Genomic DNA, 85,960 nt, shown 5'->3' with positions numbered 1-85,960 from the left:
AAATCACAAAGTTATGTAAAAGAACGCTTTAATAAACTATTAAATATAAACTCTATTCCTCTTTGGGTAGTGTTTTTCCTATGAATGGATTGAAGTAGGTAAGATACTAATCAATATTTATTGCCCCTCAATTTCTGATATGTATTTTTCATTCAGTGATTTTGCTTGACTATAAACATGTTCTAATGAACTATAATTGTCTATAACCAAAATGTCATCATTGAGTTTGATGACACCAAGTATTTGAACTTCATTTTTCTTTTTTTTCTTAAACAAGTCTTTAATATCCACATTGAGACAATCAGCAACCTGTTTCAATCTTTCTAATGTTGGGTTGCCATTGAGTGAATTACTAAGATTTACCCTATTAATTCCTATCATATCAGCAAGGTCTTGCATAGTTTTACCTTGTTGTTTCAATATTTCTTTTATTCTTAATTCTTCCATAAGAAACTTTGTAGTGGTTTATTAATTGCAAAGATACTTACCAAATCTATATACTATTACAGAAAAGAGTTAAAAATACAATAAAGCATTACATTTGATATGTTTCTGTTTGTTTATGTAATGATATACTATTATATTTGCAGTATAAATAATTAATAAAGCATTACGAAAAAATGAAAGCAAAAGTTGGTTTATATCATTTCTGTCTGAAAAGGAATCTTTGGTCTGTATATCAATACACATCTGTAAGCCAAACAAGTAATTCATCTTCTCACATTGAAGATTATTGTAACTATGAAGATGCTGTTAAAGCTGTATATCGTCTTAATGGATGGGCTGAACCAAGAAATATTGTAAAACGATTTTAAAATATATAATATGAAAATTACTATTAATAACATTGCATTGTTAAACAGGGCTACCAATATGGTTTTGAAAGGTTATGATTTACCTCAATCTCTTCAAATATCTGCTATGATTGAAGCCTTGCAATTCAAATTAATGAATGGAACAGCACATTTTATTTACAGGAAAACCAATGGTGAATTACGAGAAGCATTTGGAACTCTATTGCCAAAAGTTTTAACTAATAATATGAATGGGTTTGGTGTACTTCGCAGATATTATAACTGTCAAGCATATTTTGATATTGAACAACAAGAATGGCGTTCTTTCAGATATGAAAATTTAATCACAATATTATAACATAAAGTTGCTTGTTGCAAACACTAAGGAAAAGCAACAACTTAAAAATATTCACTTCTATTATAAGTGAAACTGATAAATAGCTGATAACCTATTGATTAAATATTTTATGCCAAAATAGGCATTCACTTTCAACTAATAACCACCAAAACTGAATATTATTATGAGTTTAAAATATCAAAATACAACTGCTGATTATTTAGAATGGGATTCTAACATTCTTTTAATTTCAAAGCTATACCAAGACCAAAACTATAAATTTAGCTTACTGATTGCTTTAGGTTCATTCTTTGGTATTCGCATTAGTGATTTGTTGAATCTGAAATGGAATGACATTCTTAATTCTGATACTTTAACTATCATAGAGAAAAAAACAAAGAAGCAACGTACCATCAAAATCAATGACCAACTGAAAAAGCATATTCAATCCTGTTATAAAGAAATCAAACCTGAATCAATCAATAATTTTATATTTATAAGTCAGAAAGGTTCTGTTTATTCAGTTCAGAGGATTAATGTCGTTTTCAAGGAAATTAAAGTAAAATATAATTTGAAAATCAAAAATTTCTCAACTCACAGCATGAGAAAAACATTTGGAAGACAGGTCTATAACAATGCAGGAAATAACGCAGAATTAGCTTTGGTGAAATTATCTGAACTGTTTAACCATAGTGATGTTCGTACTACAAGAAAATATCTTGGGCTTAGAACTGAGGAACTGATGGAGGCGTATGATTTATTGAGTTTTTAAGTAATACTGCTAAAATACCCTTCTTTTGTGGTGCAAATGTGGTGCAGAATATAAAAATAAAAAAGCTAACTATCTTTTGTCTTGATAATTAGCTTTTCTTCTGGTGACCCCGGAGAGGCTCGAACTCTCGACCCACTGATTAAGAGTCAGTTGCTCTACCAACTGAGCTACGGAGTCAATCTGTTTTTCAAAAGACCGTACAAAAGTATAATTTTTATTTGTTTACAAGAAATTTTGATATACAAAAAATGCTATCGATATAAGAATTCTTCTTTCGCCAATGCTTGATAAACTTATTCATTTTAGTTAAAATCGAATTATCCTCCACTGCAAAATAAGAAATAAACCACTGTTGCCAGTTTCGAATACCGAAACAAAAATACGCAAAAATCCAAAATCGAAACAAAGGAAATAAACACTTGTTAATATTCGCTTTTTTTAGAAAAAACAAACATCAATTATGTTTAAAGATTGGAACTTATAGCTAGGTTATTCTTAATATTTTTACAGCAACATTTCAAATTCAGGATTTATTTGGAGATTGCTACAATTAGAAATCGTAAGTTTTTTTTAATCTTAAAATATCCAATGGATATTATTCTGCCGGAACAATCATAATATTTTAAGAATTCGCCCAATATATTGCCTCTCAAAAATTAGACTATGATCTTTGAATATTACCTATATTATTTATATTATACTTTTCTGGGATTTCCGTTCATTATCAGGGTCGCTGTTTCTTTTATCACTGTCTTTATTCCCATCCTTGTTTTCATTTCATTTTGTTTAATTTATTCCCGAATAAAGTATTATAAGAAAAAGAAGACAAAGAAAACATTGACAAACAAATTCGGAAAGGAAATAAAAAACATAGTCTATTCTCTAGAAATCTATTCCCTCGAAGATATAAAAACAAGACTGAATTTTAATGCGAAGAAACTAAACAGTTCGAAAAAAAGAATTCTTACGAACATAATCCTCAATATTCGGGCAAAAGAGGGAGACGAATACATCAACGAAATTAATTATCAGAATGTTATAGATAGTTTCGGACTGCGCGAATTTTGGGAAAGCAAATTGAAATACGGGAACCTGTCTTCACGGCAAAGGGCCCTTCGCAAGTTAGACGACTTCGACATCGAAATACCCGGATCAATGATCACATCTCTCACATACAACAGAAACCAATACTTGAGAAAAAGAGCACGCTCTTCGTTCATGTATTTCAGCAAGAGCAGCCCGTTCAAGTTTCTGGATGAAGATTTTGACAAGACCTTCAACAGTTGGGATAAGGTGGAGATACACCGTATGCTCAGCCGAAGAGTTCACGAAGGACTACCTAACCTGTCGCAATGGGTAAAAAACTCAACAAACAGTGATTTTCAATGCTTCCTTGTCGATGAAATCAAATTCTTCAATCAGGTAAAATGTTCTTCCCATTTGCTCGAAATGCTAGATACACACGACATCAACCTTCGGAAACACATCATTGATGCCCTAGGCGAAATGAGATGTATGGAAACGGAGGAACATTTGACAAAAGATTACGTATTGCAACCTCAGGTTGTGCAGCATAGCATAATCAGAGCCGTGCAGAATATAAACTCAGGAAAATCTCTTTCGTTTCTGGAAGATGCATATAACAATGCCCACGACAGAGAAAGCGAAATTATTATACTGAAAGCAATTTTCAACTACGGAAGTGCGGGGAGAAAACTTTTCGATTCGTTGAAAGAAGTCTCCGGAGGATTTTCCACGCTGATTTTTGAACATGTAAGCAACCCTTTGATAAAATATTAATTATATGCTCGAATACCTTACAGATTTTTTCCAATACCGAATTTTCTTTTATGTGAGCCTCATCGTCATAGGTACTATTATCTTGACTGTTATGGCTTGCATAAATATAAAAAACTATAAGTGGAAATTTACGAAAAAAGAAGATAAACTGCTCAAAGACTCTCCGTTCATTCCGGGCATTTCGGTTATAGCTCCGGCCTACAACGAAGAAACTACAATCATAACCAACGTAAATTCTATGTTGACGTTGGATTATCCTCTCTTCGAGGTGGTAATTGTAAATGACGGAAGCAAAGACAAAACGCTGGAACTCCTCATCGAAGAATTTGATCTGGAAGAAACTTCTTTCGCATACATCGAAAAGATAAAGACCAAGCCATTCAAGAGAATCTTAAAATCAAGAAACCCAAAATACGACAAACTAACTATCGTTGACAAAGAAAATGGAGGAACAAAAGCCGATGCTACCAACGCAGGGATTAATGCTTCGGTGTTCCCCTATTTTCTGTGTACCGATGTAGATTGTGTTTTATCGCGCGATGCTTTATTGAAAATGATTCAGCCGGTTCTGAATTCTTCCGTGCAGGTAATAGCCGTTGGCGCTACCATGCGGATGGCTAATAGTTGTGAAATAGACGAAGACGGGATTATCACACGGGTTCGCCCGCCAAAACGGATTATACCTTGCTTTCAGGAAATAGAATACCTCAGGTCGTATCTGATAAGCAAAATGGGATGGGCTTTCATAAATGCCGTGCCTAACGTTTCGGGTGGATTGGGTTTGTTTGACAAATCCGTCGTGATCGAAGCCGGAGGATACGACCCCATTTCCCACGCCGAAGATATGGACATGACTCTACGTATCATTGCATATATGAGAGACTTCAACAAAAAATACCGGATTGTGCAGATACCCGTAACCACCTGTTGGACGGAAGGACCTCCAAACGTATCGGTCTTGCACAAGCAACGAACCCGCTGGGCCAGAGGCATGATGCAGATATTCATTGTTCACCGCAAGTTTCTGTTCAACCGAAAATATGGAAGAACAGGACTTCTTCTGATGCCATATATTTTCTTCTTCGAATTTCTTGCTCCTGTCATCGAAACCATCGGGATCATAATGATGATATACTTCCTTTTCACCAAACAAATAAACTTCGAAACGGTCTACGTGCTGTTGGGGTTTGTATATCTGCTGGGAATTACCGTGTCTGCCATCACCGTTATTCTGGATATCAGTGTCTCAAAACTTTACAGGCGGTTTAGAGAATATGGGAAATTGATTTTTTTCTCATTTTTCGAGTTTATAGGATTCCACCTGCTTGTAGTTTTTTTCAACATAAAAGGATATATAAGTTTCTTGTCGAGGCAGAACTTTGAGTGGGGCGCAATGAAAAGGCAAGGTTTCGACCAGAAAAGGGAAACATCTGTCGAAGAGAGTAAATAGATATAGTGACAACATGGATTTATCAAATATGAATATCAAACGTTCTTTATCCTTACTAACCATATTGCTTCTTTTGTTTGCAAATGTAGAGCAAACTCCCGGTCAGGGAAAAATAGAACTGGACGATCGTGACAATTATGCACAACAGGCAAATGCGCTTTTTCAGAAAGGAAATTGGGAAGAAGGGAAAAAAATAGTGGACGACGGACTGGCTAAGTATCCGAAGGATTCTGACCTGAAAATGCTCCTCGGAAAATATTATTTCGAGAAAAAAAACTATGAGCAGGCTCGTTTCGAATTGAATAAATCTTTGCAATACAACAGAAACAACGTCAGTGCAAAACAGGTATTGGTGAATGTTGAGGTGGAAACAAAACGCTATTCGAGCGCAATCTGCTACATTAACGAATTGCTGGAGGTTAATCCCTATTGGAAAGGATTGTGGCGAAAGAAAATTGAGGTATACAGGTTGCAGGGAAACCATGTGGAAGCCAACCGCCTACTGAAGCGCATAAGCCAGATTTACCCCGACGACCAAAGCATAAAAGCTGCATACCTGCATTATGTAGAGCAAGAAGCATTGCAAAAGAAAAACGAGGGTAAGATAAATGAGGCCATCGACCTGGCAGCTTCTCTGGTGAATGAAGACCCTCAGAACGAATCTTTTTATCTTGAGCTTATAAACAATTATCTCAAGGCCGGAGATTATGAAAAAGCACTTATTAATGCCGAAAAAGGATTGTACAATCTCCCCAATAGTGTGAAACTGATAGACAAGAAAGCTGATATTCTTGCCGCACAAAACCGATACGACGAGGTTCTCAGTTTCATTCAGTTGAATATAAAGATGGGAAACAATAGCGGGCATCTGAGCCAGAGATACAATTATTTTCTGGAAGAAGCGGCAAGGCACTATCACCAGACAGACCCTTACACACTATATAAGATGCTTTTCCAGAGAAACCCACGCAATCAGGATGCTTTCAACTATGTCGTATCCAATGCCATATCGAAAGGATTTTATGAAGATGCCCTGGAGGCGATACAAACATCCAAAAAAATAAACGGGGAAAGCAAAAACCTATTGGCAAAAGAAAGGCATGTGTATGAACTGATGGGGATGCAATCGAAAGTTGACCAGATAACTGTTTCGCTATATCAAAGCTATCCGGACGATACCGACGTAGTGGATCAGTACACATCGTACAGGCTCAGGCAGGCTAAATCGGACATGCAGGACGGGCTTTACGAAAAGGCTCTCAACCATTGGAAATTCATTGTTGAGTATGGTGATGCCGAACTGCAAAAAACAGCCTTGGTTTCGATATATAATTGTTCTTATCAGCTCAACAATCATAACGAAGCTCTCTTGGCATTAGGCAAACTGATCAACGAATATCCCGACGAATTGGAATGGGGGATGAAAAGGGCAGACATATATGGCAAGCAAAAAAGATATGAAAAGGCCCTCGACGAATATGAGCGGGTGCTGAAACAAACCGACCCGATTGATATGGATCGTTCTTTGAGCGGCTATGAAGAATTGGCTACCGTTTTTGCAAAACAGCTTATCGAAGACTACAAACTGGAAGAGGCTCAAACCCTCATCGACAGGTGGCTGAAGACCAACCCCAAGAGTGAAGCCGCCGCCCGCTATGGGATAAATATCTCGGCACAAATGAATAAACCCGAAAGGATGGCTGAGTATGCCTTGACGGGATTGGAGAGTAAGCCGGATGAGACTTTCTATCAGGTCAAATTGGGCGAGGCTTACAACATGCAAAAGGAGCATAAACAATCGCTCGATATACTGACATCCGAAATTGCAAAAAATCCCTATCATAAAGATCTGATTGCCACTCATTCGCAGGCGTATGAAGATTATGCCAGGCAATTGCTCAAAGATGCAAAATACGAAGAAAGCCTGTCGGCTCTCTCACAGGCATTGTCTTACGACCCGAAAAACAAATCATTAAAATACTGGAAAGGTGTGGCTTTCGAAAAAATGCACAAATTCGATTCGGCTTATTATTATCAGTCGTTTTATGAACCGTCGCTAATGGAACTGACGGACTTCACCAATCACCTGAAATATCTGAAAAATAAAATCTATAAAAACCAGATCGGGTTGTTCTACTTAGGCAGCAGGTTCGACAATATAGATAACATTTCGTCTATCACCACGGTCGAATATCTACGCTTCGAGGAAACAGACACATACGCCGCAAGGGTGAACTATGCAGGAAGGCAAAACGGGAAAGGCATTCAGGCTCAACTGGAATGGAGCCACCCCTGGCGACACGACATACGCACACGATTTGACGCAGCTGTGGCAAACAAGATTTTCTCATCCGTCATGTTCAATGCCTATATTTATAAGGCTCTGAAACATGACTGGGAACTGGGTGTAGGTGCGGGATACAGAAAGATGGCTGACAAAAAAAATATGCTGAACGTGAAAGGTATTGCCTCCAAAGAGTTAGGTCAATGGTGGTTAGATGCTCAATTCAACAATATTATATTGGACGGCAATTGGTATTACAGCTTATTTACCCGAGCCCGTTTTCATTTTCTCAGTCCCAAAAGCTACCTTACGGCAATGTGTAGTTTCGGCTCGGCTCCGGATGTCGAGATCATCGACAATCAATTGTACAATGCCTTCTCCGTTACCAATTCGATGGTTGGTTTTGGCGCATACCACTTAATAAATGAATCTTTTTCTATCGGATTGCTGGGAAACTGGTACAATTACAAAGACTCTTCCTACAAATATGAAGAAGGTAAAGGAAATTACAGAAACTTATATAGCATATATCTACAATTACATGTCAACTTTTAGAAATAACCTCAAATATCTGTTCTTGTTGATCATCTTGTCGGCATGTTGTTCGTGCGGAGCCGATAACAAAACACCGTCGCTGAATTCGCTCAATTACAATGTCATTTTCGAGGAAAACACGGTTAGCGAAAAATGGGGAAATTACGTGTTCAACCATTTGTCAAAACGATCGAAGGAAAAAGGAATCGTTCATCTGCAAAACAGTGGTAACGGAGATTATAAAGCAATAATGATTGAGGTTGACAAAAACCTCGAATACGATTATTGCGTCGAACATATCGACAAGCAGATAGTATTGAAGGCAAAAACGGAGGAAGCTATAATATGGCTGATCTATCAATTTATGAAATGCCTGTCCGATTCGGACGACCGCTTCATAGCAGACGATCTTCCTCCGGCTATTATCAATTTCCACACGCACTGTGCCAATTTCGATTTCAACTATCGCGAACCTTATTTCAGTCCTAATACGGATACCGAATATGCTGCCATCATAGGAACCAATGTTCTGGATAAAGACTGGGGGATATGGGGGCACAATCTGCATCAGGCATTAAAAGGAAACAGGACAGGTGAGTTTTACGTGAAGGGAACGTATCTGACAGAGGAAGAACAATATTGCTTCTCCAACAACAAATTGTTTAAACATGTAAAGGAATATATTTCAGACAATTTCGGGAATGACAAGAAGTATACTCAACGGTTTATGATAATGCCCAACGACAACAATATTGTGTGCAATTGCGACCTTTGTTTGTCAAAAGGTAATACGAAGGATAGTGCTACTCCGGCTCTATCGTTCCTGATAAAACGACTGGCTCAGGAGTTTCCCCATCATTCCTTTTTCACGTCCGCATACCTGACAACAAAATCTCCGCCGGAGGATAAATGGCCTGCCAATACCGGAGTCATGATCAGTACGATAGATATGCCAAAAGGTATCGAATTGAGTGAACAACAGGAGGTTAAAGAATTCTTGAAAAGATTGAATCAATGGAAGGCGTGTACTTCCAATATCTATACATGGGATTATGCTGCCAACTTCGACGACTATCTCACCCCCTTGCCTGTGTTGTACGGACTGAGAGATCAATTGCGATTTCATAAATCGAACGGAATTACCGGCATTTTTCTGAACGCCAGCGGTTACGACTATTCTCCATTCGACGATGTGAAAACTTTTGTTGCCGCATCATTAATGATTAACAATGACCTGTCTGTCGATAGTTTGTGTGAGCGATACCTGACTCAATTCTACCCTAAATCGGGCAAGTTAATAAGTGATTACTATCTTTCTCTGGAAAAGAGGATGAACGAACAGGGAAAACCATACAACATATATGGCGGATTCAACGAAGCACTTGATACCTATCTGAACGCAGATGATTTTTGCCAATTCTACGATTCGTTAAGCACACTCATATACACAGCAGGAGAAGAGGAGAAAAAGAAATTAGAGAGACTTTATACCGCTCTCAGTTACACACGCCTCCAGATAGCATATTATCAGGGTGCAAGCTCGCATGGATTTGCAACAGCCGAAGAAAAAAGTATGGTGGTGAAACCCGATATTAAAACAATTTGCGAGCAGTTGAGCCATTACAAAGCATTTGAGGGACTTTCTGCTTATAAAGAAAAAGATGGAAATCTGGAATCGTATCTCCGCAATTGGCGAAATATACACGATGGCTCTCCCCTACTCAATCTGTTGCTAAACGAGCCAATATCTACACAATCAACGCTAGACGAAGATTACGATAACATACAAATCATCAACGACGGCAAGCTGGGATTTGCCGAAGAATATCATCAGGGATGGCTCATTTACAGCGGCAACAACCTCCACCTGCAGTTCAAGGCAGATGATGTGAAAAATTCCACAAAAATTTCCATCCGGTTTCTTATCAACGAGAGACACCATATTTATCCACCTGTAAGGGTCGAGATATACAAGGACGATAAGATATACAAAAACATAACTCCCGTCAGGACTGGCAATAAGTTAATAGCCGGCATCAACGAAAATATAAATTTCTCTGATGCTGAATACATCTCAATAAGAATTGTTGGACGGGGTGGTGCGAAAAGTGCGTTCGCATGCGACGAAATACAGTTAAATTGACAACACAAATGAAAACGAGACATTTTTCAAAATTTATTATTCTAACACTCCTCTTTACTTCCTCCTGCGGAATTAAAGATAAAAAAACAACCATGTCCATTACCGACCCCGATCGACACTATTACCCCATTTTGCGAGGTCAAGCACTGGATATACAATATGTTATAGAAAATACGGGCGAGCATCCGCTATTCATAACAGACATTCACACATCGTGCGGATGTGTTCTGGTAGACGAGTCATCGCTGAAAGTATTGCCTGCGGGGGGAAAGGGTTTCATAAAACTGCAATACGAAAGCGATAAAAACATCGGTTATGTGAAGCATTATGTTACAGTCTACGCCAATCTGGAATCGGGTCCGAGCATGGAGGTGACATTCGATCTGCATGTTGTTCCGAACGCTTTGTATACGAGAGATTATGAAGAATTGTATAAAGAAAAAAGCGAAGAAGAATCTCTCGTAGATGGCGATGAAAACAATTTGAGGTATTATATTGACGAATAAATTGTAGTTTTATCGTACTTTTATGCCACAATTTATTTCAGTATATGATAGGGACATTAGTCAATGCAGGAGCAATAGTGGCAGGAGGATGCGTTGGAATGGTGATACACTCCAAACTACCCAAGAAAATAGTTGACATTGTATTTCAAGGTTTGGGTTTAATAACCCTAACCATAGGTATCTCGATGGCAATTAAAACATCGAATATGATTCTGATAGTTGTTTCGGTTGTTTTGGGCGCTATCATCGGGCAAGCAATAGATATTGATAAATATCTGAGGAAATTTTCAGACTATCTGAGCAATAAAAAATTTGGCAAAACTTCGCCGGGTACAACTACCGATAATACCTTTACGGAAGGTTTCGTCACAGCATCTATACTCTTTTGCATAGGTTCGATGTCCATTCTGGGAGCAATTGAAGATGGCATGGGAAATCCTCCGAATTTGCTATACACCAAGTCAGTAATAGACCTGATGTCTGCCATTGCTTTGGCCTCATCTTTTGGAATCTGTATTATATTTTCTTCCATACCGGTACTCATCTATCAGGGAGGCCTTACTCTCTTTGCCGCTTTCATTATGCGTTATATGAGTGATGCCATGATTGCGGATATGACGTCGGTGGGAGGAATCTTATTAATCGGTTTAGGAATTAGTATCTTGAAAATAAAAGAAATAAAAGTCATCAATATGCTTCCGTCCGTGGTTATTGTTGTATTTCTTTCTTATTTGTGGACTTGAAAAAAACGTTGATTATGAATAGAATAATAAAACTCTTTTTTGTATTTATATTAGCTTCTGTTGGAGGTGTTTATGGACAGAACCCATATAACGCAAATATTGTTGTGGATAGGAATGGACGAGGCGATTATCGCAATTTGCAGGAAGCCATAGAGGCGGTAAGGGCATTTGATCCTGCAGGACCTGTCACAATATATATAAGAAATGGTGTTTACAAAGAAAAAATTGTGATCCCTACTTACGTTTGCGGATTGAGGTTGATAGGCGAAAGTGTTGAAAAAACGATAATAACCTATGACGACCATGCAAACATTAATAAGATGGGAACTTTCCGCACCTATTCTTTTCTCGTCAGGGGGAATGATATTTGTATAGAAAACCTGACAATAGAAAATGGCTCTCAACCTTTGGGACAGGCAGTAGCACTGCATGTGGAGGGAGACAGGATTATATTCAAAAAATGCCGTTTTCTGGGAAATCAGGATACGATTTATGCAGGAAAAGAATCTTCCCGCCAGTATTTTGAAGATTGCTATATAGAAGGAACAACGGATTATATATTTGGTCCGTCAACCTGCTGGTTTGAGCGGTGCGAACTTTATTGTAAAAAAAATTCATACATCACAGCGGCAAGTACGCCTCAGAATGTAGAGTTTGGCTATATTTTCAATAATTGCAAGATTGTTTTAGCCGATAAAACCAATGCAATGTATCTTGGCCGTCCGTGGAGGGCTTATGCAATGACCCTGTTTATGAATACGGAAATGCCGGAAGGAATAAAACCCGAAGGCTGGCACAATTGGGGAAAAGAGGATAACGAAAAAACGGCACGTTACATGGAATATAACAATAAGGGTGCAGGAGCCAATGTTTCTCAACGTGTGAAATGGTCGAAGGTATTATCAAAGAAAGAAGCCGAAAAATACACAATCGAGAATGTTCTTAAAGGCTGCGACGGGTGGAATCCTCTAACTGTAAGTTACAGCAAACCCGATTAAGTTACATATTCAACTGTTTTATACATAGTTATAAATCGAAGATTAAATCATTCTCTCATTTTATACACTCTCGGAGACTTGTATAGGCAGGTCTCCGGTCTGTCGATAATCTGTCATTGGTTCTACCGGTTTTCAGTTCACCCCTACAAACACCTGAAACGCTCAAAACAAATTTTGGAGTGTTTGTCCTAGTAAAGTAAAGATTTTCACTTAAATTTGTACCTTAAAAACAAAAATTTAGCAGAACAAATTTAGATGAATAAAGAATTCAAACGCACACTAGTCACCTCTGCCCTGCCCTATGCCAACGGGCCTGTTCATATCGGGCACTTAGCCGGAGTATATGTTCCGGCAGATATTTATGTCAGATACCTGCGCCTGAAAGGCAAAGATGTTCTTTTCATTGGCGGCTCCGACGAACACGGTGTTCCAATCACAATCAGGGCAAAGAAAGAAGGTGTCACACCTCAGGATGTTGTAGACAAATTTCACTTCCTGATAAAAGAGTCGTTTGAAAAATTCGGCATCGCTTTCGATATATATTCACGTACCAGTTCGGAGATACACAAGCAAACCGCATCCGACTTCTTCCTGAAACTGTATGAGAAAGGTGAATTCATCGAACAAACAAGCGAGCAATATTACGACGAAGAAGCCAATATGTTTTTGGCCGACCGTTATATCATGGGAGAGTGCCCGCATTGTGGAAACCCAAATGCCTATGGCGACCAATGCGAGGTTTGCGGCACGTCATTAAGTCCCACCGATCTCATAAATCCGAAATCTACCCTATCGGGAAAGGCTCCGATACTGAAAGAGACAAAGCACTGGTATTTGCCGCTTGATAAACATGAGGCTTGGTTGAGACAATGGATTCTGGAAGATCACAAAGAATGGAAAAATAATGTCTACGGTCAGTGCAAATCGTGGCTCGATATGGGTTTGCAGCCTCGTGCCGTAAGCCGCGACTTGGATTGGGGTGTACCCATTCCTTTGCAAGGTGCGGAGGGTAAAGTCCTGTATGTTTGGTTCGATGCCCCCATCGGCTACATATCCAACACGAAAGAACTTCTGCCCGACGATTGGGAAAAATGGTGGAAATCGGAAGATACAAAACTGCTTCACTTCATAGGGAAAGATAATATTGTCTTCCATTGTATCGTTTTCCCTGCCATGCTGAAAGCCGACGGGTCTTATATTCTTCCGGAGAATGTTCCTGCAAATGAGTTCCTGAATCTGGAGGGTGATAAGATTTCCACATCGCGCAATTGGGCTGTATGGTTGCACGAATACCTTGAAGATTTTCCGGGACAACAAGATGTGTTGCGTTATGTGCTGACAGCCAACGCTCCCGAAACGAAAGACAATGACTTTACATGGAAGGATTTTCAGGCTCGCAACAATAATGAATTGGTAGCTATACTCGGAAACTTCATCAACAGGGCATTGGTGTTGACAAAGAACTACTTTGACAATAAAGTTCCGGCTTTGCACGAACTAACCGATTACGACAAACAAACCTTAGACGAATTTTCGTCGGTGAAACAAACTCTGGAAAATTATCTTGAAACATTCCGTTTCCGTGATGCACTGAAAGAGGCGATGAACCTAGCACGGATAGGAAACAAATATCTGGCTGACACCGAACCTTGGAAGGTTATAAAAACCGACAGGGAAAGAACGGAAACCATACTGAACATAGCGCTGCAAATTACGGCAAATCTGGCTATTGCATTCGAACCGTTCCTGCCTTTCAGCACAGAAAAGATCAGGCAGTTTATCAACACCGAAAATCTGAACTGGGAGCAGTTGGGCAATACCGATCTTTTGCCTGTTGGTCATCAATTGAACGAAGCAAGTTTATTATTTGCCAAGATTGAAGATGAAACAATACAGAAACAGATACAAAAACTTCTGGACACGAAAAAGGCGAATGAACTGAAAGAAAGTAAAGCCAAACCTCAGAAAGAGAATATAAATTTCGACGATTTTACGAAAGTAGATATTCGTGTAGGAACAGTTTTGGAATGTATAAAAGTACCTAAAGCCGACAAGCTGCTGCAATTCCTGATAGACGACGGAATGAAAAAGCGTACCATCATTTCGGGTATAGCGCAATGGTACAAACCAGAAGACTTGGTAGGCAAACAGGTTTGTTTTATCGCTAATCTGGAGCCTCGCAAATTGCGTGGAGTGATGTCGGAAGGAATGATACTATCTGCCGAAAACGCAGACGGAAGTTTATCCGTAATTCAGCCATCTGCTCCCGTCGAACCGGGAAGCCAAGTTGTATAAATGAAAGATAACAATAGGATAAAGATCAATTTTCTTTTACCCTACCGGGCAAAACGTCCTACGGGGGGGATAAGAATGATGTATGAATATGCCAACCGCCTTGCCCGGAAAGGATATGACATACACTTATATTATCCTCTCAAAACACGTTTTATCCCTTATCGTTTTCCTTTTCCCATCCGTTGGATGTTGTCTAAGATAGAAGGATTCAGAACTTTCCGGTGGTTTAAGTTCGACCCACGTATTGCGATGTCGCAGATCAATTCCATATCGGATAAATCCGTCAGGGACGCCGATGTTGTGATAGCCACCTGGTGGTCTACGGCTTCGGATATGGGAATGCTCAGTCCGTCGAAAGGTAAAAAAATCAACCTGATACAAGGTTTCGAAAACTGGAACGGACACGAAGACTTGTTGCTCAATTCTTATCGCATGAAAGATGTGACGAATATAGTTATTGCTTCATTTCTGAAAGAAATTGTAGATAAATATTCGGTTAAAGAATCTATCATCATAGAAAACGCAATAGATACGGATGTATTCAGAGTAACCGTGCCCGTTGAGGAAAGGAATCCATATTCTGTTTGCATGAACTATTCCACATTGGACATCAAAGGCAGCGATTTCGGCATAGAGGCCTTGATGAAAGTAAAGGCTGTCTATCCCCAACTTGCGGTAGATATATTCAGCATCTTTCCCCGTCCCGAAAGCCTGCCCGATTGGGTGGCATATCACCGTACACCTCAAGATCTGGCTGCCGTTTACAACAACAATGCAATCTTCATCTCCAACAGCTTTACCGAAGGTTTCGGCTTGGTGTCGGTAGAGGCTATGGCTTGTGGTTGTGCCTTGATTTGCACGGATATTCCCGGACACAGGGAATTTGCGTTCGACAACGATACCTCACTGCTGGTTGAGCCACGGGATAGTGAACAAATGGCAGAAAAAATCCTTTACCTCATAAAGGATAACGAAAGGCGTATATCTTTTGCAAAAAGAGGCAACGAATATGTGAAAAAATATTCGTGGGAGGTGGCTATAAACAAGATGGAAGCGGTAATCAAAAGTCTTATATAAAAGCAGAATTGAAAAAGAATGTTAGGATAAATATCATTTTACCATTTAAGCCGAATAACCCGTCAGGAGGTATGTCGGTTATGCTTCAATATGCCAACAGATTATCACGGAGAGGTTATCGGGTGCATATCTACTGCCCTCTCAAAATTCCTTATATTTCTTATCGCCTGCCCTTTTTCCTTCGTTTTTTGTACTCAAAAATAGAACCTGCCCGAAGAATCGGTTGGTTTTCCCTCGATCGGGACATTGAGGCATCCTACATAAACACAATCACAGACAAAGAAATTAAGGATGCGGAAATCATTATCGCAACATGGTGGTCGGCTGCTCTGGAAATGGGAAAACTCAGCAGCCAAAAAGGTGAAAAAATCAACCTGATACAGGGTTTTGAAGACTGGGAGGGAAATAAAGAGTTACTCTACAAATCTTATAACATGAAAGATGCCACGAATATTGTTGTTGCATCTTATCTGAAAGAGATTGTAGATAAACATTCTGAAAAACCGTCCATATTGATAACAAACTCCATTGACACAGATGTTTTTCACATAACAAACGCTATTGAAGAGCGTAATCCTCAATCGGTTTGTATGATTTATTCCGATCAACAAATTAAAGGTTCAGCTTATGGCATAGAGGCGTTGAAAGTGCTGAAAGAAAAATATCCCAAGATGCAAGCCGAAGTTTTCGGTGTGTGCCGCAGGCCTAAAAATCTGCCCGAATGGATAACCTATCACCAAAAACCCGAAGATTTATACAAAATCTATAATCGGAACGCAGTTTTCGTATCCAACTCTCTGACAGAGGGTATGTCTCTGACACCTATGGAGGCTATGGCTTGCGGCTGTGCCTGTGTTGTTACTGGCATAGAAGGACATTCGGAGTATTCCGTCGATGGAGAAACGCTGCTCCTTTACAATGTAGGAGATGTCGGTCAGTTGGTTGAGAAAGTTTCCCAACTCCTCAACAACGATGAAAAACGGGTGCGGATAGCCCGGAAAGGCAACGAGTTTATCCAACAATTTTCGTGGGATAAAGCTGTTAATAAACTGGAAGATATAATAAACAGATTGCTGAAAAACTGAAAATTAGCCTTACTAAAAATATTTTATTTAATTTTGTCGTTCCTGAAAAATAAAAACGTACCTGAATAATGAACAAATTAGAGGAAAATAAGAAAAGTGTGCTTACTAAGAAGATATTTTACCACCTGATAGCGATAACTTGCCTGCTTGTTATCACAATGGTATATTTCAGTCCCACATTTCAGGGTAAAAGCCTATTCCAGAGCGATGTGACTCAATTTATGGCTGCATCTCACGAGTTGGAAGACTACTACGAAAAAGATGGTGAATCTTCTGCATGGACAGGCTCGATGTTTTCAGGAATGCCCGCCTACCATATCGGGATATGGGGCACGTCTCCCAATTTCATTTCATACCTCGAAGCTCCCTTGAGGCTGATGGACGGAGGTAGTGCCGCTCCCATATTCGGAGCTATGTTGATGGCATACATTATGTTCTGTATCATGGGATTCAGTCCTTTGGTTGCCTTGCTGGGCGCTATCGGCTATGGATTCACCTCCTATAATATTATTATAACAGAAGCCGGGCATATCACCAAACTATGGACATTGGTGTACCTGCCTCTCGTTATTGCCGGAATAATAGAACTTTTCCGAAAAAAATATATCATGGGAGGATTGCTTTTCGCCATAGGCTTGGCTCTCCAGATAAGGAACAACCATATTCAAATAACATATTACACAGGACTTCTGTGCTTTTTCCTCTACGCATGGCAGATAGTAAATGAAATTATAGCAAAAAGATACAAAGACCTGCTCAAACTAGCAGGTGTTACCATCATAGCAATTGTTGTGGCAATCTGCTGCAATCTGGGGTCACTTTACTCAAACTACGCTATGTCTGAAGAGAGTACCCGTGGGCAAACCGAACTTTCTACACCTACCGAATCTGAAAAGACGTCGACAGGGTTGGATATAGAATACGCTTTCAGGTGGAGTTATGGGAAAGGCGAAACAATGACTCTGCTCATCCCTAACGCTTACGGAGGCATTTCTATGCCTTTCGACAGAAAATCAGAAACATTCAAAGAGGTTATGTCTCTGTTTCAGAATCAGAAGATCGACGAATCACGAGCCAACTTTATGTTGAGCAGAGGAACTCAATATTGGGGCGATCAGCCATTTACCTCAGGTCCCGTCTATTTCGGGGCAGTGGTTTGCTTCTTGTTCATTATCGGGATGATTGTTATCAAAAACAAAATAAAATGGTTGATATTGGGAGCCACAATCTTTTTCATCATCCTGTCGTGGGGAAACAATTTTATGGCTTTCAACAGTTGGTTTTTCTATAATATCCCCATGTATAACAAATTCCGAACAGTGTCGATGGCTCTGGTTATCCCATCCATTACCATGCTTTTTATAGCTGTTTGGGCTCTGAATGATATAGTCACAGGAAAAATAGACAAAAAGATACTTACCAAGGCAATCTATTGGACAACAGGCGTTTTGGGCGCAATATGTTTCCTTGCATGGTTGGTTCCGGATGCTTTCTTCTCGTTCGAGTCGATAAACGACCTGCGCATGAAAGATGCAATTGGCATACAAGATGCCGATTGGGAAGCATTTCAAAGTGCTTTGGCTAGCGACAGGATGTCGCTGTTAAGTGCCGATGCCTTACGCTCACTTATCTTTATAGTTCTGACGGGTGCAATACTTTGGATTGGCCTTAAAGTGAAACAGAATGAGAAGACCGCCCTTATATTTCCCGCTATTTTAACAGTTCTCGTACTGGTTGACCTTTGGAATGTAGATCGCCGATACCTTGATGACAGCAAGTTCAAACAAAGAAAAGGACAAACAGCCAAACTGTTTCCTCAGAGTGAAGCAGATAAGATGATATTGGAAGATAAACACCCGTCATACAGGGTGCTTAATCTGTCGGCCGGAGCACAAGGCTCTCCCGACCCTTTCAACGAGGCGAACACATCTTATTACCACAAATCCATTGGAGGGTATAGTGCTGCCAAACTGAGGAGATATCAGGAATTGATTGATTTCTATCTGGGCAAGGAAGTGCAGCTTACCTATGGTTATATAAACCATTACAACCAAGAACTGTCAAAACAGTTTATGGAAGCAAATCCTCCGCAGGATATAAAAACTCAGGAAGAGATGAACGCATATCAATACAATATGCAGTTGCATATCGGCAAATTCATACAAGATACGGTTGTTGCCAAGCATTTTGGTTCAATTCCTGTGTTGAATATGCTGAACGCCAAGTATATTATTCATCATCCGATGTTGCCGCCTCTGGTCAATATTCATGCTTTTGGCAATGCGTGGTTTGTAAACGACTTACGGTTTGTTGAAAACGCCGATGCGGAAATAGCCACTTTGGGGCAAATAGACCCTCGAAGAACAGCGGTTGTTGATAAACGGTATGAGGCCGCATTGGGCGGATTTAAACCGTCTTTGAATAATGACGGAAACATAGAACTGATTTCGTACAAGCCAAACGAACTGGTATATAAATCGAAGACCAACAGCGAGCAATTGGCTGTTTTCTCCGAAATATTCTTCGCTAACGGATGGCAAGCCTTTGTGGACGGAAAAGAAGTTCCTCACTTCTGTGCCGACTGGACTCTGAGAGCCATGAAAGTTCCGGCAGGTGAACATGAGATTGTATTTAAATTCATTCCGAAGGAGTTTAATACGGCAAATGCAATCACAACAGTAATTTCGGCAATTTTGGTACTGTCATTGCTTGTCTTCATAGGGTTAAACTTTTGGAGGATGAAGCAACAGAAATAAAGATTAGGATTTTTATGAAGAAACTCTCTGTTATTTTTTGCACATACAATAGAGACAAATATATATACAAAGCAATAAAAAGTGTTGTCGATCAGGACTACAACCCCGACAAATACGAAGTATTACTAATAAACAATAACAGTACGGACAGAACTGAACGTATCTGCAAACAGGCTATTCTTGACTTTTCAGGAGTGGATATCCGCTATTTTGACGAAACCAATCAAGGATTATCTTATGCCCGCAATCGTGGAATCGAGGAAAGCAAAGGCGATATTATTGTCTTTGTGGATGATGATGCTACGGTTTTTGAGCCGGACTATCTTTCATCTATTGACAGATTTTTCGATAATCATCCTCAAGCCGGCGCATGCGGAGGCCCTATTATTCCCGTATACGAAAAAGCCAAACCTTCGTGGCTTTCGCATTACACCGAGCAACTTATCGGAGGGGCATTGTATATGGGGAAAAAGACCAAGCCATTCGAGAACGGGAAATTTCCCGGTGGAGGAAATTCTGCCTACCGGAAAGAAGTTTTTCAAAAGTATGGACTGTTCAACGTGAATCTGGGAAGAAAAGGTTCGGGACTGATAGGAGCCGAAGAAAAAGATTTGTACGACCGTTTGCGAAAAGGCAATGTTCAGTTTTTCTATTTGCCCGAAATGGGCATATACCATTATATTTCCGAGAAAAAACTGACATTCAATCATTTCAGGGAATTGACCTATTCGATAGGTAAAAGCGAACGGATCAGAACAAAAGGGGTATCGGAAAAAGAATACAAAGGCAGGATATTGTCCGAGTTGAAAAAATGGCTGGCGTCGTTTGTTTTGTTCTTTTTCCACATTCTCACCTTTGCTCCTCACAAAGGATGGAAACTGCTTCAATTCCGGTGGTATGTAACTAAAGGCCTTCTGGGAAAATAACATTATCAAAAACGCTCCGGGGGATGAATTATTCTCAGAAAATAAAAGAATATGCTGCTAAGATAGGATTCGATGCCTGTGGAATATGCCGGGCCGATGAGGTTAGCCCCGAAGTTGTAGAACACTATGAAAAATGGCTGGAGAGTGGATTTCATGCCGGAATGAGTTATCTGGAAAAGAATCCGGACAAACGTTTCGATCCATCGTTGCTTGTCGAGAATGGTAAATCTATCGTTTGCGTTGCACTGAATTACTATCCACAAACAAAACAAAAAGAAGATGTTCCGCAGTTTTCTTATTATGCCTACGGAAAAGATTATCATGATGTAATGAAAACTCGTCTTTCTGTTTTATTTGAAAATATAAAACAGATCATGCCAACTATATCGGGACGGGCATTTTGTGACACTGCACCCATATTAGAACGCTATTGGGCGGCAAAATCGGGAATAGGCTTTGTTGGGAAAAACACATTACTCATAATCCCCCGAAAAGGGTCTTTTTTCTTTTTAGGCTTTTTGATACTTGATGCCGAGTTGAATGAATACGATTCTCCTTTAAGTATCAATTGCGGAAAATGCACGAAATGTTTGGACGCATGTCCTACCAAGACAATTGAAGCGCCTTATTTGGTTAACTCCGAAAAATGTATTTCATACCAAACAATTGAAAACAAAGGAGATATTGACCCGTTGATAAAAAAACAGTTGAGCAATCATGTTTACGGATGCGATATCTGTCAGAAAGTATGTCCGTGGAACAGGTTTGCCCAACCTCATAGGATAGAAGAATTTATCCCTAAAGAAGAGTTCCTCAGATTGGATGCGGAAAGATTGAAAAATCTGAGTATCGAAGATTATCGCTCCATTTTCAAAGGCTCGGCAGTTAAAAGAGCCAAATACGAAGGATTAATGCGGAATATAGATGCAATAACGGTATAAAATGAAGGGGTGTGACTAATGATTTTTTTTGGCACACCCCTTTGTTTATTTTTAGTCGGGTATGTTCTACCAACTCTAAAAGCTCTGAATTCTCAAGGCATAAAAATAACCATCTGTTACTGCTACTCTTGTATCAAATTCGGTTCTGCTGGAGTTATTTGAAACCCAGACAGAAACATCCATAGTAGAGGTCACGTCTAGTAAGAAATTGACCGGCACAAAGGCCTGATAAGATGGGGCTGGTTCGGGCAAAGCGGCAGCATGATAAAGATATGCATTTGTATCATTACGCCTTAAATGTAACCATGAATGGAGGCTGGTATCTGGTACTTTACCCACCGTTAAACGTATATTTCTTGTTGTTATCCCTGCAAAAATAAGCCATTTACCCGGAGTTAGCCTCAGCGGCGTTGTGGTTATATTAGTAGGAGCACCCCAGTTCCCTGATATTGAATCCGAAACGGTCAAGCGTCCCTCCGTTAAATCCAATGGACTTCCCCAGCTTCCATTTCCATTTGCATCCGATATCAGAACCTTACCTACCGATTGTGTTCCGTCTTGCAGGCGAAAACCGCCTTTTGCAGTTGAAGATCGGATATCAACCTTCGTCTGTGGCGCATTCGTCCCTACACCCACATTCCCACTGCTGTTGACGATGACATCGTCTGCCACATTCACATTCCCGTTTGTGTTTTTTTTCGCATCAATGTGAAATACTCCTTGTGGCGATTCCGTATTCACACCCACCTGTGCTTTAATTGCCGTAACGGCTAAAAGAATGAATAAAATTAAACTGCTCTTTTTCATAAGTTCTTAATGTTGTTTGTTGTGTTGTTTTTATAAATAATATGAATCGGTTGTTCTTATTCGACGTTTTCCGGGTGGAGTAAAACCCCACCCCTACACCTCACTCTAACCCTGCTCTTTTGGAGGGGCTTGCTCCCTCTCCTCTTGGAGAGGGCCGGGGTGAGGTCGGTCGCCGAGAAGTCAAGGCATCTGCAAGAGACGCGGCAGTAAAAAATAGGTCGAAAAAAGAACGTTTTGATCATAGTTTACCTCACTTTCGTTTCAGTCCGATTGAAAATCGACAATAACGTTAAACTCCTGATTGTCTGACTGTTTTGTACCCGTCACTTACTAAGTGACGGGTGGGTATTTTAACTATTGTTATATACTTGATTAATAGATGAATATGAACTAGAAAATAAGAATTTCAGACATCTCGTTTAACAAATAGTTCTTTCTCCGTGAAAGCAAAATAGCCATCCATTATAAGCAACTCACAAACAACTATTTACAGATAAAAAGAGAATGTATCATTTTTATTTTTTGTTAAATATTCGTTAAACACGTACATACTTAAACACTTAGACAACAATAGAAAGATGAAATTCGATAGCATAAACCTGAGGTCCGGCATCTTGTTCGAAGAATTAGAGAAAGGCAAACTGTGGACTTCCAGACAAGACAATTGCAGGATTATATTAGTCGTAAGCGGCAAGTTGAAAGTCTTCTTTACGAGAGACAAAAACGAAAAGTTTTATGTCGATGGATTATTCTTTTTGCCTGCCGGATATAGCTTATCAGCCGAAGCGTTGAGCAAGTCTTTAATAGTATCGATTGATATCTCCGATGAAAATCACCTATACAATAACTTCAGGATAAAAGAATCGAAATGTATTGACAAACAAGGAATAAGCCATTTGTGTTTCAACCATATAATGAATGCCTACATAAATTCATTACTGACTTACAGAGATAAGAATGTAGATTACAACCTCCTCGCCGAAATTAAAGTTAAAGAGTTGATATACATACTCAAAGCATCTTATACAGAGGAGCAACTCTTCAATTTTTTCTGTACATACCAAACAAACGACTCCTTCTTTACGGAACGGGTGAGAATATTATCTTATAACACAAAGAATATAAAAGAATTAGCCTACAAAACGAATTACAGTTATTCGGGATTTAACAAAAAGTTCAGAAAAGTTTTCGGAACAACTGCCTATTCGTGGCTCAAGAAGCAAAGGACAAATATGGTGTATCACGATATCTATCACACAGACAAAACCTTGAAACAGATCTCGACGGATAATAAATTCTGTAGCTTGTCTCACTTCAATGAATTTTGCCACAAAAATCTGGGGAAATCGCCCTCCGAAATCCGACGGAAAAGGAGTTTGGAAAATATCAATAAAAAACAAAGCTCCGTCACTTAGTAAGTGACAGAGCTTTGAGCATTATAAGTAACTAAAGTACAAATATACGCAAATTATTATTGTAAACAAATCTCTTCCTGCTTTTTATTGCAAACAAAAAGATTGTAAGTTATTTTAGGTGTTTGTATGAGTTAAAGAAATATTCTTAACTTTGATGCGCTAAAAAAATCATTAAATTTTACAATTACCTAAAAATATAACTTTGTATATGAAAAAAATTTCATTCTTCATTCTCATTGCCGCATTCATCTGCATGACTCCGGCTTATGCCCAAAAAGGGACAAAAAAACCAAGCATTAAAACAGAACTGGACTCTCTTTCTTACGCTTATGGAGCGGGTATTGTGGAGCAAGGACTGGAACAATATCTGAAACAACTGGGTGTGGTGAGCGATACTACCGAGGCTGTCAACAAAAAGAATATCACTGCTTTCAAGAAAGGAATAAATGCGTTTTTTGCGGCTAAGACAAAAGATGAAATGTATAACAAAGGCTTCTCGTTTGGATCTCAATTGAGCCAGATGTCAGACAATTTCGGGCAAATCACAGGTAATGAGAAAGATCAGATGAACGTAAGTCTTTTCCTCTTAGGTCTTGAACATGCACTAAATAAAGAAAGTGTCATCATTGAAAATCCGGGAGAGCTGATTCAAAACAAATATACTGCTGCTCAGGACAAAATAAAAGCTCGACGTGAAGAAGAAGCTAAAGTGAAGTATGCATCGAACATTGAGGCTGAAAAGGAATTCTTTGCAGAAAATAAAAATAAAGAAGGAGTGATCAGCTTGCCTAACGGACTTCAATACAAAGTGATAACTGAAGGAAACGGCCCAATACCTACCACTTCTGATAAAGTGAAAGTACATTATCATGGAACATTGCTTGACGGCACTGTGTTCGACAGCAGCGTTGACAGAGGCGCACCAGTTGATTTCGGTGTAACTCAGGTGATTAAAGGATGGACAGAAATATTGCAGATAATGCCTGTCGGTTCTAAATGGATTGTATATATTCCGGCTGAATTGGCTTATGGATCAAGAGAATCAGGACCTATCCAACCTTATTCTGCATTAATATTCGAGATAGAATTGATTGACATCGAAGGAAATACGACAGAAATTGAGGTTACGCCCGTAGAAGCAGAATAAAATTATACGATAAACCTAAAAGAATAGCTGACCTGTGATGAGTGTCAGCTATTTTCATTTTTATATCGTTCTTAGAATGGATAACCGATAGCAAAGTGCCAGGCAAAATCGCGTCCGAAGTTTGGACGGTAAATAACCCAACGGTCGTTCGTGTCCCTCTCCGGATCGTAAGCCTTCATCCCGAAGTCGAGCCTTAACAACAAGAAGCTGAGGTCGAACCTGATCCCCAACCCATAAGACATAGCTATTTCCCGCCAAAATTCGGAGAACTTGAACTGCCCTCCCGGTTGCGATTCGTAATTACGGATAGTCCATATATTTCCGGCATCAACAAAACCTGCAAATTCGATAAAATCCGAAGCCTTTGCCCGGTATTCCAGATTCAGATCGAGTTTTATATCTCCCGTCTGATTCACAAAATCGTCCATCTGTTTGTTCGACTTATACGAACCCGGACCAAGACGCCGTGTGCTCCAACCTCTCACACTATTTGAGCCTCCTCCAAAATATCGCTTCTCGAAAGGCAACACCGTCGAATTGCCATAAGGCGAAGCAACCCCTATGGCTGCCCTGTATGCCAGAGAATTACGATTGCGGAAGGTGTGTGTCTGAGAAAAACTCACATCTCCTTTCACATATTCGGCATAAGCGATTCCGAGAATCATTTGTTGCCCCAAATCATTTTTCTTCTGACTGTGAATTAAAGACACAAGCCGGGGAAGCACTCCGGCAATGTCTGCCCCAAAACGCAAGGTATAACTGTTGCGCACCACCCTACCCGACCTGTCATTCCAATTATAAACCAGAGAATACCCGCTACGCGATATCAACTGGTCTTGATACATAGCTTTCAGCATCGGATTGGAGTTAGCGGCAGAATCGCTTAAATAGTCATTCTTGAATTGATCCGAGATCCAAGGCATACGAACATAGTTAATGTCGAGGAAGTCGAGCGAATGGCTCAACCGGTTGCGCATGGTAGACCATCTGTATGTAATGGTGGCATTGAAAAACTGCCTTATATATTCCGAGCGGTGCTGATTATTCAACCCGACAGAGAACTGTGTACTTGAAGACGGCTGTTCACGCCAGCTTTTTTTCAGAAATGGAAATAGAAACTGAGGAAACGACAAACCTATGTCGAAACCATATTCGTAATAATTATTGAATGCTGCGCTATTCTTCGATTTTGTTACAAACTCGTATGCGCCTTTCAGTTTCAGGCTGAGGATTTCCCCTCCATTAAATAGATTTTGGTGCTGATACGAAACACTGGGGGCAACTCCCAGGTCGCCCGCCGAATTTGTGCCTTCCAAGCTCAACTGGGTCCAGTGAGCATTTGCCGGAGCCAACGTTATATTCACATCCAGCATTTTTGTAGTATCGGTAGGCAATGGTGGCGACGGGGTTATGTTTATATTTGTTTGCTTCACTGCACTCATCCCATTAAATGCAGTGAAGGTGTTTGAATACAACCAATCGGAATAACGCCTGCCCGGACGCAATAAAGTATTCCGGTAGAGCGTGGAGTTGCGCAAGAAGTTGTTAGAACCTTTTATTATGGTCATTCCCCGGTATGATGTTGTATCGGTATTTTCAGGACTAAAAACCACATTATTGTCTTCGCTCATCGGGTCAAAACCGCTTTTTATTGTCACGGTTCTCACATTATACCTACGAAACGCCAAGCTATCTTTTTCAGGATACAGAGACAGATACAGGTCTACCTGATTCGAATTCAAGGTAGTATCTGCCTTGTAATATAAATATTCCTTCGAAAACGAATAATAGCCTATGTTGCGAAATAGTGATGTCAAGCTCACCCTTTCATCTTCCAGTTTATCCTGATCGAACAGTTCTCCCGGACGCACCGAAGACCTCCTACGGTTATACATAGACAACACCCGCATCATTTGCTTTGGTATCTGAGCCGAATCCAGCTCATATTTTCGGATTGTATACGGTTCCTTTGCAGTGATGTTATATGTCACAGATATATTTTTGTCTTTTACATTCAGAACAGTATCAACTTCTGCGTTTAAGAAGCCTTGGTTGGATAGTTGTCTCTGTATTTGCTTTGCCGAGATGTTGGTTAGTCCGGGACTATAATAAACAGGCGCCTCACCTATTTTTCGTATTGTCCGAGTAAGCCACTTGCTCGAATCCTGACCCGCCATATTGTATATGCCAAGCCTTATCCTTCCCAAAAAAGAAAGGCTTGAGTTGGGCAATTGCCGGAGATAAGATTCCATTTCCACATCATCTATTCGCTTGTCGTCCGATTTGATATCAACATTCTTCAATAGATATTGACCTTCGGGCATGTTTTTGGGAGTAACACACGAATAAATGATGGAACATAGCAGAAATATATACAGAGCTTTTTTTATCATCGAAAAACGGTTAATATATCATTATATCGAAAAATCTTATTTGAGTTTTAAGTATCAAAAAGCATTGGTTAATATTCAACATCTTGCGGGTGAAGTAAAACCTCATCCCTACAAATATGGTCGGTATAGTTTTTAATCAATATTATTAAATATAAACTCCATTATACTTCGGAAACAAAATTACATGATAAATTCAATTTAACACATAAGAATGAGTTATACTTCTCTCCATTATAACCCTTTTTAATGAATTTGGTTTAAAAATTTACACTAAATTTGCACCTTACTATTCATCAAGATACAATTTTCTTATGGCAGGAGCAGGCATGAAAGGTTTGGCTAAAGACACTGCAATCTACGGATTGAGCAGCATTGTCGGACGGTTCCTCAACTGGTTGTTAGTACCTCTCTATACAAATATATTTACCGATACGGGCGAGTATGGCATTGTCACAAACATCTATGGCTATGTTGCCTTTGCTGTTGTGATACTTACGTTTGGCATGGAAACAACTTTCTTCCGCTTTATCAATAAAAATGAAGAAAGGGCTTCTACGGTCTATTCCACTACCCTCATCACCTTAGCTTCAACATCGCTGCTGTTCCTGTTCATTTGCTTCAGTTTTATAAATCCCATATCGTCGTGGATGAAATATCCCGATCATTCCGACTATATCCTCATCATGGCTGCAACCGTGGCAATTGATGCTTTTTGCAGCATTCCGTTCGCATACCTGAGATATAAGAAAAAACCTATACGCTTTGCTTCCCTAAAGCTGTTGATGATATTCTTAAATATCGCCCTGAATATTTTCTTCCTGTTGGTTTGCCCTAAAATTTATGCGTCAAATCCTGACCTCATCAGTTGGTTCTACAACCCAAGCTATGGCATCGGCTATATTTTCGCTGCCAACCTGATAACGTCTTTAGGTACGCTTCTTCTTCTGATACCCGATCTTACAGGCTTCAAATACAAGTTGGACTTTCCGCTGCTGAAAAGCATGCTGAAATATACCTTCCCGCTGCTTATATTGGGCATTGCGGGAGTAATGAACCAGACAGCCGACAAAATTCTGTACCCCTTCTTGTTTTCCGACGAAAAAGAGGCTCTTCGCCAATTGGGTATTTATGGTGCGTGTGCAAAAATAGCAGTGGTGATGACCATGTTCACTCAGGCATTTCGTTATGCGTACGAGCCGTTCATCTTTGCCCAGAACAAAGGTAAAGACAACAAACTTTCGTATGTCATGGCTATGAAATATTTTGTCATCTTCGGGTTGTTCATTTTCCTTGCGGTAATGTTCTATTTGGATATCATCAAATATTTTGTCGGAAAATCTTATTTCGAAGGGTTGAATGTGGTATCTATTGTGATGATGGGTGAAATTTTCTTCGGAATTTATTTCAATCTTTCACTTTGGTACAAGTTGATAGACAAAACACACTACGGGGCAATTTTTTCAATTCTTGGCTGTGCGGTAATCGTTGCCATAAACATAATATTCGTACCCCGGTATGGCTATATAGCCAGCGCATGGGCATCCTTCTTCGGAAACCTTGTGATGATGCTTATATCTTACTTTTTCGGGCAAAAGTATTATCCCATTGCCTATAAAATCAAAAACATGTTGTTCTACCTCATTCTGGCATCATTACTATTTGCAATTGCATGGCTGGTAGAAATAGATGCCGACTGGCTGAAATTCTCATTCCGGACATTGCTGCTTGCCATTTATGTGTATATCGTTGTAAAAAAGGATCTTCCCTTGTCGGAATTTCCCGGAATCGGGAGATTCGTAAAGAAAAAGTAAGCAAACTGAATAAACATCATATCGAATAAAACGTTATTTAGATTAGTTACGAGTTATTCGCACCAATATTTGTTGCATTCGGCATGACAAAATATTGATGATGTACCCTTACGAAACGAACATAAAGAATTCTAACAATTCAAAATTATAATATGAAAAAAATTTTATTCTCCCTTTCCATGCTCCTCGCTCTATTTGCCCTGAAAGCAGATGAGGGGATGTGGATGTTGAACGAACTGAACCGCCAAAGCGCAGCCCGTATGCAAGAGCTTGGCTTTACGTTCCCTATTGACAGTCTTTATAGTGAAGAAAACCCGTCGCTGAAAGATGCGGTAGTAATTTTTGGCGGTGGTTGCACAGGTGTTGCCGTGTCAGATCAAGGATTGATTTTCACCAATCATCACTGCGGATTCGATGCCATACAGGGGCATAGTTCGGTAGAACACGACTACCTGAAAGATGGCTTTGTAAGCCAGAGTAAAGAAGAAGAACTTTACACAGAAGGATTAACCATAAAATTTGTCCGCAAAACAGAAGATGTTACCAATCTGGTAATCGGCTCATTGTCCGATACTTTGACCGAACAGGAAAGGGATAAGCAAATTGAACTCACTATCGAAGAGATAACCTCGAAATACAACTCCGACGATTTCACGCAAGCCATTGTATTGCCCTTCTATTCAGGCAATAAATACTTTCTGGTGATTTACGATGTATTCAAGGATGTGCGCATGGTGTTTGCTCCGCCTTCATCCATAGGGAAGTTTGGCGATGAAACAGACAACTGGGTGTGGCCCCGCCATACAGGCGATTTCTCGGTTTTCCGTGTGTATGCCGACAAGGATAACAAACCGGCCAATTATAGTGCCGACAATGTGCCTTACGTACCTAAATATTCCGTTCCCGTATCTCTGAAAGGATATCAGGAAAATGATTATGCCATGGTGATGGGATTTCCCGGAAGCACAGAGCGTTACCGCTCATCGTGGGGTATCAGGCAACTGGTGGAAAGCGAGCATAAACCACGAATTGAAGTGCGTGGCGAAAAGCAAGCTATCTGGAAAGAGGCCATGAATGCCGACGATGCCATTCGCATAAAATATGCGTCGAAATATGCCAGAAGTTCCAATTATTGGAAAAACGCTATCGGGATGAACGAAGCTATCCGAAAACTTCATGTTGTTGAAGACAAAGAGGCACTTGAAGACAGGTTTGAGAGATGGGTAGCGGGCAATGGCGAAAGATCGGAAAAATACGGTAATGCACTGAACTTGATGAAAGCCGGATATAAGATGACAATGGATTCAGAAAAAATATTCACTTATTTCATCGAGACTTTCGTATCCGGAATCGAGATCGGCAGATTCGGTGCCAGCTTTATATCTGTGAAAGGAATGGATCAGGACGAAGCCGAATCATACATCAACAAAAGGCTAAAAACGGTTTATAAAGACTATGAACCCGCCCTCGACAAGAAAGTTATGCCCGTGTTGCTGAAACTATATGCCGATAGAGTGCCGAAGGAGTATTTGCCGGAGGTATACAACACGATCAATAAAAAATTTAAAGGGGATTATAATAAATATGCCGACTGGGTTTTCAGTAACACAAAATTCACAGATTTGGATCAGGCTATCGAATTCACCAAAAAGGCAAAGGAAAAAGACTTTCAGAAAGATCCGGTCATAGAACTTGCGGCTTCAATAAACCTGATGGCAGAGAAGTTTAATCCTGTTTTTGCAGAATATTATCCGTCGATAACGAAAGGCGAGCGTTTATTTTTGGCGGGATTGATAGAAATGCAACCGGATAAGGCGTTCTATTCCGATGCCAATTTCACCCAACGCCTGACGTACGGCTCTGTGAAAAGCTACAAACCTGCCGATGCTGTTACTTATGACTATTATACTACAACAAAAGGTATATTTGAAAAAGAAAAACCGGGAGATCCTGAATTTAACGTACAGCAATACATTCTGGATGACCTCAGAACCCAAAACTGGGGACAATATGCCGACAAAGACGGCTCCCTGCATACTTGTTTCCTTTCCACAAATGACATTACGGGAGGAAACTCAGGCAGTCCTGTTTTCAACGGTAAGGCCGAGTTGATTGGTTTGGCTTTCGACGGCAACTGGGAGTCGCTAAGCGGAGATATCACTTTCAACCCCGAGGTTCAACGCTGTATCAATGTGGATATCCGTTATGTAATCTACGTAATTGATAAGGTTATGAACTGTCACCGATTGGTAGAAGAACTGAAATTCTCAAAATAAAACACTGATTAAATCAACTAAACAAAAGGGTGCGTCAGTTGAGACTCTTTCTGACACACCCCTTTTCATCACTTCTTTCTTACATAAATCAATATTTCATCACACTGATATTGTGATTAACCGGTAGTATACATGAATTTATTTTGACGCGCGCAGATTGACTTGTAACCGTTTGCGCTCCATTGCTGACTATAGCCCGATAATAAACTACTCCGACTTTTTGGTCAGTAATAGTATAATTTTTTGAAGTAGCACCCGTTATGTCTGACCATGTGGAATTATCGAAACTTATTTGCCACTGGTATGCCCCATTCATCAAGCTGAAATTAAATATCATTGCTTTTGCCTCACCTATACATACATCTTGTGCTTCGGGTGTAATATTGTCCGGTATCTTTGTCACAACAACATACACTGTTGCCACATCGGAAACCCCATTACAATCTATAATATATCTGAAAGCATCTATACCCTCATACCCTAGAGCCGGAGTATAAATGAGCTTTTTATTAGCGTCTATTGTCACCGTACCATGTTGAGGCAATGCCGAGTTATCTAAAGACAAGGATATATTTGAAACACCGCATGACCCTAAATCGTCATTTGCCAATATATCTATTTTTACGGGTAAACTGCTAATTGCACCCGATGATGTGGACGTATAATCGTCAACAGCATCAACCGTTTCAACTACACAATTTACCTTAAATGTAGTAGTAAGAAGCTTTTCAGTACCCGAAGAACTAACCACCCTCATTGTTATTGTATGCTCTCCATTGCTCAGATTCGGGATACTCCACAACAGCTGATCTTGTACGGTAGTCTGCTCAACACCATCAAGCGACCATCTCACATGACCGGGAGCTGTGCTGATATCGCTCTCATCTATCAGCCCCTTAATTGTATAAGGTGCATCACAAATTTCTTGCCCATCAATATCCTGGAAATGAATATTGTTTACATAAAATGCCGGAACCAAATCACGGGCAGCAGAACCAGCCAAATAATAATAAGACTCGTCGGACCCAAGTCCATATCCTAACACAATCAAACCAGCCGGATTGGAAAAGGTATACGACGTTTCGCCGCCCGCTGTCAATGGAAGAGAATAATATGAATGACCTGAAGCCACATTATCGGCCCATGTGCCTCCCGTCAAAGATTGCAATGCGCCGGAGCCTAAAGCCACTTTTGTTTCGTTCTTTGATGCAGTAGGGGTTACGATTAACGCATAGTGCTCCCTCAGCTGAGTTGCCCCTGTTGGGATAAAGGGGGCGATAGTTGTACTCTCTATCGATTGTTCGAAAGGAGGAATCCAAGCCTCGGCAGGGTCTCCTTTTTTATCAGGGGTATCGCCCGATACATATCCCCCCGTTTCTTTGGCGTAAACATTTCCTACAAAATAAGAACATACGGCGATCGGCTTATTTGAAGAGATATAACATCCGTTTGTTGACGAAGTAACATCCAATTCTACAAATTTACCGGCATTTAGGGTCAAAGAACTAGACCCGCCTCCGTCCGTTTTTATAGTACCTCCAACCTGAGTGATTACTGTATTGTTTTGTGAAGCCATAATCCTGACCCTTTCTATTTTACGCAAAGATACAGGCACCAGAAATTTATTTCCCCACGCATCTATAGGCATCAGTTGCTGATACAAAATATCTCCGGCTGCCTTACCTTTAGGTATAAAAGCCAATGTGTTTGTCACAAAATGGGCTATCGGTTTACTGGCAGTAATATATCTGCCCGTAAGGTCTATCGTATTTGATGTAGCATAATAGCTGTAAACCTGCCCTTTTTGCAAGGTTGCTTTCAAAATTTTATTTTCATAAATAGCTGTATTATTTTCTGTTGCAATAACAGTATAGCCATCGTGATAAGCAGCTGCATTGATGTTGGATGCGTAAGATACCTGATAGTATCTGGTACTTAACCTACTCACGGGTAGTATATTGGTGGCATCTGCTGCCGCCCAATATTGGTGCAGCGCATAAACCGAAACAGGACCCGACGATTGTATCCGTATCGATTTGTTCGAACTGCCCGTAGTAGCTGAATAGGCAAGGGGTCTTTCCGTGGCTGACAGGTCTCTGGTAAAAACACCTCCTGCCGGTACAGAAAAAGACTCGGTAGTGTTTGTTTGCGTAAAAGTGATAGTACCTGTTACTGCTTTTGATGCTACTATTCTTATCTGTAAAGTAAGATTCGGGTCTGCCGCACCTCCAAGATTGTTAGAAGTAGCACTACCATTTGCCCCAAAGGACACCCAGAAATCGGTACCCTCGGTACTTGCGCTAGTTGCTTGTTGTGCAAATAATCGCCCACCGCCAACAAAAAAAAGGAAGGCAATCGAAAACAAAATATATTTCTTCATACTTTTTGCATATTTATTTTTTTATATAGAAACCGTCTAGACTTTTTCGTTTTATTCAATTTTGTCATCCTGAGAGTATCGAAGGATCTGTTTTTTAGATGTTTCACTACGTTCAACATGACAAAAACTCAAAAATTAAGTATAATTTAAAAAGTCTAGATGACTTCATAGTTTTATCGGATCGGATATCATTAACATTCTCAATAACAAATCAATAAATACTATATTCTTGTTACTCTTTTACAACAAAAACTACATTCAGATACGAGCCGGGAGTAGTGTTCAACGACTTAACCTTATAAGTCATAACTCCTGAATTGTTTATACTAACTGTGTCGAATATGTCTGTGTCGTAATAGGTAACTACATAATCAAGCTGATCGGGAGTATACAATACTCCTGGTCCGGCAGACGGAACTACATTTAATGAAGCGTTGTTGCTTACAAATGTAGAGTTGCCCGCCTTAGTAAACTGTTTGCGGTATTCTTCATACAGGTTCACTGTGCTTGTTGCCCCCACCGAGCCTAATCCTATATTGAATGAAGGGATGTAGAAATAACGTTCGGCCGAAGCTCCGCTGTTGTCATCCTTTACTATTACCCATTGTGCTCCGTCCCAAACATAAATTCCTTGTTTGAATCCGTTTGTAAGTGACAGATTATATACCATCAGACCTGCGTGTTTGATCATAGTTAATGCTTTGTTTCCGGCACTCCATTCGGTAGCCGTTGTTGCGATAAACGGCTCCAGGGTCCCCGTGTTTACGAGTTGAACACGGGGCAACCCCAAGCCTCCAGTTCTGGATGTTACGTTCGTAACATCAGTTACTGATGTAGGATTTGTAGTTTCCTCACTTTTAATTTCGAGCAATGCTGCCTTGGCTGCAGGATTGTCCGAACCTACCGTCACTTGTGCATTTATAGATATATTTACGGTAAATATCATTAATATAGCGGCCGCTATTTTCATTTTGGTCTTAATATTCATAATTGTATCTGATTTTATTATTTTGTAGTATCTATCTGTTTTATTCACCTCAAAGCTCCTTAATCGGGTTTTGGAGGAATCTCGTCGTCAGTGATGGTATAAAAATGTATATTCGGGTTGACAGGGACAACACACGAGTTGACATTAATATTTAAATATTGCAGGCTGTTTTCTAATTCAGAACCATCAGCCCTGTATGCTCTTACAATCAATACATACAGATTCGGCCTTTTGTATGAATGAGACTGGGTATATGTATTTGTGCCTGCCAAAATATTGTCAACTTCATAGGTTGTGCCATCACCAAAATCCCAAACAACCTTATCCACCTCATTGGTTCCAGCACCTTTTACAATTTCTACTGAATAGGTATTTAAAGATTTTATACAAATATCCTGTGCTCCCTTCAATTCGTTTATGCTCAAATCGGACTTTTCGCTACTCTCAAAATTCCAAACGTTTGCTTCTTTTCGGGCATTCAGATTTGTAAGGGTTATCAATAGACTAAATAGTAATATTATTTTTTTCATATGTTATCGCTCTATTTCTATTTTACAATGAATACAATGTTCATGAAAGAGGTGGGTCCCGGATCGTTATCCAACACCTTATAAGACATAATGCCGTTATTGTCAATACCGGTTACCCGAACAATGCTATCGTCATAATAGATAACAGCATAGTCAAGTTCGGTCTTCGCATACAAACGACTGCTTATAGGTGATGGTATGCGCGCCAAACTACCATTGTTTGAGCGGTATGTTGCGTTGCCCGATTGGGTAAACTGACGGGCATATTCCCCATAAATATCGTAGGTTTCATCCGGCCCGCTACCTGTTATCTTGGGTAAGGGCAAATTGAAAGCCGGCATATAAAACCAACGCTTATTGTCTTTGCTTTCCGAATCTACACCAGTCTGGCTCCACTTCTCCCCATCCCAAACATAAATTCCCAGATCGAATTGTTTGTCCGTATCCGTAACAGAAGATGGACTGACATAGATATTATAAACCATCAATCCGGCATGTTTACGTTTGGTTCTATTGATATTTGCAGCATTCCATTCGGTGGCAGTGGTTGCGATGAAAGGCTCTAGCGTTCTCAGGTTAACTAGCCGTACGCGCGACAATATCAAACCTCCTGTTTCGGCTGTTACATTGTTTGCGTCAGTAACCGATACGGGTGCAGTTGCTTCTCTGTCTTTTATTTCGAGAAGGCTGGCCGGCGAAGGTGGTTCACTGGAGCCAATAGATACCTGTCCCGATAAATTCAATGCGAAAGCAGCCATCAGAAACATCGGCAGCAATCGCCATATTGCTTGTTTGTTCATTATCTTTTAGTTTTGTTGAGGTTGTTTAGTTTGTTTTGTAATGTCATTTTCTGTTGTTTAAAAAAACACATTTAGTCGTAAGCCTTTTAACATATCTGTCACTTATTAGGTGACAGATGTTGTCTTTTTGCGTATACAAATCAACTTGACAAAAGTAAATTAAAAAATATTGGTCTGATTCCATATATTAGTCCTGAACTTCCATATTTTTATCCTCTCGGTATCATTTTGATATCGTTTGCATACATGTGTTAAAAAAAGCGAGGCATAAACTAAGGAATACACCTTATGTTGGTGGAAAGAGTAAAATCGAGGCCAATTCACATCCCCTCCCTTTTGCGGAAATTCTGTTAATACCCTAATTGTAATAATTTTAAGAATAAGATCGTTAGTGAGGCTGCCCCGAAAAGTTTATACAAGGCAGCAATGAATACCCTGACAAAGGGTTGAGTTTTTTATTCTGTTTTATCCGACAAGATTTTTTTTCCTGATTTCGCTAGGAGAAGACCCTAACTCTTTGTGACAAAAGCCATTGAAATGAGACAAAGATACAAAGCTGTAATCTATACTTATTTCTTTCAGACTCTTGTTTGTTGTGCTCAATTCTTGAAGAATCATCTGTGCCCGTTGTGTTTGCATCCACGAATAGGCCGAAACTCCGAATACCTTTTTGAAACGCTTATTGAAACCTGAGTAGCTATAATGCGTTTGTTCGGCCAACTGCTGCACTGTTCTTACTTTTCGGAAACAAAGGTATATCTGTTCACGGAAATGAAAGTCGTCGGTCAAATACAGTTCCATAAACGACTGCACGTCTTTTTTCTCGTAAAAATTACTTAATATGTAGAAAAATTCCGTTGTTTTTATTTCCATCAAATCCTGGCTGTTCATGCCATTACGCAGATATATATCCAACAGATGCAGAAAATCTGTCATCATTTTATTGAGGGATAAAACAAAAAATGCAGGATCTTTACTTTTTTCATCATCTTCGTTACGGAGGTTTTCTATCGAGAAATTGCTATACAGGTGCAACTTATTACCAATAGATATAGTGAAAAAGGTACTATCTTCTAATATTTTTGCAATAAAATCGGATTTGGCAGGTACTAGGAAAAAATTACCGGTGCAAACCATTTCATCTTCAAAATGCGCAAAAGAACAACTTAATTGCCCTTCTTTTACAATGACAACCTGACTTTCCTTAAGGTTCAATTTCCAAACCTGCCCTTTTTTCACAGAAACAGTTTCGATTGAATATTTTTCAGTTCCGTCATTATGAAAATTATTCTGGGTTTTATCGTTTAAATAATCCATATTATCTATTATATATAGCTAACAAACTATCAATATGTGGCAATACTCTTTCGAGAAAATGGATAGCCAGCTATAAGGATACTATCTCAGTTTGTATAAATTTGTATCTAATTATCAATCTTCGTCGCAAATATATGCAATATTTGCTATATTAGTGACAGTTATATAAAATTTAACTTCTGCACCCTCTTCCCGAGCTTCTTAATACCTAATCAGAAAATCCTTTTCGGCTGTTCGATTCGTTTAGAAAATCAATCAATGGAAACATCAATCGAAATCGAAAAAGAATTATCTGAACAATAATTATTCCTAAAATAAAGGCAGAGCCTCGGCCACCACAAAATTGCTCCCCCCAATAAAGATCAGATCTTCTGGTTTTGCATCATCCAAAGCCGCTTTTATAGCTGTCTCTACGGTGGGATAGACCTCTCCTTTCAGACCTGACTTTTCGGCTTGTTGTTGCAATTCAACTTCGGGCAATGCTCGCTGTATGGCTGCACGGGTGAAGTAGTAAACGGCATTTTTAGGCAACAGAGCCAACACCTTTGAAATATCTTTATCATTCACCATCCCAAGCACGATTCGTAAAGCAGCATATTTTTCCGATGCCAGTTGCTCGGTTATATATCCAAATCCGCCGACATTATGCCCCGTGTCGCAAACTATTTTTGGGTTATTTTGCTGTATGATCTGCCACCTGCCCATCAAGCCGGTCAGCTCTACCACCTCGGAAAACCCTGAATAAACGGCAGAGTCAGCGATATTGACACCTGATTTTTGCAATTCTTGAATTGCACACAATACGGTTGCCGTGTTCTTTATCTGCGCCAGTCCGCCAAGTTCACCTTTCAGGTTGGGGTATCTTTCGGTTTGATATATCCACGAACCATCCGTATCTTTCCCTGTGGAAATAATCGGGTTATTATCTTGTGCAAAAACGATTGGGGCATGTTCCTTTTTAGCTTTTTCTTCAAAAACCTTGCGGACTTCTCCCTCAGCTTCTCCAATTACGACGGCGATTTGCGGCTTTATGATTCCTGCCTTTTCTCCTGCTATTTTTTCAAGCGTATCACCCAGAAACTGAGTGTGATCGAGACTTATATTCGTAATCACCGAAAGCATGGGGGTAATTATATTCGTACTGTCTAACCTGCCTCCCAAACCAACTTCAACGATAGCTATATCGACCTTCATATCAGCAAAATAGCGGAAAGCCATCGTCATGGTCAGTTCGAAGAACGAAGGGTATATCGGCTCGAAGTTCTCTTTATGATTGGCTACAAAATCAACGACATATTGCTCCGAAATCTTTTCCCCGTTTATGCGTATCCGCTCCCTGAAATCTACCAGATGGGGCGAAGTGTAAAGACCTACCCTATATCCCGATTGCTGCAAAATTGCCGCCAGAAGATGCGATGTTGAGCCTTTTCCGTTAGTTCCGGCAACGTGAATGGTCTTGTATTCCTTGTGCGGACAATTGAAATATTTATCCAGAGCCAGACTGTTGTCCAATCCTTCTTTGTATGCGCTTCCTCCCACATTCTGATAAACAGGCAGGCGATTGTATAGGTATTCTATTGTTTCCTGATAATTCATTTTAAATGAAAAGTAAAAAATTGCCTTATAGTAGCGGTGTAAACATTCGCATTACAGATTCAAAAAAGCGTTTGGAACGAGATCTTTTTTCCCATTCCAGAATATCTATAAGCTTTGTGTCTAACAGATCCTTGTAGAAGATTTCTTTTGCCTGCAGTGCAGTTTCTTTACTATATATAAATGCGTCTATTTCAAAATTGTGCTCAAAACTGCGTACATCCATATTTGCCGAACCCGAAATGACCAGATTGTCGTCAATCACCATCAGTTTCGAGTGGAGGAATCCTTTTGTGTAAAGATGTACTTTCACTTTGGCATTCAGCAGGTCTTTTATATAAGACCATGTGGCGATCTGCACGAACGTCGTATCGGATTTTTCAGGGATCATTATCCTGACATCAACACCGCTCATTGCCGCCGATTGAATGGCCAGTAGCAATATATCGCTGGGAATGAAGTATGGGGTTTGGATATACACATACTCCTTTGCGTTGGTTATGGCATGAAATATGCCTTGCAGTATCTCTTTGAATTCGCCCGTGGGACCACTTGTTGCAATCTGCATCAGACTGTCACCTTTGGCTTCAAGAGCCGGGAAATATTTATTTGCCGATAAAAATTCGGAACGGGAGGCATACCAGTCGGTCACGAAAGAAGTTTGCAGTCCGTGAACAGCTTTTCCTTCCACTTTGAAGTGGCTATCGCGCCATACTCCGTCTTTAATACCGTTGATATATCTGTCGGCAACATTCATTCCACCCATAAAACCGACCTTTCCGTCGACGATGACCACTTTCCGGTGATTTCGGTAGTTTACACGGCTCGTAAGCAAAGGAAACCGAACTTTGAGGAAGGCATCTACCTGTATTCCCTCATTTTCCATTTCTTTGTAGAATCTATTTTTAGCTTTCCACGAACCCACATCGTCGTAAAGAACCCTGACTTCAACTCCTTCTTTTGCTTTCCTTATGAGTAAGTCTCTTACTTTGTGCCCAATTTCATCATCCATAAATATATAGTACTGAAAATGGATGTGGCTTTTTGCTTTCTCCAATTCTTCGAAAAGAGCCTGAAACTTGCTTGTTCCGTCGGAGTAGAACGTTATTTTATTACCTCCGTATAACGGGCTGGTTTTTAGCTTGTTCAACAGATTTACGAGATTCTTGTATTCGGCGGGAGGGTGAGCCGTTTCCAGCATGTCATATCTTTCTGCTATCCTGTTTTTCAGCTTCTTGTACATCTTTCGGGAGATGAGCCTTTTCTTCCGGTGATCTTCGCCGAAAAACCAATAAATGATAAGTCCCACCAATGGCAGCAAGAGCAGTATCATAACCCACGAAATGGTTTTCAGGGGATTTCTGTTTTCGGAAATTACGACAATAACCACCCCAATTGCTGTAATGATATACAGCAATTTGAAAATATCGAACAGGTTATTTGTCGTAAACAGCAGCATAATTATTCCCAAATTTAGCTTTTTTCTAACAACCTCAGAATATCTTCCCTTATCACAGACCTGTCCCACGAGTAGGTGGTGTCTGTATTGATAAGATATTCAACAATTTCGAGGGCTTTCGACAGCGAATCTTTGTTTCCGTCTTCTTCGAGGCACTCGTATTCTACAACCAACAGTCTGGCATATTGTTCCGAGAGTTCGTAATCGCCAATCTTCTCCAGAATATCGTTTGCCGTATCTGTTAGTTTTATATCGAAGTTCTCGTAAAAGAACTGGAATCCACTAACCAGAAGCTGTGTTTTCTCAAGCAAAGAAATATGTTCCTTTTCGTTGGTGAGTTTATGCAACTTTGCGAAAAATTCTTCTATCAGCCGTTGCAAGTAATCTTTTTTTCGTTGTTGAAATGCCATATTCAATTCTTTTTCCTGTCAATCACATAACATATTATCGCCCCGATGGTGTAGCAAATTATATCGTACCAACTGAATGAAGAGCCTATAACCACTCTCATCACTTTGTTATCTTGCATACCCAAAACTTCCACCAGATTCATATATTGCCCAAATTCAACAGAATATGCGAAAAGCAGTAAAGGAACAATCAAATACAGGGGTTTTGTTTGGATGAACGATTTACAAAAATAATACATCAGCACAACCACCAGAATGTCACCTCCGTAGGGACGGATAAAATTGTCGTTTACGAACAATGCAATCAGAACCTCTACTACGAAAATCAATAGGAATATGAGGAACGATTTAAAATCAAATCTTATTTTGGTTGCATTTCTATTTTCTGTATTTTCCATCCGATTCGTCTTCTATAATATTCAAGTATGATTTGTACCGGCTTTCACTGATATAATGATTTTCTACGGCTTCCAACACGGCACAGCCGGGTTCGTTTATGTGCATGCAATTATTGAAGCGGCAATTGTGCGAAAACTTAAATATTTCGGGAAAATAGTGACTTATTTCTTCGGGTTTCATATCAACGGTTCCAAAGCCTTTGATGCCCGGCGTATCTATAATGAAACCTCCTTCGGGAATTTCCAACATTTCGGAAAAAGTGGTGGTATGCATGCCTTTTCCGTGATAGCCCGATATTGCAGCCGTTCTTTGTTCTGCATCGGGTATCAGTATATTGATAAGTGTAGATTTGCCAACTCCGGAATGACCGGAAAATAATGTGATTTTGTCTCTCAGTTTTTCTTTCAGCACGTCTATGCCTTCATTGTTCAGAGCCGATATTTTGTAGCATGGATATCCGATATAATCGTAAAGATTGATAAGCGCATCCATATATTCGGTTTCGTCTTCATCGTATATATCCACCTTGTTGAAAACAAGGCTCACAGGAATGCGATAGGCTTCGGCAGAGGCGAGAAAGCGGTCGATAAAGACAGTTGTTGTGATTGGTTTGGTAACAGTCACCACAAGGAAACACATATCCAGATTGGCAGCTATAATGTGAGACTGTTTAGACAGGTTGGACGATTTGCGTATGATATAGTTCCTTCTGTCATGAATTTCTGTGATAACTCCTGTGCCATCCTCATTCATAATATAAGATACGCTGTCGCCCACCGTAATGGGGTTTGTGCTTTTAATATCTTTCAGTCGGAAGTTACCCTTTATCTTACACTCAACATTCTTGTTGTCGTCTGTGCGAACAAGATACCAGCTACCTGTATTTTTTATTACCAGTCCATTCATCTATTTTAGTTACAAGTTGACGAGTTACATGTTACAAGCTACGAGTGATATGTCTATTCTACTCGTAACTCGTAATTATTTCGGAAGACGAAGTAACTCATAACTGATGTTACACTGTCATTATTTCTTTTTCTTTTGCGGCAAACAGTTCATCAATTTGTTTGATATACTTATCGTGAATTTTCTGAACACTTGCTTCCGAATCTTTTGCCACATCTTCGGGAGTTCCGTCTTTCACCGATTTTTTGATTGCGTCGATAGCGTCACGGCGAGAATTGCGCACGCTGATTTTTGCATCTTCCGCTTCTTGTTTCGATTGTTTTACCAACGCCTTACGACGTTCTTCCGTTAATGGCGGGATAAGCAGACGGATAACCTCGCCGTCATTGGCCGGATTCAATCCCAAATCGGAATTTATGATGGCTCTTTCAATCTCGGCAAGCATGTTTTTTTCCCAAGGCTGAATGGCTATTGTTTTTGCGTCGGGTGTATTGATGGAAGCTACTCCGCTTAGTGCGGTTTGTGAACCGTAGTAATCTACCTTTATTCCGTCCAGAATGCGAGGGTTGGCTTTCCCTGCACGTATGTGAGCCAAAGATTCTTCTAAGAACTCAACTGCTGATTGCATTTTCTCCTCAGCTTTTTTTTCGAATGCTTTTACGTCTGACATATCAGTAATTTGTTTTTTTAGATATGATGATTATTTTAGATTGTCTTTTATTTTTCTATAATTTCTTATTCCTCTGACAATGAAATATATTCCCGGCAAACTTAGCAACAGCAAATAATATTCTTTCGTCAGGTATGCCGCATATAGAGCAACCAAAACAACGATTATTCCTGCCGACAAATCATCTTTCAGCTGGCGTTTTCCGTTATCGGATTTATGCGTGAACATAAGTTCCGATGTTTTCACCGCCCATCACTTTGGCCAGATTGCCCACGGTATCCATATCGAAAACAATGATAGGCAGGTTGTTTTCCTTGCACATGGTGGTGGCCGTCAGATCCATAACTTTCAGTCCACGGCTGTATACCTCATCGTAAGAAATAGTCTCAAATTTTGTCGCTGTGCGGTCTTTCTCAGGATCGGCAGTGTAAACACCGTCTACGCGTGTACCTTTCAGCATCACGTCAGCCTCTATTTCGATACCTCTCAGGGCAGATCCCGTATCAGTTGTGAAGAAAGGATTTCCTGTTCCGCACGACAGGATGGCTACTTCGTCGTTTTCCATGGCTTCGATAGCTTTCCATTTCGAATAAAGTTCGCCGATGGGCTCCATGCGGATGGCAGTCAGCACACGAGCCTTTTGCCCGATAGCCACAAGTGCCGAGCTCAAAGCAAGACTGTTGATAACTGTTGCCAACATGCCCATTTGGTCACCTTTTACCCTGTCGAAACCTTTTGATGCACCGCTAAGTCCTCTGAATATGTTTCCTCCGCCAATAACAACACTCACCTGCACGCCCATGTCTACTATCTCTTTGATCTGTACGGCATATTCCGTAATGCGTTTGGTATCTATTCCGTGCTGTTGTTCGCCCATTAGTGATTCGCCACTCAATTTGAGTAATATTCTTTTGTATTTAGCCATCATTCCGTTTTTTCAGGTTATTAATAAATACAAAACTATATAATTTTTGCGAGAAAAATGGAATTAAGATGTTCTGATGCGAATAATAAAATGTAAGTGGCTGTTTTTTTCCCTTATTTCCAAACAGCCACTCCTCCCGGAGCAACTTCTTTTTTGCCACAAACAATTGTTGAAGAATCTGGTATAGGTGCGCTTATGGTTTCCGAAGTATAATTAACCGTAACCCAATATCCGTCTCTATACTCGGTAAATACATAGTCCGGCAAATCTAAAATAGAAGCCCCACCCTCTGTATATATTTTTCTTAGCAGTTGTTTTTCCAGCTCTTTATTTTTTGTTGCAACACCAATGTAATAAACCGATCCCTTGCCGATCTTGTTTTTTACAACACAAGGTTTTCCCTTGTAAAACTGATCGGAATATGATGCCCATACTTCTGTTTCAGATGCAGGCGAAAGAATATCTCCCCAAACATTCCACGTATAATTCTTCCCTTCAAATACCACGTTTGCTTCTTCTTGTGGAGAGAGTTGATCGAAATACTCAATTTTTGAGCCGATAAGTTCTTGTATGGGGTGTTGTAGAGGAGCTTCCCACAAATGTGAGTTGTTGTCTTTCATTCCGCTACGTGTAGTTAGAATGAGGTTTCCTCCTTCCGATACATATTTCTTCCATTTCGAAATCAGGTTTTCGTCAACCATTTCATAGGCAGGAGCTACCATGAAAGGATATCGGGAAACATCAAAAGCATCCGACTCCTGAATGAATGTAACCGATGATCCCATCGTTTTCAATTTTTGATAATAGGTATAATAATGATTCCAAGTATCCCACGATTGCGTAAGTTTCACAGTTTCTAAAGACATCATATTGTCTTGTTTCCACAAAAAGGCAGTAGTGCGGGAAGCCACGTCCTTTGGGATAATTGTTTTTTCTCGGGGCAATTTTTCTAATTGGCTTATTTCCTTTATAGCCGTAACATACTCCGATCCGCCCGGAGAGACGGTTACGCCATCAGGTTCCATGATTCCTTTATGGAATTGCTCGGCTCCATACAGAGGTTGACGGAAACGATAGGTACACACAAATTTGTCACCCAATGCAAAACTATGCCATATCCACATCCGAACAGCACCCGGTAAGGGTTGTGAGTTCCAGCTTCCCCAATCAATTTGTCCGGGTTGCAATTCCATAATGCCTGTATATCCTTTTACAGAACGAGCCAATTCGCTTGAAAAAGAAAGTTCCATACCACTCCCCAATCTGCCGGCCAGCTTCCCTTCAGGATAATCAAGGAAAGTGCTCAAAAGATACATCGTATGCGAAGCAAAGTCCAGATCGTTTTTGCTTCGGAACAAATCGACAGAGGGTAAAAACTTATAATAGGCAAAGTTTGATGTAACCCACTGTTTGGATGAAACTTTTTTTCTCAGAACATCAGCCTGAAAGCGTAAAGCCTCAGCAATTGCATCGGCCGAATAACGCTTAAAGTCGATTTTTGCATGCGGATTATTGTTACGTTCGTTCTTGTTGGGAAGATCTATTTGTTCAAAATTATTGAATTCATAACTCCAAAAAGCTGCTCCCCATGCCCGATTCAGATTTTCTATCGTTGTATATTTATTTTTGAGCCATTTCTGAAATTCACTGCGAACGAAGGGAGAATAATCGTATAACCCTTCGTAGTGAGGTTCGTTATCCAATTGCCAACCGCAGACAACGGGATTGGAGCCATATCGGTCGGCTAATTTTTCAGTAATTCGTTTTACGTACTGTTGATATACCGGATTGCTTCCATTGGCGTTCAGGCGCATTCCATGTTTCACCTGAAATCCATCTTCGGTAACAACCAATATCTCAGGGTGTTTGGCGGTCAACCATGCAGGAGGAGTTGGAGAAGGGGTACACATTATCACTTTCAAACCATATTTTTCGGCCAATGCAACACATTTGTCCAGCCATTCAAAGTTAAATTTACTCTCTTCGGGTTCAAGGCGTGACCACGAAAATTCGGCAAAATGAGTAAACTCGAATCCTAATTCGGCAATCCGTTTAATATCCCTTTCCCATTGATGTTCGGGCCAATGTTCGGGATAATAATATGCGCCTATCGGCATCAATGACTTTTCGGGTGAGTTGATTATATCGCGGGAAAAAGAAACTGATGAAAATAATCCGCAAATCAAAAGAGATAAAATGATTTTATTTTTCATGAATTTAGTATTTTAAAATTACAATTGATTGAACTTGTTAAAGTTTATATTGAAACCGTCTAGACTTTTTCGTTTTATTCAATTTTGTCATCCTGAGAGTATCGAAGGATCTGTTTTTTTAGATTTTTGACTCGCTTTCGCTTCGTCGATTGTTAATTCACTTACGTTCAACATGACAAAACCGATATGAATCTTATAATAAATGAGTTTATATCAAAGTCCTAAATGCACCACGGGTAATATCTATTAACTATAACTATACTTCGAGAATCGGGCACGTCTTTTTCTATCAGCACAATCTTATTCCCTTGAATTTTTATCTTACTCACACCCTTGTAATCTTGTGGTATCCTCACCTGAAAACAAAGAAAAGACTTATCCACTTCTTCCAAGGCATCCAGATAGAAGAAAGAATTTGCTCCATGAAAACGAGTGTCTACAGCCAATAAGTCCTGATAAGATTGCCCTATTCCTGCTGTTCCAAATTCCAAACCTTTAGCCCAAGGTTTTCCATCTTTCATCTCATTCCAAATGTTAATCCAAGGGTATTCCTTTGTTTTCCAAATATAGCCGAGCAACAATCCGTTGTCTGCGTTCGAAGCCGTAACCCAACCAATAGTATCATTAAACAAATGAGTGGAAACATAGCTTTCCTGAATGTCAGTCCGTGTCAGATTTATTGTTCTGCCCAATGTGTCGATAATTGCATGTGGCCATACATATTCAAACTTATGAGGATTGGGGTAAGATAGGTGTTGCATAAATCCCCGTTCGGCATTGCTATCTATAATAGTATTTTCGGACAGAAAAGGAGGCCCGATAGTTGCATGTTGCACTACATTAAACGGTCGCCCGATTGAGATTGTGCTTTGAATGCGATCGGTAACTTTAAAAATTGTGTTCTGTTCGTCAAAGTCAATCTCCCTATTCACAACAATTCCGTCCAGAGGAGCTTTCGACCGGATGTGCAGATATGATTTTCCCTCGAAAGAAACAATGTTCCACATTTGGTTTCCCGACTGACCATTGTGAGGAACGCCTGCTTTCATTTCACCCATTGTAGGTGACCCCCAACGCCCCAAGCATAGAAAATGACCTTGAAAGGCAGCCCCTTTTCTATTATTTTCCGGCATTTCGGCAATGGGAATATTCCACGAGAAGGGATTTGGATTTTCTTTGGTCAATCTGAAATCTACCATTGCCCCACCATTTAAATCTATTGATAAATAATTTTCGGTATGGGTATTTCCTAATTCTATAAGATGTTTTTCATTTTCTGCACAAACCGTATGAAGTAAGGTATACGACAAAAGGAGTGAGAGCAGGAGTTTTCTCATTGTTAAAATCATGGTGGAATTTAGTTTAAGATTGTACAGTAAAGATACTGAATTGAGCTCATAAAAAATGACGCTCTGTACCTATGCCTTTTCATACAATTTTTAAATAACACTGATAATCAGTATCATACATTTTCGCAATTGCTTTTGAATCGGTTTTGAATGGGTTTTGAATCTACTTTCTCTTTGTTTTGTTTCTCTATATAGTGAGCTGTAATCATACATTTGTTTTCGGATACATTGAATAAAAATGTTTAACCCTATGAATCTGAAAACATGAGAAAAACCACATTAATCATAACTATTTTATTATTCGCGCTTTTTAGTCAATCGTTCGACCACGGTTCCCCCAAAAAGGTTGCTTGCGTTGGAGACAGCATTACAGATGGAGATGGATTGCAAGACAGATCAAAAGAGGCTTATCCGGCAATTCTATCCGTACTTTTGGGAGATGGCTATCAGGTAGTCAATTTTGGAAAGAGTGGAGCCACCATGTTGAAGTCGGGAGATTGGCCTTATTGGGATAAACCGGCTTTCAGAGAAGCACTGGCTTTCAACCCCGACATTGTAATAATACAACTTGGTGCTAACGATACAAAACCGCAAAACATACCCTCTTTTCCAGGCAAATATGAAGAAGACCTGAGGGCAATGGTAGACAGTTTTCAACAATTGTCGTCGCATCCCGAAATATTTTTATGTAAACCTATACCTTCTTTCAAGAACAGATTTCATATAAATGATACCATATTGTGTTCGGAAGCGATTCCGGCTATTGATAAGGTTGCATTTGAAAAGAAGTGCAGAGTTATTGATTTGCATGCAGCTTTCTTATACAGACCCGAATTTTTCCCCGATGGTGTTCATCCCGACAAAAATGGAGCAATAGAGATGGCCGTCATTGTAGCCAAATCTATAAAATGATAAGATTAACTTTTAATTACTTAATATTTAAATCAATAGTAACATGAAAAAACTAATTTTTACTCTTAAACAACAAGTTTTATTACTTGTGATGTTGTGTTGTAGTATGTCGTTAATGGCACAACAGGTTGTTGTAGATATCAACACTAAATACACAGCAAACGGAGCAGGCGGGACAAATGAAACCAGCGTGCTGGAGTCGGCTATCCTTGCAGTACCCTATACAGTGGAAGAAATAGCAGCTATTACTGATTTAAAGATCATTACATCCGGCGGTGCATTTCTCGATCCAAAAGATTTCACTTACTTAAATACGAATTTAACATCATTAGCAAATCTGGATTTGTCGGAGTCTACCGTTACGCGCGATAATGCAGCAGTAGTTAGAAATGATATACCTGCTAATGCATTTAAAGCTAACTCAAGCATCAAAACAATCTCCTTCCCTTCATCATTAACGGGTATAGGGGCAGGAGCGTTTATGAGTAGTGCATTGGAAGGTATTATTACTCTTCCTTCTAAGATTCCTGCTACTAGTGCCGAACATGGCATATTCGGAAATAGTCAGGGAATTACAGGTTTTGCTATCGCTGCTGATGCTCCTAACATTACGGTTGTTGATGGTGTAGTTTTCAATAAAGATATGAGCACGTTGCATTACTATCCTTGCGGAAAAACGGATGCCGCTTATCAAATTCCTGAAAATGTTGTAACTATCCGAAACAGCGCATTTGAATGTAACTATAATCTGAAAGACCTCACATTTGCTTCCACAACCACCACTTTGCAGGCAGGAGCAAACAGATTTGATGCCACTGCAAACTTCTCTACTATCGAAAATATATTTGTTGCTGAAGGAAACCCGGTACTTGCTTCGGTAAATGGTGTGCTATATCAGACTGCAACAAATAGAGTAGTTTGGTCGCCAAAGGGCAAAACACAATTAATCATTACTGAACCTATCCAAATATTTGCAGGGGGAGGAAGCCAGAATAGTGTATTTGGAGGAAACGGAAAAACCGATTTCGGTGATGGATTAGGCTCGCAAAATAACAATTATGCAAAGGTGGTTACCCTTGTCGATCTTCCCGAAACATTAGAGAGCATTGAAGACGGAGCATTTGTTGCTACGGACGAATTAGTAACATTTATCTGTCGTGCAACAAACGTACCTGTTAATAAGTCGCAAAGTTTTAATAATGTAGGGAGCAGTATCGGTTGGAACACAAAAGTATATGTTCCGGCTAGTGCATTAGACGATTATAAGGCTTCAACATGGGTAAATGGTACGATGGGTGATAATGGAAAAGGCGGAACCACTGCCTATAAAGGTTTTGCCCTGAATAACTTCTTCGGATTCTACGATATTGCTTTAACCTATGCTACTACACAATCGTCGATAGGAACGGATATCGCACTTGAAAATGATGCCCTGACAGTTACGGCTGATGCTGCTCCGGTAGGAAAAATATTTAAAAAATGGACATCAACCACTCATCCCGAACTTCTGACAGATCAAGATACTAAAACTACTATCAATATCACGATGCCTGCTGCTGCTCTCGAATTGACGGCAACATACGAAGACGATACTACTGTTGGAATTGGAAACATTGAAAATACAAATTCTGAATTTGTTATTTATCCTAATCCGGCAACAGACTACATCAAACTGGCAGGTGTTGCAGACTCCAACTTTGTCATCTACAATGTAGCAGGTCAACAGGTGTCGGAAGGTGTGGCAAATAACGAGCCTATCTCTGTATCTGGTTTGGCTAATGGAATCTACATTCTGAAAACAGACGGAAAAGCAATGCGCTTTATTAAAAAGTAACAAAAAACTCGTAGTGCATTAAAAAATAAAAGGCAACAGATTGAAAGATAATACATAATCATCTTGTCATCCTGAGTAAAACGAAGGATCTAAGACTAAAAGCCCAGATTCTTCACTTCGTTCAGAATGACAGTTTAAATAAAAATTTCATTATGAATGCTTTAACATTAAAGCTATAAATGCACTACAGGTAAAAAATAATGAAAGTGGAAATAAAATCCATTTCCACTTTCATTCCTTCTACATACCATACTCTCTGTATGAATTTAACCTCTAAAAAAATCCATGAAAAAACTAACATTTAGATTTAAACGGCAAATATCATTACTGGCAATATTATGCTGCGGCATGTTGCTGAATGCTCAGCAAGTAGTGATAACAGTTACAGAAATGTATTCCGAGGTAAGGGATGGAACTCAGCAAATAAGTTCATCCGGAGGTCTTCAGGCTGCTTTTAAAGATGCCGGCTACACGGCAGAAACTATTGCTAACATCACCAACCTGAAAATTATTACCGCAACAGGCGTACACCTTACCATGACAAATACCCGCCCAAACGGAACTGATGCCAGAGAAGATGTTCCCGTGGGTGATTTTGCCCTTATCAATTCTATGGCCCGATTGTCTAATCTCGATTTGTCGGATGCCAAAATCGGAAGCCAGATAAATCGCTCTGACGATGGATTTCCTCGTTCGGCATTAGCAAATAATGCAACTATCAAAACAATTACTTTCCCTAAAAATCTAAGGGCATTCAACCGTTCCGTTTTTCAAAACTCAGCACTGCAAGGAACAATCTTTTTGCCTAAAACGGTGGTCACGGTAAATGAGTACAACTCTGCGTTCGAAAATTGCAAGGGTATCACGGCATTCGAAGTAGAAACGGGCAATGCTTATGTAAAAGCGGTTAACGGAGTGCTTTTTTCTGCCGACGGAAAATCTCTCTTAATGTATCCTTGCGGAAAACAAGATGTGGCTTTCAACATCCCCGAAGGTGTGACCACACTTGCCACCAGTGCTTTTGGCTGGAACGATTATCTGGAAGAATTGTCGTTCCCCGCATCCTTGACTACTTTGCCCAGAGAAGACCTGATTGTGAACGGCTCCGGCAAAATAAAAAGATACAATGTAGCACCCGGAAACACGGTATTGGCTGCAACCAATGGCTTCCTGGTAGATAAGACAACCGGAACGCTAATGGCATACCCCTTAGGAAACACCAGCGAAACCATTGTAATAGATGGCAGCATTGTGAAAATTGTTCCCCGCTTCTATTTTTCTTATGCTGTTGCAACTCTTAAAAACATAATTTTCACCGAAGGGGTGGAAACAATTAATTTTGGCGCATTCAAAGTTGGAGCAATAAACGGAACGCCCATTACCTCGGTATTGGAATATATAGAACTTCCCTCTACTCTCAAAAATATAGAAGCCGAAGCCTTTGTAGGAAATAAAAATCTACTGCAAGTTATCTGTAAGGCAACAGAACCACCAACACTGTTTCCGAATCAGATTTTCCGCGAATCCAACGGCAAAGATACTCGCCTGGGAGTTCCTGTGGCATCGCTAGCCAAATATAAAGCGTCTGCTTGGAATATCAGCGTAAGTGCTCCCACAAACGCCTTTCCGGAAGATCAGATAGTAGCTTACAGAAACATTACTACCGTAGATGCAACTTGTATTCAGAGTGCATCTGTTGCAGATTATCTTGTAGCCGTAAAAGCAAATGAGGCTCCTGCCGGAGAAGCATTTTCCAGATGGACATCTACACCCGAAACTTCTTTTACAAATGCAAAAGTAAGTGTTTCAAGTTTTACAATGCCAAACTCGGATATTGAAGTAAAAGCGTTGTTTGCCTTAAAGAAACCTTACACACTGGTAGATGCCATAACCCAATCGGGCATGGCGGCTATCGGAAGTTCGGTAAATATCGAAGCTGCGCCAACAAAAGGCGGTTTGGCATTTAGTAAGTGGACTGTTGCCGAGGGCAACGGAGTTGAGGTTGTTGACCCGAATTCGGTAAGCACATCTTTTACCATGATAGACGGTACTGTAAAAATTGCCGCAGTATACTCGGCAGCCTACAAAATTACGATTTGTGGAGGATATACCGTATTGGAAGCCTTCCCCGGAGAAACAGTTACTGTGAAAACATCAAGCAGAACCAGTCCGACTTTTAAGAAATGGACTTCTCCAACTTCGGGTGTCACTTTTGCCAATCCAAATAGCGAAACAACCACTTTTGTTATGCCTGCAAAAGATGTAATTATAGATGCCGATTTTTAAGGCTTCAGACCTTTTCTTAAATAATAAAAAAATATATATCCATGAGAAATATAATTTCTTTTTTAAAAAAACAACTGACCGTTATACTATTGTTGGCATTGGCGGCTCCTCTTTCCGCTCAGGTGGAGAAGATTATAGACCTCAAGCAGACAAAAACGTTGGGCACTTTGCTCACTGCGGCAGAAAAATCCAGCATAACCAAGTTAATCGTAACCACATCCAACGGAGCAGTATTAGACCAAACTGACTTCAATGTGATTTATATGGAGATGCCCAAGTTGGAAGAACTGGATTTACTTGGCGACTGGAACTCGACTCATTGCGCCGGATTGAAGGTGAGCAATGACTTTACCAATAAGACAATCAAAAAAATCCACTTCCCGCCAAAAACAAGAACATTCGGAAACTTTGCCGGTTCGGGCTTGGAGGGAGTTGTTGAATTTCCGAATACGATTCAAGATTATACTATGATCGAAAATAGATTTATCGATTGTCAAGGAATCACCGGATTCGCATTTCCTGACGGACACCCGACTTTGAGCACAAACGATAAGGGTACTATTTTGTTTTCGTCGTTTTCGTACACCGAGAACGGGAATTTGCAAGGAAAAAGAATTTGTCTTTACCTCCCTGCCAACAAGGAATTTGCATACACCATGCCCGACGATGCGGTAGCAATAGGTTTAAGCGCATTCGGCTACAATAAATATCTTACCGAATTGACTTTCTCGCCAAACCTGGTCGAAATTTTCCGTCAGAACGGCAATGTACGTGTGGATGTTATAGCTCCGCAAACACCTAACCTGAAAGCTATTCATGTACCTGAGAGCAACTCCGTATTTGCGTCTACCGAAAACGGTTTTTTAATTGACAAAAGCACCAATTCCTTGATACTTCTTCCTCCGGCAAATAAGGACGAAGAGATATTTATAGACGGCACTTTTGCTAAAAAAATAGGAAATAAGTTCTTTTCCAATTCTCCGCACATCAAAAGTGTTGTGTTTGGCGAAGGAGTGGAGGAAATAGGGTCAATGGCTTTTAAAGGTTACGATATGCAGATAGAGTATGTTTCGATGCCCTCTACTATGAAGTCGATAGGAGCAGAAGCTTTTGCCGTTTGCCAAAACATGAAGCAATATATATGCAAGGCTACAACTCCACCAGCTTTTGCAGGGAATGACATATTTTACAGTGCAAACGGAACGGGCGTAAAAGTAGGTGTGCCTGCCGAAGCTATTGCAGCCTATAAGACATCCAATTGGGTAAGAAACGCTAACTACTCTCATAGTTTTAGTGCAGATCAGATTTTGTCTTATCACAATATTACTTGCAATAATGCAACAACTGCATTAGACATTTCTGTTTCGGGTTCGCAAATGCGTATAACAGCCGGCGAAGCACCTCTTGGAGAAGCGTTTTATGAATGGAAATCGGAGCCGGAAGGCGTTGTTTTTGAGAATGTCAATGCGTCGCCTACCTATTTCACCATGCCCGAAAACGATGTTACCATCACAGCTACATTTGCTGCTGCAAAACCGTATACAATAGAAAATGCGATTACCCAATCGGGCTTTGCTGCTATTGACGGGATAGTAACTATTGAGGCTGCCGAAACAAAAGGGACATCCAATAACGAATTGTTTCAATATTGGGAGATAGTGGAAGGTAACGGACTTGTTATTGACGACCCGTCGTCGCCTGTCACATCTTTCGTTATGATTAACGGAACCGTTACGATCAGAGCTGTCTACAAAACAAAATACATGCTGAGCATAAGAGGCGGAAGCGCAACATTTGCAGGAGAAAAAATTTTAGACGCATTCAGCGACGAAACCATTTCCATCACGGCAACCAAAAGGCCGAACATGGAATTTGTGAACTGGTCATCATCAACACCGGGAGTCGTTTTTGCTGATGAAAATAATACTACAACAACATTTGTTATGCCTGCCGTCGATGCAGAAATTCAGGCAAATTATAAAGGCACACCCGGAACAGGTTCCGGTTTTGGCAGTCCGTCGGGTGTTTATCCGAACAATTGTTTCAATGGAGAATTGACCGACTATCAAACATCATGGCTAGCCAATTCGGGCGGTACACCACGCACACACGTCCCTCACAGTATGGATGCTCTATTTGTCCGTGAAGACGGAACGGTAGCTACTATTTGTAACTGGGACGAAGGCGGTACGAACGTAGGAGTGTGGAAAGATGGAAAAATAGTAAGTATACCTGTCGAATCGGGTACAGGTAGCTGGGGACGTAACTCCGGAAAGGCTGTTGCACTGGACGATCAATATGTATACCAATTGATGCGCTTCAACGGAAACTCAGGAAATGAATCGTTAAACTCGAACGGTTTGAGAAGCTATCCGCCAAAAGCAAGTGGCGTTGAGTGGCAGTTAATCACCCGCTATAATGCAAATGATGGCTCGGCCGCAAAATTTTCGGAGGGATACGGGCCTTTAGCAAATATGCTGTTAGTGGCTCCGCAAGAAGAGCGATTGCTACGAGGATTGGCCATAACAGACAACGAGCTGATTGTTGCTGTTCCGGGAATAACTGCGCTTCAGATTCCTGACTCGATAAAGATATACGATAAACAAACGATGAGCAATACTTCCATTGGCGGATTCAGAATTGATGAAGGTGGCGTTGGTTTCTTATTTGCCGACAAGCGCGGATTTGTATGGATGCTGCAAGGTAACCGAATTGTTGCAATCAACCTGAGAAACGGGGGCATCCGATCAGAATCAATTATCAATTTGCCTGCCGATGTTGTTGCAAAATCGTTCTCTATCGATACTGACGATTGTGGAAAAGAACGCTTATTGGTAGCAAACAGCGGTAAAGACCTGAACGTATTGATATATACCGATATATACGAAAATCCTAAACTTACCGGCACATTCGGACAAAAAGGTGGTTTGCTTGTAAAAGCACCTAAACCCGAAGGTGGTGAATACCTGCAAGGAGAAGCCGGACATTTACGTTTCCCCGGTCCAACAGGCGTTGGTGTTGACAAACATGGCAATATTTATGTCTCTACCATGTTTGTGAACTCGGCAAGTGCTATTCTGTATTCGTACAAAGAAGAAGCGCAAACATTGAACTGGAAACAGGAAGGTCTTGTGTTTACTTCAACAGGCGACTTTGACGAAACTCAGCTTAACAAGGTTTACTGTATAGAGAAAGTGTATGAGCTGGATTATGACAAGAAAGGAAAACGAATGGATACGTTTATCGGAACAACTGTCGATCCCTTTACCTATCCGTTGGATATGCGCCTTGAGCCTAACCCGCCCACTCCTATCAAAACAGGAACATTCAAACGCAGAATTAACGGAACGGACTATCTTTTCGTAACAAATATGTACTCTACCATATTGGGCGGTTATCGCTTCGATAAAGAAAATCATGGTTACATAGGAGTTCCTTGTATGGAGTTGAGAGCCGACGGTATCACCTTCTGGGAAGACACGAACGGCGACGGACAGAAAACAGACAGCGAGGTTACACGTTATCCCAGTTCGGGCAACACATTCTCTATCTATCCCGACAAGAACGGTAATATTTGGTTGGCAGACAACGCAAATATGGTAGTGAACGGTCCGGCATTCAGAATATGGAAACAGGTAGGACAATCGGCCGATAAGGTATTGAAATATGATGCACCCGTAACTTACAAACTGCCATCGTATATCACATTGGTGAACCGTGTTCTGTACGACGCCGAACGTGACGAGATGCTGGTGGCATGCTATACAAAGAATAATCCTAATCCGCATCAATCTATTTGGGGACAAGTGGGTACAACAGTGCTTACCTTCAAAAACATGACAGAACGTTTTGCCAATATTGCTACGGTTCCATCATCAGAATGGATAGCCGATCAGGAACTCGTAATACCTGCAAGCCCGAAAGCAGCCATAGGAACTCCTGCCGATCCGGGTGTGGAAATCAGCGCGAAAGCAATGACATACGTGGGAGACTATTTGTTCTTCCATCTGGCAACCGGAAACATCAATGTGTATGAAAGAGCCGGAGACAACCTATTTGTCGGACAAATAACTCCGGGCGCAGAAGTTGAAAAAAGAGTTGGGTGGACCGACTTCACTTATTCCATCAATGGACGTAAGAACACTGATGGTACGTACGAACTCCTTGCCGAGGAAAATGCTTTTGCAAAACTGCTTCATTACGATATCAATAGTTTTGACGGAAACTTGGTATTGACCGGAGATTTAGTTCCCGAACGTATATGGGTACAAAATGGAGACAAGGAAAATATTGATAATATCAATATTCCGGAAGGGCAACCTATCAAATTCACTGTCAGAGTGAGAAATCTTGAAAGCGGAACTGTGGTTAACAGCCGCCGTACCGATCCTGGACGATGCCTTGTTTTGTATACAGTAACCGACCTTAATACCAATCAGATTGTATATGAGGCACAATCGAATATTCATACCGAAAATATCTATGGAGGAGACTACATTGATATAAGTGTGCTGAATAACGATAAAACACCTTTCTGGGTCTATAAAAAAGGTAATTACCGGGTAGATGTTGATGTGAACTACGGGCGTAAGGGTAAAGAATGTTCTGCCGATAACAACTATATGTCATTCGAATTTGGCGGTGGAGACAATACCGGAGCAATAACAGGACCTACCGAACCTCCTATGGATGGTATCGAGATGGCTGAAGCAACGTCCGTAAAAGTATATCCGAATCCGGCATCTACTACATTGCATGTACAAGTAGATACACCCGAAAGCGAGTATACGGTGATCTTCACTTCGATGGATGGAAGAAACGTTATGACAAAACGGATTGCAAACGGATCAACCATTGATATATCAGGTTTATCTAAAGGATATTATCTGTTACAGGTGAAAACCTTGAAAGAAAATTTGATAGAGAAAATAATAATTAAATAATCAACCGGATGCTGAAAACAGGAGGATGTGTCAAAAGTAAGATTACACTATCAAAGTGTGACTCATCCTTGTCATTGAGTCGCCTTCGCTCCTCGAACGTTGTTTCTGAGTGCAACGAAGAATCTGAGCTCTATAGAACAGATCCTTCACTCTGTTCAGGATGACAAAAAGACACTGAGATTTACTTTTGACACATCCCCCGGATTCAGCTCATAATAAAATGTATAAGTACAGAATTTGCAATATCTAACACTAAATCATAAATGAAAATCAAGAGTTATACCATATTCTTCCTCTTCATATTGGTTCAGGCAACTAATACGCTCTATGCAGAATCGCCAATAGAAACAGTCAAAAGGATTGGAGATAAACTAATACGGGAAACACCATTCAAGTATCGTCTGATCCTTAACCCAAGCAACAACAAGTTCAACGACCTGAAATTTGTCGATTTCGGACGCACCTATGGCTTGGGTAAACCTGCCGTGGCTTACGCATACACTGAACTGACATCGGCAATAGATACTACTATGACTTTGGAAGTTGAGCACAATGATGCGTGCAAAATATGGTGTAACGATAATCTGGTATATGAACGAAAAGGCTGGCGGGATATACAACTGATACAAGAAGAAAGAAGCGTGGAAATGTCATACTCTTTCTCTGTCCGGTTGAAAAAAGGGAACAATAAACTTTTGATAAAATCGGAAACATCGGGCAAAGAGTGGAGTGTGCTGTTGCAACCACCAAGCGAAAAAGATGCAGTATTGGAATACCCCATACAATACCCCAACATAGGATTACAAAATATACAATATATTGATAAGAAGATTGCAGATTTATCCAATTGGCTGGTAATAGGGCCATTTTCTCCCGATATTGATCAAGTGCATCAACCCGAAAAAGAAATCAGGTTTGGTCACATGTATGAAGGGGTTACATGGACTATACCTAAAATTGAAATTCTAGGAGATGTTATTGACCCCGCACCTTGGGGCACAACCTATCAGTGGAACTATCATAATGGAGGCGTGGCTTGGGCTATGCAGCAAATGACAGAAGTCACAAAAGATAGAAAGTACGAACAATGGGCCAACAACTTCTGCGACTATCAGATGGAGGGTATACCTTTCGTCGATTTTCAGGTAAATGATTTGAGAGCGGTACGTTCGGCCAACTATGCAATTGTCAACTACAAAATGTTGGATTTCACTTTGGCGCCATCCATCCCTCTGATATATCGTTTGCGAAAAGAAGCCGACTTCGCCAATCGGGATCTTTACAAAGCATACATAGATATTATGCTGGATTATGCCCGCAACGGACAGGTGAGAAGTCCCGGCTTGACAAACTATACGCGCGAGACTCCCGAAAAATATACTACATGGGTAGACGATATGTTTATGGGTATTCCTTTCCTGATGCAAGCCGGATTGTATGCCGATACGCCCGAACTGCGAAAAGCATATTTTGACGATGCTGCCTCACAGACTTTAGATTTCAACAAGCATGTGTGGGACAAAGACGCCCGCTTGTATATGCACGCTAATTTTTCGACCCGCCCCGAAGCAAAATTGCCACACTGGTCACGAGCCAACGGCTGGGCTATTTGGGCAATGTCGGAAGTATTGATGTATTTGCCTAAAAATCATCCGAAATACAATGCCATCCTTAAACAGTATAGGGTGCATGTGGACGAACTGATCAAGTATCAGGACAAAAGCGGATTTTGGTTCAATGTGATAGACCGTTCCGAATCTCCGGAAGAAGTTTCAGGAACAGCAATTTTCACTATGTGCATCGCACGGGGAATTACACATGGCTGGCTAAATGAGAAAAAATACAAACCTGCAGTAATGAAAGGTTGGGAAGCCATTGCTTCAGAGATAGAAGAAGATGGCACGGTGCATAAAATATGTGTAGGGACTATGTGTTCGGAAGATGTGAATTATTACATAAACCGTCCTTTCTATGATGACGACACTCATGGTTCGTTTGCCGTAATTTTTGCGGGAATAGAAGTGCAGCGTATGATATGGAAAACAGAAAAATAAATATTAATTAGTTGATATATGCATCCTAAAAGCGTTCTTTTATTTTCTACCAAATCCTGTCGCACCTTCTTCGAAGCAGATACCATTCGGCTTACGTCCGTCAGGCGTGACATTAGGCTGATTGACGGGGCACCCACACAGCGCAATAAGCGTGAAGAACAAAAAGCTGTTTGAGCATAACCAAACCTTTCAGGCTTTAACTGTCTTTTGGTGCGAGTTATTTTTTGTTCAGCTTATCAGCTATTTGTGGGTCGGCAAGGAGCCTTAGTCACAAAATGTCTTTTTGATTCCTTTTGTGACATGGGACAAAAGGAATGCAAGGAATTTTTAATTCCGCGCAGGAAGACTGTAGAAAATAAAAGAACGTTTTTGAAATACTGATTCATATTAAATACAGGAAAGAAAATTTAAATAAAACATACTGATAATCGGATAATTGACATTGTAACCGATGATACAGCTACTCTCGTGAAAAAGTGTAGCCGGGGGTGTCTTTGTCTCAGTTCTAATAGAAAATTTGCATACGTTATGAGAAAAAAGCTAACGATCACAGTCCTTCTTTTATTGACAATTAATGTATTGATAGGCTCTAATACACACTTTACTCCGGTGAAGCTGAGTAAAGAAGAAATTGATTATTTAAAAACGGATTTAGAGAAGAAAAACAAAGAATACGACCCGTCTATGAATATGCTTTTTTGCGTAACACAAAGCAGGCATTATCATAGCGATCTTGATAGCGGCGTTGTTGTTCACCAAACCCGTGAATCGCTGGAATATGCAGTAGCATTACTGAAAACGGAAGATAAAGCATATATGGAACGGGGTATTAATATTGTGAAAAAAATATTGCCGATGCAAGAAACGGACGAGTCTCTTCCATATTGTGGCATCTGGCCTTATTATCCCGAAGATCCGTTGAGAGGACGAAAGGCGGCAATAGATTATAACTGGGCAGATTTCATCGCTGTACCCCTGATTGATGTTATCATCAATCATTCCGATTATGCAGGAGAAAAACTCGTAAATGATATAAAGAAAGCATTGGTTTTAGCAGCTAAAGCAATAAAAAAAAGGAACGTACAACCCGATTATACGAATATCAGCATAATGGGCACATATGCGTGCTACATTGTAGGTGATATTTGCGATATGCCCGAAATGACAAGTTATGCACGGGAAAGGTTACTCAACTTCTATGAATATACAATACGGAACAAAGGCTTTACGGAATATAACAGCCCTACATATACTCCGGTTGCGATGGATGAATTACTACGTATGCAGCAGACCATCATCAACCCCGAAGACAGAAAGATTATCGACGACCTGTATGCTATGAGCTGGAATGTGATAGCCAACCATTTTCATCAACCATCAGGACAATGGTGCGGACCCAATCTGCGGTCGTATAGCAGCCTTTCCCAACCAAAGTTCTATCGTTTGCTGTATAATGCGTCTAACGGAACCATCAACTTGCCGGGAGACTATCCACGTATTCCGAATGTGATAGCTCCACACAAAATTCCCGAAGACATACTTCCTAAATTTACACAATCTGTTCTACCTCGGCTGGAAATTGATACATTTGTGGTAGCAAATCCTGAAATTAAAATAGAGAGAGTTTGTCAACGAAACGGAGTAAAGAAAAGCGATTTCATTCATTCGAAAGATATTGTGGGCAAACTGTATGCCGGCACCGAATTTGCGCTTGCGTCGGTCAATCAGGGATATATGTGGAATCAGACCCGCCCTCTGATTGCGCATTGGGGCACGCCTGTAAAACCAAGCTATATGCAAGTCAGGTTTTTGCATGACGGCTACGATTTTTCGGCGGCAAATATCGTGTGCGCACAAGACAGCACCACCGTATTGGCTATTATGAGTATAGCAGATGACGGTGGAGATACGCACCCCGGACTCGACCGCATAAAAGATGCCACCATTGAAGCAACAGATATTCGTTTAAGAATTGAAGTGGGAGGCGATTTAGAGAACACAAGATTCACTCTTCCCGAATTGAATAGGGAGGATGTAAATTTTGTTTCCCGAAATATAAAGAGTACGATAAAAATTCCTTTTGCCAAATGGGACAATAAAGATGGGCATTGGGAAACCGGAAATGCTAATGGCAAAATATGGGCCGATTATGTCCTTTATTCAGGAAAGAAGAAAACATTCCGATTGAATCAGATGGGCGATGCTGTTGTAGGAATCCATTTATCTATGAGTTCGGGCAACGAAAACCATAAACATCCTGATGTGAAAATAAAAGTTGATGATGATTACCTGACATTGTTTAATGATAATCTGAAAGTTAAGGCATTGGCAAAACCGGCAAACGAGCTGAGAGTGAAAAATGATTATGAAATAGAATGTACAGATTTGACAGGATCAGACATCAATAGTCCTCAAATATCAAAATACTAGGTGAATTATGCAGAAAAGAAAATTAATAATATTGCTTGTTATGATTTTGTCCCCCATTTTTATATTGAGGGCACAAATGAAAAAACCTCACGAATGGGTTGATTACGAAACCATATTCAAGGTAAAGGAAGGCTTGCGTTTCTATAATTACGACGTAGTGCCTTTCTACTCTTCGGCGCCTGCCAACATTTTCTGGAAAGGTGACAAAATAGAATTTCAATTTCAGTTGAAAAACAATACCGATTTTCAGATTGACACCGATGCGAAGATCTACATAATTCAGTATGGAACAAAGGGCATTCCTAACAATGTATGGTTGCCGCAAGTGGTGAAGATGGATTATGAAAAAGAAATAATCCGTCCTGTATCCATTTCGCCAAAAGGCTATACTAACGTAACAATAGATGTAGACGACATAGAAAAATATGGGGGATATGCTGTTGTTTTCGATTTGGGCAAAAATGGCAGGCGTCTGGCTACAAGTTTTGTATATAGCATGCAACCCAATCCGGTGAAAATGCAATATCCGAAACAATCGCTGGATGATTTGGGGGTCGATTTTCTGAGCCGTGTAGGTGTTCAGGCTATCCGTCACGGATTAGGATATTTGCCGACAACAAGTCCGGGGTATCGTCGGATGATGCAAAATTTTGACGATGAAATGAAAAAATACATGGACAATAATATCACCGTATTAATCATGATTGGCGAAGGTGGTTCATTGATGCCATTGGGCACACCACGTTCGCATTTGGATGATAACGGAATATTTCTTCGTACAAAGCAAGACTATGTCTGGCTTCCCGAAATGGATGAAGACTTCAAACAATTTGTAAAAGAAATCTGCCTTAAATACGGATGGCCTAAAGGGCCTGTTACTGGCATTTCTTTATGGAACGAACCTTGGGAGGGAATATCCATTGCAGGATGGCAAGCCGATATGGTGCGTTACAGGGAAATATATACAAAAATGGCGGAGGCTGTTTTGGAAGCTCGCAAGGATGGGGCGGATGTTCTTGTTGGCGGAGGCGACTCGAACTCTAATGCCTTGGATAAATTTTTTGGTGATGGAACAATGGATATGCTACCTATTTTCGATTTTCTGTCCATTCACTATCAGGGGATGGAATCTCCCGTATTATATCCTGAATGGAACAACCGCAAAGACTATAAAGGGCGAGTATTGATCTGGGACACCGAAAGTTGGGTAGGAAATACCGACGACAGAATAGGGCTGGTAGTTGCAGCAAACCGTTCGGCAGGATATGACCGCTCGATGGGAATCTACGGCGGATATATGTATTCGGGGAAAGGAGATGTTCCTAAAAACTATGAGATAAATACGCCAAACGGTATACAAAAAGTCTGTCCTGTCTATTCCACCTGGTCATCTACGGCGGCAATGGCTGCAACCCAAAGTTTAATAGGCGAGCGTGAATTTAAGGAATTGCTGTTTCAGAACGGATTGCCTTGGGTGATGGTTTTTGATGGATACAACGACAATGAAGATGACGGAACGGTTGTCATTGCCGGCGATTTGGGCGAAGCATTCGGAAAAGACAACATCCTTTTCCGCAATGTAGTATCGCTTTCTTCGGGTCAGCCAATTACCGACGGGAAAATGATTGTAGATGCACAACCGTCTTTCCTGTTATATGATTTCTACGGGAATATAATTGCCCCTCGGAATAACAGGTATGAAATTCCGCTCAATTATCAGGGATATTTCTTACGTACAAACGGAAAGAAAGGCTCTTTCAAGCAATTAATTGCAACTTTAAGGAAATCGAAAGTTGAAGGCTACCAGCCTGTTGATATTGTAGCAAAAGATTTCACTAAAGCTATTACTGATAATCCTGAAATGGAATTGGATATCACAAATATCCTGAACAGGGAGGTGAAAGGTTCTTTAAAAGTAACTGTCGGAAATCTGCAGATAGAAGCGCCTCAAAATATATCTTTGAAAGGGAATGAGACAAAAACCATAAAGGTGAAAGTTGTTAACGGTGAGGCTAATGCAGATAACACGTATCCTCTTGATGTTGTATTCGATGCAGGAAAAGATGGAAAGGCAACCCATTGGGAAGATATGCATGTGAACGTGATTGCAAAAAGAACAATCAATATAGATGGTAATCTCGACGATTGGAAAGGTGCTATACCTCAGGTTGTAAGAGGTTCTGCAAAGGCAAGCATTTCGCTGACCGAAGCAGCTTGGTATCCGTTCGAAAAATTCGATAGCAATGCCGAAGGTTTGGCACATGCCTACCTGGGTTATGACGATCAGTATTTCTATTTTGCGGCAAAAGTAGCGGATAAGACGCCCAATAAAGGTAGTTTACGTTTCAAAGACAGGGACGACGATCAGTTCTTCTATCCCGATACTTCCTATATGCAGACGATTAATGCTATGCAATCGGTCATTGTTTCACGGCAAGCCGACAAAGCCAATCAGGGGGCATTATGGCATCCGACAGAAGATGGGCGGATTATGAATTATATGGAGAATACCACCAACACACAATCCATAGGAATAGACATCGACTTGCCAAAAGATAAAATGACACAGGCCTCTCTCTATTTTCCAAATGTTGCTCAACATGGGGTCGCCGTCACGGTTTATGACAGGGAAACGGATAAAGAGTTGTTGAGCGAAAGAATAGACAAGTTGTGGAATGGAGTATACCTGACTCTCAATTTGTCGGGAAAAGTACGGATTCGCTGTTCTGCATACGGATGGTGGTATACGGCAAAACTAGCAGGCGTATTTTTTGACGAATCAAATCTTTCGGCTAATAACAAAACAACAGCAAATGTTGTGAGCAGGGATTTCGATACGATGGGCAATTGGAAGGGAAAATATGGAAATTCAGGATATTATATGATCGACATCCCCGAAAAACTGCCTGCCAATGTTTCTTGTAATATCGTTAGTCAAGATGATTTGATTCCATTAAAATGGCCCGAAGGTGTACGGAAATTCACGTACCGTAAAAGGCCGATCTTGCCGGACGGAACTTCCGGACAATTGTTTGACAATATCCTTATAGCTTTCAATGTATTACCAATTGGTGAAGATGGAATGGAAGCTACAAGTAAAGGCACAATGCCGAAGTATATCGGGTATAAGTGTACCGATTACGAGTATGCTCTCAACCCTGTTGCACCCGAATATGGCGGTGGATTTGAAATCTGGCGCATGCTTGTACCCGGAATGCCTCGCAAACATTTCTATCCACGTCAGGGAAAATCTTCATACGATGGAGCCGTTAAGGATGGAAAACTAATAACCGTTCGCGATGGAAACACACTATATACAGAATGTGCCATATCATGGAGCGAAATTCCACATGTAAAGGAAGCTCTGGATAAAGGTGAAAATATCAAGTTTTCATTCAGAGTGAATGACGATGGAGCGCCTGCCGCATGTATGGAATTGGCAAAAGAACGTAGTGTATCTAAAAAGAATTCACGGGCCTTTCATCCCGATTGGAAAGAACATTGGGCAAATGAAGTGGCATTCGGATTTGAAGAATAACAATGACTCAAATGAAAAATAGCAAAATGAAAAAATATATTTTCTTATTATCAGTTGTTTCTCTAATGCTATCGGGATGTTCATCCGAAAAAAAGGATGGTGAGAAAAAATTAATCGAATATGTAGACCCATTCATCGGGACAGCAGCACACGGACACACATTTCCCGGAGCGATAGCACCTTTCGGAATGGTACAACTCAGTCCCGATACGGGATTGGAGGGTTGGGATTGGTGTTCGGGATATCATCATACCGACAGTTCCATAATCGGATTCTCTCACACTCACCTTTCAGGGACAGGTCGCTCCGACTTGATGGATGTGATGATTATGCCGACAACAGGCGAAGTGAAACTAAATTCCGGAACAAAAGAAAACCCTGATAGTGGTTATCGTTCCCGCTTTTCGCACGATGAGGAATGGGCATCACCCGGATATTACAAGGTGAAATTGCAGGACTATAACATTATGGCAGAACTGACTGTCAGTCCTCGTTGTGGTTTTCATCAATATACTTTTCCTGAAAGTGATGAGTCTCACATTATTTTAGATCTCGCACATCATTATTCTACCGATTCCATAAAGTTCCTCTCTGTTGATGTAGTTGACAATCAGACTGTAACAGGCATGAGGCAGACGAAAGGCTGGGGAGAACCAAATGAACTGTATTGGAGCAATCAGCAATTGTATTTTGCCATTCGTTTTTCCAAGCCTTTCCATTCATTTCAAGTATATTCTGATGATAAGTCGTTAGACAAAAAAACAGCAAGCGGAAGAAATATTAAAGCTGTTGTAAATTATAAGACAGAAGAAGGTGAAAAAATTCTGGTGAAGGTTGGAATATCTGCTGTCAGTGCAGAAAATGCCATACAAAACTTGGATACGGAAATTTCAGAATGGAATTTTGAAGAAACTCTGACGAATGTTCAGGACGAATGGGAAAAACAATTGTCTAAAATAAAAATAGAGGCAGAGGAAAATGAAAAAGTTATTTTCTATACGGCTCTTTATCATTCCTTGTTGGCTCCATATTTGTTCAATGATGTGAATAAAGAATACATCGGCTTTGATGGTGAAGTGCATAGGGCTGAAGGATTTGAAAATTATACAGTTATGTCCCTTTGGGATACTTTCAGGGCGGCTAATCCTCTGTTGACTATCATTGAGCCGAACAGGGTGAATGACATTATCAAGTCTATGATGGCGCAATATGAACAATATGGACTATTGCCGGTTTGGCCTCTATGGTCGAGCGAAACCAATTGTATGATTGGCTATCATGCGATCCCCGTCATTGTTGATGCCTATTTTAAAGGAATCCGTGATTATGATGTAGAAAAAGTTTACGAGGCAATGAAAACCTCCGCAATGCAAGATAATTTCGGAGTAAAAGAACTCAAACAATACGGATATATTCCTTACGATAAATACAACAAATCTGTTTCCACGGCATTGGAATATTGTTTCGATGATTGGTGCATTGCACGCATGGCAAAGGATTTGGGAAAGACGGAAGATTATGACTATTTTATGAAACGTTCGCAATCGTATAAAAACTATTTTGACAAAGAATATCAATTAATGAACGGCTTTTCTTCTACGGGTCAGTTCAGAAGACCTTTCGATCCTTTCTATTCGTCTTACGGAGAGTGCGACTGGGTAGAAGGCAATTCATGGCAATATTCTTTCTTTGCTCCGCATGATATTCCGGGATTGATAAGCCTTTTCGGTTCTAAGGAAAAATTTGCAAACGCTTTGGATACGTTGTTCTCAATTCACTCCAATGTTTCGGGTGCTGATGTACCTATCGACATTACAGGCCTCATCGGGCAATATGCTCACGGAAACGAACCCAGCCATCATGTGGCTTACCTCTACAATTTTGTAGGCCAGCCGTATAAAACGCAAGAGAAGGTTCACCAAATTATGAAAGAGTTGTACACGACAAAACCTGACGGACTTTGTGGCAATGAAGATTGCGGACAGATGTCGGCTTGGTATGTATTCAGTGCGATGGGTTTCTATCCGGTCAACCCTGCCGACGGAATGTATATATTTGGAAAACCGATGGTAAATTCGGCCGAAATCCGGGTCGGAGAAAAAACTTTTAAAATGATTGCAAACGACCTGAATGATAAGAATATTTATATTCAGTCGGTCAAATTAAACGGCAAGGAATACGATAAATATTACATAACTCACGAAAATATAATGCAAGGTGATACACTTGAGTTTTATATGGGAAATACAAAAAAATAGGATAACTACTAATCTATTTCTATTCTTATTCATTGTGCTGCTTTTTTCTTCATGCCGAGCAGCACAAAGGATAAGTCATGCAGATGGTGTTTATACTTTAATGCAAGGCGACCTTTCTTTCACGGTTTCGGGCACAAACGGAGGACGTATCGTTAGCTTTAAATGCGCCGGACAAGAAATATTATTATCCGAGAAAGATCATCCGCTTTACTACGGAGCCACTCTTTGGCCTTCGCCTCAACGCAGATTCTGGCCTCCTTCTCCAATACTTGATGCAGAACCTTATTTTGCCGAAGTGGAGGGAAATTTGCTCCGTCTTATCAGTGAAAAAGATTCGCTGAAGGGTTTTCGCTTCACAAAAGAATTTTCATTTTCTAAAAAAGATAAAGCTATATCGATCAACTATACGATAGAAAATATATCCGATACCACTCAGCATGTTGCCGCATGGGACGTGACTCGTGTGCCCGGAGGTGTTACATTCTTTCCTGTTAAGGACAAATATCTGAAAGATTTGCCATCCAACTTAGATCATGTCTCAGAACAAGATGGCATAATCCGGTATAATTATTCGCAGGATTCAATTAAAAGAGGTCAAAAACTCTTTGCCACCACACAAGAAGGATGGTTGGCGCATCAGTATAAAGATTTGGTATTGGTAAAACAATTTCCGATGACACAAGTAAAAGACTTGCCTTTGTTGCAAGGCGAAGTGGAGATTTTTCTAGCTCCAAACAGCCAATATGTAGAATTGGAGAATCATGGAAAATATACGGAATTGCGGAAAGGAGAGTCTTTGCATTATCAACAAAAGTGGTTCTTATTTCAAGTAGGAAAGGATGAAATGCAGAACCAATCGAAAATAATAGATACCATCCGAAGACGATTGCATATACTCACAAAATGATACGAGAGAATCAAGTCTCCTAGAAATCATAAGACACAATACCTACGGAGAGTGCCCATTTTGATTCTCTAATCCGTATATTTGTTCAGTTCTTTTTCGCAATTGTCAAACTCGACCAACATATTCAGGTTGTAATATGCGTTCCGAAGTTTTACCAAAGCCAATCGGATCTCCACAGGGTCTGCGTTTCTTGCTATGAGCAGTTCCCTATATTTTTCTAAATGAGGGAGTGATTTTCTGTAATAGTCGCTAGGTTCAATTAAGTAGCTTATATCCCTGTCGTCTATAGTAAATGCGTTTTCTTTCACATCCTGAGCCTGCAAAATATACAAGGTTCCTAATCCATCCAATGCCCTCTCGCAATCGGGATTTTCGTTCAGTGCAGCCATGTAAGCCTCGGAGGCATTGTCATAATCTTTCTCCGAAACAAAAATGTTTGCCTTGACGCTTGTCAGTTCGCACACATCTGCAACCTTATTTTTTATAGCTTTATCCAGATATTTGATTGCGTCATCAAGTTTTCCGTTACTGATATATTCATTTATCAGGTTAGCCAGAAAATATCGGTTATTCGGAAATTTACTGACACACTGATTCAAAGTTTGCATGAAATTAAGGGAATCACCTACTTGACTGTATTTATCCACAAGCAATTCATATATATCGCTTTCTTTGTATGTTTCATTCTCAATATAACCTTCTGATATTATTCTTTGCAGCAGATTAATTGAGTGAGTATTGTCATTCGTTTGCAAAGAAACGATGGCTGCATAATATTTTACGGTTTGAAAACTCTCATCCCGGGTGTCTATCCTCAGGTTGTCATTCTTTTTCAGTTTGAATACCTGCATTGACGGCGTATTCCAATAAGCCTCAAAAAAATTGAGTGCTTTGGTGTACTCTTTCTTGTCGAAAGCCAAAGCTCCCCCGTATATAAAGTTGTCGTAATTATTTTTCAAATTGAAAGCTATCTGCCGATATATGGAGTCATTCACGCCTTGCACTTTTACCGAATCTATTTTTGCATAATAACTGTACATACTATACAAAGAATCGTACATAACCTGTTCGTCAACGCTATTTTTGTGCAGGAAATCAGTTTCCTTGTCATACTTCATCTGCATGAACGCATTGGCAGCAACATCGCCCGCAGCCTTCCATCTCAGAATGTCTGCTTTTGTGAATTTCTGGTTTGCACAAGACATACAACATAGAACTACAATGGCTACAATAAATAATTTTTTAATCATTTTGTGTGTTGTGTTTTGTATAGCAAATATTATTATTTGTCATCCTGAGAGTATCGAAGGATCTATTTTATCAGATCTTTCACTCCCTTCAACATGACAAAACCTTGAAACAAGTATAGTTTTACAAAGGCAGATAAACGACCTTCTTTGTGTCGAAGAAATCTTCTTCAAAATAATTGTTCAAGTCTTCTACATCTGCATACTTTCTGAAAGGAGATATTTCGTTCTCCAGTTCTCCGCCTTTCAGGCAAATAAGGCCATTGGGTAGTGGATTATTCTGCTTTTTCGATATATTTTTCCTGACGATTTTCACCAGATCGGACAATGGCATCACCGCCCGGCTAACCACAAAGTCGAACAAGCCTTTCTCTTCTTCGGCACGACAATGGCGAAAACGGATATTCTTCAACCCTATCGCTGTGGATATTTCTGTCGCCACCCTTATTTTTTTACCGATACTATCCACTAATAAAAACTCCGATTCGGGAAAAAGTATCGCCAGTGGCACACCGGGAAAGCCTCCACCCGTGCCAACATCCATAATCTTCGAGCCATCGTTGAACCGGATTATTTTGGCTATACTTAATGAGTGAAGAACGTGGTGAACATACAGATTTTCAATGTCTTTTCGTGAAATAACGTTTATTTTCGAATTCCAATCCAGATATAAATCGTACAATGCTGCAAATTGTTCTTTTTGTTTATCCGTAAGGTCGGGGAAGTATTTTAATATTATATCCATTAATCTATTAATCTGAAAATTGGTGAATTTTCCTTTATCAAGTGTTTTATTTCTTCAAATGGCAGTAAAATTCTGATTGCCTCGGTTTTATATGTCGAATATTCACCCGAATTGAACACATAAGTAATACCTTTTCCATCTACACCGAAGTTTCGGTTCGGAACTATTTCTTCCAGATTTATATACCCGTACTCATCGTTTTCCAAGTCGGACAATTGCTTTACATTGTGAACTTTAAGTAGTTGCACCACAAACAAGTCGTGAATTTCCTGTTCATAGTCTTCTACAAAAATATCTTCTTCTTTTATTCGTTCGCCGGTTTCCAGGTCGATCACACAATTTTTGTACTGAGTATGCGTAATTGTTCCCATTTTCGAGTTCTGGCGTTCTACCTGAAAAGTCAGGAACCCACCTTCGTTGAACAGCAAGTGCCCCAGTAATTTTTCCGATGCAGTGAAGAACGGGTCGTTACCATCAAACTCGTCCATGTGGTTTTCATAGCCTTTCACTGTTGCATCGAAAGAAGAATTGAAATCCGACACATATTTGTCTACGGCGTCTTTTGGCGAAACTCCAGTATATTTTTCATCTTCAAAATACATCAGTATTATCTCCCTTTGCATTTTTTCGACGATAGAATCGTTGTCGTTCTGAACGGGATAAACAAACTCTACCGATAAGTTGCAGGCAGTTTGTGCCGTATCATTGTTGAAAAAATGTTTTTCCGAGACATTGATGGTGTCGAATGCCAGTTCATTTTTTGTGTATTGTTTTTCAGTTTGCTGCTTGCATGAAAATGAGGCTATTAAAAGACCAACACAAACTCCTAAAGTGATTTTTTTCATACTCAAAAGAATATTATTTAAATGCAAATATAGTCAAATGCGATAATTATTCGTTAAGAAAAACTTAAATTCAAACCTAATATTTTAAAGAATGCTTATCTTTGTCGTCTCAATACGCTGGCATTGTTTCGGAATGAAAAAGATTTTGCAGAAAATAATAATACTGAGTCTCGCTTCCATCATTTTTGTGATTGGAGCAGGATTTACTATTATTGACCTTTGTTGCAAAAACTGCATCATTGAGCAAATGCAGCTGTCGACGAAAAACGACTCGTGCCATAACAATAGCGATGCTTCTTGTTGTGCCAGCAATGATGCGACTGAAAACGTATTGGATCATGAACACAAGCATAATTGCTGCGACCGGCCTCACGATGGCGAATGTTGTGTAGCCAAACGTGTTTCGATGCTGCTGGATAGTTATCAATTCCGTCTGCAAGTGGCGGCTCCGTTCGTTTGGGTCGACGCTATGTTTCCGACCGAATTGTTGAAAATCTCGGACTCGCCTTTGGCTGAAAACAGTTTTTCCAAACAATTAAAAATACCACCTACCACATTACCCCGAGCCTATTTGTCTAAGCTCAGGGTTCTCATTATTTAATTTTATTTCTGTTATATTTTCCCAAATTCAAAATTTGAAATTTGGGACGGATTGTTTTGCAGTTAAGGCAAAACCAAAAAATTATAAACAGAAAAATAAGTCAAAATAATGAAATTCAAAATATTATTAATATTAATACTCGTGCCGTTTATCGGTTTATCGGCACAAACATTCAAAGGGAATGTTTATGACAGTAAGAAAAAGCCGCTCGAAGGCGTGCTTGTATTCTGGGAAAATTCTACCGATGCGGTGAAAACTGATGAAAAAGGTTATTTCGAAATCTCAGGAGTGAAGGATGCCCATCATCTTCATTTTTCACTTTTCGGATATGAAGAATATGCATTGCACACACATGACAACGGGAAACCTCTCTCCATTACATTGAAAGATGTAAAGGAACTGGAAGAAGTGGTGGTGACTAAGGCCGCCGTTGGCAGGTTCTCGTCTCGTATCGATCCTATGCGGACAGAGTTGCTCAACACAAAAGAACTGAGCCGTGCAGCATGTTGCAGCCTTGCCGAAAGTTTCGAAACCAACCCCTCTGTGGATGTATCGTACAGCGATGCCGTTACGGGAGCCAAACAAATTCAGTTGTTGGGTATTTCAGGAACATACGTACAAATGCTGACGGAGAATTTTCCTAATTTCAGAGGCGCAGCCAAGTTGTACGGGTTAGACTACATACCCGGTCCGTGGATGGAAAGCATACACATCTCGAAAGGTTCGGCTTCCGTGAAAAATGGTTACGAATCCATATCGGGGCAAGTGAATGTGGAATATAAAAAACCTCAGGATGCCGATCCGTTGAGCCTGAACTTCTTTATGAGTGATGCGAGCCGTTACGAGGGAAATGCTGATGCCGCATTGGTGTTGAACGATAAATTGTCGACAGGCATTTTTGCACACTACTCCAACGAAAAGAAAGAGCATGACGACAACGACGATTCATTTCTCGATATGCCTAAGAGACAACAAATCAACCTGATGAACCGCTGGCACTATCAAACGGATAATTTTATTTCGCAATCGGCAATCAAATTTGTGAACGATGAGCGCAGAAGCGGGCAAACAAAACATACTATGCCCAAAGGTGCTGCTTACGATCCTTATGTGATTGATGTGAAGACAAACCGTGCCGAGCTTTTCACCAAAAACGGATATATCCTCGATCATCATAAAAATGAAAGTATTGCCCTGATCATGTCTGGTTCGTATCACGATCAGAAGTCGAAGTATGCGACAGACAAATATAATGTGTACGAATATAACCTGAATGCTTCTTTGATGTATGAAAAAGATTTCAGCGACATGCACAAGCTAAGTACAGGGGTGAGTTTCAATCACGATTATTTCAACGAATCCAAGTATGTCCGTGATTTGATTCCCGGCAATCAAGATGATAAAGAATCGGTAACAGGAGCCTATGCCCAATATACTTTCAGTCTGAATAACAAGTTGATAGTATTGGCCGGATTGCGTGCCGATTACAGTTCGCTTCACGACAACCTTTTCCTTACGCCACGTGTGCATATCAAATATGACTTATTTCATGGTGCTCACCTTCGTCTATCGGCAGGAAAGGGATATCGCACGGTGTTCGTATTGCCCGAAAACAGTTATTTGCTTGCAAGCAACAGGCGCATTGATATTGAAAACAACCTGAAACAAGAAGAAGCATGGAATTTTGGAGCCAGTGCCAATTTCCACATACCACTGTTTGGCGAGGAGCTATCTCTTGCTGTGGAGTATTTCCACACAAATTTCCAAAATCAGGTGGTTATGGATATGGATTCAGACCCTCACAAGGTTAGTTTTTACAACCTGACCGGCAAATCTTATTCCAATAGTTTTCAGATTGAGGCTTCTTATCCACTCTTCAAGGGCTTTACCTTGCTAGGTGCTTACAGGTGGAACAATACGAAAACCGATTACAAAAACGGTCAACGCCTGAAGAAACCCTTACTTAGCGATTACAAGGCTCTTGCAACTGCTTCGTACGAAACCAATCTGAGGAAATGGCAATTTGACCTGACAGCCCAATTTAATGGAGGAGGCAGAATGCCAACCCCTAATGTTGTGGATGGAGCACCGTTATGGAAAGAAAAATTCAAATCGTATACCATAATGAATGCACAGGTGACTAAGTTTTTCAGAACATGGAGCGTATATGCAGGGGCAGAGAATATCCTCAACTTCAAACAGAAGAATCCTGTTATTGCAGCAAGCGACCCTTATGGATCAAACTTTGACGCCACAATGGTTTACGGACCAACTCAAGGAACGAAATTCTATGTAGGGCTGAGATATAATATCGGTAAATAAGAGATTATAACCGAAAAGAGCAGAGTATAAAAAAAACTGTCATTGCCTCACCTTCGCTCCTCGAATTGATAATCGGTGGAGCGAAGGCGACTCAATGACAAAGGTGAATAACACTTTGATTATATATCCTTACTTTTTACTTGAAGTCTGCGTCAGAAACTCCTTCGTTCACTTTCGCATCCGTCACATTCATTTCTATATCCATTCCCATCATATTGGTAGTTTGCTTGAATGGAATTTTTATACCTCCAACTTCCCGATAATCTCCGAATAGTGTGCGTTGGGTAATTTGCTGGCCTTCCATATCCACAGTTGCTTCTTCGGCAACTTTCAAACCTGTAGCCTGATCGTAGAAAATAGTTTTCTTTCCGTCTACTATTTTGTATGCGTCATTGTCTCCAACTTTTTCTATTCCGGCAATCTTCACATCACCCGATTTCAACATCTTAGTTTCGGGAATAATTCCTCCTGATTTCAAAGCCTCAAGCACATCTCCCGTCATTTCCTTTTTCTGACCTTGAACCACCATAAAACCTTTTTCTCCATCGAATACGGTTCGGGCCATAACCATACCCATCATAGATACCTCCTGAGACGATTTGCCCGATGCCGTTTGCTTGCTTACGGTCTTCATCTCCTGACCTTGTACCTTAGCTACATAAGTGATAGCTACGGTGTTCACCTTATCTATCGCTTGCAATCCGCCAATATTTCGGATATATTTTTCAAGGACAGACGTAGCCGTTACATTTGGGTCTACATCCTTCACCGATGGCTTTTCGGTTGCATCTGCATACTTGTCATAATATTTGATCGGAATATTCAAGGCTTCGAGGCTTGGCAACACTTCGGCAGCTTTACCAACCACAACGATACGCAGAGCGTCGTACATAAAATATTTCTTAGCAGCAGCATTCACTTGCTCCAGTGTCACGGCATTTATGTTTTTAATGTAATCCTGATAGAATGTAGCCGGAAGCGATTGTGTTTTCTCGTATGTTGCCAGATTTGCGATAGTTGCAGGTTTTTCTGCATTCATTACAAAACTTCCTACATATTTTGCCTTGGCCAAATCGAGGTCGGCCTGTGTCGGCAATTCAATTCTTATCCTTTTTATCTCGCCCAGCATTTCAACAACTGCACTGTCTGTCACAGCATTGCGCACCGATGCCGATGCCGTGAAGTCGGACGTATGTTTATCACCTCTAAGTCTTGAATAAGAGCCGTATGTCCAGCCGTGAGCTTCACGCAAATTCAGGAACAAACGGCCTTCGCCACCACCTCCGAGAATCTGGTTTGCCAAAAGGGCAGCGAAATAATCAGGATCGGTCATTTTCAAATTCACTACATTGCTCACCGAGATTTCCGATTGAACGGCGTGTGGCACATCCACAAAATCTATTTCTGTTGCAGTCAGGTTTACCGGCTCAGGATAAGCCTTTTTGGGTGAGGCAGCTTTCTTCCACGAGGAGAAGTTTGAGGTTACAAGTTTTTTCACATCGCCGAACTTCACATCTCCCACAATTACGAGATACGCATTTTCGGGGACAAAGTATGTTTTATAATATTCCTGAATATCGGATAATGAGATATTATTGATCGTTTCCTCTCTGAGAAATTCTCCCGAAGGATTTCCCTTGCCATATACCAATGCTTTTCTTACTCTGCCGGCTATTTCCTGTGCGCTTTTTTCACCAACTTTTATTCCATCCAGAAGTTTTGCCCTTTCACTCTCCAGTTCATCTCCACGGAAAACGGGATCAAGAACCCCCTGTGCAATTAAATTCAAAACTTCAGGGAAATATCTCGACAAGGTGCTTCCTCCTGTGCTATGCACCGAGAAAAAGAGCGAAGCCCCATAATAGTCCAGCTTTTCGTTGAACTGATCTTTGCTCAACTTGCTTGTCCCTGTACCCAACAGGCTGCTGGCCAAATCGTCAACACCCTTTTTGTTCCCTTCAAGGGTGGGGCCATTGTCAAGGTAAAGATTAAAATTGACCTGAGGCAATTTATGATTCTCAACCACCAGAACGGTTAAACCATTGGGTAGTTTAAAACTTTGAGGTTTTCCGAGATTCACTTTTGGAGCCGGACCGGGTTTTGGTTGCACCGACCTGTCCACCTGTGCTTGCATTGATACGGATAGTAGCAATACAAGAAATATGTATAATGATTTTTTCATTTTATTGTTTCTGATGTTTATTTGTTATTCAGCGTTTTTGGGTACATAATCAAGCACCAGACGTTGATTAGGTTTCAAGTATTTTTTAGCCACATCCCTTATTTCTTCACGGGTTATAGACCTGTAAATATCTATCTCTTTATTGATAAGATTCACGTCTTTGTAGAGCAAATAGTAAGTAGCCAGGTTGTGAGCAACACCATCGGTAGAGGAATTTTGACTTACAACACTATTCTCAACCTTATTCAGCAATTTCTGATATTCATCTTCAGTGATCAGTTCCGTGCAAATCCTGTTCACTTCCTCATCAATGCTGATTTGCATGTCTTCCATGGTTTTCCCTGTCATTGGCAGACCATAAATAAAATATGTTCCGTAATCTTCCTGAGGATAGATGAACGAACTAACGTCGAGTGCTGTTTTTTCCTTATCAACCAATCTTCTGTACAGCCTTGAACTTTTTCCCGAACTCAGCACATCCGAAACAAGATCGAGCGCATAAGTATCACGCTCTTTGAACGATGGGGTGCGGTATACGTTCAGCAACATCGGAATCTGTATGTTCTCATCTTCAAATTTAGCGTTGATTTGCTTGGTAATAGGTTCTTCCGTATATTGTTTTCTCACAATATCCGCGCCTTTGGGTATAGAAGCAAAATATTCGTCTATCCATTTCTTAGCCTGCGCTTTATCAAAGTCTCCCGCAACCACCAACACGGCATTGTTGGGTATATAGAATTTTTTGAAAAAAGCCTGAAATTCGGCCAATGTTGCCGCATCAATATGATCCATATCGCCTATTGTTGTCCAACGATAGGGGTGATGCTTAAATATATTCGATTTCACAGCCTCAAACAGCCGTCCGTAAGGGCGATTATCGACACCCAGACGTTTTTCTTCTTTCACAACTTCCCTTTGCGTATCAACTCCAATCTGATTGATGACGGGATGAAGCATACGCTCCGCTTCCATCCAAAGCGATAATTGCAGATTGTTTGACGGAAATGTCTCGTAATAATAAGTACGGTCATCCGAAGTATTCGCATTGTTTTGTCCGCCATTGGCCGATACGATTTTGAACCAATCGCCCCTGCCAATATTCTCGGTTCCTTCGAAAAGCAGGTGCTCGAAGAAGTGTGCAAAGCCTGTGCGGTCTGGTTGTTCGTCCTTTGCTCCTACATGATACATTACGGAGGTAGTAACAACCGGAACGGATTTGTCTTGATGCAAAATCACATGCAATCCGTTGCTAAGGGTATATTCCTCAAATTCGATGTGCTGGGCCGATACGACACCAACACCCCCCATGAAAAGTAACCCCAATGATAAGAAGATTTTTTTCATAAATTATGTATTTATTATATGTGTTTTTAATTCTATTTGTCGCTAAATCCTGCTTTTCGTCACAAACAAGCTGAAAAAATTCAGTTCGGATACAAGCTATCCCACCACGACGAATCGTCTTGCAACCATTTGGCAAGCCACGCATAGATGGTATAATTCCACTGAAGACGTTTATTGTAGTCTTTGATACTATGATTTTCGCCTTTCACCTGAATAAACTCGACCGGTTTTCCCAATATCTTCAATGCCGTATACATCTGGATGCTTTCGCCAACCGGCACATTCGTATCTTCGGTTCCGTGCAAAAGCAATAGCGGAGTATTGATTTTATCGGCACTGAACAACGGACTTTGATCTACATAAAGCTCTTTATTGTTCCAGGGATAACTATCTGCACTGGCTATGGAGTTGTACGTATAACCCCAATAACCCTCGCCCCAATAGCTGGAGATTGAACTGATTCCCGCATGAGAAACCGCCGTCGCAAACATATCTGTTTGTGTTTGCAGATACATGGTCATAAACCCTCCGTATGATGCACCGACACAGCCGATTTTTTCTCCGTTCACGAAAGAATGTTCGCTCACAAACTGTTTCGTCCCTTCTATTATATCGTTTGCCGAGCGTTTTCCCCAAGTATTGACATGCCGTGCTGCAAATTCTTGCCCGTATCCTGTTGCCCCGCTTGGTTGCAATACATAAACCACATAACCCAAAGCCGCATATACATGTGGCGGATAAGCACCCTCCAACGTGCGGGCTGTGGGTAGCGTTCCCCCGTAGTAATACACAATGAGCGGATATTTTTTCGTACCGTCAAAATTAGGAGGGAGGTAGTAACGACCGTCTATTTTCGTTCCGTCCGATGCTGTGAATACCCAATCCCTTGTTTCTCCCAGTCGTATCTCCGACAGACGTTTTCCCGAAGGGTCGGCAATCAAAGTGGAATTGTCGTTCTTCAAATCCAGATGATAGGCACGGGACGAATTGGAAATACTTGTTCCTGCATAAGAAGCGGACGCACTATTGCCCGAAAGCGAGAATAAACGAACCACATCTTCTTTCAACGGAAGCATTTTGAATTGCTTTTTATCGGGATTGTATCTGTAGATACGTTCATAATCCTTGTCGTAAGTAGCAAGATAGATCATGCCATCGCCCGAACTCCAATAGATTTTCTCTACACTAGGGGTAAAATCGCGTGTTATAGCTTCCACTTTCTTTGTGGCAACATTCATAATAAAGGCCTGCCCGTCGAAACTGTTGGGAATTTCACCATCTTTTAAGTTTTTTGCGATACCTCCGAAGGCTTCCGCCGAACCTTTTATCAAAACGTGTTTTCCGTCGGGAGAAAATTTAGCGGAGGTTGCATAACCCTCGTCCGTCCAAAGCGTATCGACTTTCATTTCCTGCATATCCAAGATATACATAGAAGTCTGGCTGAAAGGACGTTCTGTGATCTCTTTCCTTGTCGAGAATAACAGATAACGAGAATCGTTAGTTATATGATTAATGGAGGTCGATCTTTTTCCGTAAGTAAGGCGTTGTTTTACTCCTGTCTCAATATCGTATTTGGAAACAAAATAACGGTTGTCGTAACCCGGCTGCCTATCTTCGGGCGACTTCAATCTAATTAGACTTGTATTTCCTTTTTTCGCTTCATCACTATCCGCATAAATCAATGATTTCTCGTCGGGCGTAAAAAGATAACTGCCGGAAGGGATGTTCCGGGCGATGACAGACTCGGAAAGTGTTTCGGGATCGACAACCACGACTTTCAGTTCTTTTTCCGATTTGTCTTCGTAATAAAACTTATCCGACACAGGCATCCAGCTATAATTGCGACTGACTGCCAACGAAACCCGCCTGTTTGTTTTCACATTCAACAGTTCCTTTTCCTGAAAGATTTTTCCATCGTCTTTCGTGGTAGCGTAGCTTAGCAAGATATGCGTGCCATTTGGCGAAGTGGACAAGGAAGTAACCCTTTTTCCCTGTATTATGTCTTTAATGTTTACGAAACGCTTGTCGGCATTCCTCAGAATAGTGTAATTTATATTTGAGTCTTTGCTCTCCGCCTCCAGAACAACTTTCATGGCCTCAGGCGATTTGTTTGTCGGCAGACTCATATATTTTATCAGGATATTGTATGTTCCCGGAATTGCCGAAAAAGATATTTCGGAAAATTTAGCCTGCGACAGGCTGTCTTCCACAGTTGTTTTCGTGTGCTTCTTTTCCCCGTTTACATATACCTCATACATGCTTGGTCCGATAACCTTGAGTTTGGTTTTTCCTTGTTTATCTGTACTGAAATCGAAAGAAAGCAAATGAAACCTTGCCCCTTTTTGTGCTTTCGACAGAAAGAAGTAACCGGATACATCAGTTTTCAATTCTTCTGTGAAAGCATCCATACCCGGAATGGATATGTATGTCTGAAGAAAGTCTTTATTCTGAAATTTATCACCTTTCATGTTGGTTGAGTCTACCATGAAAGGTAGATCTACGTTTATCGGCTTTGCCCGATATACCCTGCTCAACTCAACACTCTTCTGACAAAAAGTGTTAAGACCTAATAGGATAAATGCTATTACAAACGCTATTTTCAGTCTCATAGCTATAATTTTTTATGAGATATAAAAGTAGGGATTTTTTGTTAAAATATTATTTCCTTCTCTATAAAATAATATTGTCATCATCTGACAAACACAGGATTGTTTGGTGTAGACAGTTCTTGCGAGTAGTAATAACCCTCCTCATCAAATGCCATCAGGTCGTCTGCCGAGGTGAGGCGATGCTTCAGGATGAACCGGGCAAGCATGCCTCTTGCTTTTTTTGTGTAGACCACAACCTGCCTGTATCCTTTATCTGTTTGTTCTTTAAAATCAGGGGTGATAATCTGTGTTCCTTCAGGCAATTTTTTCTTGTCGATAGCCTTTGTGTATTCCGTCGACATTAGGTTCACCCATATTTTGTCATCGGCTAAAAGCCTCTCTGAAAGATAGTTCGTCAATGTAGGTTTCCAGTAAGCGTAAAGATCTTTTGCCTTATCGTTTTCCAGTTTTATCTGCATTTCCAAACGATATGGCTTTATCATATCCAGAGGGCGCAATGCTCCGTAAAGCCCGGACAGGACAACCAAATGATCTTGCAAATAATCCAGTTCCGAAGAACTGAAACCACGGACATTCAAACCCGAATAGGCAATTCCATTATATGCAAATGCGGCTTGTTTTTCCGGAGCTTTTCCCGAACCGAAACCATGTATGTATTGATACACTTCCATTGCCTGCGCAGGATTTATCTTCATCAGGGTTTTCACGTCCTCCATGTTCAGATTCTGCAACAAAGAGTTCAACTCTTTTGCTTGTTTGTCGAATCGGGGTTTTGTTTGCCCTGCCTCAATATCTTCTTCTGCAAAATTGATCATCTTAGCAGGTGAAAGTGTTACTATCATTATATCTAATTGCTTTTTCTAATTATATCCTGAACAACCAATCCCGACAAAGTGAAACCGAAAATAGCCGTGGCATGAACCAATGTTCCGTTTATTTGTGCTTTTTTCTCATTCCAATCGTTAAGAGCTAGTTCCGGGTCGCCCCGAACTATGCTGCTTTCTATGTTTTCCTCTGTTGTGACCAGGCCTAAGCCTTTATTTTCCAAAACTTCTTCGCTATATACACAAAGAAATTTCTTGGATGGCATTTCCGACTTTTTCAGCCGGCGCCTCAATGCCGCAGCCAAAGGGCAACCTCTCACTTTCCAGAACTCGGACACTTCAATCTTCGTAGAATCCAGCTTCAAGGCTGCACCCATCGAAGAAAAGAATGTTGCACTTGTCTTGGTGGCGGTCTGAATCAGATGCACTTTATTTTCGAGGCTGTCTATTGCATCAATTATATAATCGTACTTGTCCAGTTCAAACTCCTGATAAGTATCTTTACTGTATATCTTCTGTAATGCTACAATCTCGGCTTCGGGGTTTATTTCCAACATCCGTTGTTTCAAAACCTCCACTTTCACATGCCCTACGGTTTTAGTGGTAGCGGGCAATTGACGATTAATATTGGTGACTGACACCAGATCGGAATCTACCATAGTGAGATGCCTGATCCCCGATCTGATCAACCCTTCCACGCACCAACTGCCAACCCCTCCAACACCAAATATGATAACTTTGCTGTTGGCTATCCTGTCCATCGTTTCTTCACCCACAAGGCGTTCTGTACGGCTGAAAATATCTTGTTCTAAGCTCATTGCAAGTTATGAGAAATAAGTTTTAAGTAGAAAGTTGAACTGATCACTGATGACTGTTAACTGAATACAAGTACATTTCTCTCATTTTCGGTAGATCGACACCTAAAACGTCTGTCAGGTATTTTTCTACCGAGCCATGATCTTTTTTTATCTGATCCATAGCCGCACCGATATATTCTGCCCTCACCTCAAATAAAGATTTCAGGTTCGGGTTTTTCTCTATGTATTCAGCATACTTGTCTCCCAAATAGACATTAGACATCATATAATCTTCCATGATTGTTTTTTCATCTACCCCTAGCGAGTAAAGGAACAATGCCGCCCCCATTCCTGTGCGGTCTTTCCCTGCCGAACAGTGAAACATCAATGGCACATCATCCTTGTTCTGAAGCAAATAGAAAAATTCTTTATATTGAGCAATATATAAACTATCTGTTACCAGCTGAACATTCAGGTCTTTCATCAATTCTTCGGCTGGTTTTGATGTTGTCATAAAGTCGATAACATTACCCGGACTGATTGACAATGCAAAGTTATTTTTAACGGAAGGCGGATTTTTGTCAGGAGCCGGCTCTATCTCTTCATCGGAACGGAAATCAACAATCGTGACAACCGGAATGCTTGCCAAATACTGCAAGTCCTGATCTGTGAGGTGATGCAGATCGTCCGAACGGAAAACCTTTCCCCACTTCACATACTTGCCATCCTTTGTTTTGAAACCTCCCAAATCGCGGAAGTTATAACCTCCTGTCATTGGCAAATGCCTTTCGGCTAAAATAGCTTTTCCGTTTGTTGTCTCCAGTTGGAAATAACTTCTGACCGAATCAGGTACATTCAGGGCAAATGTTCCACTACCCTCACCTTCTGCCACAGGTTTGGAAAAATCTATGCTTTCAACCGTCAGTCCTGAATAGAGTGTCCACTTTCCGTCTGTCTCTATTTTTAGAGACGCCTTTTTTGTATCTTTATTCCTCTCGATAGTGGCTATGTTTGAAATATCTTCGCCCGAATATTCTGCTTTTGTCATAGTAGTTTTGTTTTTATCTCCGCATGCTAACATCATCCAGATAGCTGACAATGTGATTGTTATAATATCTAACTTTTTCATAAATTCTATTCAATTATTACGATACGTTTTCCGTCTGCCTGTTCTTCGATGGTCACGTTCACCACATCGTGAGGCAAAAGCGACTGCACTTTTTCCGGCCATTCGATAAAACAGAGGCTTCCGCTATAAAAATAGTCTTCGTAGCCAAAATCAAATGCTTCTTCTTCTTTATTAATACGATAGAAATCGAAATGATAAATCAACTCGCCCGTACCTGAGCGATATTCGTTTACGATGGCAAAAGTAGGACTGTTGATCACATCTTCCACTCCCAGTTCTTCGCAAATGGCTTTAATGAAAGTGGTTTTTCCTGCTCCCATTTTTCCATGAAAGGCAAAAACGGTATTATCCCCCATTTGCTCTATAAACTCGCGGGCTGTTTCGTCAATTGCGTCAAGAGATTGTATTGTAAGTTGTTTCATAGAAGTCTATTTCGGATTAAGTGTGATTAATGGAATTATCATTTCTTCGAGCGAGATGCCTCCATGCTGGAATGTATCGGTGTAATACGACACATAATAATTGTAATTGTTGGGATAAGCGAAGAAATCGTCATTATAAGCAAAGATATACTTCGTGCTTATATTGGGACTTGGCAAACCGTATTTTGCAGGCTCACGTATCTCGTAAACTTTTTTGTGATCGTAATTCAGATTTCTTCCCAGCTTGTATCGCAAATTTGTGTTGGTTGCTTTGTCTCCAATCACTTTCAAGGCATTTTTCACACGTATGGTTCCATGATCTGTGGTTAAAATCACCTTATATCCTTTTTCTGCCAATTTTTTGAACAAATCGCTCGTGCTTGAATGTTTGAACCACGAACGGGTAAGCGAACGATATGCTGCCTCGTCCGATGCAAGTTCTCGAATCATTCTCGAATCGGTACGAGCATGCGAAAGCATATCAACAAAGTTCAGGACTATCACATTCAGCTGATTATTATCCAGTTGATTAAAGTTTTGGATTAGTTTTTCGCCATGTGTCGAATTGAGGACTTTATTGTACGAAAAGCTGTATTTCTTTCTGAAACGATCTATCTGTGTTTGAATCAGTGGCTCTTCGTTCAGGTTTTTACTTTCTTCCTCATCTTCATCAATCCAAAGGTCAGGAAACATTTCGGCTATCTGCAAAGGCATCAATCCCGAAAAGATAGAATTTCGTGCATATTGTGTTGCCGTAGGGAGGATACTGTAATACAAGTCTTCATTGAAAGTAAAGTCAGAAGCCAACAGGTCTTTTATTTCCATCCACTGGTCGAGACGGAAATTGTCGATTAAAATGAAGAATACTTTTTCACCATCATCCAGCAATGGAAATACGTTCTTCTTGAATAAGTCGGGACTCAAAACGGGTCTGTCGTCCGAATTATTCACCCACGACTCATAGTTCTTCCTTACAAATTTAGAAAAAGCGACATTGGCGTCCTGTTTTTGCATTTTCAGAAGATCGAGTAGTGGATTTTCGGAACTGGTCAGCTCCATTTCCCAATGAACGATTTTTTTATAAACGTCCATCCAATCTTCGGGCGATGAGGCGTTGTTTATTTGCATGCCAATCCGGTTGAATTCTTCACGATAACCTTCGAGGGTAGCCTCGGTCACGATATCATCTTTGTGCAGATTTTTCTTGATCGACATCAATATCTGGTTGGGATTGACGGGTTTGATCAGATAATCGGCAATCTTTTTCCCGATGGCATCGGTCATAATGCCTTCGTCTTCGCTCTTGGTAATCATTATCACAGGCACATTCGGGTTGATTTCTTTCAATCGGGAAAGAGTTTCAAGTCCTGTAATACCCGGCATATTTTCGTCGAGAAAAACCATATCGAAAGTCTCTTCCGAAAAAGCCTCTATGGCATCCTGCCCACTGTTGACAGTAGCCAATTCATAGCCTTTCTCGCTCAGAAACAAAATATGTGGGCGTAAAAGATCTATTTCGTCATCTGCCCAAAGTATTCGTTTTTTCTTCATCTCAATTCTATTACTTTTTTCATGTTCAAAAGTAACGAATTTAACATGTACTTATAATATCATAACTCTTAAATAATGGTAATCTGCAATAAATGATATATCGAAAACAAAAAAGGCAGAAAATTATGTGTTTTTCTGCCCTTGTTACATATAGATTATACTCTTATTCGGAGAGCATAAAGGCTGCTATTGAGTTTTCTAGGTGGGCAGCCCTAGCAAATATTATTGGCCACATTCTTGATGGAGCTCCATAATTCAAGGTTTGAACATCCAACCGAAGGGGTATGCTTGCTGTATGAGAGTTCCTTATGATGAAGAATCCTGAAAAGGTAGTAAAACCATATGGTTTTACTTGACCTCCAACAAGTGAAGAGCCATCATAATGGATATAACCATCATCTGCTGCATTTACGGCACTGAGAGTCGTTCTTGTATATACATGTGCATTAATAATGTCTGTTGCAGGAGGTACAACAGATTTGTTTGAAGGTTCAGCCAGCAAAGAAACCATTACAAACCACTTTCCGGGAGGGATGGTCAATCTCGCTCCGGTATCCCTCAATGGCGAATGTCCTCCAAATTCCGGGATATCAATACCTTCTCTAGTAAATGTACCCGAAGGTGCTGTTATTCTCACGCCGATTTCTTGCCATTCGGCACGCCCTGTATTATCCATTGCTGTCAATACTTTTCCTGTTTGCTGTGAACCGTCTTGCAGACGAAAACCGCTACCTTTTGTTGTCGTTCTGATATCTACTTTCGTTTGTGGGTTGTTCGTCCCTACTCCAATTCTGCCTAGAGTATCTACCACCACATCATCTGCGACGTTTGTGTTACCATTTGTGTCTCTTTTCCCGTCGATGTGGAAGATACCCTGCGGGTTTTCCGTGTTCACACCCACCTGTGCTTTTAGAGCCGTAACGGCTAAAAAAATCAATAAAATTAAACTGC

At 40.5% G+C, this 85,960-nt stretch carries 60 protein-coding genes and 1 tRNA gene; 30 read left to right on the top strand and 31 right to left on the bottom strand.

The features are described from left to right. Window positions 1-117: 117 nt before the first annotated feature. Window positions 118-447 carry a helix-turn-helix domain-containing protein gene (locus tag D0T56_RS10035; RefSeq protein ID WP_163320011.1) on the bottom strand — a complete coding sequence of 110 codons (330 nt, stop codon included), beginning with the start codon at window positions 445-447 and terminating at the stop codon, window positions 118-120. Window positions 448-825: 378 nt separating this feature from the next. On the opposite strand from D0T56_RS10035, the gene D0T56_RS10030 reads away from it, so the two are divergent. Beyond that, the gene (locus tag D0T56_RS10030) at window positions 826-1,152 is read left to right on the top strand and encodes an SH3 beta-barrel fold-containing protein (protein ID WP_163320010.1); all 327 of its coding nucleotides are present in this window, start codon (window positions 826-828) and stop codon (window positions 1,150-1,152) included. Window positions 1,153-1,315: 163 nt separating this feature from the next. Continuing rightward, window positions 1,316-1,903: a tyrosine-type recombinase/integrase gene (locus D0T56_RS10025; protein WP_163320009.1), complete on the top strand. Its 588-nt coding sequence runs from the start codon at window positions 1,316-1,318 to the stop codon at window positions 1,901-1,903. 101 nt (window positions 1,904-2,004) lie between these two features. Here D0T56_RS10025 and D0T56_RS10020 read toward each other — a convergent pair. Next, window positions 2,005-2,080: transfer RNA gene (locus tag D0T56_RS10020), tRNA-Lys, on the bottom strand. A gap of 486 nt (window positions 2,081-2,566) precedes the next feature. Between D0T56_RS10020 and D0T56_RS10015 the strand changes: the two genes are divergently transcribed. The 13 genes from D0T56_RS10015 to queG all read left to right on the top strand — a co-directional run bounded on the left by D0T56_RS10015 (window position 2,567) and on the right by queG (window position 21,441). Then, a complete protein-coding gene (locus D0T56_RS10015) occupies window positions 2,567-3,703 on the top strand; it encodes a HEAT repeat domain-containing protein (RefSeq protein WP_163320008.1) in 1,137 nt (378 codons plus the stop codon). Between the two features lie 4 nt (window positions 3,704-3,707). Then, window positions 3,708-5,153, top strand: a complete 1,446-nt coding sequence (locus D0T56_RS10010; RefSeq protein ID WP_163320007.1) for a glycosyltransferase — start codon at window positions 3,708-3,710, stop codon at window positions 5,151-5,153. 28 nt (window positions 5,154-5,181) lie between these two features. Further along, the gene (locus tag D0T56_RS10005) at window positions 5,182-7,992 is read left to right on the top strand and encodes a tetratricopeptide repeat protein (protein ID WP_163320006.1); all 2,811 of its coding nucleotides are present in this window, start codon (window positions 5,182-5,184) and stop codon (window positions 7,990-7,992) included. Then, entirely contained in the window at window positions 7,925-10,114 is a 2,190-nt protein-coding gene (locus D0T56_RS10000; RefSeq protein ID WP_163320005.1) for a DUF4838 domain-containing protein, read from the top strand. The genes D0T56_RS10005 and D0T56_RS10000 overlap by 68 nt, the downstream gene beginning before the upstream one ends. Window positions 10,115-10,206: 92 nt before the next feature. Further along, on the top strand, window positions 10,207-10,620 hold the full coding sequence (locus D0T56_RS09995; RefSeq protein ID WP_221412349.1) for a DUF1573 domain-containing protein: 414 nt from the start codon (window positions 10,207-10,209) through the stop codon (window positions 10,618-10,620). A gap of 44 nt (window positions 10,621-10,664) precedes the next feature. After that, complete coding sequence (locus D0T56_RS09990) at window positions 10,665-11,363, top strand: DUF554 domain-containing protein (RefSeq protein WP_163320004.1); 699 nt, start codon at window positions 10,665-10,667, stop codon at window positions 11,361-11,363. 11 nt (window positions 11,364-11,374) lie between these two features. Continuing rightward, window positions 11,375-12,361 carry a pectinesterase family protein gene (locus tag D0T56_RS09985; protein ID WP_370458799.1) on the top strand — a complete coding sequence of 329 codons (987 nt, stop codon included), beginning with the start codon at window positions 11,375-11,377 and terminating at the stop codon, window positions 12,359-12,361. A gap of 255 nt (window positions 12,362-12,616) precedes the next feature. Further along, window positions 12,617-14,656, top strand: coding sequence for a methionine--tRNA ligase (metG, locus tag D0T56_RS09980; RefSeq protein ID WP_163320002.1), 2,040 nt, complete (start codon window positions 12,617-12,619; stop codon window positions 14,654-14,656). Further along, a complete protein-coding gene (locus D0T56_RS09975) occupies window positions 14,657-15,733 on the top strand; it encodes a glycosyltransferase family 4 protein (protein WP_163320001.1) in 1,077 nt (358 codons plus the stop codon). It abuts the gene before it with no gap. Further along, window positions 15,682-16,818: a glycosyltransferase family 4 protein gene (locus D0T56_RS09970; RefSeq protein WP_370458797.1), complete on the top strand. Its 1,137-nt coding sequence runs from the start codon at window positions 15,682-15,684 to the stop codon at window positions 16,816-16,818. The genes D0T56_RS09975 and D0T56_RS09970 overlap by 52 nt, the downstream gene beginning before the upstream one ends. Window positions 16,819-16,886: 68 nt before the next feature. Continuing rightward, the gene (locus tag D0T56_RS09965) at window positions 16,887-19,574 is read left to right on the top strand and encodes a YfhO family protein (protein ID WP_163320000.1); all 2,688 of its coding nucleotides are present in this window, start codon (window positions 16,887-16,889) and stop codon (window positions 19,572-19,574) included. A 14-nt stretch (window positions 19,575-19,588) separates the two neighbouring features. After that, window positions 19,589-20,500: a glycosyltransferase family 2 protein gene (locus tag D0T56_RS09960; RefSeq protein WP_163319999.1), complete on the top strand. Its 912-nt coding sequence runs from the start codon at window positions 19,589-19,591 to the stop codon at window positions 20,498-20,500. Window positions 20,501-20,523: 23 nt separating this feature from the next. Next, window positions 20,524-21,441 carry a tRNA epoxyqueuosine(34) reductase QueG gene (gene queG / locus D0T56_RS09955; RefSeq protein WP_163319998.1) on the top strand — a complete coding sequence of 306 codons (918 nt, stop codon included), beginning with the start codon at window positions 20,524-20,526 and terminating at the stop codon, window positions 21,439-21,441. A gap of 75 nt (window positions 21,442-21,516) precedes the next feature. Here the strand turns inward: queG and D0T56_RS09950 are convergent, their stop codons facing one another. After that, the gene (locus D0T56_RS09950) at window positions 21,517-22,248 is read right to left on the bottom strand and encodes a hypothetical protein (protein WP_163319997.1); all 732 of its coding nucleotides are present in this window, start codon (window positions 22,246-22,248) and stop codon (window positions 21,517-21,519) included. 578 nt (window positions 22,249-22,826) lie between these two features. On the opposite strand from D0T56_RS09950, the gene D0T56_RS09945 reads away from it, so the two are divergent. Beyond that, the gene (locus D0T56_RS09945) at window positions 22,827-23,663 is read left to right on the top strand and encodes an AraC family transcriptional regulator (protein ID WP_163319996.1); all 837 of its coding nucleotides are present in this window, start codon (window positions 22,827-22,829) and stop codon (window positions 23,661-23,663) included. A 208-nt stretch (window positions 23,664-23,871) separates the two neighbouring features. Further along, window positions 23,872-24,810: an FKBP-type peptidyl-prolyl cis-trans isomerase gene (locus D0T56_RS09940; protein WP_163319995.1), complete on the top strand. Its 939-nt coding sequence runs from the start codon at window positions 23,872-23,874 to the stop codon at window positions 24,808-24,810. 71 nt (window positions 24,811-24,881) lie between these two features. Here D0T56_RS09940 and D0T56_RS09935 read toward each other — a convergent pair whose 3' ends face one another. Then, window positions 24,882-27,203 (bottom strand): BamA/TamA family outer membrane protein, encoded by a 2,322-nt coding sequence (locus D0T56_RS09935; RefSeq protein ID WP_185153871.1) that lies wholly within the window; start codon window positions 27,201-27,203, stop codon window positions 24,882-24,884. A 311-nt stretch (window positions 27,204-27,514) separates the two neighbouring features. Between D0T56_RS09935 and D0T56_RS09930 the strand changes: the two genes are divergently transcribed. Together D0T56_RS09930 and D0T56_RS09925 are read left to right on the top strand one after the other, a co-directional pair. Continuing rightward, window positions 27,515-29,014 (top strand): lipopolysaccharide biosynthesis protein, encoded by a 1,500-nt coding sequence (locus D0T56_RS09930; protein ID WP_163319994.1) that lies wholly within the window; start codon window positions 27,515-27,517, stop codon window positions 29,012-29,014. A 152-nt stretch (window positions 29,015-29,166) separates the two neighbouring features. Continuing rightward, window positions 29,167-31,290 carry a S46 family peptidase gene (locus D0T56_RS09925; RefSeq protein WP_163319993.1) on the top strand — a complete coding sequence of 708 codons (2,124 nt, stop codon included), beginning with the start codon at window positions 29,167-29,169 and terminating at the stop codon, window positions 31,288-31,290. Between the two features lie 88 nt (window positions 31,291-31,378). On the opposite strand, the gene D0T56_RS09920 is transcribed toward D0T56_RS09925, so the two are convergent. The 15 genes from D0T56_RS09920 to D0T56_RS09850 form a co-directional block, all read right to left on the bottom strand. Continuing rightward, window positions 31,379-33,670: an Ig-like domain-containing protein gene (locus D0T56_RS09920; protein WP_163319992.1), complete on the bottom strand. Its 2,292-nt coding sequence runs from the start codon at window positions 33,668-33,670 to the stop codon at window positions 31,379-31,381. 232 nt (window positions 33,671-33,902) lie between these two features. Further along, window positions 33,903-34,658, bottom strand: coding sequence for a hypothetical protein (locus D0T56_RS09915; RefSeq protein ID WP_163319991.1), 756 nt, complete (start codon window positions 34,656-34,658; stop codon window positions 33,903-33,905). 59 nt (window positions 34,659-34,717) lie between these two features. Next, complete coding sequence (locus D0T56_RS09910; protein WP_163319990.1) at window positions 34,718-35,188, bottom strand: hypothetical protein; 471 nt, start codon at window positions 35,186-35,188, stop codon at window positions 34,718-34,720. 17 nt (window positions 35,189-35,205) lie between these two features. Further along, a complete protein-coding gene (locus tag D0T56_RS09905; protein ID WP_163319989.1) occupies window positions 35,206-35,988 on the bottom strand; it encodes a hypothetical protein in 783 nt (260 codons plus the stop codon). A 465-nt stretch (window positions 35,989-36,453) separates the two neighbouring features. Further along, complete coding sequence (locus D0T56_RS09900; protein ID WP_163319988.1) at window positions 36,454-37,305, bottom strand: helix-turn-helix transcriptional regulator; 852 nt, start codon at window positions 37,303-37,305, stop codon at window positions 36,454-36,456. A 309-nt stretch (window positions 37,306-37,614) separates the two neighbouring features. Beyond that, a complete protein-coding gene (locus tag D0T56_RS09895) occupies window positions 37,615-38,901 on the bottom strand; it encodes a folylpolyglutamate synthase/dihydrofolate synthase family protein (RefSeq protein WP_163319987.1) in 1,287 nt (428 codons plus the stop codon). A gap of 25 nt (window positions 38,902-38,926) precedes the next feature. Further along, window positions 38,927-40,357, bottom strand: a complete 1,431-nt coding sequence (cls, locus tag D0T56_RS09890) for a cardiolipin synthase (RefSeq protein ID WP_163320013.1) — start codon at window positions 40,355-40,357, stop codon at window positions 38,927-38,929. Window positions 40,358-40,371: 14 nt separating this feature from the next. Further along, on the bottom strand, window positions 40,372-40,767 hold the full coding sequence (locus D0T56_RS09885; RefSeq protein ID WP_163319986.1) for a hypothetical protein: 396 nt from the start codon (window positions 40,765-40,767) through the stop codon (window positions 40,372-40,374). 2 nt (window positions 40,768-40,769) lie between these two features. Next, window positions 40,770-41,165, bottom strand: a complete 396-nt coding sequence (locus tag D0T56_RS09880; RefSeq protein ID WP_163319985.1) for a DUF2809 domain-containing protein — start codon at window positions 41,163-41,165, stop codon at window positions 40,770-40,772. After that, entirely contained in the window at window positions 41,146-42,072 is a 927-nt protein-coding gene (gene rsgA, locus D0T56_RS09875) for a ribosome small subunit-dependent GTPase A (protein WP_163319984.1), read from the bottom strand. Before rsgA ends, D0T56_RS09880 begins: the two co-directional genes overlap by 20 nt. Window positions 42,073-42,181: 109 nt before the next feature. Further along, window positions 42,182-42,742, bottom strand: coding sequence for a ribosome recycling factor (gene frr, locus D0T56_RS09870; protein WP_163319983.1), 561 nt, complete (start codon window positions 42,740-42,742; stop codon window positions 42,182-42,184). 30 nt (window positions 42,743-42,772) lie between these two features. Beyond that, window positions 42,773-42,970 carry a hypothetical protein gene (locus D0T56_RS09865; protein ID WP_163319982.1) on the bottom strand — a complete coding sequence of 66 codons (198 nt, stop codon included), beginning with the start codon at window positions 42,968-42,970 and terminating at the stop codon, window positions 42,773-42,775. Then, a complete protein-coding gene (pyrH, locus tag D0T56_RS09860) occupies window positions 42,957-43,667 on the bottom strand; it encodes a UMP kinase (RefSeq protein ID WP_163320012.1) in 711 nt (236 codons plus the stop codon). Before pyrH ends, D0T56_RS09865 begins: the two co-directional genes overlap by 14 nt. A gap of 113 nt (window positions 43,668-43,780) precedes the next feature. Next, on the bottom strand, window positions 43,781-45,880 hold the full coding sequence (locus D0T56_RS09855; protein ID WP_163319981.1) for a beta-galactosidase: 2,100 nt from the start codon (window positions 45,878-45,880) through the stop codon (window positions 43,781-43,783). 221 nt (window positions 45,881-46,101) lie between these two features. Continuing rightward, window positions 46,102-47,229, bottom strand: a complete 1,128-nt coding sequence (locus tag D0T56_RS09850) for a hypothetical protein (RefSeq protein WP_221412348.1) — start codon at window positions 47,227-47,229, stop codon at window positions 46,102-46,104. Between the two features lie 264 nt (window positions 47,230-47,493). Here D0T56_RS09850 and D0T56_RS09845 point away from each other — a divergent pair, with 264 nt between their 5' ends. The 9 genes from D0T56_RS09845 (at window position 47,494) to D0T56_RS09805 (ending at window position 68,391) form a co-directional block, all read left to right on the top strand. Next, on the top strand, window positions 47,494-48,141 hold the full coding sequence (locus D0T56_RS09845; RefSeq protein WP_163319979.1) for a GDSL-type esterase/lipase family protein: 648 nt from the start codon (window positions 47,494-47,496) through the stop codon (window positions 48,139-48,141). Window positions 48,142-48,184: 43 nt separating this feature from the next. After that, window positions 48,185-49,975, top strand: coding sequence for a leucine-rich repeat protein (locus D0T56_RS09840; RefSeq protein WP_163319978.1), 1,791 nt, complete (start codon window positions 48,185-48,187; stop codon window positions 49,973-49,975). A 285-nt stretch (window positions 49,976-50,260) separates the two neighbouring features. Next, window positions 50,261-52,261 carry a leucine-rich repeat protein gene (locus D0T56_RS09835; protein ID WP_163319977.1) on the top strand — a complete coding sequence of 667 codons (2,001 nt, stop codon included), beginning with the start codon at window positions 50,261-50,263 and terminating at the stop codon, window positions 52,259-52,261. A gap of 41 nt (window positions 52,262-52,302) precedes the next feature. Further along, a complete protein-coding gene (locus D0T56_RS09830; RefSeq protein WP_163319976.1) occupies window positions 52,303-57,204 on the top strand; it encodes a leucine-rich repeat protein in 4,902 nt (1,633 codons plus the stop codon). 263 nt (window positions 57,205-57,467) lie between these two features. Further along, window positions 57,468-59,258, top strand: coding sequence for a glycoside hydrolase family 105 protein (locus D0T56_RS09825; RefSeq protein WP_163319975.1), 1,791 nt, complete (start codon window positions 57,468-57,470; stop codon window positions 59,256-59,258). Window positions 59,259-59,786: 528 nt separating this feature from the next. Continuing rightward, window positions 59,787-61,688, top strand: coding sequence for a hypothetical protein (locus D0T56_RS09820; RefSeq protein ID WP_163319974.1), 1,902 nt, complete (start codon window positions 59,787-59,789; stop codon window positions 61,686-61,688). A 76-nt stretch (window positions 61,689-61,764) separates the two neighbouring features. Continuing rightward, the gene (locus D0T56_RS09815) at window positions 61,765-65,226 is read left to right on the top strand and encodes a hypothetical protein (RefSeq protein ID WP_255491149.1); all 3,462 of its coding nucleotides are present in this window, start codon (window positions 61,765-61,767) and stop codon (window positions 65,224-65,226) included. Between the two features lie 11 nt (window positions 65,227-65,237). Then, on the top strand, window positions 65,238-67,484 hold the full coding sequence (locus tag D0T56_RS09810; protein ID WP_255491148.1) for a GH92 family glycosyl hydrolase: 2,247 nt from the start codon (window positions 65,238-65,240) through the stop codon (window positions 67,482-67,484). A gap of 100 nt (window positions 67,485-67,584) precedes the next feature. After that, window positions 67,585-68,391, top strand: a complete 807-nt coding sequence (locus D0T56_RS09805; RefSeq protein WP_163319971.1) for a DUF4380 domain-containing protein — start codon at window positions 67,585-67,587, stop codon at window positions 68,389-68,391. Window positions 68,392-68,459: 68 nt separating this feature from the next. Here D0T56_RS09805 and D0T56_RS09800 read toward each other — a convergent pair whose 3' ends face one another. The 3 genes from D0T56_RS09800 to D0T56_RS09790 all read right to left on the bottom strand — a co-directional run bounded on the left by D0T56_RS09800 (window position 68,460) and on the right by D0T56_RS09790 (window position 71,228). Beyond that, window positions 68,460-69,641, bottom strand: coding sequence for a lipopolysaccharide assembly protein LapB (locus D0T56_RS09800; RefSeq protein ID WP_163319970.1), 1,182 nt, complete (start codon window positions 69,639-69,641; stop codon window positions 68,460-68,462). 121 nt (window positions 69,642-69,762) lie between these two features. Continuing rightward, window positions 69,763-70,383 carry a 16S rRNA (guanine(527)-N(7))-methyltransferase RsmG gene (rsmG, locus tag D0T56_RS09795; RefSeq protein ID WP_163319969.1) on the bottom strand — a complete coding sequence of 207 codons (621 nt, stop codon included), beginning with the start codon at window positions 70,381-70,383 and terminating at the stop codon, window positions 69,763-69,765. Beyond that, window positions 70,383-71,228: an RsiV family protein gene (locus D0T56_RS09790; protein WP_163319968.1), complete on the bottom strand. Its 846-nt coding sequence runs from the start codon at window positions 71,226-71,228 to the stop codon at window positions 70,383-70,385. The genes rsmG and D0T56_RS09790 overlap by 1 nt, the downstream gene beginning before the upstream one ends. A gap of 133 nt (window positions 71,229-71,361) precedes the next feature. On the opposite strand from D0T56_RS09790, the gene D0T56_RS09785 reads away from it, so the two are divergent. Continuing rightward, window positions 71,362-71,829 (top strand): hypothetical protein, encoded by a 468-nt coding sequence (locus tag D0T56_RS09785; protein ID WP_163319967.1) that lies wholly within the window; start codon window positions 71,362-71,364, stop codon window positions 71,827-71,829. A gap of 108 nt (window positions 71,830-71,937) precedes the next feature. Continuing rightward, the gene (locus D0T56_RS09780; protein WP_163319966.1) at window positions 71,938-74,151 is read left to right on the top strand and encodes a TonB-dependent receptor domain-containing protein; all 2,214 of its coding nucleotides are present in this window, start codon (window positions 71,938-71,940) and stop codon (window positions 74,149-74,151) included. Between the two features lie 136 nt (window positions 74,152-74,287). Here the strand turns inward: D0T56_RS09780 and D0T56_RS09775 are convergent, their stop codons facing one another. The 9 genes from D0T56_RS09775 to D0T56_RS09735 form a co-directional block, all read right to left on the bottom strand. After that, entirely contained in the window at window positions 74,288-76,333 is a 2,046-nt protein-coding gene (locus tag D0T56_RS09775; RefSeq protein ID WP_163319965.1) for a pitrilysin family protein, read from the bottom strand. 24 nt (window positions 76,334-76,357) lie between these two features. Further along, window positions 76,358-77,677: a pitrilysin family protein gene (locus D0T56_RS09770; protein WP_163319964.1), complete on the bottom strand. Its 1,320-nt coding sequence runs from the start codon at window positions 77,675-77,677 to the stop codon at window positions 76,358-76,360. 80 nt (window positions 77,678-77,757) lie between these two features. Further along, complete coding sequence (locus D0T56_RS09765) at window positions 77,758-80,286, bottom strand: S9 family peptidase (RefSeq protein WP_163319963.1); 2,529 nt, start codon at window positions 80,284-80,286, stop codon at window positions 77,758-77,760. Between the two features lie 80 nt (window positions 80,287-80,366). Next, window positions 80,367-81,128 carry a YaaA family protein gene (locus tag D0T56_RS09760; protein ID WP_163319962.1) on the bottom strand — a complete coding sequence of 254 codons (762 nt, stop codon included), beginning with the start codon at window positions 81,126-81,128 and terminating at the stop codon, window positions 80,367-80,369. Between the two features lie 5 nt (window positions 81,129-81,133). Then, entirely contained in the window at window positions 81,134-81,928 is a 795-nt protein-coding gene (locus D0T56_RS09755; protein ID WP_163319961.1) for a ThiF family adenylyltransferase, read from the bottom strand. A gap of 43 nt (window positions 81,929-81,971) precedes the next feature. After that, complete coding sequence (locus D0T56_RS09750; protein WP_163319960.1) at window positions 81,972-83,036, bottom strand: tyrosine-protein phosphatase; 1,065 nt, start codon at window positions 83,034-83,036, stop codon at window positions 81,972-81,974. Between the two features lie 5 nt (window positions 83,037-83,041). Then, window positions 83,042-83,458: a tRNA (adenosine(37)-N6)-threonylcarbamoyltransferase complex ATPase subunit type 1 TsaE gene (gene tsaE / locus D0T56_RS09745; protein ID WP_163319959.1), complete on the bottom strand. Its 417-nt coding sequence runs from the start codon at window positions 83,456-83,458 to the stop codon at window positions 83,042-83,044. A gap of 6 nt (window positions 83,459-83,464) precedes the next feature. Then, entirely contained in the window at window positions 83,465-85,015 is a 1,551-nt protein-coding gene (locus tag D0T56_RS09740) for a PglZ domain-containing protein (protein WP_370458798.1), read from the bottom strand. A gap of 157 nt (window positions 85,016-85,172) precedes the next feature. Beyond that, a partial coding sequence (locus D0T56_RS09735) for a hypothetical protein (RefSeq protein ID WP_163319957.1) occupies window positions 85,173-85,960 on the bottom strand: 788 nt, incomplete at its 5' end.

Origin of the sequence: Dysgonomonas sp. 520 (assembly GCF_010501095.1) — a bacterium.
Taxonomy (GTDB): Bacteria; Bacteroidota; Bacteroidia; order Bacteroidales; family Dysgonomonadaceae; genus QVMP01.
This window is presented reverse-complemented; position numbering and strand designations above follow the sequence as displayed.

Excerpts from the sequence above, each read along its gene's own strand:
- D0T56_RS09805 (WP_163319971.1), top strand. The coding sequence starts at position 67,585 with ATGCAAGGCGACCTTTCTTTCACGGTTTCGGGCACAAACGGAGGACGT.
- D0T56_RS09895 (WP_163319987.1), bottom strand. The coding sequence starts at position 38,901 with ATGAATTATCAGGAAACAATAGAATACCTATACAATCGCCTGCCTGTT.
- D0T56_RS09840 (WP_163319978.1), top strand. The coding sequence starts at position 48,185 with ATGAAAAAACTAATTTTTACTCTTAAACAACAAGTTTTATTACTTGTG.
- D0T56_RS09920 (WP_163319992.1), bottom strand. The coding sequence starts at position 33,670 with ATGAAGAAATATATTTTGTTTTCGATTGCCTTCCTTTTTTTTGTTGGC.
- D0T56_RS10025 (WP_163320009.1), top strand. The coding sequence starts at position 1,316 with ATGAGTTTAAAATATCAAAATACAACTGCTGATTATTTAGAATGGGAT.
- D0T56_RS09935 (WP_185153871.1), bottom strand. The coding sequence starts at position 27,203 with ATGATAAAAAAAGCTCTGTATATATTTCTGCTATGTTCCATCATTTAT.
- D0T56_RS09950 (WP_163319997.1), bottom strand. The coding sequence starts at position 22,248 with ATGAAAAAGAGCAGTTTAATTTTATTCATTCTTTTAGCCGTTACGGCA.
- D0T56_RS09960 (WP_163319999.1), top strand. The coding sequence starts at position 19,589 with ATGAAGAAACTCTCTGTTATTTTTTGCACATACAATAGAGACAAATAT.
- D0T56_RS09780 (WP_163319966.1), top strand. The coding sequence starts at position 71,938 with ATGAAATTCAAAATATTATTAATATTAATACTCGTGCCGTTTATCGGT.
- queG (WP_163319998.1), top strand. The coding sequence starts at position 20,524 with ATGAATTATTCTCAGAAAATAAAAGAATATGCTGCTAAGATAGGATTC.
- rsgA (WP_163319984.1), bottom strand. The coding sequence starts at position 42,072 with ATGAATGGACTGGTAATAAAAAATACAGGTAGCTGGTATCTTGTTCGC.
- D0T56_RS09940 (WP_163319995.1), top strand. The coding sequence starts at position 23,872 with ATGAAAAAAATTTCATTCTTCATTCTCATTGCCGCATTCATCTGCATG.
- D0T56_RS09900 (WP_163319988.1), bottom strand. The coding sequence starts at position 37,305 with ATGGATTATTTAAACGATAAAACCCAGAATAATTTTCATAATGACGGA.
- D0T56_RS09925 (WP_163319993.1), top strand. The coding sequence starts at position 29,167 with ATGAAAAAAATTTTATTCTCCCTTTCCATGCTCCTCGCTCTATTTGCC.
- D0T56_RS09775 (WP_163319965.1), bottom strand. The coding sequence starts at position 76,333 with ATGAAAAAATCATTATACATATTTCTTGTATTGCTACTATCCGTATCA.
- tsaE (WP_163319959.1), bottom strand. The coding sequence starts at position 83,458 with ATGAAACAACTTACAATACAATCTCTTGACGCAATTGACGAAACAGCC.
- D0T56_RS09750 (WP_163319960.1), bottom strand. The coding sequence starts at position 83,036 with ATGAAAAAGTTAGATATTATAACAATCACATTGTCAGCTATCTGGATG.
- frr (WP_163319983.1), bottom strand. The coding sequence starts at position 42,742 with ATGTCAGACGTAAAAGCATTCGAAAAAAAAGCTGAGGAGAAAATGCAA.
- rsmG (WP_163319969.1), bottom strand. The coding sequence starts at position 70,383 with ATGGATATAATATTAAAATACTTCCCCGACCTTACGGATAAACAAAAA.
- D0T56_RS09830 (WP_163319976.1), top strand. The coding sequence starts at position 52,303 with ATGAGAAATATAATTTCTTTTTTAAAAAAACAACTGACCGTTATACTA.
- D0T56_RS09790 (WP_163319968.1), bottom strand. The coding sequence starts at position 71,228 with ATGAAAAAAATCACTTTAGGAGTTTGTGTTGGTCTTTTAATAGCCTCA.
- D0T56_RS10010 (WP_163320007.1), top strand. The coding sequence starts at position 3,708 with ATGCTCGAATACCTTACAGATTTTTTCCAATACCGAATTTTCTTTTAT.
- D0T56_RS09845 (WP_163319979.1), top strand. The coding sequence starts at position 47,494 with ATGAGAAAAACCACATTAATCATAACTATTTTATTATTCGCGCTTTTT.
- D0T56_RS09945 (WP_163319996.1), top strand. The coding sequence starts at position 22,827 with ATGAAATTCGATAGCATAAACCTGAGGTCCGGCATCTTGTTCGAAGAA.
- D0T56_RS09865 (WP_163319982.1), bottom strand. The coding sequence starts at position 42,970 with ATGTTCACGCATAAATCCGATAACGGAAAACGCCAGCTGAAAGATGAT.
- D0T56_RS09760 (WP_163319962.1), bottom strand. The coding sequence starts at position 81,128 with ATGATAGTAACACTTTCACCTGCTAAGATGATCAATTTTGCAGAAGAA.
- D0T56_RS09885 (WP_163319986.1), bottom strand. The coding sequence starts at position 40,767 with ATGGCATTTCAACAACGAAAAAAAGATTACTTGCAACGGCTGATAGAA.
- D0T56_RS09825 (WP_163319975.1), top strand. The coding sequence starts at position 57,468 with ATGAAAATCAAGAGTTATACCATATTCTTCCTCTTCATATTGGTTCAG.
- D0T56_RS10015 (WP_163320008.1), top strand. The coding sequence starts at position 2,567 with ATGATCTTTGAATATTACCTATATTATTTATATTATACTTTTCTGGGA.
- D0T56_RS09770 (WP_163319964.1), bottom strand. The coding sequence starts at position 77,677 with ATGAAAAAAATCTTCTTATCATTGGGGTTACTTTTCATGGGGGGTGTT.
- D0T56_RS10005 (WP_163320006.1), top strand. The coding sequence starts at position 5,182 with ATGAATATCAAACGTTCTTTATCCTTACTAACCATATTGCTTCTTTTG.
- D0T56_RS09930 (WP_163319994.1), top strand. The coding sequence starts at position 27,515 with ATGGCAGGAGCAGGCATGAAAGGTTTGGCTAAAGACACTGCAATCTAC.
- D0T56_RS09910 (WP_163319990.1), bottom strand. The coding sequence starts at position 35,188 with ATGAAAAAAATAATATTACTATTTAGTCTATTGATAACCCTTACAAAT.
- D0T56_RS09815 (WP_255491149.1), top strand. The coding sequence starts at position 61,765 with ATGAAAAAACCTCACGAATGGGTTGATTACGAAACCATATTCAAGGTA.
- D0T56_RS10030 (WP_163320010.1), top strand. The coding sequence starts at position 826 with ATGAAAATTACTATTAATAACATTGCATTGTTAAACAGGGCTACCAAT.
- D0T56_RS09820 (WP_163319974.1), top strand. The coding sequence starts at position 59,787 with ATGAGAAAAAAGCTAACGATCACAGTCCTTCTTTTATTGACAATTAAT.
- D0T56_RS09835 (WP_163319977.1), top strand. The coding sequence starts at position 50,261 with ATGAAAAAACTAACATTTAGATTTAAACGGCAAATATCATTACTGGCA.
- D0T56_RS09810 (WP_255491148.1), top strand. The coding sequence starts at position 65,238 with ATGAAAAATAGCAAAATGAAAAAATATATTTTCTTATTATCAGTTGTT.
- D0T56_RS09855 (WP_163319981.1), bottom strand. The coding sequence starts at position 45,880 with ATGAAAAATAAAATCATTTTATCTCTTTTGATTTGCGGATTATTTTCA.
- D0T56_RS10035 (WP_163320011.1), bottom strand. The coding sequence starts at position 447 with ATGGAAGAATTAAGAATAAAAGAAATATTGAAACAACAAGGTAAAACT.
- cls (WP_163320013.1), bottom strand. The coding sequence starts at position 40,357 with ATGCTGCTGTTTACGACAAATAACCTGTTCGATATTTTCAAATTGCTG.
- pyrH (WP_163320012.1), bottom strand. The coding sequence starts at position 43,667 with ATGGCTAAATACAAAAGAATATTACTCAAATTGAGTGGCGAATCACTA.
- D0T56_RS09990 (WP_163320004.1), top strand. The coding sequence starts at position 10,665 with ATGATAGGGACATTAGTCAATGCAGGAGCAATAGTGGCAGGAGGATGC.
- D0T56_RS09800 (WP_163319970.1), bottom strand. The coding sequence starts at position 69,641 with ATGATTAAAAAATTATTTATTGTAGCCATTGTAGTTCTATGTTGTATG.
- D0T56_RS09880 (WP_163319985.1), bottom strand. The coding sequence starts at position 41,165 with ATGGAAAATACAGAAAATAGAAATGCAACCAAAATAAGATTTGATTTT.
- D0T56_RS09995 (WP_221412349.1), top strand. The coding sequence starts at position 10,207 with ATGTCCATTACCGACCCCGATCGACACTATTACCCCATTTTGCGAGGT.
- D0T56_RS09965 (WP_163320000.1), top strand. The coding sequence starts at position 16,887 with ATGAACAAATTAGAGGAAAATAAGAAAAGTGTGCTTACTAAGAAGATA.
- D0T56_RS09850 (WP_221412348.1), bottom strand. The coding sequence starts at position 47,229 with ATGATTTTAACAATGAGAAAACTCCTGCTCTCACTCCTTTTGTCGTAT.
- metG (WP_163320002.1), top strand. The coding sequence starts at position 12,617 with ATGAATAAAGAATTCAAACGCACACTAGTCACCTCTGCCCTGCCCTAT.
- D0T56_RS09765 (WP_163319963.1), bottom strand. The coding sequence starts at position 80,286 with ATGAGACTGAAAATAGCGTTTGTAATAGCATTTATCCTATTAGGTCTT.
- D0T56_RS10000 (WP_163320005.1), top strand. The coding sequence starts at position 7,925 with ATGAAGAAGGTAAAGGAAATTACAGAAACTTATATAGCATATATCTAC.
- D0T56_RS09785 (WP_163319967.1), top strand. The coding sequence starts at position 71,362 with ATGAAAAAGATTTTGCAGAAAATAATAATACTGAGTCTCGCTTCCATC.
- D0T56_RS09905 (WP_163319989.1), bottom strand. The coding sequence starts at position 35,988 with ATGAACAAACAAGCAATATGGCGATTGCTGCCGATGTTTCTGATGGCT.
- D0T56_RS09915 (WP_163319991.1), bottom strand. The coding sequence starts at position 34,658 with ATGAATATTAAGACCAAAATGAAAATAGCGGCCGCTATATTAATGATA.
- D0T56_RS09975 (WP_163320001.1), top strand. The coding sequence starts at position 14,657 with ATGAAAGATAACAATAGGATAAAGATCAATTTTCTTTTACCCTACCGG.
- D0T56_RS09755 (WP_163319961.1), bottom strand. The coding sequence starts at position 81,928 with ATGAGCTTAGAACAAGATATTTTCAGCCGTACAGAACGCCTTGTGGGT.